This window comes from Fusobacterium sp. (assembly GCF_030528405.1).
In the GTDB taxonomy this organism is placed as follows: domain Bacteria; phylum Fusobacteriota; class Fusobacteriia; order Fusobacteriales; family Fusobacteriaceae; genus Fusobacterium.
This window is the reverse complement of record NZ_JAUMYY010000001.1, coordinates 1-82205: the sequence shown is the minus strand read 5'-3', so window position 1 is coordinate 82205 and position 82205 is coordinate 1. Positions and strand designations below refer to the sequence as shown.

72 protein-coding genes, 1 tRNA gene and 1 riboswitch are annotated in these 82205 nt (G+C 28.4%); of the genes, 11 read left to right on the top strand and 62 right to left on the bottom strand.

Going from position 1 to position 82205, the window contains the following annotated elements; translation table 11 throughout:
• Positions 1-195: 195 nt before the first annotated feature.
• Together Q4A58_RS00365 and Q4A58_RS00360 are read left to right on the top strand one after the other, a co-directional pair.
• On the top strand, positions 196-1734 hold the full coding sequence (locus Q4A58_RS00365) for an AAA family ATPase (RefSeq protein ID WP_303115385.1): 1539 nt from the start codon (positions 196-198) through the stop codon (positions 1732-1734).
• On the top strand, positions 1731-3155 hold the full coding sequence (locus Q4A58_RS00360; protein WP_303115383.1) for a hypothetical protein: 1425 nt from the start codon (positions 1731-1733) through the stop codon (positions 3153-3155). Before Q4A58_RS00365 ends, Q4A58_RS00360 begins: the two co-directional genes overlap by 4 nt.
• 58 nt (positions 3156-3213) lie before the next feature.
• Here the strand turns inward: Q4A58_RS00360 and Q4A58_RS00355 are convergent, their stop codons facing one another.
• From Q4A58_RS00355 to rimP, 12 genes are all read right to left on the bottom strand, one after another.
• Entirely contained in the window at positions 3214-5874 is a 2661-nt protein-coding gene (locus Q4A58_RS00355; RefSeq protein ID WP_303115382.1) for a valine--tRNA ligase, read from the bottom strand.
• Complete coding sequence (gene yihA, locus Q4A58_RS00350; protein WP_303115381.1) at positions 5867-6466, bottom strand: ribosome biogenesis GTP-binding protein YihA/YsxC; 600 nt, start codon at positions 6464-6466, stop codon at positions 5867-5869. The genes Q4A58_RS00355 and yihA overlap by 8 nt, the downstream gene beginning before the upstream one ends.
• Before the next feature lie 12 nt (positions 6467-6478).
• Entirely contained in the window at positions 6479-8785 is a 2307-nt protein-coding gene (gene lon / locus Q4A58_RS00345; RefSeq protein WP_303115379.1) for an endopeptidase La, read from the bottom strand.
• A gap of 15 nt (positions 8786-8800) precedes the next feature.
• On the bottom strand, positions 8801-10030 hold the full coding sequence (clpX, locus tag Q4A58_RS00340; protein ID WP_303115378.1) for an ATP-dependent Clp protease ATP-binding subunit ClpX: 1230 nt from the start codon (positions 10028-10030) through the stop codon (positions 8801-8803).
• A 109-nt stretch (positions 10031-10139) separates the two neighbouring features.
• A complete protein-coding gene (clpP, locus tag Q4A58_RS00335; protein WP_303115388.1) occupies positions 10140-10721 on the bottom strand; it encodes an ATP-dependent Clp endopeptidase proteolytic subunit ClpP in 582 nt (193 codons plus the stop codon).
• 218 nt (positions 10722-10939) lie between these two features.
• Positions 10940-12229, bottom strand: a complete 1290-nt coding sequence (gene tig, locus Q4A58_RS00330) for a trigger factor (protein WP_303115376.1) — start codon at positions 12227-12229, stop codon at positions 10940-10942.
• A 68-nt stretch (positions 12230-12297) separates the two neighbouring features.
• The gene (gene recJ / locus Q4A58_RS00325; protein ID WP_303115375.1) at positions 12298-13977 is read right to left on the bottom strand and encodes a single-stranded-DNA-specific exonuclease RecJ; all 1680 of its coding nucleotides are present in this window, start codon (positions 13975-13977) and stop codon (positions 12298-12300) included.
• 8 nt (positions 13978-13985) lie between these two features.
• Complete coding sequence (gene rbfA, locus Q4A58_RS00320) at positions 13986-14348, bottom strand: 30S ribosome-binding factor RbfA (RefSeq protein ID WP_303115374.1); 363 nt, start codon at positions 14346-14348, stop codon at positions 13986-13988.
• A 15-nt stretch (positions 14349-14363) separates the two neighbouring features.
• Complete coding sequence (gene infB, locus Q4A58_RS00315) at positions 14364-16568, bottom strand: translation initiation factor IF-2 (RefSeq protein WP_303115372.1); 2205 nt, start codon at positions 16566-16568, stop codon at positions 14364-14366.
• The gene (locus Q4A58_RS00310; RefSeq protein WP_303115371.1) at positions 16549-17118 is read right to left on the bottom strand and encodes a DUF448 domain-containing protein; all 570 of its coding nucleotides are present in this window, start codon (positions 17116-17118) and stop codon (positions 16549-16551) included. The genes infB and Q4A58_RS00310 overlap by 20 nt, the downstream gene beginning before the upstream one ends.
• Positions 17118-18176, bottom strand: coding sequence for a transcription termination factor NusA (gene nusA / locus Q4A58_RS00305; RefSeq protein WP_303115369.1), 1059 nt, complete (start codon positions 18174-18176; stop codon positions 17118-17120). Before nusA ends, Q4A58_RS00310 begins: the two co-directional genes overlap by 1 nt.
• Positions 18177-18283: 107 nt before the next feature.
• Positions 18284-18751 carry a ribosome maturation factor RimP gene (gene rimP / locus Q4A58_RS00300; RefSeq protein ID WP_303115368.1) on the bottom strand — a complete coding sequence of 156 codons (468 nt, stop codon included), beginning with the start codon at positions 18749-18751 and terminating at the stop codon, positions 18284-18286.
• A 388-nt stretch (positions 18752-19139) separates the two neighbouring features.
• On the opposite strand from rimP, the gene Q4A58_RS00295 reads away from it, so the two are divergent.
• Positions 19140-19328 (top strand): hypothetical protein, encoded by a 189-nt coding sequence (locus Q4A58_RS00295; RefSeq protein ID WP_303115367.1) that lies wholly within the window; start codon positions 19140-19142, stop codon positions 19326-19328.
• A gap of 45 nt (positions 19329-19373) precedes the next feature.
• Here the strand turns inward: Q4A58_RS00295 and Q4A58_RS00290 are convergent, their stop codons facing one another.
• The 6 genes from Q4A58_RS00290 to Q4A58_RS00265 are packed head-to-tail and all read right to left on the bottom strand — an operon-like array spanning position 19374 to position 26113.
• Complete coding sequence (locus tag Q4A58_RS00290) at positions 19374-20246, bottom strand: ATPase (protein WP_303115366.1); 873 nt, start codon at positions 20244-20246, stop codon at positions 19374-19376.
• The gene (locus Q4A58_RS00285) at positions 20246-21274 is read right to left on the bottom strand and encodes a rod shape-determining protein (protein WP_303115365.1); all 1029 of its coding nucleotides are present in this window, start codon (positions 21272-21274) and stop codon (positions 20246-20248) included. The genes Q4A58_RS00290 and Q4A58_RS00285 overlap by 1 nt, the downstream gene beginning before the upstream one ends.
• Positions 21261-21668 (bottom strand): ribonuclease III domain-containing protein, encoded by a 408-nt coding sequence (locus Q4A58_RS00280; RefSeq protein ID WP_303115364.1) that lies wholly within the window; start codon positions 21666-21668, stop codon positions 21261-21263. The genes Q4A58_RS00285 and Q4A58_RS00280 overlap by 14 nt, the downstream gene beginning before the upstream one ends.
• Entirely contained in the window at positions 21656-23074 is a 1419-nt protein-coding gene (gene cysS, locus Q4A58_RS00275) for a cysteine--tRNA ligase (RefSeq protein ID WP_303115362.1), read from the bottom strand. Before cysS ends, Q4A58_RS00280 begins: the two co-directional genes overlap by 13 nt.
• Before the next feature lie 31 nt (positions 23075-23105).
• The gene (gene ispD / locus Q4A58_RS00270; protein WP_303115360.1) at positions 23106-23801 is read right to left on the bottom strand and encodes a 2-C-methyl-D-erythritol 4-phosphate cytidylyltransferase; all 696 of its coding nucleotides are present in this window, start codon (positions 23799-23801) and stop codon (positions 23106-23108) included.
• On the bottom strand, positions 23777-26113 hold the full coding sequence (locus tag Q4A58_RS00265; RefSeq protein ID WP_303115359.1) for an endonuclease MutS2: 2337 nt from the start codon (positions 26111-26113) through the stop codon (positions 23777-23779). Before Q4A58_RS00265 ends, ispD begins: the two co-directional genes overlap by 25 nt.
• Positions 26114-26321: 208 nt before the next feature.
• Here Q4A58_RS00265 and Q4A58_RS00260 point away from each other — a divergent pair, with 208 nt between their 5' ends.
• Positions 26322-26795, top strand: a complete 474-nt coding sequence (locus Q4A58_RS00260) for a flavodoxin (protein ID WP_303115357.1) — start codon at positions 26322-26324, stop codon at positions 26793-26795.
• Between the two features lie 96 nt (positions 26796-26891).
• Here the strand turns inward: Q4A58_RS00260 and Q4A58_RS00255 are convergent, their stop codons facing one another.
• The 24 genes from Q4A58_RS00255 to nhaC (Q4A58_RS00140) form a co-directional block, all read right to left on the bottom strand.
• Entirely contained in the window at positions 26892-27422 is a 531-nt protein-coding gene (locus Q4A58_RS00255) for a hypothetical protein (RefSeq protein ID WP_303115355.1), read from the bottom strand.
• 186 nt (positions 27423-27608) lie between these two features.
• A complete protein-coding gene (locus tag Q4A58_RS00250) occupies positions 27609-29444 on the bottom strand; it encodes a YadA-like family protein (protein WP_303115353.1) in 1836 nt (611 codons plus the stop codon).
• A 179-nt stretch (positions 29445-29623) separates the two neighbouring features.
• Positions 29624-30487, bottom strand: coding sequence for a hypothetical protein (locus Q4A58_RS00245; RefSeq protein ID WP_303115350.1), 864 nt, complete (start codon positions 30485-30487; stop codon positions 29624-29626).
• Between the two features lie 39 nt (positions 30488-30526).
• Positions 30527-31348 (bottom strand): hypothetical protein, encoded by an 822-nt coding sequence (locus Q4A58_RS00240; RefSeq protein WP_303115348.1) that lies wholly within the window; start codon positions 31346-31348, stop codon positions 30527-30529.
• Between the two features lie 22 nt (positions 31349-31370).
• A complete protein-coding gene (locus tag Q4A58_RS00235; RefSeq protein WP_303115346.1) occupies positions 31371-31598 on the bottom strand; it encodes a hypothetical protein in 228 nt (75 codons plus the stop codon).
• Between the two features lie 64 nt (positions 31599-31662).
• Positions 31663-32070, bottom strand: a complete 408-nt coding sequence (locus tag Q4A58_RS00230; RefSeq protein WP_303115344.1) for a YkvA family protein — start codon at positions 32068-32070, stop codon at positions 31663-31665.
• A gap of 145 nt (positions 32071-32215) precedes the next feature.
• Positions 32216-33520: a TRAP transporter large permease gene (locus tag Q4A58_RS00225; RefSeq protein WP_303115343.1), complete on the bottom strand. Its 1305-nt coding sequence runs from the start codon at positions 33518-33520 to the stop codon at positions 32216-32218.
• Entirely contained in the window at positions 33520-34011 is a 492-nt protein-coding gene (locus Q4A58_RS00220; protein ID WP_303115341.1) for a TRAP transporter small permease, read from the bottom strand. The genes Q4A58_RS00225 and Q4A58_RS00220 overlap by 1 nt, the downstream gene beginning before the upstream one ends.
• 13 nt (positions 34012-34024) lie before the next feature.
• Entirely contained in the window at positions 34025-35053 is a 1029-nt protein-coding gene (locus Q4A58_RS00215; protein ID WP_303115339.1) for a TRAP transporter substrate-binding protein, read from the bottom strand.
• Positions 35054-35195: 142 nt separating this feature from the next.
• Positions 35196-36641 carry a Na+/H+ antiporter NhaC gene (gene nhaC, locus Q4A58_RS00210; protein WP_303115337.1) on the bottom strand — a complete coding sequence of 482 codons (1446 nt, stop codon included), beginning with the start codon at positions 36639-36641 and terminating at the stop codon, positions 35196-35198.
• 263 nt (positions 36642-36904) lie between these two features.
• A complete protein-coding gene (locus tag Q4A58_RS00205; RefSeq protein ID WP_303115335.1) occupies positions 36905-37282 on the bottom strand; it encodes a RidA family protein in 378 nt (125 codons plus the stop codon).
• A gap of 261 nt (positions 37283-37543) precedes the next feature.
• Positions 37544-38992 carry an ATP-binding protein gene (locus tag Q4A58_RS00200; protein WP_303115333.1) on the bottom strand — a complete coding sequence of 483 codons (1449 nt, stop codon included), beginning with the start codon at positions 38990-38992 and terminating at the stop codon, positions 37544-37546.
• Positions 38992-39462, bottom strand: coding sequence for a bifunctional precorrin-2 dehydrogenase/sirohydrochlorin ferrochelatase (locus Q4A58_RS00195; RefSeq protein WP_303115330.1), 471 nt, complete (start codon positions 39460-39462; stop codon positions 38992-38994). Before Q4A58_RS00195 ends, Q4A58_RS00200 begins: the two co-directional genes overlap by 1 nt.
• Entirely contained in the window at positions 39452-40759 is a 1308-nt protein-coding gene (gene hemL, locus Q4A58_RS00190) for a glutamate-1-semialdehyde 2,1-aminomutase (RefSeq protein ID WP_303115327.1), read from the bottom strand. The genes Q4A58_RS00195 and hemL overlap by 11 nt, the downstream gene beginning before the upstream one ends.
• Positions 40760-40776: 17 nt before the next feature.
• On the bottom strand, positions 40777-41745 hold the full coding sequence (hemB, locus tag Q4A58_RS00185; protein ID WP_303115324.1) for a porphobilinogen synthase: 969 nt from the start codon (positions 41743-41745) through the stop codon (positions 40777-40779).
• Positions 41746-41891: 146 nt separating this feature from the next.
• Positions 41892-42275: a VOC family protein gene (locus tag Q4A58_RS00180; RefSeq protein WP_303115322.1), complete on the bottom strand. Its 384-nt coding sequence runs from the start codon at positions 42273-42275 to the stop codon at positions 41892-41894.
• A gap of 10 nt (positions 42276-42285) precedes the next feature.
• Positions 42286-43743: a uroporphyrinogen-III C-methyltransferase gene (gene cobA / locus Q4A58_RS00175; protein WP_303115321.1), complete on the bottom strand. Its 1458-nt coding sequence runs from the start codon at positions 43741-43743 to the stop codon at positions 42286-42288.
• The gene (locus Q4A58_RS00170) at positions 43740-44318 is read right to left on the bottom strand and encodes a DNA-3-methyladenine glycosylase I (RefSeq protein WP_303115319.1); all 579 of its coding nucleotides are present in this window, start codon (positions 44316-44318) and stop codon (positions 43740-43742) included. Before Q4A58_RS00170 ends, cobA begins: the two co-directional genes overlap by 4 nt.
• Before the next feature lie 8 nt (positions 44319-44326).
• A complete protein-coding gene (hemC, locus tag Q4A58_RS00165) occupies positions 44327-45238 on the bottom strand; it encodes a hydroxymethylbilane synthase (protein WP_303115318.1) in 912 nt (303 codons plus the stop codon).
• Between the two features lie 2 nt (positions 45239-45240).
• On the bottom strand, positions 45241-46251 hold the full coding sequence (gene hemA, locus Q4A58_RS00160; protein ID WP_303115317.1) for a glutamyl-tRNA reductase: 1011 nt from the start codon (positions 46249-46251) through the stop codon (positions 45241-45243).
• A gap of 232 nt (positions 46252-46483) precedes the next feature.
• Positions 46484-47623: a BTAD domain-containing putative transcriptional regulator gene (locus Q4A58_RS00155; RefSeq protein ID WP_303115315.1), complete on the bottom strand. Its 1140-nt coding sequence runs from the start codon at positions 47621-47623 to the stop codon at positions 46484-46486.
• An 11-nt stretch (positions 47624-47634) separates the two neighbouring features.
• Entirely contained in the window at positions 47635-49164 is a 1530-nt protein-coding gene (locus Q4A58_RS00150; RefSeq protein ID WP_303115313.1) for an amidohydrolase, read from the bottom strand.
• Between the two features lie 29 nt (positions 49165-49193).
• Positions 49194-50822, bottom strand: coding sequence for an amidohydrolase (locus Q4A58_RS00145; protein WP_303115311.1), 1629 nt, complete (start codon positions 50820-50822; stop codon positions 49194-49196).
• On the bottom strand, positions 50822-52246 hold the full coding sequence (nhaC, locus tag Q4A58_RS00140) for a Na+/H+ antiporter NhaC (protein WP_303115310.1): 1425 nt from the start codon (positions 52244-52246) through the stop codon (positions 50822-50824). The genes Q4A58_RS00145 and nhaC (Q4A58_RS00140) overlap by 1 nt, the downstream gene beginning before the upstream one ends.
• 219 nt (positions 52247-52465) lie before the next feature.
• Here nhaC (Q4A58_RS00140) and Q4A58_RS00135 point away from each other — a divergent pair, with 219 nt between their 5' ends.
• The 6 genes from Q4A58_RS00135 to Q4A58_RS00110 all read left to right on the top strand — a co-directional run bounded on the left by Q4A58_RS00135 (position 52466) and on the right by Q4A58_RS00110 (position 57208).
• The gene (locus Q4A58_RS00135) at positions 52466-53332 is read left to right on the top strand and encodes an RluA family pseudouridine synthase (protein ID WP_303115309.1); all 867 of its coding nucleotides are present in this window, start codon (positions 52466-52468) and stop codon (positions 53330-53332) included.
• 180 nt (positions 53333-53512) lie between these two features.
• Positions 53513-54520, top strand: coding sequence for a type I glyceraldehyde-3-phosphate dehydrogenase (gene gap, locus Q4A58_RS00130; protein ID WP_303115307.1), 1008 nt, complete (start codon positions 53513-53515; stop codon positions 54518-54520).
• A gap of 158 nt (positions 54521-54678) precedes the next feature.
• Entirely contained in the window at positions 54679-55296 is a 618-nt protein-coding gene (locus tag Q4A58_RS00125) for a hypothetical protein (RefSeq protein WP_303115306.1), read from the top strand.
• A 12-nt stretch (positions 55297-55308) separates the two neighbouring features.
• The gene (pgk, locus tag Q4A58_RS00120; RefSeq protein ID WP_303115305.1) at positions 55309-56505 is read left to right on the top strand and encodes a phosphoglycerate kinase; all 1197 of its coding nucleotides are present in this window, start codon (positions 55309-55311) and stop codon (positions 56503-56505) included.
• Positions 56506-56532: 27 nt separating this feature from the next.
• Positions 56533-56907 carry an FMN-binding protein gene (locus Q4A58_RS00115; protein WP_303115304.1) on the top strand — a complete coding sequence of 125 codons (375 nt, stop codon included), beginning with the start codon at positions 56533-56535 and terminating at the stop codon, positions 56905-56907.
• A 19-nt stretch (positions 56908-56926) separates the two neighbouring features.
• The gene (locus Q4A58_RS00110) at positions 56927-57208 is read left to right on the top strand and encodes a lipoprotein (protein WP_303115302.1); all 282 of its coding nucleotides are present in this window, start codon (positions 56927-56929) and stop codon (positions 57206-57208) included.
• Between the two features lie 79 nt (positions 57209-57287).
• On the opposite strand, the gene Q4A58_RS00105 is transcribed toward Q4A58_RS00110, so the two are convergent.
• From Q4A58_RS00105 to Q4A58_RS00020, 18 genes are all read right to left on the bottom strand, one after another.
• Positions 57288-57364: transfer RNA gene (locus tag Q4A58_RS00105), tRNA-Arg, on the bottom strand.
• A gap of 49 nt (positions 57365-57413) precedes the next feature.
• Positions 57414-58515 (bottom strand): peptide chain release factor 2 gene (prfB, locus tag Q4A58_RS00100; RefSeq protein WP_303115300.1). Its coding sequence is split into 2 segments (ribosomal slippage): positions 57414-58442 and positions 58444-58515, totalling 1101 coding nucleotides; the frame shifts between segments, so codons are not numbered across the junction.
• Positions 58516-58532: 17 nt separating this feature from the next.
• On the bottom strand, positions 58533-58907 hold the full coding sequence (gene acpS, locus Q4A58_RS00095; protein ID WP_303115298.1) for a holo-ACP synthase: 375 nt from the start codon (positions 58905-58907) through the stop codon (positions 58533-58535).
• Positions 58904-59662, bottom strand: a complete 759-nt coding sequence (locus Q4A58_RS00090) for a TatD family hydrolase (RefSeq protein WP_303115296.1) — start codon at positions 59660-59662, stop codon at positions 58904-58906. The genes acpS and Q4A58_RS00090 overlap by 4 nt, the downstream gene beginning before the upstream one ends.
• Before the next feature lie 250 nt (positions 59663-59912).
• Complete coding sequence (locus Q4A58_RS00085) at positions 59913-60716, bottom strand: enhanced serine sensitivity protein SseB (RefSeq protein ID WP_303115293.1); 804 nt, start codon at positions 60714-60716, stop codon at positions 59913-59915.
• 16 nt (positions 60717-60732) lie between these two features.
• Complete coding sequence (locus tag Q4A58_RS00080) at positions 60733-61590, bottom strand: Hsp33 family molecular chaperone HslO (protein WP_303115291.1); 858 nt, start codon at positions 61588-61590, stop codon at positions 60733-60735.
• Positions 61578-62117, bottom strand: coding sequence for a helix-hairpin-helix domain-containing protein (locus Q4A58_RS00075; protein ID WP_303115290.1), 540 nt, complete (start codon positions 62115-62117; stop codon positions 61578-61580). Before Q4A58_RS00075 ends, Q4A58_RS00080 begins: the two co-directional genes overlap by 13 nt.
• A 31-nt stretch (positions 62118-62148) precedes the next feature.
• Positions 62149-63555, bottom strand: a complete 1407-nt coding sequence (locus Q4A58_RS00070; RefSeq protein WP_303115288.1) for a coproporphyrinogen III oxidase — start codon at positions 63553-63555, stop codon at positions 62149-62151.
• A gap of 61 nt (positions 63556-63616) precedes the next feature.
• Positions 63617-64576, bottom strand: a complete 960-nt coding sequence (locus tag Q4A58_RS00065; protein ID WP_303115287.1) for a type IV pilus twitching motility protein PilT — start codon at positions 64574-64576, stop codon at positions 63617-63619.
• 44 nt (positions 64577-64620) lie between these two features.
• A complete protein-coding gene (locus Q4A58_RS00060) occupies positions 64621-66117 on the bottom strand; it encodes a YifB family Mg chelatase-like AAA ATPase (RefSeq protein WP_303115284.1) in 1497 nt (498 codons plus the stop codon).
• A gap of 103 nt (positions 66118-66220) precedes the next feature.
• A complete protein-coding gene (gene nusB / locus Q4A58_RS00055; RefSeq protein ID WP_303115282.1) occupies positions 66221-66664 on the bottom strand; it encodes a transcription antitermination factor NusB in 444 nt (147 codons plus the stop codon).
• 6 nt (positions 66665-66670) lie between these two features.
• Positions 66671-66895, bottom strand: a complete 225-nt coding sequence (locus tag Q4A58_RS00050; RefSeq protein ID WP_303115281.1) for a DUF2273 domain-containing protein — start codon at positions 66893-66895, stop codon at positions 66671-66673.
• A gap of 1 nt (position 66896) precedes the next feature.
• The gene (gene amaP / locus Q4A58_RS00045; RefSeq protein WP_303115278.1) at positions 66897-67460 is read right to left on the bottom strand and encodes an alkaline shock response membrane anchor protein AmaP; all 564 of its coding nucleotides are present in this window, start codon (positions 67458-67460) and stop codon (positions 66897-66899) included.
• A 23-nt stretch (positions 67461-67483) separates the two neighbouring features.
• On the bottom strand, positions 67484-67849 hold the full coding sequence (locus tag Q4A58_RS00040) for an Asp23/Gls24 family envelope stress response protein (protein WP_303115276.1): 366 nt from the start codon (positions 67847-67849) through the stop codon (positions 67484-67486).
• 89 nt (positions 67850-67938) lie between these two features.
• Positions 67939-71349 (bottom strand): DNA polymerase III subunit alpha, encoded by a 3411-nt coding sequence (dnaE, locus tag Q4A58_RS00035; RefSeq protein ID WP_303115387.1) that lies wholly within the window; start codon positions 71347-71349, stop codon positions 67939-67941.
• A gap of 49 nt (positions 71350-71398) precedes the next feature.
• Complete coding sequence (locus tag Q4A58_RS00030) at positions 71399-73180, bottom strand: hypothetical protein (RefSeq protein WP_303115274.1); 1782 nt, start codon at positions 73178-73180, stop codon at positions 71399-71401.
• A 6-nt stretch (positions 73181-73186) separates the two neighbouring features.
• On the bottom strand, positions 73187-75874 hold the full coding sequence (locus tag Q4A58_RS00025; protein ID WP_303115272.1) for a DEAD/DEAH box helicase: 2688 nt from the start codon (positions 75872-75874) through the stop codon (positions 73187-73189).
• 4 nt (positions 75875-75878) lie between these two features.
• Positions 75879-76622 (bottom strand): MBL fold metallo-hydrolase, encoded by a 744-nt coding sequence (locus tag Q4A58_RS00020; protein ID WP_303115270.1) that lies wholly within the window; start codon positions 76620-76622, stop codon positions 75879-75881.
• Between the two features lie 219 nt (positions 76623-76841).
• Positions 76842-76942, top strand: a riboswitch (glycine riboswitch).
• 138 nt (positions 76943-77080) lie between these two features.
• Here Q4A58_RS00020 and Q4A58_RS00015 point away from each other — a divergent pair.
• Positions 77081-78427: a sodium:alanine symporter family protein gene (locus tag Q4A58_RS00015; protein WP_303115267.1), complete on the top strand. Its 1347-nt coding sequence runs from the start codon at positions 77081-77083 to the stop codon at positions 78425-78427.
• A 116-nt stretch (positions 78428-78543) separates the two neighbouring features.
• Here Q4A58_RS00015 and Q4A58_RS00010 read toward each other — a convergent pair whose 3' ends face one another.
• A complete protein-coding gene (locus tag Q4A58_RS00010; RefSeq protein WP_303115266.1) occupies positions 78544-78735 on the bottom strand; it encodes a helix-turn-helix domain-containing protein in 192 nt (63 codons plus the stop codon).
• 629 nt (positions 78736-79364) lie between these two features.
• A complete protein-coding gene (locus tag Q4A58_RS00005) occupies positions 79365-82073 on the bottom strand; it encodes an autotransporter outer membrane beta-barrel domain-containing protein (protein WP_303115263.1) in 2709 nt (902 codons plus the stop codon).
• Positions 82074-82205 lie beyond the last annotated feature (132 nt).

The following is an 82205-nucleotide window of genomic DNA, read 5'->3' as shown; positions in this document are numbered from 1 at the left end:
GCAACAAATTTATACATTTTATTTAAAATTATTTTATTATTTATTTTTTGAATTTTAATAGGCTTTAATTCTTGCTCTGAAATTTTAACAGCTAAAAATTTCAACAAATCTCAGAGCTTATAAAAATAGATAAATATTTAAAAAAATTGTATAATAAATTAGTTAGCTTATAAAATTATTGAGGAAGGTAAGATAATGGAAGAAAATACAAAACAAAATAAGAAAATTAAAAAAGAAAGGATAAAAAAACTAATAGAAAACTTATCTGAAAATCTACAAGAAAGAGAAAAAATTATAGCTCCAACACTATTAGCTACTTTAATAGATGAAAGCATCTTTTTTTATGGTCCGCCTGGGACTGGGAAAAGCCTTATTGCTAGAAGAATGAGTGAAGTATTTCATAATCAAATATACTTTGAATATCTTTTACATAAATTTAGCACACCAGATGAAATCTTTGGTCAAGTATCTATAGCCGAGTTAAAAAAAGATAATTACAAAAGATTAACAGAAGGCTTTTTACCCACTGCGACTTTTGCATTTTTAGATGAAATTTGGAAATCTAGCCCCGCTATTTTGAATACATTACTTACAATTCTTAATGAAAAGACTTTTAAGAATGGAAATGTGGTAGAAAAAGTTCCATTAAGAGTTATTATTGCAGCATCTAATGAAGTTCCTTCTGTCAATCAAGGTTTAGAGGCATTATATGATAGATTTTTATTAAGAATATTTGTTTTACCGATAATAAAAAAAGATAATTTTAAAAATCTAATAAATTCTAAATTAGTAAAAAGCAAAATAAATATACCAGAGGAATTAAAAATAGACCTAGCTGAAATAAAAAAATGGAAGGAAGAAATAGAAGATGTAAAAATAACTGAGGAAACTTTAAATATAATATGGATTTTAAGAGATGCCTTTCAAAAGCAATTTCAAGAATTGGGGAATTATATATCAGATAGAAGGTGGAAAAAAATAGCATATCTTTTAAAAGCCTCTGCTTATTTCTGTGATCGAGGCTCTACAAATTTAACTGATTTGTTATTATTAAAACATTGTTTATGGACAACTGAAGATAATAAAGTAAAGATTGATAGAGTTATAGAAGACACAATAAGAGATAACTCTTATACTTTAACTGATAACTTACTAATTTTTGATAAAAAAATAGAAAAATTAGAAAAGGAAATAACTTATAAACTTTATTATACAGAGGATGTCTATGAAACTGAGCATATAAATGGAAAGGAATATTTTAAAGTTAAAAGAAAGGAAACAGCTTCTTCTAAAGACTTTGAGTTTTATATAAGTAAAGATTATATGAAAAGTAAAAATAATTTCAATCCTGTTGATAAAAATGGAATTATACTAAATGGAATAAGCTGTAATTTTACAAGTCCAAATTCTTGTAACATAAGAACTTTTATAAATAATTCATGGCAAGAAAAAGAAAAATTTCGTCCTCTAATTCTTCACTATAGAGGAAACAAGAGAAAGGATATAGATGAGAATCTAAAAAAAGAACTAAAAACAGCTGCATTAGAGCTAAAGGAAAAGTGTGAAAAACTTTTAGATAGTACAAATTTATATTTGGAAAATTACAAGATAGAAATGGATAACCCTTTTGTAACAGAAAGGGAATTAAAAATTCCAATAGAAGGAATAAATAAGCTTATAGATGATATAAAATTAAGGAAATTAAATTGTGAAAGATTGGAAGCTTTAATATGAGAATAGCTGAAAAAATAATAAAAAAAATAGAAAAAAATATAGAACGCGAGATAGAGATAGGATTTAAAAAATATTTAATTCCAGATGACGAGGCTTTGAATAATTACATAAAAAGAGAGGAAAGAGCTTTTTTAGAAGAAAAAAAAGAAAAAATATCTGAAATTTTTCCCTTTAATAAAGATATAAATGACTTTGAAGAGTTTTTAAATAATGAAAAAAATTCAATTTCTAAAAAAGAAGTGGATAAATTAGAGAATATAAGCTTAAAAGCTGGATTACCTTTTCAGAGAAAATGGTGGGACAATAAGATTTCTGATAAAAACCTAAATTCTTTAATAGAAAATGAATGGGAAAAAAATTTAAATTACTTAACTGAATCTTGGGAAGCCGAACAATTAAGATTAATTAGAAAAGAAATAATAGAAAGATTTCAAGATAAAATAGAAAAAATAAAAGAATTAAAAGATATCATCATTCTTTTAGATTTTGGAACAGGCGTACTATGGAATTTATCAGAGGAAAGCATAATAAATAGTAATGTAAAAACTTTGGTAGACTGGGTCGAACATATAAAAAATAATAAAGATATCAAAGCCCTATGTGACTTACTTGGAAGATTAAGAATTTATAATGAAAACTTAAAAAAACAAAATCATTCATCCATAGACGAAGATATAGCTATACCTAAAATAAATTCTAAAGAGGAAATAAGCAGAGTAAAATTAGGAAATTCAATAGAAGCTCTGTTACCAAATGAGCTATCTCTATTAAATAACAGTGATTTAGAAATTTTATTTGATTTGAAATTTGTTGAAAATAAATTGATGGTATATGATTTTCAAGGCTCAGAACATATAAAAAAAGAAGAGGAAAAAGAAAAAAATCAAAGTAAGGAAATAGAAGGTAAGGGACCTATAATAATTTGTTTAGATACAAGTGGCTCTATGTCAGGAAGTAGAGAAATGATTGCTAAAGCAATATCATTTTGCATAATTTCAAGAGCTATTTCTGAAAAAAGATTATGTTTACTTATAAATTTTTCTATCAAAATAGAACTTACGGAATTTAATAAAATAAGTAGTTTTTCAGAAATTTTTGAATTTTTAACAAAATCTTTTTATGGTGGAACTGATGCACTTCCAGCCTTAAATTATTCGCTGGATACTCTTGAAAAAGAGGAATATAGTGGAGCCGATATACTTATGATATCAGATTTCCTTTTAGATTCAGTGGATGAAAGGACAGAGGAAAGAATAAAAGAATCTAAAAAAAGAAAAAATAGATTCTATTCAATAGCAATTGGAAATCTGAATATGGAAGAAAAATTAAAAAACTTGTTTACAAAACAATGGTCATATAATCCTAAAACTGCTAGCATAGAATTATTAAATGAAATTGCATTTGAATATGAATCAAAATAGAAAGAGAGTGAGATAAAGTTCACACACTTGAAATTTTAACTCACTCTCTAAAATATTCTTATTGGAAATTTTTTAAATTTTCCTTTAATTTTTCAATCTTATCCTGATATTCTTTTTTTATTCTAAGTTCTCTATCAATTATATGTTGAGGCGCCTTAGAAGTAAATTTATCATCAGATAATTTTCTATTTACTGGTTCTAAATCTTTTTCTAATTTAGCAAGCTGTTCATTTATTTTTTTTATTTCTGCCTCATTATTTAAAAGACCTGTTAATATCATATATACTGATGAAGCTCCAGATACTCTTAAAGAACTTTGGCTAGGAGCTTCTATATTAGTTCCATAAATTAAACTATCTAAATTAGCCAATTTTTTTATAAACAGTTCATTTTTTTGTAATGTTTCTAATTCTTTATTATTAGAGCTTACAATAACTACTTTTGCCGCTTTTCCTGGCGAGATTCCTTTTTCTGCTCTTATATTTCTTAGTGATGACACCACATCTTTTATATAATCAAAAGATTTTTCAATATCTATATTTATAAAATTTTCATTTGATTTAGGATATTGTTGAATCATTATAGTAGAGGCTTCAACTTTTAATTTTTGCCAAATTTCTTCAGTTATAAAAGGCATAAACGGATGAAGTAATCTCATTCCTGCTTCTAAAATAGTCCATAATATATATTGAGCTGTTATCTTTGATATTTTTTTATCTTCATCATTATTATAAAGCCTTATTTTTGCTATCTCTACATACCAATCACAAAAATCTCCTCTTAAAAATTCATAAACTGCTTTTGCAGCATTATCAAGCTCAAATTTTTCTAAGTATTCTTTAACCTCTCCTGCCGTTTTATTTAATTTTGAAATTATCCACTTATCAACAAGTTCTAAGTCTAAGTTATTTTTATCTACAGAGCTGATATTAAAATCTTCAAGGTTCATAAGAACAAATCTTGCTACATTCCAAATTTTATTTGCAAAATTTCTTCCCATCCCCAAAAGATCAGTTGAAAAATGTACATCTTGCCCTTGAGAAGTATTATATATCATAGAAAATCTTATAGCATCTACACCAAATTCTTTTATTAAATCAAGTGGATCTGGAGAATTTCCTAAAGATTTTGACATCTTTCTCCCTATTTCATCTCTTACAATTCCATGAAAAAATACATTTTTAAAAGGTATTTGTTTCAACTCATATAAACCAAACATTATCATTCTAGCAACCCAGAAAAATATTATATCAGCACCTGTTACTAAGGTATTTGTCGGATAGAAAAGCTCCAGTTCCTTTGTTTTTTCTGGCCAACCCATGGTAGAAAATGGCCACAGGGCAGATGAAAACCAAGTATCTAATACATCATCTTCTTGCTTCAATTCCACTTCATATCCATAATGAGCTAAAGCTTGTTTTTTTGCTTCATTTTCATCTATTGCAACAAATATTTTTTGGTCAGGACCATACCAAGCAGGTATTCTATGTCCCCACCAAATTTGCCTTGAAATGCACCAGTCTCTGATATTTTCTAACCAATTATAATAAATTTTTTCCATTCTTTTAGGGAGAATTTTTATCTCACCACTTTTCACAACCTCAAGTGCCTTCTCTGCAAGAGGTTTCATTTTTACAAACCATTGCTGTGAAATTCTTGGCTCAACAACAGTTTCACATCTATAACATCCTCCAACTGCATGATGCAGATGTTCTTTTTTCACTAAATATCCTTGCTCTTTTAAATCTTTTTCTATTGCTTTTCTCGCTTCAAATCTATCAAGCCCTGCATATTTTGAGTATTCATCTGTTATTTTCCCAGTTGCTGTTAACATATTTATTATAGGCAAATTATATTTTTTTCCTAAATTAAAATCATTAGGGTCATGAGCTGGAGTTATTTTTAATGCTCCTGTTCCAAATTCTTTTTCTACATATTCATCAGCTATTACAGGAATTTCTCTGGCAACAAGTGGTAAAATTAAAGTTTTTCCTATTAGATGCCCATACCTCTCATCTTCAGGGTGAACCGCAACTGCCACATCGGCAAGCATAGTTTCGGGCCTTGATGTTGCTATTACTATATATTCATCAGAATTTTTAACTGGATATTTTAAATACCATAAATGTCCATCTTTTTCTTCGTGATTCACCTCATCATCTGCAAGAGCTGTTCCACAAGAAGGACACCAGTTTATCATATATTCACCTTTGTAAATAAGTCCATCATTATATAGATGAACAAAAATTTGCCTTACTGCATGAGAAAGTCCTTCATCCATAGTAAATCTTTCTCTATCCCAGTCAAGTGAAGCTCCTAATTTTCTAAGCTGCTCAGTTATTATGCCACCATATTTTTCTTTCCATTCCCAAGTCATTTCTATGAATTTTTCTCTGCCTATATCCTCTTTCTTTAAACCCTGCTCAGCTAATTTTCTTTCTACTTTATTTTGAGTGGCTATACCTGCATGATCACAACCTGGCATCCATAAGGTATTTTTTCCCGTCATCCTATTATATCTAATCAGTGTATCTTGAATAGAATTATTTAAAATATGCCCCATATGCAAAATTCCTGTGACATTAGGTGGAGGAATTACTATGGAATAATTTTCCTTAGCTTCATCTAAGCTAGCAGTAAAATACTTAGCTTCCTCCCAAATTTTATACCACTTTTCTTCTATTTGATTAGGCGAATAACTTTTATTTAATTCATTCATTTTCTATCTCCTTGTTAAGCTCATCTTCCATAAATTTCAGTATTTCTTCTCTACCTTTATTAGTATGCGATGAATGAAAAAATACATCTTCATTTTCAAAAATTAATCTTGTCCTGATTTCTTTTAGCTGTCTAAATTTTTCATTATTTGAAAGTTTATCTATTTTTGTAAAAATGATTTTATAATTCATACTATTGTATTCCAACCATTTCAACATTTCAATGTCATCTTCACTTGGAACTCTTCTTATATCCAACAAAACAAAAATAAGTTTTTTTCGTTTACTTGCTATATATCTCTCCATAGTCTGTCCCCATTGCTTTTTCATCTCTTTAGGAACTTTTGCAAAGCCATAACCTGGTAAATCAACTATATAAAATTCATCATTGATTAAAAAATAATTTATAAGTTGTGTTCTTCCAGGTGTTTTACTTGTTCTTGCAAGTTTTAGTCTTGATGTTAAGCTGTTTATAAGAGAAGATTTCCCAACATTTGATCTTCCTACAAAAGCAAATTCTAACTTATTTAATTCTTCTGGATAGTCTTTTTCATATACTGCTGACTTAACAAAGTCTGCTTTTTTTATTTTCATAATTAACCTCTTTTATTTTGTAAAAACAAGTTTTGCAACATCATCATAAGTTTTTGCAAAATATATAGTCATTATAGCCTTTAACTCTTCTGGTATTTCATCTACATCTTTTCTATTGTCATCAGGCAAAATAACTTCTTTAATTCCAGCTCTGTGAGCACCTATAACTTTTTCTCTAACTCCACCAATAGCTAAAACTTCTCCTGTTATTGTAATTTCTCCTGTCATAGCAATATCCTGTCTTACTTTTTTATTTGTAAGAACTGATATTATTGCAGTAGTTATAGTTATACCTGCTGAAGGACCATCCTTTGGAGTTGCTCCTTCTGGGAAGTGTAGATGTATATTTCTATCCTTGAAGAAATTTTCATCTTTAGGAATGTATTTCTTTAAATTTGCTTTTACATAAGTCATTGCAACTTGTGCTGATTCCTTCATTACATTTCCTAAAGTCCCTGTAAGAGTTACATCACCTTTTCCTGCTACATCAACACCTTGTACATCAAGCGTCACTCCTCCTACAGCTGTCCATGCCAGTCCATTTACAACGCCTATCTTCCCAACAGCTTTTTTTGTTTTTTCAGGTCTAAATTTAGCCTTACCTAAATATTTTTCCAAATCATTAGCCTTTATATTAAATTTTTTAATATCTTTTTCAACAACTTCTCTTGCAAGCTTTCTACAGATATTAACAATTTCTCTCTTTAAATTTCTTACTCCCGCTTCTCTTGTATATTCATCTATCAATTTAAATAGAACTTTGTCAGAAATTTTTACTTCAACTTTATCAAGTCCATTTTCTCTCTTAGCCTGTTTTAATAAATAATTTTGAGCAATATGTACTTTTTCAAATTCAGTATATGATGATAGATTTAATATCTCCATTCTATCTCTAAGAGGTGCAGAAACATTTCTTAAGTCATTAGCAGTTGCTACAAAAAATACTTTAGACAAGTCGAATGCTAGATCTATATAGTGATCCTCAAAATGTTTGTTTTGCTCTGGATCTAAAACTTCAAGCATAGCAGAAGCTGGATCTCCTTTAAAATCATTAGACATTTTATCTATTTCGTCAAGCAAGATAACAGGATTATTAGTTCCCGCTTCCTTCATAGCTCTCATAATTTTTCCAGGCATAGAACCTACATAAGTTCTTCTATGACCTCGAATTTCTGCTTCATCTCTTACTCCACCTAAAGAGACTCTTACAAATTTCCTTCCCATAGACTCAGCTATTGACTTTACAAGTGATGTCTTACCTATACCTGGAGGTCCAGAAAGACATAAAATTACACCATTCATAGATGGATTTAATTTTTTTACAGCCAAATAATCTAAAACTTTTTCTTTGGCATCTTTAAGTCCATAATGATCCCTTTCCAATATTGAAGAGGCCTTTTTTAAATCTAAAACATCTTTTGTAGTCTTTCCCCATGGTAAATCTAAAACAGCTTCTATATAATTTCTTGTAACTGATGATTCTGCAGAGAAAGGTTGCATCTTAGTAAGTTTTTTTAGCTCAGCTTCCAATTTTTCTTTGACATTTTTAGGAAGCTTTGTATTTTCTAGCCTTTCTACAAGTTCTATGATGTCATCATCCTGAGAAAAATCTCCCAATTCTTCTTTCATAACAGAGATTTTTTCTTTCAAATAATAAGCTCTTTGTGCTTCATTCATTTTATTTTTTACTTTATCATCTATAACCTTTTCAAGTGAAGCTATTTCCATTTCAGCTATTATATTATCTAAAATTTTATATCCTCTATCTTTTACATTTGTTATTTCCAATAACTCCTGCTTTTTATCAGATGATATATTTAGATTAGAAGCCATTATATCAAAACCATTTGAAAAATTTTCTATATTCTTTAAATTTAATATTAAATCAGATGAAAACTTCCCTATAGTACTTACATATTTTTCAAATTTTGAAAAAACCTTTCTATATATTGCCTCTGTTTCCACTCCAGTAGCTGCTGTTTCTTTTATAGAGCTATAAGTTGCTACATATTCATTTTCAATTGTTTCAATACTTTTTATTTTTATTCTGCTTTCAGCTTCAACAATAACTTTTATATTATTATTTGGTATTTTTATTATTTGTAATATGTTTGCTAAAACACCAACCTCATAGATATCTCCATCAAAAGTTGGGTTCTCCTGAGTTGGATCTTTTTGTAGTCCCAATACAAGTTTAGTTTTATTTGCAACAGCTTTCTCTAAAGTAGTTATGCTATTTGCTCTTCCTACATATATAGGTGTAACTACTCCAGGAAATATAACTAAATCTCTAACTGGTAAAAAAGGTGTTTTTGTCATGATTCCTCCTTGTTACTAAATTTTGTAATCTATCTTTGCTTTTTTATAATCATCTATAGTTTCTTTAGTTATAGTAATTTTTCTTATGTCATTTTTTGAAGGGATTTCATACATTAAGTCAAGCATTGTATGCTCTATTATCGCTCTAAGACCCCTTGCTCCTATTTTTCTTTTAAGTGCTCTATTTGCAATTTCTACCAATGCTTCCTCAGTAAACTCTAAGTCTATTCCTTCTAACTTACAAAGTTTTTTATATTGCTTTACTATAGCATTTTTAGGTTTAGTTAGTATGTTTATCATAGCCTGTTCATCTAGGTTATCCAAAGTTGAAATTATTGGTAATCTTCCTACAAGCTCTGGGATAATTCCTTGCTTTACTAAATCTTCAGGAAGAACCTTCTTAAAAAATTCTCCCTCTGTTCCTACTTCATCTTTTTTGGATACTTCTGCACCAAAACCTAAAACTTTTTTATTTGTTCTTGCCTTTATAAGTTTTTCTAAACCTTCAAAAGCTCCACCAACTATAAAAAGTATATTTTTAGTATCTATCTCTATCAACTCTTGGTTTGGATGCTTTCTTCCCCCTTGAGGTGGAACCTGAGATTTTGTTCCTTCTATAATTTTCAAAAGTGCTTGTTGGACTCCTTCTCCTGAAACATCTCTAGTTATTGAAACATTTTCTGATTTTCTTGCTATTTTATCAAATTCATCTATATAGATTATTCCTCTTTCAGCACTTTCAATATCATAGTCACATGCCTGAATCAGTCTAACTAGAACATTTTCAACATCATCTCCCACATAGCCTGCCTCAGTAAGTGTTGTGGCATCTGCTATAGCAAAGGGAACGCTTAATATTCTAGCCAGTGTTTGTGCTAATAATGTTTTTCCAGAACCTGTTGGACCTATAAGTAAAACATTTGACTTCTGTAGCTCAACTCCATCATCATCTTCGGAACTATTTAAAATCCTTTTATAGTGATTGTACACAGCAACAGATAAGACTTTTTTAGCTTCTTCTTGCCCTATTACATATTCATCTAATCTTTCTTTTATTTCCATTGGTTTTAAAAGCTTTATATCACTTAAGCTCTTTTTATTTTCTAAATATTTATTATCCTCATACTCCTCCAAAAGTTCATAACAGTTTTCAACACAGTTATCACAAATTAAAACTCCATTATTTCCTGCAAATAACTTGAAAACTTCTCTTTCTGTCCTACCACAGAATGAACATTTGTCCATAATTTCTCCTTTCTTGAAAGTGCTACAGAACTAAATTATTTTCTAAAAGTCTGTATAAATCTAATTTTTAAATAATAATCTTTAGCCTATAATCTATTAATATAAAAGATTATCTTGTAAAAACTGCATCTATAAGACCGTATTCTTTAGCCTCCTGTGAGCTAAAATAATTGTCTCTTTCTGTATCTCTTAGTATTTCTGATTTTATTTTTCCTGTATTTTTTGCCAAAATTTCAGCTAGCTTCTCCTTTATTTTTAAAAGTTCATTGGCATGAATAGAAATATCTGTAGCTTGACCTCTAAGACCACCAGAAATTAAAGGCTGATGTATCATTATTCTAGAGTTTTCAAGAGCATATCTTTTCCCCTTTGCTCCAGCAGCTAATAAGAAAGCTCCCATACTTGCTGCTTGTCCAACGCATACTGTTTGTACATCTGGTCTAATATAATTCATCGTATCAAAAATAGCAAGACCATCAGTTACGCTTCCTCCTGGACTGTTTATATACATTATTATATCTTTTTCAGGATCTTCAGCCTCAAGATATAAAAGCTGTGCTATTATCGAATTTGCAACTGTTTCATCTATTGCTGTTCCTAAAAATATAATTCTGTCTTTTAATAATCTTGAATATATATCATAAGCTCTTTCTGACTTCCCATTATTATCTATTACTGTTGGACTATACATATTTTTAAACATATTCTCCTCCCTTCTTTTAAATAATACAATAATTAAAATCAACCATTAAACTTAAAAATTTAATTATTCTATCAATTAAAATAAGAAAATTTTAAAGCTAGGGACTTTGTATCTTCAAGTCTTTCAAATTTTATAATAACTTATATTCTATAAGAAATCTAAAAAGATAAATTTACAACAGCCCCTAACTTAAAGTTATTTATTTTCTATTTTGCATTACTAATTACAACATCTATAGCTTTCTTCATCATTATATCTGTATGTAGAGATGCTTTAAAATTTTCTAAATTATTGTATTTCTTTAACTCATTTTCTAAAGCTGTAATATCCATACCATACATCTTTGCAACTTCTTCCATTTTAGATGAAATTTCTTCTGGACTTACTTCAACATTTTCTAATTTAGCTATTTTTGCTAAAATTAAATCTGTTTTTACTTTCATCTCAGCAGAAGGAGTTATTTGTGCTGCAAACATTTCTTTATTCGCTCCCATCATTTTTAAATAATCATCAACTTTGAAACCTTGAGCTGATAGTTGGTATTCCATTTCTCTCATTCTATTGTCAATTTCTGCGTTAACCATAGAAACAGGAATCTCTATAGTAGTATTTTTTGCTATTTCTTCTAATAATTTACCTGTATATTCATTTTCTATTATGTCTTTTTCTCTTCTTGTTATTTCTTCAGCTTTTTTAGCTTTTAAATCTTCCAAAGACTCATAAGATAAAGTTTTTGCAAAATCATCGTTTAATTCTGGCTTTACCAATTTTTTTATAGCATTTATTTTTACTTTGAATAAAGCTGGTTTTCCTGCTAGCTCATTTGAATGATACTCTTCAGGGAATTTTACATTTATTTCTCCCTCTTGTCCCTTCACATATCCTACTAGTTGCTCTTCAAAGTTATCTATAAAACTCTTACTTCCCAGTTTTAATAAATGAGATTCTGCCTTACCACCTTCAAAAGGAACTCCGTCCATAAATCCTTCAAATGCTAGATCAACAGTATCTCCTAATTCAGCTTTATATTCATTTTCTATTACTTCTTCTAATTTAGAATTTGTATTTAACAATGTTTCAATTTCTTTATTTAATCTTTCATCAGTCATTTCAAAAGTTCTTTTTTCTACTTCTAAACCTTTATAATTTGATATTTCAAATTCAGGATAGACGTCTATATCAAAAATTACTTCTAAAGTATTATTCAAGTCTATATTTTTTATTCTTACATAGCTAACTGGCTCTATTTTTTCTTTTTCTATTATTTCTATAAAATTAGAATTAATTGCTTCCCCAGCTACTTCTTCAGATATTTGCTCTCTATTTGCGTTTATAACTGCTTCTTTTGGAGCTTTTCCCTTTCTAAATCCTGGTATTTCAATATTATCAGCAACTTTTTTTACAGTTTTATCCAAAATTGGGTTTAATTCTTCCTTGTCTAAGAAAATTTTTACCTCTACTGCTGATCTTTCTAGCTTTTTTACTTCGTATTTCATTACTTACTTCCTCCTCAATTTTTGTACTGAACATATAAGAAATTCAGCACAACTTATTTTTACATTCTCTATATTTTTTTAATAATATCTTTTAATACTATCTGTATGACCTCTTCATCTTTAAGAACTATCTTTTCTGGATAATAAACTATATCATACACTCTATCCTCATATTTTTTCTCTTCTATTTTCTCCGACATATCAAAGCCTACTGTATTATATTTCACATGATTTTTTATTATTTCTCCATTGAAATGTCTGAAGTCTATTCCAAAGGTCTTTAAATTTCTAAACTTTACATTTTTAGAGTAAAATAAAATATGTGGATTATGTGAACCAAAAGGTCCCATTAAATCTATAAACTTAAAAATTTCGGAATCTATCTCATCAATCGAAACTTCAAAATCATATTTAATAGCTTCCTCTTCGCAATTTTTAATTTCTAATTCATCATTTGATTTTATAAGAGGTGTATTTTTTATTAAATAATCTTTTAAGTCTGTAAGTTTACTTTTATGTATTACAAAACCTGCTGCTAAATCATGTCCACCATATCTCACAAGCAAATGTTTAACTTCTGATAAAAGATTAAAAATACTAATATTAGCCACACTCCTACAAGATGCCTTTCCATAATCTCCCTCAAATGCTATCAGTATAACTGGTTTATGATATTTTAAACTAAGCCTTGAAGATACAACTCCTATTACACCTGAATGCCATTTAGGCGACGAAAGTATTAAAATAGGAGTTTCATCTCTATCTAAACCTATTCTTTGAATTTTTTTCATAGCATCATCATAAATTATTTTTTCTAAGCTTCTTCTTTCTTTATTCAAAGTTTTCATATCTTCAATTATATTATATAGATCAAAGTCATCTTCTTTTATAAAAAAATCCGCTCCAACTTTTGATATCCCAACTCTTCCTAAAGAATTTATAAGTGGTGATATATAATAGCTTACATCTGTTGTTGTCATTTCTTTTTTATTTAACCTTAAATAATTAAGAAGATATGATAAACCTTTTATATTCGTGTTTTTTATTATTTTTAAACCATTTTTTATAATAATTCTGTTCTCATCTATCATGGGAACGACATCTGCAATAGTTCCTATCATTACTATATCAAGATACTTATATATAAGATCCATATCTAGATTTAACCTTATACAGATACCCTGAGCCAACTTAAATGCCACCCCTGCCCCTGATAAATTTTTAAACTTATAATTTTTACTAAGTTTTGGATTTAAATATAGTATCTCATCATCAAAACTTTCCTTAACAGTTTTATGATGATCTGTTACTATTATATCCATTCCTAAACTTCTTGCATATTTAACATCCTCTATACTATTATAGCCTGTATCTACTGTTATAATTAATTTCCCATTTTTCTTATAGAAAAAATCTATATTTTTACGAGAAACTCCATATTCACTTTCAGTTCTGTTTGGTATATAATAATCGACATTATAATTTATATCTCTCAAAAATCTTACCAAAAAAGCTGTTCCACTTATCCCGTCTACATCATAATCACCATAGATAAATATTTTTCCCCCTTCTTTATCAGCTTTTATAATTTTATCAATTATTTTATCCATATTTTCAAAATCAAAGGGATTTCTGAAATCTAAAAAATTTGGATTTGTAAATTTTTCAATATCATAATCAGTCATTAGATTTCTTTTTTCAAATATTTGCCTTAGCAGCTCATGTGATTTTATTTTTTTCCCACTCATGTGCACCACTAAACTTTCAAATCATTTAAAAGCTTAGTGATTCTTATTGCATTTTCAATTGAATTATCTATTTTAACTCTTATTTCAGGAATATATCTTATTTCTACTTCTTCAGCTAATCTCTTACGCAAAAATCCTTTTATTTGGTTAAGATTTTCCAAGAGTTCTTCCTGAGAAAGTTCCTTTTCCGTTTGACCTACCGAAGGTAATACACTAAAATAAGTGTCTGCATATTTCAAATCTTCTGTTACCGAAACTTTTGTAACGCTAACCATTCCGCTTATTTTAGGGTTTTTAATCTCTTCCATTATCACTTTTGAGATAACTCTTAAAATTTCTTTCTCTATCCCAGCGAGTCTTTGTTTTTTCATATAAATCACCTCACCCTATTTTAATGTTCTTTTTACTTCTATCATTTCAAAAGCTTCTACTATATCTCCTTCTTTTATGTCATTGAAATTTTCAACTCCAAGTCCACATTCTTGCCCTACAACTACCTCTTTTGCATCATCTTTAAATCTCTTTAATGATGAAAGTTTACCTTCATAAACAACTATACTGTCTCTAAGTATTCTTATATTTGAATCATTTCTAACTCTTCCATCAACCACAACACAACCAGCTATATTTCCAACTTTAGATACTTTAAAAACTTTCTTTATTTCTATTCTTCCTAAGTAGTTTTCTTTAAATTCAGGTTCCAACATTCCAGATAGAGCTTTTTCAATATCCTCTGTTATATGATAAATAATACTTGATGTTCTTATCTCTACCTTACTTGCTTCAGCTTCTTTTATAGCTTTAGTTGTAGGTCTTACATTATACCCAATTATTATTGCCCCTGCCGTTTCTGCTAGTTTAATATCACTTTCTGTTATGGCACCAGATGCTGCTTGAATAATATTTACAGCCACCTCATCATTAGAAAGTTTTAAAAGTGAGTCTTTTAATGCATCAACAGAACCTTTAGAGTCCGCTCTTAAGATTAAGTTTAATTCTTTTAAATTTTCATGTTCAAGTTGAGCTGATAAGGCTTCCAATGATATAGTTTTCTTTGTCGTTTCTTGAATCTTTCTTTCTTTTCTAACCTCTTCAACTATACGTTTTGCATGTTGTTCATTTTGAATTACATACATTGTATCCCCAGCATTAGGAACATTATTAAATCCTATTACTTCAGCTGGTTGAGAAACTGTAACTGATTTTACTCTTTCTCCTCTATCATTTAATAAAGCCTTAACTTTTCCTTGAACTTCTCCTGCTACAATAACATCCCCTATTTTTAAAGTTCCTTCTTGAACTAATATATTTGCAACAGGTCCTATTTTAGGATCAAGTTTTGATTCCATTACAACTGCCTTTGCTCTTTTTTTAGGGTTAGCTTTTAATTCTAATATTTCAGCAGTTATTAAAATCGTATCAAGTAAAGTATCTAAGTTTAATCTTTGCTTTGCAGAAACTTCAACAAATTCTACATCTCCTCCCCATTCCACTGAAACCAGACCATGCTCCATAAGCTCTTGTTTTACTTTCATAGGATTAGCTTCTGGTTTATCTATCTTATTAACTGCCACAATTACTGGAACTTTTGCAACTTTTGCGTGAGAAAGAGCTTCAACTGTCTGTGGCATAACTCCATCATCTGCTGCTACTACAAGTATAGCTATATCTGTAACCTGAGCTCCTCTCGCTCTCATATCTGTAAAAGCTTCGTGACCAGGTGTATCTACAAAGGTTATTTTCTTGCCTTCTCTTTCCACTTGATATGCACCTATTTTTTGTGTAATACCTCCAGCTTCACCACTTACAACATTAGTTGTTCTAATTGCATCAAGCAAAGATGTTTTTCCATGATCTACATGTCCCATAATCGTTATAACAGGAGGTCTTTCTATTAAATCACTGCTCTTATCTTCTATCTCAAGTGCAAATTTTTCTCCAAATTCTAACTGTACTTCTTCCTCTTCTTCAACTAAAGCATCATAATCCATGGCTAACTCTTCCGCCATTTCTAAACTTAAAGTGCTGTTTATAGTAAGTATTTGACCTTTTAAAAATAATTTTTTTATTATTTCACTGCTATTTATTCCAAGTTTCTCTGCAAAATCACCTAAAGTTAGCTCTCCTCTAAACTTTATTATTTTTACTCCATCTTCTTCAACTACATCAGGTGTTGTCTCAACTGTTTTTAATACGAAGTCCGTTCTTCTTCCCTTTTTCTTCTTACCTTTGTGCTTGCCTTCTTCAAGACTAAAATTCTTCTTATTTTTTTGTTGTTTACTCTTTTTAGATTTTTGACTATGAGAACTTTCCAGTATATCCTCATCGTCTTCCTCTTCTTCATCTATTATCTTTCTTATCGGTTTTTCATCTTTTTTATCTTTTTTATTATATTGTTTAGCAGGCTCTGCATCTGCTACCTTTAACATATTCATTTTAGAGAAATAACTATCTATTTCCTTGACCTGATCCTCATCTAAATTCGATAGATGTGATGTAACGCTTATACCTATATCTTTTTTTAATATTTCTAAAAACTCTTTATTTTTAATAGCATGTTTTTTTGCTAATTCATGAACTCTTGTTTTCATTAAGTACCTCCTTAGTAGACTTAATTATTAGTCCCCTTGCCATATTCTTATCTTTAATACCTATGACATTGACTTCTTCTTTATCAAAAATTTTTCCCAAACTTTTCTTATCCCCAACAAATAAAAAGGGAATTTTATATTCTTTAGCTTTATTTAGTATTTTTTCTCTATTTTTGTCTGCTATATCTTCAGCTATCAGTATATAATAAATATTTTCTATGTTTTCAAAAAATAAATTTATACCAAATATCAGTTTTCCAGAATTTTTCATTGGACTTAATATATTTAAATAGTTTTTCTTTTTCTTATTTATTAAAGTTATCATTTTTAGCAAGTTATCAGTATCCACTTTAAATTTTTTATGTTTTGATAATCTTTCTAAACATGTAGACGATTTACATACATATATCCCTCTTGATTGAGCTTTATAATTACTATCAAATATATATTTTTCTTCATTTGACTTTATGAGCCTAAATAAATCAAATTTATTTTTTTTAGCTCTACATACTACACAACTTCTCTCTGGTACATGATTTTTTTCTGACATTAAATTTCCTCTTCATCATCTAGAACTTTTATATCCACTCTCATTCCTGTTAACCTTGCTGCAAGCCTTGCATTTTGACCGTTTTTCCCTATCGCTAATGAAAGCTGTGAAGGTTTTACTAGGACTCTTGCTGTCCCATCTTCAAGTATATCAACATTTTCAACCTCAGCTGGACTTAAAACTGCCGAAACAAAATCTTTTATTTCTTCCTTCCAAATAACTATATCTATTTTTTCTCCATTCAGTTCATTTACTATATTCTTTATTCTAGTTCCTTTTTGACCAACACAAGCCCCAACTATATCAAGGTTTGGAACTTCTGAATGAACAGCAACCTTAGCTCTGGAACCTGCTTCTCTCGCTAAAGATTTAATTTCTATCATACCTGAACTTATCTCTGGAATTTCTAATTCAAATAATTTCTTTAATAAGCCTTCATGTTTTCTTGAAATAATTATCTTAGGAAATTTATTAGTTCTTTCAACTGAAACTAGAAATACTTTTATTCTTTCACTCACTCTATATATATCCGTTTGAGATTGTTCTGCTGGACTTAACATAAGCTCTATTCCAAAAAATTCTATAAATATATTTCTTCTTTCATCTATTCTTCTAATGATTCCAGTGAGAATATCGCCTTCTTTTTCCTTGAACTTCTCATATATAAATTCTCTTTCTGCCTCTCTAACTTTTTGTATAACTATTTGCTTAGCATTTTGTATGGCATTTCTTCTAAATTCTTCACAGTTTATTTCAATTTTTAAAATATCCCCAACTTTTACTCTCTTTTTAATATTAGTTGCTTCTTCAATTGAAATCTCTTGGTTTCTATCAAGGTTTATTTCATTTTCTACAACTCTTTTTTTTGCATACACCTTAATATCTCCATTTTCCCTATCCATTAGAACTTCAACATTTTCATCTTCTCCATAATTTTTTTTATAGGCTGCTAATAATGCTAGTTCTATTGCTTCTAAAACGCTTTCTTTCTTTATTCCCTTTTCTCTTTCAAGCTCATCTAATGCCTCTAAGAAAATTTTAGAATCCTTAGCTTTCATCTTTTTCTTACCTCCAATTATTAAACTTCTCTAAGTTTTTCATTATTTAGGATTGTAGCTGCGTCAAGTAGATTATTTTAATAATTTCCTTAAAATAAATTCTATTTTTAAAAATCATTAAATTCAAATAAAATATTAGTCTTTCTTATCTCCTTAAATTCTATCTCAACTAATTCTTTATCTATTTCGAAAATAATTTTTTCGTCTTTAACATCCTTTATAACAGCTTTAAATTGCTTTCTATCATTCATTTTATGCTTTAAATGTAAACTTACCTTTTCTCCCTTAAATCTTACAAAATCTTCTATTTTTTTTAAAGGTCTTTCTAAACCAGGTGAAGAAACTTCTAGAAAGAATCTTTTATCTATTACATCTTCAATTTGATTTTCTATTTTAGCACTCAACTTACTGCAATCTTCGATATTTAAATCGCCATTTAAATTTTCAATAAAAATTCTTAGATACCAGTAACCTCCTTCTTGAAGATACTCTACATCAACAAGTGAAAGCTCCATTTCTTTTATGAAAGGTTCTACAATTTTTTCTATCTTTTTTTCAATGTCATTTTTTTCCATTTCATCACCTCTTTCTATTTTTCTATAAAAGTAGGGAGTGGTTTGTCCACTCCCTACTGCCTTTTGTTTATAGATAATTCTAACACAATTTTGAAAAAAAATCAAATTTTTGTTTACAGAACAGTAAAATTTTTTAAAAAATTTTTTCTTTATCTATTGATTTTTTTTAAAAAAGATGTATAATATATTTATGACAAAATTAATCTAGATTTTAGGAGGTGTGTATGTATGTTTACAATAAAAAATTTTATGTTTAAAAGATATGTGAATGCTGCACACATCTGTTTGAACAACATATACTTTTACTCTCTAGTCTCTTGTAATTAATTGACTTTAGTGTTTATTATTTTAAATATTCTTATTAATTATAAAGAAGGAGTGAAGAAAAATGGAAAAAGAAAAAAAAGTAAGTTTTGTTGATGAGGTAATTGAAAGAAAAAAAGAAGAACTAGCTGCATTAAAAATCGGAGATATAAGATATAATTCTTTATTAAAAGAAATTAAAGATTTAGGACTTTCTGACGAACAATATAAAGCTATTAAATTAGCAATAGATAAATATATAAATGTAGATTAAAAAATTTAGGGCTGTTACAATTTAAAAATTTGCAACAGCCCTTTTTTATATTTCTAATATTAAATTTATAAAAAATAATTTTAAGTTTACAGGATATCTAAGCATTTTTTTGAGATAAAGTTTTCCTTTTAAATTTTTATTTCTTTTTACTAAATTTATAAGATAATCAACAACTAATTTAACATTTTCCCTGTTTGTTATGTTGCTATTGATATCTTCTGCAAATTTTATTTTTTCATATAATTTTAAATTTTCAGATTTAATAACAAAATCTCTCAGTGCCTTATATATATTAACTTTTTCCTCTATTTTCTCCTCTGTTTCATATGCCTTTATAAATTTCCCTATAGATTTAAAAGAAACTTCTTCTGATAAATTTATACTACTTTGTTTAAACTTCTTTATGTCTGTGGAAGAAGCTAAAAAAAATTCATAACTATATTTATCCACACCTAACTCTTCGGCTGTAGCCCTTTTTACCCTATAGATTATAGAACGAGATCTTATGGTCGTTAATATATTTAAATGCTTGGACAATAGAATAAAAAAGTTATCTTTAGTAGGCTCTTCAATAATTTTTAATATGGCATTTGCACTCTCTTTTCTTATGTCTTGAATATTTTTTAAAATAAAAACTTTTGCATTTCCTTCATGCGAACTACTGTAACTTTTTTTTATCATATCTCTTGCTATATCTATATTCAAGTTATCTATAACATATAAATCTGAATAAGTTTGCCTATCAACTTTTTGTTTTATACTCTCTATATTTTTCAAATCCTTTATATTTTTAGAAAAGAGATGTTTTGCAAATTCAAGAGCAAGCTCAAAATTTCTTTCTACATCATCTCCATAAAACAAATAAGTCCCTGATTCTCTATCAAATGACAATTCATTTTTTAAAAACTCATCTAACATTATCTTTCTGCCTTTTCAATTTTTCTCAATATTTCTATTTGGTCTAAGGCTAATCCAGCTCCCATAACAACACTTTCAAGTGGATTTTCAGCTAGAGAAACTTTTAAATTTGTATGCTTTGATATCATTTCTGGGAAATTTCTTATAAGCGAACCTCCACCTGTCATAATCATTCCCTTATCAACTATATCAGAAGCAAGTTCTGGTGGTGTTTTTTCAAGTACAGATTTAACAGCCTGTAATATTTCATTTAAAGAATCCTTTATAGCTTCCCTAACTTCTTCCGAACTTATAACAACTGTTTTAGGAAGCCCCATTATTAAATCTCTCCCTTTTACTTCCATTGTTTCTTCTTCTTCAAGAGGAAGTGCAGTTCCTATCTTCATTTTTATCTCTTCAGCTGTCTTTTCCCCAATCAAAAGATTGTATGTCTTTTTTACATATTTAATAATATCAGCATCAAAATTATTTCCAGCTATTCTTATTGTTTTACTGACAACAGTCCCTCCCAATGAAATGACTGCAACATCTGTAGAACCTCCTCCAATATCTATTATTAAGTTCCCTTCAGGTGCTGCTATATCCATTCCTGAACCTAATGCTGCTGCTCTTGCCTCTTCTATTAAGTATGCTTTTTTAGCTCCCGCCGAAATTGCTGCTTCTAAAACTGCTCTTTTTTCTACCCCAGTTACATCTATAGGGACACAGATCATTATTTCTGGCATAAAAAATCTATATGTCCCAAAAATTTTCTTTATAAAATATTTTATCATAGCCTCCGTTATATCATAATCAGCTATAACTCCCTCACTTAAAGGTCTAACTGCTACGATTGAATCAGGAGTTTTTCCTAACATTTCCTTAGCTTCATTACCAACTGCTAAGACCTTTCTCGTTTCTCTTTCCACTGCCACAACTGACGGCTCATTTAAAACTATTTTTTTATGTTTTTTACTGTAAACTAGGGTGTTTGCAGTTCCCAAGTCAATACCTATACTCCTATTTGATTTAAAACTAAATAGCCCCATCTTCATCTCCCTTTATAAATTTTTTTAAAATTTTTAAAATCGTTTCCCTTTTATTTTTTAAATACAGTGCACCTATTATCGCCTCAAAAGCAGTGGCTTCTTTATATTCCATAACTGTACAAGATTTTGGAAAGGTTTTTATATTACTATTTTTAGCTCTTCTAGCTATATTTTTTTCTTCTTCTTCCAGTTCTTCAAACAATTCTTTAAAAAATAAACTCTGTGACTTAGCATTAACTTTAGACTTAACAAGTTTATTTAAATTTAAAATTGAATAACCTTGTTTTATAAAATAATTCCTAACTTCTAGTTCCCAAACTGCATCTCCTAAGTAGGCTAGTTCTATGCCACTATATTCTCTTATATCCTTCTTTATATCTTCTACATTGTCCATGTAGTTTTATCCTTTCCATCTTTTATTTGTATACCCATCTCAAGAAGTCTATCTCTTATTTTATCAGATAAAGACCAATTTTTTTCAGCTCTCGCCTCTCTTCTTAATTCTAATATAAATTCTATAAGCTCTGCTGATATATTACTTACATCTGCTTCCAGTTTTAATTTTATGCCTAAAACTTCTTCTATAACAGTAGTTAAATAGTTATAAACTTCATCCATTACAAGCATTCCTTCTGTTGAAAATTTTCCTTCATCAATAGCTTTATTTGTAGCTTTTATAAGTTCAAATATATAGCCTAAAGCCTGAGCAGTATTAAAATCTTCATCCATAGCTTCTATGAAGTTTTTCTCCATTTTTTCTTTAAAAATTTTTAAATCTTGTAAATTATTTTTACCATTTAAGTTTTCTCTATCTAATTCCTTAACTCTCTTTAATGTGTTTTCAATTCTTTCAAGAGCTGACTTAGATTGATTTAATTCAAAATCAGAAAATTCCATTGGTTTTCTATAATGAGCTCCTAATATAAATAAACGAATTACTCTGCCATCAAATCTTTCAAGTATTTGTCTCAATAGTACAAACGAACCTGATTTAGACATTTTTTCACCATTTATATTTATATAACCATTATGCATCCAATATCTTGCATAAGTTCCACCACAGCCACACTTAGATTGTGCAATTTCATTTTCATGATGTGGAAATATCAAATCTTGCCCTCCACCATGAATATCAAAGCTATCTCCAAGGTACTTTCTTGACATAGCCGAACATTCTATATGCCATCCTGGTCTTCCCTTACCCCAAGGGGAATCCCAACTAGGTTCATTTGGTTTAGATGCCTTCCAAAGTACAAAATCTATGGCAGATTTTTTTATTTCACTTATATCTATTCTTGCTCCACTTTTTAAATCTTCTATCTTTTGCTTTGAAAGTTCCCCATAACCCTCTTTATACTTTTCAACTTCAAAATATACATCTCCATTTGATTCATAGGCATAACCTTTTTCAATAAGTGCTGAAATTATATCTATCATTTCTTTTATATTTTCTGTAGCCTTAGGTCTTATCATTCCCTCTTCTTTTAAATTTAACTTTGATGTATCTTCAAAGTATGCCTCTATATATCTATCAGCAACTTCTTTTATTGTTATATTTTCTTCATTTGCTTTGTTTATCATTTTGTCATCAACATCAGTAAAATTTTGAACATAATTTACTTTAAATCCTCTATATTCAAAATATCTTCTAACAGTATCAAAAAAAACTGCTGGTCTTGTATTTCCTATATGTATAAGATTATATACTGTGGGACCACATACATACATAGACACTTCATTTTCCTTTAAAGGTTTAAATTCATCCAGTTGTCCAGTAAGTGTGTTATATATTTTTATCATTTCCTTCTCCCTTTTTTAATCTTAATATTAACTATTTTAAATAAATTAAATCTTCCTGTGTAGTTATCTTTATATTATCATAATCCCCATGGATAAATTTAATTTTTTTATCCATTCTTTCAACTAACATAGCATCATCTGTAGCTACAATTCCCCTTCTTTTAGCCTCCTCATATGCACCTTTTAAAACTTCAAATTTAAAAGTTTGGGGAGTATGAACTAATACTATAAAATCTCTTGCTGGTGTAGAAATTATTTCATTATCTGTATCTATAAGCTTAACTGTATCTTTTACCTTGACTCCTACAACAGCTCCATCATACCCTTTATCAATAGCTTCCAAAGTCTTCTCTATATACTCTTCTTTTAAAAAAGGTCTAACTCCATCTTGAATAATGACATAGTCCGTTTTTGTAAGTTCCATTAAGGCATTATATATAGAATTTTGTCTTTCTTGTCCACCCTTTATTATTTTTCTTACTTTTGAAAGTATATTTTTTTGCTCACAAAAATTATTCATGTACTCTAAGCTTTCTTCATTTGTAACTATTATAATCTCATCTATAAATTCACTTTCAAAAGCTATTTTTAAACTGGAATAAAATAAAGGTTCCCCCTTATATTCCAAAAATTGCTTTGGATAAGTTAAAGCCATTCTTTTCCCAATTCCTGCAGCTGCTAAAATAAAGCTGACTTTTTTTCCTATTTTAGACTTACCACAGTACATCCAAGACCACCTTCTCCATGACCACCAATTCTAAAATTTTTAACATATCTTGAGGTTTTTAAATATTTAAGTACACCTTCTCTTAAAGCTCCAGTACCCTTGCCATGTATTATATAGACCTCCGTATAAGAATTTAGTGTTGCCCTATCCAAATATGTTTCCAGTTCATATATTGCCTCATCAACCATTTTTCCTCTTAAATCTATTTCATATTTAACAGGACTCTTTTTATGACTACTTACATTGTATACTTTTTCTTTCTTTTCTTCCACTATTTTAATTTCATCAAAAGGAACTTCAAGCTTTAAAATACCTGCTTGAACATTGGTACTTTCTTTTGTTTCATTTATTTTTAAAACAGTTGCAAATTGGTTAATGCTTTTGACAAATACTCTATCTCCAACTTTAAATTCAGCCTTTCTCTTAATATTTTTTACAGCTTCAACAGTTTTGCTCTTTTCCTCTCTCAATGCAGATGAAAGCATATTAAGACTTTTTTGAAGTTTCTGTGCATCCTCTTTTTTGTTTTCTTCCTTTTGAATTTTTTCAACAAGGGCTGATGCTTTAGCTCTCATTTCATTCATCATTTTTTCTGCATCTTCATAGGCTTTTTTTATTATTTCACTCTTTTGTTTTTCAACTAAAAGCATTTCTTGCTTTGCTCTTTCTCTATCTAGTTTTGTTTCTTCCTCAACTTTTGTTATTCTTTCCCTTAAAGTATCAAGTTCTTGAGATTTGTTCTTTATATTCTCTATCATCTTTTCTACTTTTTTATTATCTTCACTTATATAGTTTTTAGCCTTTAGAATTATTTCATCTGCTATCCCCATCCTGCTTGCTATAGTAAGGGCATTACTTTCTCCAGGAATACCTATAAGAAGTTTATAAGTTGGTGAAAGTGTGTCAGTATTAAATTCCATAGAAGCTGTTTCTATACTAGGTTCATTATAACCATAGGCTTTAACCTGACTATAGTGCGTGGTAATAAAAGCCTTACATCTCTTCTCTAATAAATAATCTATTACAGACATAGCAAATGCTGAACCCTCTATGGGATCAGTTCCTGAACCAAGCTCATCTAATAAAACAAGAGAGTTTTTTGTCAAATTTTCTAAAATTTCTTTTATATTTTTTAAATGTGCTGAAAATGATGACAGAGATTGCTCTATACTTTGCTCGTCACCTATATCTGCAAAAATTCCTTCAAAAAAACCAATTTTTGAATTTTCAGAAGCTGGTATAGGAATAGCGGATAGTGCCATTAAAGCAAGCAAACCTGCTGTTTTTAGTGCCACTGTTTTTCCACCTGTATTAGGACCAGTTATAAGTAAAATATTATAATCCTTACCTATTTCAAAACTTAGAGGTACAACTTTATCTCTGTCAATCAATGGATGTCTTGCCTGCTCAAGTGAAAGCGTTTCTTTATTGCTGACACTTGGTATATTGCATTTATTCTCAACACCATATATAGATTTAGCATTTAAAATATCCAAATAAATTATTTTTTCTCCCACATGGATTATATCATCTCTATTGTTTCTTAAAAGCTCGGAAATTCTAAGTAATATTTTTCTTATTTCCTCTTTTTCTTTGGATTCAAGTTCTCTCATCTTATTGTTTAAAGAAACTATTGAAAGAGGTTCTATGAAAACTGTTTGTCCACTTGCAGATCTGTCATGTTCTATACCTTTAATCTGCCCTTTAAAATCATATTTAACAGCAGTTACCATTCTGCCATCTCTTTCTGTTATTATTCTATCTTGAAAAGCATTAGCAAGTGAACCTTCTTCAAAAAGCTCCTCAAACTTTCTTTTTATATTCATATTAAGAGTTTTCTTATGAAGTCTTATATCCCTTAAGTCAAGTGAAGCATCATCTTTAATCTGTCTTTCAATATCTATAGTTTTATTTATAATATCTTCTATATTTTTTAAATTGGGAATATTTCCTATAACTTCCCTTAAATGTTTATATTTCCCTAAATCATCAAGTCTATTTTTAAAAACTCTTATCAATCTTAAATTTACATTTATATCCCAAAGTTCATCAACATCTAAATAAGTTCCTATAAGTTTTATTTTATCTATTAAAATACAAATATTTTTAAGACCTGTGTTTTCAAAGCCACCATCAAATTCTATTAAATCCATAAAGTCTTTGACTGTCTTAAGCTCATTATTTAAGGCCGATAGATCTTTGTAAGGAGCTAGCTCTATAAGTCTATCTCTATTTTCTTCAATTACTATATTTTCCAAAATTTTTTCTTTTAATTTATCAAATTCTAAAATTTTATAACTGTGTACATTCATAACATTCTCCCAAAATTAAATTCTCTTAAATTATAGCACAAATTTAAATATTTATGGTGAAAAATATATATTTTCTTAAAATAATTCAATTCCATATTTTTTATACAAAAAAATAATATAAAATGAGTTAGAATATGTTAAAATATATTTAAAATAAAATTGAAATATTTTAGGTTTTACTGTATTTTCATTATATAAGGAGGGAAATATGAAAAAAGTTTTAATTGCTTATTTTTCTTGGAGTGGAAATTCTGAATACATAGCTAATTTATTAAAAGATGAATTAAAAGCTGATATATTTCATATTCAAACTGATAAAAAATATTCAAATTCTTATGCAGTAGCTGTAGCTCAAGTTGCCAAGGAAAAACTTTCAAAAGAAAAAGTGCAACTTTTAAATAGACTTGAAAATGTTAATGACTACAATCAAATTATCTTAATTTATCCAGCTTGGTGGTTCACCTGTCCAAATGTTGTTCTTTCCTTTCTTGAAACTATGGATAGTAAAGGAAAAACTATATATCCTATCTGTAATCATAATGGTGGTGGACTTGGAAAGAGCATAGAAGATATTAAGAAAATTTGTCCTGATGCTGTAGTAAAAAATGGCTTTGCAATAAAAAAGCCCGATGTTAAAAAAGATAAAACTTTTTCAGCAGTTCTTGAATATATTCAAGCTTAAATAAGTCAATTATAAAAAGCCGATTATAAAGATTTCTTTGGAGAGTGTAGAAAAAAGTTCACACTCTCTTTCTTTGTCTTTATATCGGCTTCTTTATTAACTTACAATATTATAACTAGAAAGTTTTTCTTCCCATTTTTTATCTTCATACTCATCACCTTTATAAAGCAGGTACTGATCTATTTCTATTTTATAATAGATAGTATATACTGAATCATAATCGACACTTAACTCTATTTTTCTAGGTGCAGTCTTAATTATTCTTTTTATACTTTGAGCCCACTCTGCATAAACTATTAATTCATTTTTCCCAGGTTTTAGATAAACAGCTGGTCTTGTCTTATAAAAAAACCATTGAGCTTTTTCTCCATTTATTTCCACTACTCTTATCTGTTCAGCAAAATTATTGTTAAATGAATTTTGTTTTTTTAGTATAAGCAGAGCTGCTCCCTCAACCTTGTTTCTTTCAGCATTTTTCTTTTTAGTGTTTGCATTAACTATCAGAACTATAAAGCCAATAATTACAACTGTCAAAACTATAGTAATCGGGTTTACAGGATATGTTTTAATCCAATTCCCAAAGCCCATTTTTCTAATTAGTTCTATTTGATAAGTAAATATCTCCATTTTTTCTCCCAAATATTTTCCAAATTAGCATTTTAAAAATTAATTACATATTTTGTTCATTATACCATAATTTTAATATTATTCTAAACATCTCTATTCTATAAAGTATTTTAATAAAAAGTCATTTAAACCTATAGTTTTATATTTATATACGAATAAAGGGACTATTACAATAGCATCTATTACTTATTTATTTTTTATTAATAATTCAAGTTTTTCTTCCAAATTTTTTATTCTTTCATCCTGTTTTACAAGCTTATCATTTTGTGAATTTACTATTGATTTTAACTGATTATTTTCTTTTGTAAGTCTATTCATTTCATCTTGTACTATATAGGTAGGTGTATTAGTTGCAGACGTAGAACCTCCCTTACCTAACTTCCAAGCTAGACCTATATTGGCCATAGTCTTTACTCTTCTTTCGCTGCCTATTGCAAGCCCTGCTGTCATTAATACATTTTCACTGAAATAGTGACTCATACCAACTGCTATAGATTGCTTATTTCTATAGTGACCAAAGCCTGCCATTATTTGATTTGGTGCTTGAGGGTCATATTGCATAGGATGTAGAGCTGATAGAGCAGCACTAAGTGATCCAACATGATTTACTTCTGATTTTAAATTTCCTAAATCAACTCTTAAATCTCCAATTACATTATTATCTTGCATAGCCTTATAAAGTTGACTTCCATTTATAGCATCTGTTGATGTTTCAGAAATTTCTCCATCGGCAACATTAGTTACCTTTCTTTTAATTGTGCTTGAACCTACCGAAACTTCATTAGAAGATGACACTGCTGAATTATTACCAAGCGCTACTGAATTTGCTATTCCAGCTGCTATATTTACATTGGAACCCATTACAAAATTATCATTGCCTGCTATATTGTTATCATTCCCAAAGGCATAAGAACGGTGTCCTGTTACCTTGTTTGGATCTCCAAAGGCTCCTGAATTATTTCCACTAACTTCATTTTTATATCCAACTGCTGTTGATTTTTCTCCTGAAACTATATTTCCATATCCCATAGCCATTGAAAAATTACCACTTATAGCATTTTTATTCCCAAATATAAAATTATCTGTAGTATCTTTAGAAATATTATTATGAGCACCCACAACCCATGAATTATCTCCTTCTATTCTATATTTATAGTTTTCTTTATCGTCATATTGCAGAGCTTGAAAATTATACTCTCCTCTACCAAAAGCTCCTGAATTTTTACCTGAAATATAAAGTTGTCCTCCAGTAGCTATACTCTTTTCTCCATCCACTGTATTTCTATGACCAAAACCTATACTAAGATATTCATTAGTTTCATTCCAAGTACCAAAAGCTGTACTAACAGAACCTCTTGCTTTGTTTCCAGATCCAAAAGCTGAGCTTCCTCCCCCTTCTGCAATATTTCCACTACCAAAAGCTATATCAGACATTTTTTTTACAGTATTATTACTTCCAAAAGCATCACTAAATAGCGAGTATGTTTCATTATTTCTACCAAATGCCGTGCTAGATCCTCCTTTAGTGTGGTTCTCTAACCCAAATATTAAACTATAATTTCCTTCTGAAGTATTATAAGAACCAAAAGTTTGACTGTTCGCACCCTTTGCAGTATTTTTAAAACCAAAAGTTGAAGCGAAACCTCCTTCTGAAGTATTATAAGAACCAAAAGATTGACTGTAATTTCCACTTGAAATATTCCCTCTACCAAAAGTCATACTTTCATTGCCAGTTGATGTATTGAAATTTCCAACAGCAACACTTAAGTTATTGTTTGCTTTATTTGCTGTTCCTACAGCTGTTGCATAAAGTTTTTCAGTTGATTTTTCAGGATTTCCTGCTTCATTTTTTCTAATAATTTCATCTCCGTCATAATCTATTTCTTTATAGCTTTGACCTATTGCAATACTTTTATCTGAATGTGCTACACTTCCATCACCTAACTGATATTTGTCTGCAAATAATTGTTTACCATAAAAAATTAGTAATACACACATTAAAAATCTAAAATTTTTTTTCACAAAATCCCCCCAAAAAATAAAATGATTTTAATTTTAAAAATAATTACATCTTTAAAATCAACCATTATAGTGTAATATAATATTAATAAAAACGCAATAGTTTTATGTATTAAATTTTAACATTTTTTAGTTTTAAAAATAAAATATTTTTATTACATTACAAAAATTTTTTCTTAATTCTATATAAAAAGATTTATATCCATACTTACACTTTTTCCAGTTCTTTTATCAGCTGATAAAAATCCTCTTTTTATCCATTCATCTTCAGAAGGTCCATGAACCCAAATTATATATTTTTTATTAGCTTTAATCCTCAATCTTATACCATATATTAGAAAATAAAAGTATTTTACATATTTTATCTCCTTTATCTCTTTTAATGGGATAATATTTAAAGTTCCATCCCAATTTATTAAAAATTCTTTTGTAAATACATAACTATACTTCTTCTCCTCTATACTATCTAAAATTTTTATTTCTTCCTCTGTTGCCGTATCATAAATTTTAAAAAGAAGCTTTTCCTTATATTTTTGTCCTGAATAAATCTTAAAAAACAAAAAAAGAGCCCCAGCAATAACAAGTATTAAAGTTCTCTTCGGAATAATTGAAAATGCTGGCTCCCAAAAATTAAATGCTTCTCTTATGGAATATGCTCCACTTGAAAAAAGAGAAACATAAATTATTACTATGGAAGTAAAAACAAATAAAAAAGGTATCATTATTGATAAAAACATCCTTCTTAAACTAAGTTTTTGATACATCTTCATAAATGCATAGTCATATATAAATATTTCTTTGTTTTCTTCTTCATTTATATCCACTTTATAATGTAGATAAAGTTTTTTTATATTATTAAATGTAGGTTTTATAGTTACTATAATAAATATTCCTATCATAGCAAGAATAATATATTCTTCTTGAGCAACCAAAGCTTTGCTCTCAAATCTTAATAAAAGTTTTATAAATAAGACTGTTAAAATTCCAAATATTGTTAGATTCCATATAACTAAAGTCCATAAGCCAAGCTTTTCATTTTTTTTCATTTTTAGCCTCCTAAAATTAATATAAAACTTTAGTAATTGCTAATTATATAAGTCTACCTGTTCATCCAATTCAATTACTCCAGTAATAACTTGTTTTTTTAAATTTTCTTCATTTAGCTGATCAATTCTCAATAAACTTATATCAATTCCTAAATCTCCTACCACATGAATAAGATTTCCCCTTTCTCTTATTAAACAAGTGGCAAATCTTCCCTCAGGTATAGTAACTACACTGTCATAATCAACATAATATTGAGTATTTTCAAAAATCTCAGGAGTACTTATTCCAATTAATATCTCCAATTCATAAAAATGAACTAAAGTTTCTTCCAGCTCTTTCATTTTTGCACCTTTTTCATAATACATAAGCTTATCCATTGCAATATCAAGTGATAGAGCAAATCTATTGCCTTTATCCTCTTTCCATTCAATAACAGAGCTACATAATTTTATTTTCCTCTTTTGTGTCTTTATTATATAAAGTACATACCACTGCAAGCGAGGCGACATAAATTTGATACTCAATTCCCCCTTATTAATTTTTATTTCTTGTCCATCCCAATACAAGATTGCAAAATCATCATAAAGTTTAATACTTCCTTCTTCTTCTTTGCTCCCCCAATACTTAGCTACTAAGTAAGTAGGTACTAACATACAAATTGGAATTAAGCCAAATATTAGGTATATGACATACTTTTTATATTTTTTCAAATATAGAGGTAAATATTCTGGACCTTTAATAATTCCAGAGTAATAAATAATTATAGTATAGATTAAAAAACCTAAAATTACACCTGAAATAACCATAAAATATAGCATAGTTTCAGAATACTTATTATATCTAAATTTTATCTCAGACATTTAGACTACTCCTTTTTTAATTTTACCACCAAACTTTAGTTATCAAGAAATTATAAAGTAACACAACAGGAACTATATATGTTATTAATAAAATAACTAAGGCTATCAGTCTTTTAGGTGTTGGACCAGGCTTATGTGTCGCTACATCATTTTTAAGAATAGTCTTTTTTACTAAGAAAAACATAGGAATAACTATGATAAGTGGCAAAAAAGCAACCACAGCAAATATAGGATAAATAGGTACTACCATTTTTAGACCTCCTTTAAATTCTTTATTTTTTCTCTTATAATATTACTTACTCTCTTATCTTAAATTAAATATTTTCCAATAACCCATCAACATAGTCCTTTTCAACTTTAAACCAAGAAAGTAGCTTTTCGGCAACCTTTTCTTTTACCTCATCATTTACATAATTTAAACATCTTTTGAGAGCAAAAATCATTCCTATAAAATCATCACTGTAGCCAACTAAAGGAAATAAATCAGGTGCCAAATCGAAAGGTAAGATAAAATAGCCCAAGCAGCCAAGTATCAGTGCCTTATCTTTTTTAGAAACCTCAGGTTTTTGAAGTACATAATAAAGTGTCAGAACATAAGCCGTGCTTTTTAAACCTAATTTTTTTGCAATTTTCTTTAATTTATTCCAAAAAGCATTATCTGAAAATTTGTCTTTATACTTATAGTATTCCTCCTCTTTCCAATCTTCTATTCTTTTACTCATTTTTCCTCCAAATTAAAATATCTTAAATTCATGTTTTCTAAAACCTTATAATTTTTATGTGTATACACTTTATTTTACAACTTTAATATAAAAAAAGGAAGTTATTATAAATTTTTCAATTAATAATAAACTCCCTAATTTATTTTTATTTTATAAAAACCAATGATAGCCATGGAATATAAGTTATCATAGCAAGAGCGACAATAGCTGCTAAAAAGAAAGGTATAATTAACCTAAACATACTATCTAACTTTATTTTAGCAACAGCAGCTCCTACAAAAAGATTACAGCCATAAGGTGGCGTACAAAGTCCTATAGCTAAATTTACTGCCATTATAACTCCAAAGTGAACAGGATTTATTCCTAATGATTTTACTGTTGGTAAAAGCATTGGAGCCATTACTATTATTGCTGGAACCGTATCCAAAAATAATCCAATGAATAGAAGTATTAAATTTATAAAAAATAGAATTACAAAAGGACTATCTGACACTGTTGTCAAAAATGTTGAAATCATTTGTGGAACTTTTTCAAAAGTCATAAATGTAGAGAAAACTGTTGAATAACCTAGTAAAAATGAAGTTATTCCATTTAGGACTGCTGCATCTAAAAGTGTATTATAAAGTGCTTTTAAATTTAAATCTTTATACACAAAATAACTTACCAATGCAGAATAAACAACTGAAACACAGGCAGCTTCAGTTGGAGTAAAAACTCCTGAATAAATTCCACCTAAAATAATTGTTGGTGATAATAACGCCCAAATTCCTTCTTTTGTTGCAAGCCATATTCTCTTCAATCTATTTTTTAATATCTCGGCTAGAGTATCTCCTTCTTCTTCCCTTTCCCTCACTTCTATTTTATTTTTTTTACAAAAAACTATATTTATAGTTAAAAATACCAACCCTAACAGGATTCCTGGTAAAACTCCTGCTAAAAATAAACTTGGAACAGGAGTATTTGTTGTTGCTCCATAAAGTACAAAAGACAGGCTAGGAGGAATGATAGGTCCCACTATTCCACCAAAACAAACTAAAGTAGCTGCATATTCAGAAGGATAACCCTTTTTCTTCATCTCTGGTATCATCATTCCACCAATGGCTGAGGTAGTTGCCATACCAGAACCAGATAAAGCCCCAAAAAACATACATGCTAAAATTGTAACACAACCTAATGCTCCTGTCACAAAATCTATCAGTGCTGAAGCAAAAGCAACAATTCTTTTAGCTATACCTCCAGTTGACATAATTAATCCAGCTAGCATAAAGAAAGGAATTGCCATAACTGTAAATGAATTTATCCCTGAAAAACAATATTGAGCATTTACAACCATATTTAAATTGGAACAAAAATACATGGAAACCATTGTAGCTCCACCAATAGCAAAACCAACTGGCACTCCTATCATTAACATCAAAAATAAGACTATAAAAAGTACTAAAAAAGTCACTATACATCCCCTCCTTTTCTTAAAGAATTGAAGGAAGATTTTATTATTATTAAATTCCTTAGCATCATTATTATGCAGCCTATTACAACTGATAAATAGCCCCAAGACATACTAATTTTTATTCCAGCGAAATTAATATGAGCCTGTGAAATTACAAGTTCCATTCCATAATATGCTGTTACAGCACAAATACCAAATACAACAGCTTCTGATAAAATTTCACAAATTAATGCATTCCTAGGTGAACATTTATCTACAAACATCGTTATCTTTATATGTTCTTTTCTCTTTGCACCTATACTTATTCCTATCCACGAAATCCAAACAAACAAAAACTTTCCTAATTCCTCAGACCAAGATAGTGAATTATTAAAAACATATCTCATAATAACTTGACCAAAAATTACTAGAACCATAAGTGCAAACATTATTACTAAAACAATTTCCTCTAAACTATCAAGAAAATTTACTATTTTGTTTTTCTTCTTCATAATTTCACCCTAATTATTTTTTAGGAACTGTTGCTAACCATTTATCCATAACTTCGTCCCCAACTTTCTTTCTCCAATTATCATATACGGGTTTAACTTTTTCTTGAAAAGCTACTATTTCATCAGCCGTTAATTCTTGGACAGTAGCACCTTCATTTTTAAATCTTTCTATGTATTTTAACTCATTTCCTCTTTCTTCATCTCTTTGTTTCTTTGCAATTTCTTTAACTGCTTCCTCTAAAGTAGTTCTTAAGTCTTGAGGTAGTGAATTTATCCAATCTAAAGAACAAACTATCGGAAATGGAGAACTTGCATGGTTAGTCAATGTTATATAAGGAGCTATTTTATGCAATGAAAAGTCATTGAATACACCTAATGAGTGATCAAGTGCATCTATCGTCCCCTGTGATAGTGAAGTTATAACTTCTCCCCATGACATAGGAGTTGGATTTGCTCCCATAGCATCCCACATAGCAACATTTAATTCATTTTGAGCAATCCTAACTTTTTGACCTTTTAAGTCATCTGAATTATGGTAATTCTTTTTAACACTGGCAACTTGTCTCATTCCATTATAATACATATCTATACAATAATAACCTTGTTTTGCCAAATATTCATTGAATACTTGCAATCCACCATTTTCAAAAGTTCCCTTTATCCAATCTTCATAAGTTGGATATAAATAAGGTAAATCTATACATGCAGATTCTGGACCAGCTGCTGCTGTAACTGCTGCCGATAAATCAAACATCATAGTAACAGTACCTAATTTTACTCCTGCTACCAAGTCTGGTGTATCTCCTAATTGTCCATCAGGATAAACCTCAATCTTGAATTTTCCTGGAGCTTTTTCCTCTAAAATTTTTCCTAGCTCCAAACTCCAAATATTTGTAGAACGAGAACTAGAGTCTGTATGACCTATTTTTATAACTATAGGTTCATCAGCTTTTTGTGTCCCAGAACCTGAATCAGAAGGACGACAAGAAAACATAAAAGTTGCTGTAAAAATTACAAATAAAAAACTTAAAAACTTTTTCATAACATACCACATCCTTTTAAATTTATTTTTAATACCAGCTATGATTTTATTATACAATATATATATAAATTGTCAAAATAATTTTAACTATATATTGTAATTTTTTATTACATTTAAATTTAAATATTTTCATATTTTTTTATTATCTATTTCTTATATTATCCAATTCATTTAAATTTTCTACTTCTATAATTTCAATTCCATTTTCTTCAAGTTTCTTTCTAAATACTGCAATTCCCATATAAGCCATAAAAATTGAAACGATTGGATTTATTAAACTTAAAAATACGTATGGAAAATATGAAAAAGTAGGCACTCCTAAAGTAGCTGATTGATATGCACCGCAACCATTCCAAGGAAACATTGGTGACCATAATGAACCACCATCTTCTAAGGTCCTTGAAAGATAATATCTCTCTAATCCCATATCATCATAAACTTTATAAAACATTCTTCCAGGTATTATATTTGCTAAATATTGATCTGTTAAAACAAAATCACAAAGAATCCCTGTTACTATAGTCGTAGCTACAAGACTTCCTACAGAATGTACATATTGAATCAATTTTTCTAGTATTACCTCTGTAAATCTAGCTTTTTCTAAAATTCCACCAAAACACAGAGCAAATATAATAAGGGAAATAGTCCATAACATTCCATTTACTCCTCCTCTAGTAAGCAGTTTATCTACAATTGCAATATTTGTTTCACCCACATAACCATCTTGCAACACATTTAATACATCTACAAAACTTGCATTTTGAAATATTATTGCAAATATTCCACCCACAATTGTTGCAATTAAAAGAGAAGGTATTGCTGGAACTTTTTTTACTGCTGTTATAAGTACAACAATTGGTGGTATTAATAGCCAAGGACTAATATTAAAACTTGAAGAAAGAGCATTTTTTATTAAAGTTATATTTTCTAAATTAACTGTAGAACTATTATATTTCAGCCCAACAATGAAATATAAAACTAATGCAATTATAAAACTGGGAACTGTTGTATACATCATGGATTTCACGTGAAGATATAAATCAGTTTCTGCTGCTGCCGCTGCGACATTTGTACTGTCAGATAAAGGAGAAATTTTGTCTCCGAAATATGCTCCTGATACAACCATACCTGCTGTTAGAGCTGGATTTATCCCCAAACCAGTTCCTATCCCCATAAGTGCAACACCTATTGTTCCTCCTGATGTCCAAGCACTACCAGTTGCTACTGATACAATAGCACATAGGATACAACCTGTAGGCAGAAAATATTTAGGCGAAATCAACTCTAAACCATAAAAGATCATAGCTGGTACAGAACCTGCTAAAACCCATGAACCTATAAGCATTCCTACTATCATAACAATAACTAAGGCTTCCACAGCACGGTAAATACTTTCAATCATTCCATCTCTAATTTCAAACCAAGTACAACCTACCTTTAATGCCATAATTCCTGCAAGTACGGTTGATATGACAATAGGTATATGAGGATCAATTTTTAAAACTATCATTGAATAAACAATAATAATTGCCATTCCTATAATCGGAACCAAAGCTTCCCAAATTTTAGGTTTTCTTATTACAATCATATAAATACCCCCTTAAAATTTAATAGTTATTTTCATACTTATTCTTTATAAATCTTATAAAAGGAGAAATTAAAACAAAAAGAGCTTATTAAAATTAATGATTAAATAAGCCTTATAATTGTTAATGTCCAAAAACTGCAGTAATCTGGTATATTTGTGACCTTAAAAACTTAAAAAATCTATTTTATAGTAAGCTCTTTTATTTTTATTGTAATACTGACGCATATTTTATTTTTTCTAAAATATTCAATAAAGGCAAGTACTTATTTAACAGCTATAACCTCTATTTCAACTTTTACGTCTTTTGGTAGTCTTGCCACTTCTACACAAGCTCTTGCAGGTTTTACATCTCCCAGATATTTTTCATAAACTCCATTTATTTTAACAAAGTCATTCATATCTTTGATAAAAACAGTAGCTTTTACTACATCTTTAAAATCATAACCAGCTTCTTTTAAAATAGCTCCAACGTTTTCTAAAGATTGTGTTGTTTGTTCTTCAACACAGTCAGAAATTAAAGTCATTGTGGATGGTACAAATGGAATTTGCCCTGACACATAAAGGGTTCCATTTACTTCAATCGCTTGAGAATAAGGTCCAATTGCTGCAGGTGCATTTACAGTGTTAATAATTTTTTTCATTATAAATCAACTCCTTTATAAAATTAATAATTTTAGTTGCTCATCTATAGCTTTTTGCTGCTCATCAATTTTTATTGATTTTACTAGTAAAATTTTATGTTTTTAGCTTTTTGACAACTTTAGCTGCTCATTTATAGCTTTTTGCTGCTCATCAATTTTTATTGATTTTACTAGTAAAATTTTATGTTTTTAGCTTTTTGACAACTTTAGCTGCTCATTTATAGCTTTTTGCTGCTCATCAATATTTTTTTATTAATAATACTACTTTTCTATTTTCATTTGAATATAATTATGAATATCCTTCTCTATTACTCCTAATTCTATCAATCTCTTTAATCTTCTATTTACAGTTGCTGTTGATTTTAAAATTTCTTTTTCAATTTCTTTTCTGTTGGTTCTTCCTCTTCCAGTAATATAAATTAAAATATTTTTATCTATTTTATCAAATGTTTTCCATAATTCTTCTGACACCATTTCTTCTAATCTAATGCTTTGCCTCAACTTCCTCATAACAATATTGTTTTTTAATACTAACTTTACACTTTCTCCAGTTTCATAATATTCTGGTTCATCTAGAAAAAATATTTTCATTTCTTCATAAATTCTTTTTACACCTTCATTTAGTTCTCTTACCCATCCAAATTCAGTCAATACTCTTGCAATTCTTGAGTTTCTTGAATATCTTGTTTCTTTTATATTCTCTAATGTAACTATACTTGGCAATTTACCTGGACTCAATATTTCTAACCTATCATCATACATAGAAACAACAATATGAATTCCTTGAAGTGAGTATTCTCTATGAGTTACTGCATTTACAATTCCTTCTGTCCATGCAAATTCAGGGTATTCTGGAATTGTCTTAAATTTACCACTTTCCTTATCAAGACTTATAAATTCTCTCAACTGAGTAGAAATGAAGTTAATTGCTTTCGGAATTATATTTAATATACAATCTTCTATGTTTTGGTCCTTTAAAACGTTCATTCTTGTGCCAACTTCCATAGAGTTACCCTCATATCTAATAAATCTGACTCGACAATTAGGATAAAATTGAAAAATATTTTTTGCGAATAAAAGTAATGCACCATTTGTTAAATAATTTTTTCCTTTTTCTTTAACTAAAAAACCTCTGGCTCTTAAAACTTCCTCTACTTTTAGATGTTTAGCTGATATTTTTTCTTTATATTCCTCTAAAAGTTTGAAATCTAAATCTTCTAATGTGGCATATTCATTTATCTCATCCTCGTATTTTCTTCTATTCTTAGCATATTCTAAATTTATTAAATCTTCACCTCTAAGTTCTTTAGTCTTGTTAGCAATTCTTAGATATGTTTTATTATCTGTTGTACGGATTATTCTATTTATTTCAGTTTCAATATGAAATATAACAATTTTATCTTTTTTTCCTTCTTTGTTAATAATTTCAAGCTCTTCAACATCATAATTAGGCATAGGCGAACAACAGTTTTTAGGTGCTGAAATGATATTATTATAATCTTCAATTGATATATTTATAAAACCCTCAAATTCTCTATTGTCACTAACTCCAACAACGATTACTCCACCTCCAGCATTAGCGAAAGCTGAAAAATGAGTTGCTAAATCTTTGGATTTTATTCTTGAAGATTTAACATCAAAATATACATTTTCAGGAGTGGTCTTTATATAATTAATATCAATTAAAGGATTTATTTTTGATCTTCTCACTATTTTTCTCCTCTATTAAAACAATCTCTTATCATATCCCTTATTTCTAATGCTTTTTTAGGATTCCCCTCTTTTGTTGATACAGCAATCTGAAAATCTTCTGTCTCAAAAATACTTGAAAATCTTAAATTCATATCAGTTTTTGAACTTATGTTATTAACTAAAATATTTCTGGATATGCATAGTTCAGAAATATATTTATTCATTTTCTCATCTGATGTAGCGGCAACAACTAAAAAAATATCCTTTAAATCTTCCTCTTTAAATTCTCTTTCAATTTCTAAGAAAATTTTTTTATCCTTTAGTAATTTTTCAAAGTTTTGTTCCTCAACAGTTCTTGTTATAACTTTTATATTACAGCCCTGTTTTACTAGTGTCTCAACCTTTCTGAATGCAATTTTCCCAGCACCTACTACTAAAACATTTTTATTTGTCAAATCAATGCTTACTGGAAAAAATTTACTTTCCATTTTTTTCTCCTATTTTCTTAAATGCCTTTTCAATAGAAACTAAAGTTTTATCTAAATCTTCCTTAGTATGAGCCAATGATAAGAAATGTGCTTCAAACTGTGAAGGCGGAACTATTATACCCTCTTCAAGCATAGTATTGAAATAAATAGAAAAGTTCTCTGTATCTGATTTCAAAGAATCATCTAAATTCTCAACCTTATGACTATCTGTAAAAAATATTGTGAATAAAGAACCTAAGTGGTTTAAACAAATATTAACCGAATATTTTTCTGCCAATTTATTTATTCTTTCAATAAGGTATATAGTTTTTTCTTCCAATTCCTTATAAACTTCTTTTTTATTTTCTTTTAAGTATTTTATAGTTGCAAAACCTGCTTTTGCTGAAATAGGATTTCCTGACAAAGTTCCAGCATGATACACTCTGCCAACTGGAGCAACCAAATCCATTATTTCTTTTTTGCCGCCAAAGGCACCAACAGGATAACCTCCACCTATTATTTTACCAAGAGTTGTTAAATCTGGGCTGATGTTAAAGTATTCCTGTGCTCCACCTAGAGCTAGTCTAAAGCCTGATATAACCTCATCAAAAATTAGAATAGTTCCTGTTTTCTTTGTTATTTCTCTAACTTCTATTAAAAATTCTTTATGCGTTTCTATAAGCCCCATATTAGCAGGAATAGGCTCTATAATTACACAGGCTATATCTTCATTTAGAAGTAATTTTTTCAATTTTTCTATATCACCAAAAGGCAAAGTTAAAGTATCTTTTATCACTGCATCAGTTATACCATTACTATCCTGATAGCCATCTGTCAAAAGACCTGAACCTGACTTTACAAGTAAGGCATCAGAATGTCCATGATAACAACCCTCAAATTTTAAAATTTTGTTTCTCTTTGTATAAGCTCTCGCAAGTCTTACTGCTGACATAGTAGCCTCTGTTCCAGAAGTTGTAAGTCTAACTTTCTCAATAGAAGGAACTGTTTCTATAATTAGCTCCGCCAAATCAACTTCATATTTCGTTGGTAAACCATAAGAACTTCCATTTGCTATTATTTCATTTACAGCTTCCAAAACTTTTGGATGATTATGTCCCAATATCAATGGACCCCAAGAACAAATATAATCTATGTACTCATTTCCATCTTCATCCCAAATCTTTGCTCCCTCACCTTTTTTTATAAAGATAGGTGCTTCTCTATTCACAGATTTAAATGCTCTAACTGGACTGTTAACTCCTCCTGGTATCAATTCAAGAGCTTTTTTATATAGATTTTTTGAATTTTCGAATTTCATTCTTATCTCCTACAAATTTATTTCTTTAGCCATTTTGCTATGTCTTTAGCATGATAACTTATTATTATTTCAGCTCCTGCCCTTTTCAGTGCAAACATATTTTCTATAACTATTTTCTCTTCATCTATCCAACCATTTTGAGCAGCAGCCTTAACCATAGAATACTCTCCACTTACATTATATGCAACAACAGGTAAATCTGTTACTTCTGAAACTTTTTTTATAACATCCAAATAGGCCATTGCAGGTTTTACCATAATAAAATCTGCTCCTTCTTCTGTATCAGCTTCAACTTCTCTGTAGAAATTTTTATTATTTCTAAAATCCATCTGATAAGATTTTCTATCTCCGAAACTTGGACAAGAATCTGCTGCCTCTCTAAAAGGTCCATAATAAGCTGATGAATATTTAACACTATAAGCCATAATAGAAATATCCTTAAAATTATTCTTATCAAGCTCAGATCTTATTTTTAAAATTCTACCATCCATCATATCAGATGGTGCTATTATATCTGTACCAGCCTCAGCATGAGATAACGCTATCTTAGCTAAGTACTCTAAAGTTTTATCATTATCTACATCATAATTATGTAAAACTCCACAATGACCATGTGATGTATACTCACACATACATACATCTGTTATTATTAAAAACTTATCTCCATAATTCTTTTTAATTTGTCTTATTGCTCTTTGTACTATTCCATCCTTAGAATAAGCTTGGCTACCTATCTCATCTTTGTGTTCTGGTATCCCAAAAAGTAAAATTGACTTTATTCCTAGTTTCAATAGTTCATCTAATTCCTCATTCAATCTATCAAGCGAATATCTAAATTGCTCAGGCATTGATGGAATTTCAGATTTTATATTTTGTCCATCAGTAACAAAAATAGGGTAGATAAATGAACTTATATCTAAATTTACATTTTTTACCATTTCTCTTAAAAGAAAGTTTTTCCTAAGTCTTCTTGTCCTTGTAAACATTTTTTTCCTTTCAAATTAAATTAGTATTTCTTATTTAAAATAATAGCATAAGTTTTAAAAAATATAAACAATTAAATAAAAAAGGTTGAAGTCTATTAAGTAAATCTTTAAAATACCGTTTACAATAGCTCCAACGCCTTTTTTATTTATATTGTCAATTCAATCTGGTTTTCTTCAATAGCTAAAATACAACTTTCATAGTAGCCATCTCCTGTTGTTCTCGGACCACTTAATACTTCATAGCCATCTCTTTTTAATATTTCAGTTAATTCATCAACTTTTTCTTTAGTTCCTAAGCTAAAAGCTATATGAATTAAACCTGTTCTTTGTAAATATTTTTTTTCATTTTGAATATTTGGCTTTGTCATTATTTCTAACCTTGCTCCATCATCAAAAGAAAGAAAATAAGACTTGAAATCTGTATTTTTATTATGATAGATTTCGTTTGATTTTGCACCCAGATACTTTATAAAAAATTCTTTTACTTTCTCTAAATCATTTACATACATTGCTATGTGTTCTATTTTCATCTTATAGCTCCTATCTGAAAATTATATCAAGCAAACCATCTGCTGTATATGTTTCTGCCTCATAAGCAACTTTCATTCCTAATCTTCTTATAGTTTCACTGGTCATAGGTCCAATTGATGCAATTTTTTTATCTCCTAGAATAAAGAAATCTCCATCTAAGCTTTCATAAAATGCCTCAACTGTTGATGAACTTAAAAAAGTTATAATATCCACATCTTTTATTTTTTCTACAAGTTCTTTTTTATCAACTTTCAATTTTTTAGTTTTATAAGCTACAAGTTTTTCATAATTTCTATTATATAACTTATTATATTTTTCTATATCGCAGGGAGAAATATCAGATGTAACTATTAAAATATTTTCATTTTCACTTGTAAAATTAACTACTTCTTCTGCCAATTTATCTACCAAATACTCGTTAGGCATAAAATCTGGAACTATTTTATATCTTTCTAAAACTTCTTTTGTTTTTACTCCAACTGCTCCAATTTTTATATTTGCTAGCTTCCTAATATCTTTTATATTTTCAAAGAATGCCTTTACTCCATTGGGTGAGTTAAATAGAATTGCCTTATATTTCACTAAATCTTCCATATTTATTTTTAAGTTTTCTATCTCTATAAGGGCTAATTCTAAAGAAATGCCTCCTCTTTTAGAAATATTCTGAGACATTTCAATAGCCTGTTTTTTATCTCTGGTTACCAATATTTTTTTAGCAGGATTTTTATTTTCAAACCATTTAAAAGTTTCTCTTAAGTTTACTACATCCCCAATTATTGTTATAGCTGGTGGATTTATTTTATTTTCCTCAGCTAACTTCAGTATATTTTCCAAAGTTCCAACTGTCACCCTCTGATTTTCAGTTGCACCTTTTTCTATAACGGCAACTGCTGTTTTAGGACTTTTTCCATATTTTATCAAATCATTTACTATCAGATCTAAGTTTTTAACTCCCATTAAAAAGACTAAAGTCCCCTCAAGTTTAGCTATATTTTCAAAGTTATGCCACTTTCCATTTTCCATAGTGTGACCTGTAAAAACATGAAAAGATCTTGCAAGTCCTCTATGTGTTACAGGTATTCCTGCATAGGCTGGAACGGATATTGAAGATGTTATACCAGGAATCAATTCAAATTCAATTTCATTTTCTACCAAGGCTTCAATCTCTTCTCCACCTCTTCCAAAAACAAAGGGATCTCCACCTTTTACTCTTGCAACATTTTTACCTTCAAGACATTTTTTCACAAGAGTCTGATTTATTTCATCTTGAATTAAACCACCTTCTGTATTTCCTTTCCCAAGATATATAAGTTCTGCATCTTTCTTAGCAAGTTTCAATATATCTTTACTAATTAATCTATCATATATAATACAGTCGGCATTTTCTATTATTCTTTTTGCCTTCAATGTTAAAAGCTCAAAATCTCCGGGACCTGCTCCAATTATATATGCTCTTCCTCTTTTCATTTTTTCTCCTCTACTTTATGGTAAAAAGAACAAGTTACTAAATGATCATTTACCATTCCTATTGCCTGCATAAAAGCATAAATTATGGTACTGCCTACAAATTTAAAGCCTCTCTTTTTTAAATCCTTACTTATTTTATCAGATAGTTCTGTTTTAGCAGGAACTTCTTCAATCTTAGTCCAAGAATTATTAATTGGTTTATTATCTACATAAGCCCATAAATAGCTATCTAATGAACCAAATTCTTCACAAAGTTTAAAATACTTCTTAGCATTATTGATAACAGCATTTATTTTTAATTTATTTCTTATTATTCCTTCATTTTTTAAAAGACTTTCTACTTTTTTATTCTCATATTTTATAATAATATTAGGGTCAAAATCATCAAATGCTTCACATAAGGTATCCATTTTAGAAAGAATAGTAGTCCAACTTAAACCAGCTTGTTTTCCTTCTAAAATTAGCATTTTAAAAAGTTTTTTATCATCATGAACAGGTATCCCCCATTCTTCATCATGATATTTTTTTTCTAATTCACTTTTATTTGCCCAATCACATCTTATTAAATTTTTCATAAAAACTCCTATTGTATAGTTCCTTTATTAATTTTACTTTTTATTTCTTCAGCTGCCACATATGCAATTTCTTTTCCCTTTGATAAATATTCCTCAACAACGGCTTTAATTTGCTTTCCTCCATCAGAATAGACAGCTGTAAATTTTATTTTATCTCCATTTACCTGTGAATAACAACCCATGGGAGTATGACAACCTCCATCGAAAATTTTTGAAAATTCTCTCTCTATTTCAACTATTTTAGCTGTTTTCTCATCATGAATACAAGTTAAAAGTTCTTTTATGAAGCTGTCATTTTCTCTACACTGTATATACAGTGCTCCTTGAGCTGGAGCAGGTGGAAAGATTGTTCCATCTAAATATTCCGTTATCCTATCTGCAAGCCCTACTCTCTTTAGTCCGGCTGCTGCAAGAACTATTGCATCATAGTCCTCTTCTTCAAGTTTTTTAAGCCTTGTATGTATATTTCCTCTCAAATGTTTAATTTCTAAATCTTCTCTTACTGTCTTCATATTCATAGTTCTTCTAAGTGAGCTTGTTCCTATCTTTGCTCCTTTTGGAAGCATAGGAAAAAGCTTACCTTCTTTTGAAACTAATACGTCTCTTACATCTTCTCTTTCAGAAATAGCACCACAGATAAGTCCCTTCGGTGAAATTGAAGGCATATCCTTCATAGAGTGAACTGCAATATCTATTGTTCCTTCTAATAATTCCTGTTCTATCTCCTTGGTAAAAAAACTTTTTAAAGATTTATCACTATTTTCCCAATTTGATTTTAAATCCTTATCGCCACTTGTAGTTATAGGCTTTATTTCAAAATTATATTCTGGATAGAAAAAAGAAAGATTTTTCTTCACTTCTTTTGCTTGAGCAAGAGCTAATATACTACCTCTAGTTCCAATAATTATTTTTTTTTCCAAAGCTATTCTCCTTTTCTATATTTAGACGAATTTTCTATTTTTTCGATTAATTTTTTATGTTGTTCTTCTATAAGGTACGAATATTCTTCTAAAATTTTATCTCTATTACAAACATTCTTTCTATAAATTTCCCATATATCATCTAAGTTAAAAATACTTATATTTTTGTGAAGTGCTAATCTTTCATCGACATCTCTTGGTACTGCTAAGTCTAAAAATAGATATTCCCTATTTCTTTGCATTTTATCTACAAATTTTTCATATTCAACAACATAATGAGATGCAGAAGTTGCACTTATTATTATATCTGCTTTAACTAAACCTTCATATTTTTCTCTATAATCAATTAAATTCACACTTGGAAATTTATCCTTTATTTGCTCTGCTGTATGATAAGTTCTATTTGTTATAAAGATATTTTTTAAATTATCCTTTAATAAAATTCTTAGAATATCTTGTGATAAATCTCCAATCCCTAAAATAAAAATATTTTTCTGGCTTAGATTATCAAATTTTGATTTTATAAACTTTAAAGAAATTGCTTCTAAAGAAAGAGCATTATGAGCTATATTACTCTCTGTTCTAAATTTTTTACCTAATTCTACCGCTTTATTAAAGATAATATTTATTAATTTAGAACTATGTTTATTTTGAAGTGCTTCTGAATACGAAAATTTAATTTGTGTTAAAATTTGATCTTCACCTTTAATAATTGAATGAAAACCACAGCTAAGTTTAAATAAATAATCTACAGCTTCTAAAGCTCTTTTCATATAGATATTTTTTAAAGAAAAAAATTCTTTTATTTCTTCACAATTTATTTTATCTTCTAATTCCAAATAAAATTCAACTCTAAGACAGGTAGATAGATTTACATAAGCTTTTATTTTTTTTTCTAAAAATAATTTATCTATTATCTGTTTAGGTTTTGTTTTTATAAATCTTTCCCTCTCATCTAAGGAAAGGCTCTCATGTGATACCCCTATAACAATAAAATTTTCTAAATTTGACATATCGTTTCCCTTCTTTTATTTAATAACTTCTAATAGTATATACTATTTTTTAAAAAAAATTAATAAATATATTTTAATTTCAAAATTAAAATGTATTTAACTAAATCTAAATTATTATTTTTTTCATAAAAAACAAAAAATTAAATATAAAAAATTTTTTTAATTTCTAAAATAAATAAAATAGTTATCATATATTAAAAAAGAGTAAACTGATAATCAACTAGTTTACCCTTTATTTTTCTATTATAGCAAGTTTTCTTTTCTCAATTTCTTCTAAAAATATTTTAGAAATTAAATCTATTTTCTCTATATTAACTATTTTAATCATAAGCCTATTTTTATTATTCATCCCTTCTAAAAGTTTTAGCAAAATATTAATCAGTCTAACATCAGGAGGTGCAATTAATAATTCATCTGTAATGAACTTTACATTAATATATCCTAAATCTTTTATCTCTCTTTTATTTAAGTAATCCTCTATATTTATTCTTTCTGTAAGTCTATCTAAAAAATTACTTATCCAATAATATTTTACTTCGCCTATACAATGAGTCTCTATAATTATCTCCTTTTCGTTTGTATTTAATCCTTTTCCTTTTTCAATAATTATATTATGTTTGTCTTTTCTTATATCTTTAGATTTTAAATCTAAGTATTTTCTTTCTAACTCTTCAGAAGGCGAAATTCCTAAAAATGTCATAAGCCTTTTTTTAAAATTATCATAAAATATAATAGCTGAGCTCCTTTTTCCACTTTTTTCATATATTTCTATCATTCTAAGAGCAATTTCTTCATCATAGGGTTCTATGTTCGCTAATTCCTTAAGAATGTCACTGCACTTTTCAAAATTTTTTTCTATTTCATACAGCTCAACTAATTTTAATAAAATTTTTATTTTTTTGTCTTCAAAATAACTTCTTTCTAAAATTATATTCTCATTAAATTCTTCACAATTCTTAAAGTAAAAACCTTCAAAAAAATCACCACTAAATTTATTTCGTAATTCTTCTAATTCCTTGATAGTTATTTTTTCTTTTATTTCAAATGCTTTAATATCTATTATATCACAGCTAAAAGTATAATTTATATTTATCCCACAGTGGCTTCTTCCTGTATTTAAAAATTTATTTCCATTTTTATCTATACCTATAGCGTTTCTTAACTGCCAAAGATTAAAACGGAGATTAAATTTTCCAGAATCCTCAGAACTATCTGGCCAAAGATATGAAACTATTTTCTCTCTATTTAATGGTTTATTTTTATTCAAAACTAATAAACTTAAAAGTGCCTTTGTTTTTGCTCCAAATTTATTTGTAATATTTTCTCCATCATATTCTATTTTTACTTTACCAAGAAATTTTATCTCTAACATATGAACTCCTACTAGATTACACTATGAAGTATTTTTCCAGATTTTATTGTACATAAAACCTTTACTTTATCGATATTCTCTATGTCAATTTTAAAAATATCTGTATCTAAAATTATAATATCAGCTAATTTCCCAACTTCTAAACTTCCCTTAGCATCTTCTTCGAAAATAGCATATGCCGCATTTATTGTATACATCTTTAAAGCTTCATACAAACTTATTCTATGCTTTTTTACAGGGTGATTTACTGCAGAATAAATTCCTATGAAAGGATTATATTCGCAAACATCACTATCTGAACCCCCACATAAAATAACTCCTTCATCTATAATTTCTCGGAATTTATTTGTTTCTATATATTTCTCCCCTAATCTTTGAGAATACATTTTTTCTGGGCCTCCCCAATATTTCTCATAAGTGGGATTCATAGAAAATATTATTCCCAAATTTTTAGCTCTTTTTATCTGTGAGATGCTAGCAAGTTCTACATGCTCCATCCTGTGCCGCAAACCTTTTATTCCTGTTTTTTCCATTGCATATTCATGAGCATTTAAAGCTGTTTCTATGGCCCTATCTCCAATAGTGTATAAAGATAACTGTAGTTTGTTGAGATAGCATTCTTCTACAAATTCATTTAATTCTTTTTGTGAAAAAATTAGACAGCCCATTTCTCCTGGACAATCATTATATTCAAATGTCAAGGCTGCTGTTCTAGCTCCCATAGTTCCATCTATATAAAGACTGCCTCCTATTCTATTTAGTTTCTTCTCCCTCACTTTATCTAAATCAAGACATTGATAAAATAATACAATATCAACAGGAAAATCGGCTATATGCTCATATATAAAGTTTGCATCTTTATCACTGTACATATAGCCACCTTCCATAGCATTCACTGTTGTTATACCAACTTCAAGGAGTTTGGGTATAAGTTTTCTAATATTCTGCTCTCTATTTTTATTTGGATAACTATTTAATATATTAGTTCTTAAAGTTGCATTTGCCTTTCCTCTAAAAATTCCTGTTGGAGCACCTTTAGAATCCACTTCTATTCCATCAATACGAAATGGGATTTTATAATATAAAAGTCCATAAGTATTTAGTATGCTAGCTTGGTAATCTAAATTATTTATCCAAATAGGTATTTCGTCTGAAAATTTATCGAGAATTTTTCTGTCTGGAAATTTTTTTTCTTTTAATTTTTCTTTATCTAATCTGACTCCAAAAATACATTCTTTAGAATTTGAACTAGCTTTTTTTATTTTTTCTCCTATCTCACTAAAGGAGCTTACATTTTGTAAATTTACTCCCTCTTCATTCATTGCAGTTTGCACAAGATGAAAGTGGCTATCTATAAATCCTGGTAAAACAGTCTTCCCTTTTGCATCTAATATAATTGTAGTTTCTTTAATAAGAGAATTATAATTTCCTCCATTATCAATAGCAATTATTTTTTTTTCTTTTATTGCTAACCATTCAAAAACTTTTTCATCATTTAAAGTTACACACTTTGCATTCTTTATGATTATATCTGCATACATTTTTTATTCCTCCAGAAAAATCTTCACTTTTATTTTATCATAAAAACACAATTTCCTGCTACATAAGTTTGTTCTACTTTTATATCTTTTATCTCATTCATATTTATTGTAAACAAATCTTTTTCTAATACAACTAGATCTGCAAATTTCCCAATTTCTAAGGTACCTAATACAGTCTCCTGACCAGTTGCGTAATGAACATTTTTTGTATACATACACAGAGCTTCAAACACACTTAACCTTTCTTCTGGTAAAAATCCTTCTTTTGGGTATTCATTCATATCTTGCCTGTTAACAGCTGCATAAATACCTTTCAATGGTTCATAAGTTTCAACAGGGCAATCAGAACCACCAGTTTGTATTAATCCAGCTTGTTCCATAGTTTTTAGAGCAAAGGAACCTTTTAATCTTTCCTTTCCTATTCTATCCTCTATCCAATGTAAATCTGTACATAGAAATATAGGTTGTATATCTAAAACTAAAGGTAATTTTTTCATTCTATCTACTAAATTTTTATCTACCATCTGAACATGAATTATTCTAAAAGGTAGTCTTTTCTTCTGTTCTTCTTCAGTCATTCCCTTTTCTTTTGTTGTTTTTAATGTATATTCAATAGCAGTTAAAGTCATATCCAAAGCTCTATCTCCTATTGCATGTATTGCAGGTTGTAGTCCGTGTTCATAACCCGTCAATATTTTATTATTTAGTTCTTCCTGTGTAAATAACATAAATCCACTATTTTCTGGATCATCACTATAAGGCTCTTTTAATGCTGCTGACCTTGAACCCATTGAACCATCTGAAAATATTTTATAAGCTCCCAATTGAACTTTTCTATAAGGATTATTTAATTTCTCTTCTGTTAAAACTTCTGGTTCAAATAATTCGTCAATACAAACTGTAATTCTAAGAGGTAATTTATCTTCTTTTTCAAAGTTCTTATAAATTTCTATGTCTTCATTGTATTGCCATATTTTTGCCGCATAGGTATGAATGGTTGTGATTCCTTTACTAGACATATCATTTAAAACATCTTGCATAATTTTTACCTTTATATCTGTGTCTTTTAAAGGATCAGGCAAGATATCATCGAAAACTTTTGTGCTTTGTTCTCTTAAGATTCCGTTTGGCATTCCATTATTATCTAATTCAACAATTCCACCACTTCCTGCTTGATAATTTTTACCAATTCCCACTATTTCTAATGCCTTAGAATTAGCAACAACAGCGTGAAGACAACATCTTTTTATAATAATTGGATTTTCTTTACTAATTGAATCCATTTCTTTTAAGCTTGGAAACCTATTTTCTTTCCATTTATTTTGGTCAAAATTTACACCTTTAATCCAATCTCCTTTTTTTACATTTTTAACTTTTTCTTTCATTAAATTAATCATTTCATCTATACTATAAACTTCTGATAAATCAACAAATGTCAAATTTTGACAATAGGCATATAAATGCAAATGAGAATCTGCCATACCTGGAATCATCATCTTTCCCTTTAAATCTATTAATTCTTTTGAATTTAATTTTTTCGCTTCTTCATCTGTTCCTAGAAAAATAATTTTTCCGTCTTTTATTCCTAAAGCTTCAAATTTTTCTTTTTCATTTCTCATGGAATATATTTTTCCATTTATAAATAACTTATCTAGCATTAAACATTCACCTCTTTCTTAGGATTTTCTTTCCAAACAAATATTCCTGTTAAAGCATAGAAAGCTGCTATCAAAGGAACAACATATAACAAAACGCAATAAACAGCATAATCTATTGTTTTTACTCCTAAAACACCAGAGAAATAAACTGCTCCTAATGACCAAGGTAATAGAGGATCTAAACATATTCCTGAATGCTCACAAGTTCTTGAAGCCACTGATTTTTTTATCCCCAATCTTTCATATCCTCCAATAAACATTCTTCCTGGAATTAATATAGAAACATATGGACTTGCTGAAAGCATTATAGTCAAAAAGCCTGTTGCTATATGAGTTAAAATTAAATTTCTACTATTTTTTGTTATAGTTTGTACACTATATAATAAAGTATTTAAAACTCCAGTTTTTTCTAATATTCCCCCATAAGATAAACCTAAGTATCCTATTGATACTGTCCACATCATTGATTGTAAGCCACCACGATTTAACAATTTATCAACATCAAAATTTCCAGTGTCAATTTTAAAGCCATAATTCATATAGCTCATCATATCTATAATTGAGTATTTTTGTAATATCACTGCTATAAACATAGCTACTATTGCTGAAACAACAATTGTAGCCAAGGCATTTACCTTTCTTAAGGCTAATACTAAAACTAAAATCATAGGCAATAAACTAATTATGGCATTAATAGGACTTAAATTAAAATTATCTGATAAAACATTTAACATTCCATCCACTGCTTGACTGCGAATTTCTCCTGAATTAAATTTTAGATCTAAAAAAATAAATACTACAATTGTGATAATAAATCCTGGAACAGTAGCTGTTGCAACACTTTTTATATTATCAAATATATTTACTTCACAAGTTCCAGCTGAAAGATTTACTGTATCAGATATCGGTGACATCTTATCCCCAAAAATTGCTCCACATATTACTGCTGCTGCTGTCATTCCAGGCGAAATTCCTAATCCACCACCAATTCCCATAAGTGCAACACCAAATGTTGCTGCTGTTCCCCAAGAGGTCCCTGTACATAATGTTGCTATTGCACAAGTGAGAGTAGCTGTTACTAAAAAAATTGATGGAGATATTAATTTTAAACCATAATAAATTAAAGTAGGAATAGTTCCTGCTGCTATCCAAGCTGGAATCATAACTCCAATAAACATAAGTATCATCATGGATATTGTTGCAATCTTACAGCCATGTATAATCCCCTCTTCTATTAGTTCAAATTTGTTTTTATTGAAGATAATAAGCATAGCTGATGCAAAAACTGAGGAGAAAAATAAAGTCATATGTACATCTGGTTCGCCTTTTACTATTAATTGCAGCAAAAATGACACTACTAAAAAAATAACAATACTTAAGCATAACCATAGAGGTGGTTGTTTTAACTTTTCTCTACCTTCCATTAAAATCATCTCCTTCATAATAAAATTTTATAGTTTTTATTTCTGACATTTATATTATAAATATATAAGTTTTATTTTCTGTATTTTTATCGTTTTAAAAAATTTTTTTATAAAAAAAAATTTATATTTTATAAAACATATTTTTAAACAATTTATTTTATAAAATTTTCTCTTTTCTATGTTATAATTTTATTAATAAACTAAAAAATGAGGAATAAAATGAAAAAATATATAGTAGAACATGAATTTGATGGCTATGAAATAGGAACTTATTTAAAAGAAACTAAAGGCTTCTCAAGTAGAGGTTTAAGAAATTTAGAAATTTATTTAAACGGAAAAAAAATTAAAAATAATGCTAAAAAAATTAAAAAATTAAATAGAATAGTTATTATTGAAAAAGAGAAGTCAACAGGTATAAAGGCTATGGATATTCCAATAGAAATCGCCTATGAAGATGAAAATTTTCTAATTGTAAATAAAGAGCCATACATTATAGTTCATCCCACACAAAAAAAAGTTGATAAGACTCTTGCAAATGCTATTGTAAACTATTTTGAAAAAACTATGGGTAAAACTTTAGTACCTAGATTCTATAATCGTCTGGATATGAATACATCTGGATTAATAATTGTAACTAAAAATGCCTATTCTCAAGCTTTCTTACAAGAAAAAACAGAAGTTAAAAAAGCTTATATGGCACTTGTTGATGGAATAGTTGAAAAAGATAATTTTCTTATAGATATACCTATTGGAAAAATTGGTGATGAACTGAGAAGAGTAAAATTAGAACCTGAAAATGGTGGTCAGTCAGCACAAACGGAAATTAAAGTGATAAAAAGATTTGAGAATAAAAACTTTACTCTTATTGAAGCTAAACTTTTAACAGGAAGAACTCATCAGATAAGAGCTCACCTCTCTTTAACTGGGCATACTTTACTAGGTGATGAGCTTTATGGTGGAAATATGAAACTAGCTAGAAGGCAAATGCTACATGCCTATAAATTAGAATTTAAAAATCCAAGAGACAATGAAATTATAAAAATAGAAATTGATTTGCCAGAAGATATGAAAAGATTAATCAAATAAAAATCCCTTTCAATGCAACATTTTCATATTTTTTAGTTGTTTTTATGTTAAAAAAATAATCAATATTATGATAAAATTATAAGCAGTCAAAATTTGACATATGTTTAAAAAAAGTATATATTTAAATATAGAACAAAGTTTTAAATATATTTTATTTTTATAAATTTTTAGGAGGTTAAAATGGCAGTAAAAGTAGCTATTAATGGATTTGGAAGAATAGGAAGATTAGCTTTAAGAGTTATGAGTGAAAATAAAGACTTTGATATTGTTGCTATAAATGATTTAACAGATGCAAAAACTCTTGCTCATCTTTTAAAATACGACTCTGCACAAGGAAGGTTTAATGGGACTATTGAGGTTGATGAAGAAGGATTTGTAGTTAATGGAGATAAGATAAAAGTTTTTGCTAAAGCTAATCCAGCTGAATTACCTTGGAAAGAACTAGATGTAGATGTTGTTTTGGAATGTACTGGCTTCTTTACAACTAAGGAAAAAGCTGAGGCACATATTGCAGCAGGAGCAAAGAAAGTTGTAATTTCTGCACCAGCTACAGGTGATTTAAAAACTATAGTTTACAATGTAAATCACGATACTTTAGATGGAAGTGAAACTATAATTTCTGGAGCATCTTGTACAACTAATTGCTTAGCTCCTATGGCTAAGGTTTTAAATGATAAATTCGGTATTATAGGTGGTCTTATGACAACTATACATGCCTATACAAATGATCAAAATACATTAGATTCTCCTCATAAAAAAGGAGATTTGAGAAGAGCTAGAGCTGCTGCTGAAAATATAGTTCCAAACTCAACTGGAGCTGCAAAGGCTATAGGTCTTGTTATACCTGAATTGAAAGGAAAATTAAACGGTTCTGCTCAAAGAGTTCCTGTAATAACTGGTTCTGTTACTGAACTTACTACAATCTTAGAAAAGAAAGTTACTGTTGAAGAAGTTAACGCAGCGATGAAAGCTGCTGCTAATGAATCATTTGGCTACACAGAAGAAGAATTAGTATCAAGTGATATCATAGGAATTGATTATGGTTCTCTATTTGATGCTACACAAACTACTATTATAGATGCTGGCGACAAACAATTAGTTAAGACAGTTGCATGGTATGATAATGAAATGTCATATACATCTCAACTTATAAGAACTTTAAAAAAATTCGTTGAACTTTCTAAATAAGATTTATAACTAAAAACACTTTAAGGGGGTTGTTACAAATTTGATTTATAGGTTTTTTACCATAGTTTATTTTATTATTTAAACTAAATATTAAAACTTATTTAATCATTAAAATATTGTAACAACCTTTTTTAATATTTTATATTGGAGGTAGTAAAATGAGAAAGATATATAGCTTTATAATTTTAATTTTTTTATTTACAGTAAATGCTTTTGCTGAAGTTGATGTCAACAAAATTGTATCTGATATAAAGAAAGATTTTGAAATTATGGATTCTAATAAAAATCTTAAAATAGAGAATACTCTAAAAACAGGAACTTATACAACTTATGACTTTATCCAAAATAATAATATAAAAATAGCTACTTTAGGTACTTACGAAAATAATACAGAAACTTATGAAAAATTCTATTTGAAGGACGATAAAATTAGTTATATCTCTACTGAAAAGATAAAGTATTCTTTTGATAATAACAATAAAAATACTATGAAAATAGAGAAAGAAGAACATAAATACTACTTTGATAATGAACAAAAATTAGTTAGATATATAGCTCCAGATAACAAAAGTTATGATGGAGATAAAATACCCAATGAAGTTTTCATAAAGGTTGAAAACTTAAAAAAGAATATGAAAACTCACTTAAAATTAAGTAGTTCAAAAGAAATTATAATGGAAGAAATGAAAAAAGAATTTGAAGAAGCTAATAAACTAATGACTAGAAAAATGGAAGAAATGAAAAAAGAAATGGATAATTTTTTCAATAAATTTTAAGGGAGACTAAAAATGAAAAAAATAATTACTGATTTAAATTTAAAAGATAAAAAAGTTTTGATGAGACTTGACTTTAATGTTCCTATGAAAGATGGAAAAATAAGTGATGAAAATAGAATTGTTGCCGCTCTTCCTACTATAAAATATGCACTTGAAAATGGAGCAAAAATTATAGCATTTTCACACTTAGGAAAAATTAAAACAGCGGAAGATAAAGCAAACAAAAGTTTAAGAGCTGTTGCCACAAGACTTTCTGAACTTCTAAATAAAGAAGTTAAATTTATTCCTACAACAAGGGGGGCTGAGCTAGAAGAAGCAGTTTCTGCTTTAAAAGCTGGTGAAATATTAATGTTTGAAAATACTAGGTTTGAAGATATAGACGGAAAAAAAGAGTCTAAAAATGATGTTGAGCTTGGAAAATATTGGGCATCTTTAGGAGATATATTCATAAATGATGCCTTTGGAACTGCTCATAGAGCACATGCATCAAATGTTGGAATAGCTCAAAACATCGGAATTGAAAATTCTGCTGTAGGATTTTTAGTAGAAAAAGAATTAAAATTCTTAGGTGAAGCTCTTGATAATCCACAAAGACCTCTTGTTGCTATTTTAGGTGGAGCTAAAGTTTCTGATAAAATTGGTGTAATTGAAAACCTTTTACTTAAAGCTGACAAAATTTTAATTGGTGGAGCTATGATGTTTACTTTTCTAAAAGCACAAGGAAAAAGCATAGGAACTTCTCTAGTTGAAGATGATAAACTAGAACTTGCAAAATCCTTATTGGATAAAGCTAATGGAAAAATTATCTTACCAGTTGACACTGTTGTTTCAGAAGAATTTAAAAATGATTCTGTTTTTTCAACAGTCAATATTGATGAAATTCCAAATAATAAAATGGGACTTGACATTGGAATACAATCTGTTAAACTATTTAATGAATACATTAGTTCTGCTAAAACAGTTGTTTGGAATGGGCCAATGGGAGTTTTTGAAATGCCTAACTTTGCAAAAGGAACTATAGGAGTATGTGATGCTATTGCTAAGCTTGAAAATTCTTTAACAGTAATTGGTGGTGGAGATTCTGCTGCTGCTGCAATTAGCTTAGGTTATGCAGATAAATTTAGCCACATCTCAACTGGTGGAGGAGCTTCTTTAGAATTTCTTGAAGGGAAGGTTTTACCTGGTATAGATGCCATTTCAAATAAATAAAAAATATTAAATTTTTAAGGAGAGTATATGAATTTTAAAAACTTAGGAGTTAGAGAATGGCTGGTAGTAGTCTTTATTATGCTTGGTTTAGTTGCTCTTGCTTTTGAAGATAAATTTAAACCCACAATTTTAGAAGCAAGTGCTTCTTCTGAAGGTTTTAATGGAGATATCAATCTTGATATTAAAGCTTACAAAAAAAGAAATGGTGAAATAAGGGTAACTGAAATCAATGCTAGTCATGAAGATACTGAAGCTATTGCAGACCCTGCTATAGCAAAATTAAAAGATATCGTTCTAAGCACTCAAAGATTTGAACTTGACACGATAGCTGGTGCCTCTTATACATCTGAAGGATTTATAGATGCTTTTAATCAAGCTATTGAAAAAATCAAGTCTATGTAATAATTAAAAAGGTGGTTTTATGAAAAAAATATTTTTATTCTTTATTTCTGTTTTACTGTTAAGTTCTTGTTCTGCTTCTTCTTTTTCACCTATACCAACTGCAGCTAATAGAGGTGGCATACTTGGAACTACTCAACGTATTCTCCATGGTGATTTTAGCGATTTTAAATCTAATGAAAAAAAAGAAGAGAAAGCAAATGTTGACACAGAAAATTTAAATAATATGGATAAAGAAAAAAATACTAAACTTGAGGAAAAAAATCTCCCTGCTGAGCCAATCCAAAAGAAAAAAATTAAATAGATATTGAAATAGAAAAAGGAACTATCATAAAATAATTGGTAGTTCCTTCTATAATTTATAAAATAAATTCTATAATTTATGGCGCTCCCAGCAGGGATCGAACCCACAACCCTCTGATCCGAAGTCAGATGCTCTATCCAATTGAGCTATGGAAGCAACCTTTCTATATAATATCAGATTTTTATAAAATTTTAAATAAAAATATTTACTTCTGTTTTAAAAATCTTAGATAGGAATTTATAAATTCATCAATATCCCCATCCATAACAGCTCTTACATTTCCAATTTCTGTATTTGTACGATGATCTTTAACCAAAGCATAAGGTTGAAATACATAGGATCTTATTTGATTTCCCCAACCTATATCCGTTTGTTCGCCTTGAATTTTTTTGAGTTCTTCTTCTTTCTTTTTCATTTCAATTTCTAATAGTTTAGATTTTAAAAGTTTCATTGCAGTTTCTCTATTATTAAGTTGAGATCTCTCTTTTTGACAAGTTACAACTATACCCGTTGGAAAATGTGTTATTCTAACTGCTGAATCAGTCATATTAACATGTTGTCCTCCTGCACCACTTGCACGATAAGTATCTATTCTAATATCAGCTGGATTTATTTCAACTTCTACATCATCATTTACCTCTGGCATTACTTCCACTGAAGCAAAAGAAGTGTGTCTTTTTTTATTCGCATCAAAAGGTGAAATTCTTACAAGTCTATGTACACCTTTTTCTGTTTTTAAATAACCATATGCATTTATACCTTCAACTAAAAATGTAACAGATTTTAGACCTGCTCCATCACCAGCTAGGTAATCAAGTTCTGAAACTTTATAATTTTTGGAATTACACCACCTAGCATACATTCTATACAGCATATCTGCCCAATCACAGGCTTCCGTTCCACCTGCTCCTGAATGTATAGTAACTATTGCAGAAACTCCATCGTATTCTCCATCTAGCAATAAAGCTATCTCAAAATTTTCTGTATCTTTTTTTAAAAATTTATGTTTTTGAAAAAGTTCATCTTTAAAACTTTCTTCTCCACTTTCAACAAAATCAATTAAAACTTCCTCTTCATCTCTTTCAGAAACCAAAGAATTATATTTTTCAATTATATTTTTTTCAAAATTTATATTTTTTATTATTTCAGAACTTTTTCTTTTATCTCCCCAAAAGCCGTCTTCCATAGTTAAAGCTTCCAAGTCTTTAATAGTTTGATTTCTCCTATCTAGGTCAAAGAGACCTCCTAATATTTTCAATTTTATCTTTTATTTCATCATACTCTCTTTTTAATTCTAATATATCCATTTTATCCTCCATAAAAATTAACTTTTAAAAATAATAGCAATAGCAGTTGCATATTCCTTCGAATGCGATATAGAAAGTTCTATATTATAAGTTCCAAATCTTTCCCTTATAATTTTATCCAATTTTTCTGATATTAAAACATAAGGTTTTCCAAAATCATCATTTAAAATCTCCATATCTGTCAATGAGTAATTTCTAACTCCAAGTCCAACAGCTTTAGCAATAGCTTCTTTAGCTGAAAATATCCCCGCATAACTTTCTTCTCTATTACCTCTTTTTTTTAAATTTTCTATTTCTTTCTCGGTACAAACTTTCCTTATAAAACCTTCCTTTAATATGGCCTTTTTTATTCTTTCTATTTCTATTATGTCATTACCTATTCCATAAATCATAGCATTCTATAAGCCTTTCTTGTATTTTCATTGGTTACTTTGACAACTTCCTCATAAGATATACCCTTTATTTCTGCAATTTTTTTTGCAACTTCAATTGTATAAATCGGTTCATTTCTTTTCCCTCTATAAGGTGTTGGAGCCATATATGGACAGTCGGTTTCAATAACTATTTTTTCTAATGGAATTTCTCTAACTACATCTACTAACTTCTTTGCATTTTTAAAAGTTAAAACTCCACCTATTCCTAAATAATACCTATCTATCATCTGTTTTGCTGTTTCTACCGAGCCAGGATAACAGTGTAAAATTCCTGTTATATCAGGAAATTCATTTAAAATATTTACTGTATCTTGCATTGCTTCTCTTGTATGGATTACAACTGGTTTTTTTGTTCTCCTTGCAAGTTCCATTTGTCTTCTAAATATTTTCCACTGTTCTTCCTTAGGTCTTGTCATCCAATGATAATCAAGTCCAATTTCACCTATTGCCAAAACTTTAGGATTTTTTGCAAGTTCTTCTAATTTTTTTTCATTTTCTTCACTGTAACCTTCTATTTCATCTGGATGATATCCAACTGTACAATAGATAAAATCATTTTTATTTGAATATTCAACCCCCATTTTACTACTCTCTAAATCATAGGCTATATTTACAACAAAATCTAAGTTTTCCTTTATTCTTTTAAAAACTTCTTCTCTATCTTCATCAAATTGCTTATTATCCAAGTGTACATGCGAATCTATTATTTTCATTTTTACTACTCCTAACTTTTCTCATATTTTATATTGTATCAAATTTATTTAATTTTCTCTAGTTTTATAAAACTAATAAATTTTTCTACAACAAATAAAAATATTTTAGACTATTTTTATTATAATAAAAAAGACCGTTGTCTTTTTTAACTTTTAATTTACAACAGTCTTTAAATAGTCTTAGGTAGATAAAATTTTATTAATTTTTACTTCTCAAACTTTTTTGATGGGCTTTTAATTTTTTTATTTACTAGGATTTCTTATAGAATGGCTCCTGATTTTCTGTAGCTCTCTTTCCAAAATCACTATTTAATTCCACCATATCAGCAAAATAACCCTTTGGTAAAAAGTCTGTTACTACACCTGCAATTTTTGTAAATACTTCATCTTTATCGCCATTAATATCTACAACTAATAAATATATCTTCTCCTCTTCTTTCATCATTAGACGAAGCCATATAGCATTTACTCTACTATCTTTCTTTGAATATTCTATTAAATTATTAACCATTTCTGTTGGGTATTCACTAGGTGTCCCAAGTATAACTTTCGTATCCTCTGCTATATTGTATTTTTTACCATTTATTCTAGCTTCTTTAATTGATTTCCAAATTTTTAAAGTTTCCTTATCTAATACGAAATTATCACTAAAAGGATTTATTACTATACCATGACTTCCATTATTACTAAAAATCATAGCCAAATAATCATCAAAATTAAAAATAGCAGTTTTTAAATTTTCTTTTTTTAAATCTTCCCACTTATAAAGTTCTTCCCAATCTATAAAAATTGGATAAAAAGCTTGGTTTTCTTGATTAGTTAGCATTGGAAAAGACATTTCAGTACCTTCTTTCAGTACGAAACTACCATCACTTTTTTCTTCTGGCTCGCCCGTCAATTCAATTACAGATAAAAAATGAGCCTTCATAGCTATTTCTTCTGCCAGCTTATTAAAAATTTTTACATACTCATCATCTTCCTTAGCTTTTCTTAAATCCTTAAATAATTCTTTCAATAAAGGATTTTCTAAAGGTTTGTTAACATCAACTTTCATAAATTTTCCCCCTTTATTATTTTTTTATTATTTCTAAAAAATCTTTTCTTTCAAATCTATATTTTTTACTACAGAATTGACACTCAGTTTCTATTTCTCCCTCTTCATCCAAAATTTTTATAAGTTCTTCTGCCCCTAGAGTTATAAGCCCCCTATAAAATCTATCCGAGCTACAATCACAACTGTATTTAACTTCTTTTTCCTCTAAGATTTGATATTCTTCAACTAAGCTGTCATCTTCTGTATCCATATCATCATACAGGAGATTTACAATTTTTTCTAAGCTCATTCCACCTTTCATAAGTTCATTCATTGGTCTTATTGCTTCTATCTTTCTTTCAAGCTTAGTTATAAATTCTTCATCAGCATTGGGTAATAACTGTACCATATAGGCTCCTGCACATAAAACTCTATTATCATTTGTAAATTCCATTGCAAACGCAATAACAGTTGGTATTTGCTCCGAACTGTAAAAATAATAGGAAATATCATTTGCAAGTTTAGAATAATCTATGTCAGCTATGGCAGTATAGGGTTCTTTTAAGCCCATATCCTTTATTATTCTCATCATTCCCTTTCCAAGACTATCAAAGTTATTGTTGGTTTCATTTATCAAATATGCTTTTATATTTCCTGTTGAATCTGAATTGACTATGATATTTTTTATATAGCCCTCAGTATCTGTTCTTATTGTTAATCTATCTTCACCTTTTAAAGTTGCTCCCATTAAAACCGCAAGGGTACAAAATTTTCCAAAAATATCTGCAGAATAAACATCATAATTATGAATATCCAATGCTTCCTGAATTAAATCTGTAGTATCCGTAACAAAAAATCTTGCATTTTTACTCGTTCCTCTTATTAACCTTCCCATTTTTTAGTATTCTCCTCATATCTAATCTTATCTTTTAAACTTTCATACATAGACTTTGAAATAAGCTCTTTCAATTCTATATTATTTACAATTCTACCATATTTTTGGATAAATTTTCTTATCTCTTTTATTTCCTTTTTGCTAAATCCATAATACTTTAAAACTTCATCATTGACTGTATTTATATATAAAAAATTTCTCTCTGGCTTTTTTATTATTTTAAAAGATTTTGATAACTTACTATAAGTTGCCTCCCTTATTCCTTTTATCCTTTTAAGTTCATCCAGTTTTTCAAAACCACCAGTTATTTCTCGATATTCTGTTATTTTTGTAACATAACTACTAGCTATCCCTCTACTTAACATTTCCTCAACTGTTACAGTATTTATATCCATTCTTTCATCTTTCTTTTCCTTCATATTTTGTGAGCTAATAATCACTTTAAAATCTTGACTATTCAGTATATCAATTTTTGAATATACATTCAAAAATATTAATAAAAAAAATAAAAATACAGTTCTTCTCATATTTTCTCCTACTATGAAGCTAACTAAAATTCTATTTATATTTATTAAACATGGCAATTTTTTCTAAACATCTTTTTTCGAGTTCTTTTATATAAAGTGCTGGATCTTTTGGATTCACAAATCTTTCTATATAGTCTATACCTTTTTTCTCTTCAACTACTACCTTACTTATACCACCGCCTCCAAGAGCCAAAGTATTTTGATTTTCTTCTATCATTTCAATATTAAAAATAGATTCTTTCCCTAATTTTGAATAACCTATATTTTCCCCCCACTCTATTATATTTTTTTGCCTATACATATAATAGGCGTATAATTTTTTTTCCTTAACAAGCTTAGTTATTTCTTGTTCAATTAAAGTTCTATCTATATCTTCCCTTTTTTGCTCTTCTTTAAAAAGTTTAGATGCCCTTTTAAAAGATAGGGAATGAATGGTTAGATTATCAACATCATATTTTTTTATTTCCTCTATTGTATTTAATATATCCTCTGTAGTTTCTTTAGGTAAGCCTATTATGAAATCCATATTTATAATAAATCCTAAATCCTTCGCAAGCTTAAAAATAAAATCAAAATTGTCTCTATCAAGCTTTCTATTTACTCTTTTTAAGCTCTCAATATTAAAAGATTGAGGATTTAAGCTTATTCTATCCACTCTATATTTTTTCATAAGTTCTAACTTTTTTATATTAAGTGTATCCTCACGACCCGCTTCAAAAGTAAATTCTTTTAGTTCACTTAAATCTATCTTTTCTATAAGTTTTTTCAAAACTCTTTCAAGGTCTTCCTCTGTAAGTGTACTTGGAGTTCCACCTCCAAAGTAAATTGAAGATATTTTTTTGTTATAGTTTTTTAAAAACTCTGCCATTATCTCAATTTCTTTTAAAAGTGCTTCCACAAAATCCTTATAAAATCTCCCTACGCCCCCATCTATTTCATATGAAGCAAAGGAGCAATATTTACACTTCGTAGGACAAAAAGGAATGCCTATATACATATTTATATGGTCCTTATCTAAAAGTTCCAATTCTTTTTTTACAACCATCTCCATTAAATCTATTTTTTCATCACTCACTAAGTAAAAATTTTTTAAGATTTCTCTTGCTTCAATATAAGAGCAGTTGTTTATTAAAAGTCTTCTTAAAACCTTAGTAGGTCTTACTCCCATAAGCGAACCCCAAGGATATTTTTTATTATAGAGTTTTAAAAGAACAATCTTTGCCATAGTCAACTCTTGATCTTCAACTTTTTCCCCCAAATTTTCATATTCAAATTTTACTTCCCTATTTAAATCATAAGAATAGACTGTCAAAAAAATTTTAGTTTCTGTTCTAACTATATTATATTTTATATGTTCCTTCTTTTCTTCCGCTAACATTATTCTTGCAAACTCTTCTATACTTCTTATGTTTAATTCCTTATTAAGTTCAATTTTCACTCTTAAAATTTTCCCTTCTATTGTATTTATGATTGTAAATTTTATTTTTTACTAATCTTTATTAAAATTCAGTATTTTCAATTGCTGTAAAGTATTTTTCTTTTGTTATCATATGATTTGTACTTCCACTTTCTATCAAATTAGGAATCTGATTTATTTTATTATTCATTATTAAATTGGCAACCGCCTTTGTATTATTTAAAACTTCAAAAATCGGTATAATTTTTCTTTTCTGTCTATCTATATATAAATCTTGTGAAAGAATGAATCTTAAAACAGAGGAAAGTTGATTTCTTATAAAATCTTTTCTTTCCGATGAAACCATAGATAATATTCTATTTATGCTCTCTGTTGCATTACTTGTATGCAATGTTGTTAAAACCAAATGCCCTGTTTCGGCCAATTTTAAAACAGCATATAAACTTTCTTCATCTCTTATTTCCCCAACCATAACAATATCTGGATCCTGTCTGAGTGAATTTTTCAGAGCTTCTTCATAAGATGATATATCCTGAGTTATTTCTCTTTGTACAATAAGGGATTTTTTATTTTCAAATACATATTCTATTGGATCTTCTATGGTTAAAATTTTATAATATTTATTTTCATTGAATCTTTCAATTATATTAGCTAAGGTTGTGGATTTCCCACTCCCAGTTATTCCTGTCACTAAAATCAATCCATCTTTTAAATTTAAAATTTTTTTATCTATTAACTCATTTATAAATTTATTTTTTAATAAAATAGGTTTATCCTTTATAAGCCTTATAACCATAGCAAGTCTATTCATAGTTAAAAAAGAGCTTATTCTATATCTGTTGTTGAAATCATCTATATAAATAAAGTCTTCCCCCATCTTTCCTTCACAAAGTTTTAAAATTTCTTCCTTTGTTATCTTAGAAAAATTTTTATCCACTCTAATCTCGCCGTATTCTCTATAATAAACACAGTCATTTTCAATTATATGAATATCTGAAATATTATTTTCTCTAGCATATTTAAAAATACTTAGTATAGTCATATTTCCACCTTATTTTATCATTTTTTTCTAGTCCTACAAAATTTTTATTTCCTTCTAAAAGATATAGCTTCAAGCAAATGTTTTCTATTTATTTGTTCACTGAGTTCTAAATCAGCTATTGTTCTTGATATTTTCAATATCTTATCATAGGCTCTTGCCGAAACTTTTAAATTTTCCAGTACAGAAGCTAAAAATTTTTTATCTTCTTCATTTATTTTACAAAACTTCTTCATATCTTCCTGTGTCATCTTTGAATTTGTTTTATTTGCTCCGTATCTTTTAGTTTGAATATCTCTAGCCTTAATCACTCTAGCTCTTATAATTTTTGAATTTTCTTCTTTTCTCTCATTTATAAGTTCATCTTCATTTAATCTTTTCATTTCTATAACTAAGTCTATTCTATCCAGTATAGGTCCTGATAATTTTCTCATATACTTTTCCACTTCATAATTGCTGCATTTACAAGTTCCTTCGTAGAGCATTCCGCAAGGACATGGATTACTGGTACCAATTAAAATAAAATTACTTTTAAATTCTAGCCTATACATAGCCCTCGTTATACTTACTAGTCCATCTTCTAATGGTTGCCTTAGAGCCTCCAAAACTACTCTTGGAAATTCACTCATTTCATCTAAAATTAAAATTCCTCCGCTTGCTAAGCTTATTTCCCCAGGCACTATTTTTTTACCTCCTCCAACCATAGCAGCTAAAGTAGTGCTATGATGAGGCATTCTTATGGGTCTTTTTAAAATTATAGGTCTATTTTCAGTTAATTCTCCAGCTATACTGTGGATTTTAGTACTTTCTATCACTTCTTCTTCCACCATTTCTGGCAATATTCCTTGCATTCTCTTAGCTAACATTGATTTACCAGAACCAGGACTACCAACAAGTAGTATATTATGACCTCCAGCTGCAGAAATTTCCATTGCTCTCTTAGCCATATATTGTCCTTTCACATCTGAAAAGTCTAAAAAATCATCTACTTTTCTTTCTATTTTTTCTCTTTCAAAAATATTTTTCTTTCCATTTTCTAAAAAATCTACAACTTCCTTTATACTTTTTACTGCAACTATTTCTACTCCATCAATTAAGCTTGCTTCGTTCCTATTTGCCCAAGGTAAAATTACTCCTTTATATCCTCTTTCTTTTGCTAAAATTACTGAATTTATAAGTCCCTTTACTCCTTTAACCTCTCCTTCTAAAGAAAGTTCTCCTATAAATAAATATTTTTTTATAAATTCATTTTCATCTTTCACAAGTTCACTGGCTATTAATATTCCTATTGCAATTGGTAAATCAAATTGTGCTCCTTCTTTTCTTATTCCAGCTGGAGATAGATTTATAGTTATTTTTTTGGGTTTTATTTCGTAGTCTGAATTTTTTAATGCTGCATTTACCCTATATTTACTTTCCATTATTGCTGTATCTCCCATACCTACTATAGAAAATACAGGAAGTCCATTACTTATATCAACCTCTACTTCAACTAGATAAGATTCCACTCCTAAATAACTACTGGTATAAATTTTTGTATTCATAAATCTCCTTTTATATTTATTTTTTATTTAGAATACTGCTATGTATACAAATTTTGTTAAAAAAAGTATTAGAAAAGGAACTATATAAATAGTTCCTTTTCATTTATCTGTTTTTCTTTATTATTTTTGCTAAGACACCATTTATAAACTCGTAGCTTTTTGTATCCCCATATTCTTTAGCTAATTCAACAGCTTCATTTACTACAACTTCTATTGGTATATCTTCTTTTAAAATTTCATAGGTAGAAATTATTAACAAACTTCTTTCAATATTCCCTATTCTCTTTAATTCCCAATTATCCATATTATTTCTTATTTCATCTTTAATCAAAATAATATTCTTAGATATTCCTTCTACATAGTTTTCTAAAAATTCCAAATCTTTTTGATTTTTCAAAATAGGTTCTCTATTTAAATATAAAGAATAGAATTCTTTTAACTCTGTATCTAAAATTTCAGTCTCAAAAACAATTTTAAAAAGTTCTTCTCTAGCAAGCTTTCTACCTTTTTTAGGCTTTAAATCTTGCTCTTCAAAATCTTTATCCATATAAATTTAATCCTCTTCTAGTTTACTTATTATAGTCTTTTTTAATTTTTTTGAAAAAGAAATATCTCCCAACTTATAGCCAATAAAAGCTAAGGCAAATATTACTAAAGCTTTTAAAAAACCATATTTCATTATGGTAGTTCCTGCAACAAAACCAAGGAAACATCCTAGATATTTTTTCCAATTATTTATTATTTTTTCAAGTAATACTTCTAATATGTTATCTGACATACTAGATCACCTCTGTATCGTTGCTGTTATCACTGTAACTATCCTTAAATTTATTTTGTTGAATAGATAGACCTGATACATTAACTATTACTTCTTTAACTTCTATACCTATATTATTATTTAATTCTTCTTTAATTAAATTTTGAACAGCAACTATTTTATTAGTTACATTTAATTGCTCTAAAATTTGGAATTTAACATAAATATAGAACTTTTTCCCCTTTCTTTCACTGCTAACTTTTATATTAGATATTTCATTATCCTTCTTTAATAAATCTAATACATAATTATTAATAGTTGTATTTGAAATTTTCACAACACCATTTGCTGTAACTTTTTCATATTCTTTTTTTCTCTCAAAAAGGGAAATAAATTTATATAAAACTAAAAATAAATATATCACACATATAGAAAGGAATATAATTTTTAATTCAAAGATTGAAAGTCTAGTTAAGATTGGAATTCTAAAAATATATTCATCTGGAAAAAGTATGAAATTAATTCCTAACACAGACAAAATTAGTATTCCTATCCAAGCTAGAAAAAATATAAATTTTTTTAACATTTTTTCACCACCAGAATTATTTATTATTCTTCTGTTTCATCTATTTCAGGTTGTTCATGAACCTTTATATTTTGAACATATACATTCACTTCTACAACTTTTAAACCACTTAAATTAGATACTGACTCCAATATAACCTTTTGAACTTCTTCAGCTACTTCTGGAATTCTATATCCATATTCAACAACTATATAGACTTCTATACTACATTCTTTTTCTCCAACTTCAACTTTAACTCCATTAGTAAGTCTTTTCTTTCCAAGCATCTTACTAACTTCATCTACAACTCCACCCGCTAGCTTATAAACTCCTTCTACATCTACAGCTACTTTTGCCACTAAAGTCTTTACAACTTCATCCGAAATTCTTATATTTCCTAAATCTGACATAAAAAACACCTCCATTAGATTTGTTTTGTTATTCTATTTCTTGTTAATATTAGTATACTAGATTTTTCAATTTATAGCAATTATTATTTTTAGAGTATTACTTTAACTTTTTCAATTCCCATAAGCTGTATTAAATCTTCTATAAAATCTTTACTTAATTTCACTCCCTCTTTCATATTTTTAACACTTTTGCCTTCCTCATTTCTGATTGCAAAAACTACCTTTGTCGTTCCCCTGTTTTGTTTTAATAAATCCTTTAAACGACTATATTTTGAACTATCTTCTGGCTCAATTAAAAGATATAATTTTCCCCTAGTATCTTTTATAAGCTCTTCAAGAAGAACAATATTATTCAATACAAGCTTTTCTACAGCTTCTCCTCTAAATTCATCCTGCTGTATTTTACCTTCCACATAAACAAAATTTTTATCCATTATTTCTCTTTGATAATTTTCATACACTCTAGGAAAAGCTATACAAGAAATTTTTTCATCATAACAGTCCAAATTAAAAATTGCCATTCTCTCTTCTTTTTTTGTAACAATCTTTTTAGAATTACTTACAATACCAAAACTTATAATCTTTTCTCCATTGATTTTGGAGTACTCTGATAACCTCTTCAATGAATATAGTTTTATTATAAGTTCATACTTATCTAGGGGATGAGATGAGAGATAAAAACCTAAAAATTCTTTTTCTTTTTCTAATTTTTCATCTATGGAATAATCTTCACTACTCACTAAATTAAAGCTATCTATAGTTCTTGCTGCTCCTCCAAATAGATTCATCTGTTGAATTTCATCCAATTTAAACTTCTTTATACAATATTCAAGCACCTTATCTACAGATAAAAATTTTTCCTTCCTGTTTCCCTTAAGTTCATCTAAAGCACCTGATAAGATAAGAGCTTCTAGTGATTTCTTATTAAGTCCATTTTTTTTGTTTCTGAATACAAAATCTTCTAAACTTTTATATTTTCCATTTTCTTCAAGCTCTTCTCCTATCTTTTGAGCTAAACTTAAACCTATATTTTTTATGGCTGCTAATGAAAAAATTATTCCATCTCCTTTTACTTCAAAATTTGAGCTGGCAATATTTACATTGGGTGAATATATTTTGATATTATGTTCCTTAGCATCATTAAAATAATAAGCAATATCATCAACTTCCATTATTTCCGAAGTTAAAACTGCTGCATAATAATATTGAGGATAATTTACCTTGAAGTATGCTGTCCAATAGGATAACATTGCGTAACAAACTGAATGAGATTTATTAAAACCATAACCTGCAAACTTATCAATTAAATCAAAAATCTCCTCTGCTTTTTCTTTTGAATAGCCATTTTTTATGGAACGTTCTACAAACTTAGCCCTATTTTTTTCCATAATTTCAAAGTTCTTTTTCCCCATAGCTCTTCTTAAAAGATCAGATTCTCCCAAACTATAATTTGCCATATAACTAGCTATTTTCATAACTTGCTCTTGATATAAAATAACTCCATAAGTTTCTTTTAAAATAGCTTCCAAACTTGGATGAGGATACTTTATTTCACTCAATCTATTTTTAGCATTTAAAAAATCATCAACCATCCCTGACTTTAACGGTCCTGGTCTATACAGTGAAAGCATAGCCACTATATCTTCAAATTTATCTGCCTTTAATTTTTTCAAAATTTTCCTAAAGCCACTTGCTTCCATCTGAAAAACTCCACTGGTATCTCCTTTTTCAAGTGCCTTATATACCTTCTTGTCATCAAGTGGAAGAGAATATAAATCTATTTCTATATTCTTATCCTTTTTTATATAATCTATAGTTCTTTGAATATTAGATAAATTTTTTAAGCCTAAAAAATCTATTTTTAAAAGTCCTAAATCTTCTAGTTCTTTCATTTGATATTGAGTGGCTACCACTCCTTCTTTTTCATCTAAATAGATAGGTATTAATTCATCTAAATTTTCCTTTGTAATAAGTATTCCAGCTGCATGAGTTGAACTATGTCTAACTTTATTATCCAACTTTATTGAAATATCTATTACCTTTTGAAGTTCTATATCACCTGTATAGAGCTTTGCAACCTCAACATTTTCTTTTAAGGTTTGCTCAAGCACTAAATTTGCAGGAACTAATTTTGCCAAATGATCTATTTTTTTCAAATCTACATCTAAAACTCTTCCTACATCTCTTATCGCCGCTTTTGCTTTCATTCTACCAAAAGTTATTATATGTGCTACCTTTTCTCTTCCATATTTTTGCACTACATAGTCTATAAGTTCTTCTCTTCTTTCTCTACATATGTCTATATCTATATCTGGCATAGATATTCTCTCTGGATTTAAAAATCTTTCAAAAAGTAGATTATATTTTATAGGATCTACCATTGTAATTCCTAAAGTGTATGAAACCAAACTTCCAGCAGCTGAACCTCTTCCAGGACCAACTGGAATATTTCTCCTTTTTGCATAGTTTATAAAATCCCAAACAACTATAAAATATCCAGAATAGCCCATTTTATATATTACAGATAATTCATAGTCCAATCTTTTTATTATCTCTTCATTGAGATTTTCAGCATATATTTTTTTTAAATTAGTATAACAAATTTCCTTTAAATACTGATCCATATTTTCATATTCTTTAGGTACTTCATAGTAGGGAAATTGTAATTCTCCAAATTTTATATCAACATTACACAGTGATGCTACGTATTCTGTATTTTCTATTGCCTTCTTGTATTTTTCATCAAGAGAAGCCTCCATCTCTGCTTTACTTTTTAAATACAAATCTTTTGAGCTTATGCTCTTTCTGTTCTTATCTCTTAGTTTCGCTCCAGTCTGTATACATATAACAACATCTTGTAAATTGTATTCATCTCTATTTACATAGTGGACATAGTTTGTCGCAAGCATTTCAATGTCATATTTTAAAGAAAGCTCATAGAGTCTTTCATTTACTTTCCTTTGTTCTTCTCCTTCTATAGCTTGAATCTCTAAGAAAAAATTCTCTCTTCCAAAAATATCTATATATTCATCTAAGATACCTTTTAAATCTTCATCATGCTTATTAGATAAAATAGCTAAGGCAAGCTCTCCTTGCAATGAAGAAGACAAGGCTATTAAATTTGAGCTATATTTTTTTAAAGTTTCTTTGGATATTTTAAGTTTATTATGTTCAATATTTCTATATGCCTCTGAAGTTATTTTTACAAGATTTTTATAAGCTTCATAGTTTTTCGCCAATAAAACAAGAGAATAGGAAATTCTTTTATCAAAACTGCTATCTGCTGAAATAGCAATTTCCATGCCAAATATGGGTTTTATGTCATATGACTTAGCTTTTTTATAAAATTCCATAGCACAAAACATATTGCAATAATCAGTGACAGCAATAGCCTTCATACCTAATGAACTTGCCTTTTCAAGGTATTTGTCCACAGAGCTGACTCCATCCATAAGACTGTATTCCGTATGTAAATTTAAATGAACAAAATTATCCATAATCTCACCTTTTAATTAAGATATAAGCTCCTAATAAAGAACATTTTAAAATTTATAAATTGGAAGAAAGGTCAAAATGATAGCCATATTCCTTCAAAACCTTCACCAAATTATCAACTTCTGCTTTTTTAACTAAAATATGATAATCTTCTGCCTTTAAAAATAGTTTTTTAAATCTTGCATCTTTTTTTATTATTTCTAATAACTCTTTGTCATTTTTTATTTTCAATACTATAAAATCTTCCACTTCTTCTATTGAACTAAATTTTTTAATTAAATTCTCAAAAAAATCCTGCCAATTTTGAGGTAAATCTGCTGTACCTATATTTTTCTTAAATTTTTCTATTCTTTCTTTCAGTTCAGCATAGGATTTAATAGTTCTTTTGAAGCTATCTATAGTCACTTTATAAATATTATTTCCTATCTTTTTAGATATTTTTTCAAAGTACATTCTTCTTATAGGAGATTCTCCTAAAATAGTCACTATTAATCTTTTATCATCTAAAAATATCTCAGGCTTTTCATAGTTAGTTGGAATTGCATAAGTATCTTTAAAAGAAAAAATGTATTTTCCTAAATTTGTTAATCTTATATATCTCAAACCATTAAATTGACTTAAATAACCATTCTTCAAATATAATTTAGAACTGTTTTCTGGTTTAGTGTAAAAAATTTCAAATAGACCTAAAGTCCCTAAAAGAAATAAATAACTTTTTACAAAAGGCTCTATTACAAACTCTTCATAATCTTCATACTTTATGATTTTTGTTCTTTCATAGTTTGCTTCATTTATATAAGCATAGTCTTTAATATCCTTAAATTTTATAAGCTCTGTTTTGTCTCCTCTATATATATAAGCCTTTATTATATTTTCTACATCCAGACAGTCATCCTCTTTCATTTCTTTAAGCAGAGAAATTAAAATTTCAACTGCAGCCTTTAAATTTTCTTTATTTTTCCATATATTTTTTATTCCTTTTATGTAATTTAAAAATAGTATGCTATAGATATAATTTTTATCCTTTACTATATTTTGGCAGTCTATAAAATCATTTATTATATTTTTTATGTTAGAGGGATTGAAATATTTTTCATTTTTATACTCTTCCGATAAAAGCACAAAAAACATTGCTATATTTTCTGTTTTTAAATATGATAGTCCTTTTTGATCACCATAATATTCTGTTATATTACAATGCTTTTGCAAGTCTTTTTTAACCTCTTTTAAAATTTTATCACTTTCTGATATTCTTATAAGCCCTGATTTAGCAAATTCTAAATACAGGGACATATTATTTAGAAATTCTTTTTCATTATCATCTCTATATAGTTTGGAGTTATTTTCCAGTTTTGCACTCACATCATGTAAATAATAATCCTTAGGTTTTTTCATATATTTTCTAAAAAAATATGCTAAGTCCTGTTCAAGATATATTGCTGCATCATTTGTTCCTTCTAATCTAAATTTAAAAAAACAATATTTTTTATCTAGATCAAAAGAATTTCTTTCTTCGTCTTTTTCTAAAAAATTATTTTCTTTTGATATATCTATTTTATATTCTCTATCCCAAGCTAATTTTTCAAATAAAAATTTAACAGTTTCATCTAATTTTTCATAGAGAACTTTAAATTTGTTTTCATTGGCATAAACTTCAAAGATTAAATCTATAAAAAAATCTTTATGAGTTCTCTCATCAACCATAGATAACTCAAATATATTTAATTTTTCTCCTATATAGCCATCTGCTATCCAGTCTTTTAAATATACATCATATAATTTCTCGCATAAATCTCTGCTGTAAAAATGATCTAAACTTTCTCTTAATTCTTTCATTTTAACCTACTTCCCCAAAATGAATTCTATATCACTTTTGGATAAATTTTTTGTACTTAAATTATCTGCCGAAATTAAATCTTCTAATAATTTACTTTTCATCTCTTGAAGTTTTAATATTTTTTCTTCTATACTATCCTTTAAAATCAACTTATAAGAAAAAACTGTCTTATCCTGCCCCATTCTATATGCCCTATCTATAGCTTGATTCTCAACTGTTTTATTCCACCAAGGGTCATATATAAATATCTTATCTGCTGAAGTTAAATTCAAACCTATTCCACCTGTTTTTAAGGTCATAACAAAAACCTTATATCTGCTATTGTTTTGAAATCTGTCAACTATTTGCTGTCTATTTTTTGTTTGACCTGTCATCTTTAAATATTTTATATTGTTCTTTTCCAAAGATTTACAGATACTTTCAATAGAAGAAAGATAATTTACAAATATCAGAACCTTATGCCCATTTTCTATTGCTTCTACAACGTTTTCTATAAGAACTTCCTTTTTGCTTGATGATATTTTCTTATTTTTTACCTCAGGTGAGCTGGTTATATGCCTAAGTTCATTTAAGGCCTGTAATATAAAGAACTTATTTTTTTCCAAACCTTCTCTTTTCATATTTTCATTTAAAATATTATAATAATACTGTCTTCTTTCTTCATAGTACTTTTTATGTTCTGTATTCATATCTATATATAAAACTTTTTCTATTTTTTCTGGTAAATCTTTTAAAACCTCTTTTTTAACACGCCTCAAAATAAAAGGATAGATTTTCTTCTTTAATTCCTTTATAGCCTCCTGATCACCATATTTTTGAATAGGTAAAATATATTCATCATTGAAATCTTGAATTGTACCAAACATTGAAGGATTAAGAAATCTAAATAGAGAGTAAAGCTCTAATAAATTATTTTCTATAGGTGTTCCACTCAAGGCAATTCTATTTTTTGACTTTAACAGCATAACTGCCTTGGTCGTTTGTGAACTAATATTTTTTATATTTTGAGATTCATCCAAAATAATCAAATCAAAATATATCTCCATAAATTTCTCTATATCATTTCTTATCGTTCCATAGGTCGTAAGAATTATATCTACTTTGTTAAATATTTCTAAATCTCTATTCGTTCCATAATATATTCCTGCTTTTAATTTAGGTGCAAACTTTAAGATTTCATTTTCCCAATTGTATATTAAACTTTTAGGCATTATAACAATGCTTTTTTTATCTTTTTTCTGATGTATTTTAGATAAGAGCACTATTGCCTGTAAAGTTTTTCCTAAACCCATATCATCAGCAAGACAGGCTCCAAGATTATTTCCCACCAAATAACTTAGCCATTTATATCCATATTTTTGATAATCTCTCAAACTTGCATTTATATTAGGTAACTTTTCCTCATAGTCATCTAAATAATTAATGCCTTCAAAAAAATCTTTTCTATTTACAAACTCTCCAGAAAAAATCTTATTCTCTATAAGCTCTTCAACCAGAGGCATATCAAAAAATGAAATTTTTATATTTTCATCTTCACTTTTAAAAACTCTCTGCAACTTCTCTATGTATTTTCTATTTATAAGAGCATTCGTTCCATCACTTAAAACTATATAATCATCTTTTCTATAGCTATCTAAAAGCTTTTGGATACTAAACTTTTCTCCATCTATATCTATCTCAATATTCCCTTCAAAATAATCTATATTATAACTGAAATTCCCTATTATTTTAGGCTTTACTGTTCTTATATTGTATTTTTTTAATTTATCTGTTCCTATTATATTATATTTTGCCGTGAGCTGAAGTAGCTCTTTTTTTACAAATTCTTTTGCTAGAGCCTCTTGAAGAATTAAAAGCCCCTCATCATCAAAATAATACATAGATTTTTTATGTATTTTCTTTTGTAGTCTTGCCAAAACCTTTAAAATTTCTTCTATGTTCTCAGATAAATCCTTCATATTTATTTTGGAAATATGAATCTTTTTTTCTAGCTCATTTATTGTAACTATTTTATCTATCTTATGTTCCAGAAAAAAATCATAATCCATTGTAGATATTATAGAGTTAATCCTCATATATAGACTATTATCCAAAGAAATTTTTTCTATAATCATCTGAGGAATCGCTTCTTTTTGGCTTCCCTCTACTGTTTCAAAGTCTTCATATCTTATATTTAAATTCTTATAGTTTTTTAAGACAAGGCTTAAAAAGCCTTCCAATTCATATTTTTGAATTTTTACAAATAAATCTTCAAGCTTATAAAATTCATTACTTTCTATTTCTAAATTATAGAAGACTCCTTCATGATATGCAAAATTTCCTATCACTTCATTTTTAAAAAAGTACATATCTTCAACTTCAATATTTATATTTACTTCGTTGTTATTCTTTAAATCATCTGTAACTATTAGATATACCTCATCTATATTCTTTGAAGAGATTTCTTTAAAATCTTCTGTTACAAAGTTTTTTGTTTTTAAAAGCAGTGCTAATAGATCCTCATCTAACACTAAATCTTTTTTCTTTTTTTCATCCCAAGAAATAAAAAAATCATCATTTTGGATAGTTTTTATATAGATATTTATATCACTTTCATCCAAGTCCTCATAATTTTGTACTATTTCTTTATTTTCATTTAAAACTTGAATTTTAAACTCATCTTCAAGTTTCAAAAGCTGGTAAAAATTTGGCATTTTATTACTCCATTATTCGTTTCATCGAATCATCTATTTCTATTATTTGTACTTCCTGTTCTTTAAATTTTTCTTTAAAAGCCTTCATAGCTGAATAGTCATCTCCAAAATGCATTGGAATTATAATTTTAGGCTTTAAATATTCCCAAAAAAGCTCCACTCCTTCAAAGACATTCAAACCCAATCTTGGATCAACAGGTGTAAATCCTATATCTATCTTAGGTAATTTTTTTATTTTATTAAGTTCAGAAATATAAGCATTTTTCATCTCTTTTTCTTCTGCTTCACTGTCATCTTCCCAATGCCAAAAATGTAAATCTCCAGCATGAAAAATATTCTTATTTTCAATATTCACATAGAAAGATGAACCTAAATCCGTTGAGCCAAAGGTATAAACCTTAATCTTCTCTTCAATTTGCTGTCCAGATACTTTATAACTTAATTCAAGAGTTTCACCTTCTTTTGTAAAATAAAAATTATTATGTTTATAAGGAGTTGTTATATCACTACTCAATATATATTTTATATTTTCATTTAAGTTCAACCATTCTAAGATTTTAGGATTATAGTGATCTGAATGGCTATGGGTTGAAAATACAAAAACTTGTTTATCCTGTCTATCTATAAAATTTTTTAGAAAATTTTTTCCCTCATTTTCTTTAGCTCTAGGAATTTTATAGAAATCAAAAATTAGTATACTTTTTTCTAACTCAACTGCAAAAGCACTATGATAAATATAATAAATCATCTTCCCTCCTCATTAAATTAATAGTTAATATTTCATTATAACATTTCTCATAAAAAAATTAAAGAATTTTAAGTTTTTTTAGAATATTTCCTATTGACAGTTTTTTTTAATTGTGTTAGTATTTTTGAAAATCGAATAAAATCGGATGAAGATATGAGGAGAGATTTCTTAAAAAGAAACACCGAAGATGTAATACTTTCAGGTAAAAGGACTCATATTGGACGAGCCTCTGGAGAGATTTCTTAAAAGGAAACACCGAAGGAGCAAAGGGAATTTATGTATTCCCCTAAACTCTCAGGTAAAAGGACGGAGGAATTGTGCAGCAATAATTTTTTTATTTGCTTTTGTATAATTCTTTAAATTTCTGGAGGTCTTTATAAAAAAGACCTTTTTTTATTCGACAATTAATAAGCAAGTATTTGCTTATATAACTTAGAAAAATTTAAGGAGTGAATATTATGTTGAAACTTGTAGCTGAAATTAATAGTTTATTCTGGGGATCTGTTTTAATAGTTCTGTTGGTTGGAACTGGAGTTTTTTTTACTTTTAAACTAAAATTTATTCAAATTAGAAAATTTGGAAAAGGCTTAAGACAGCTTACTGGAGATTTTAGTATGAGTGGTAAGGCTGCTGATAACAATGGAATGTCTTCTTTTCAAGCTCTAGCTACTGCTATTGCTGCTCAAGTAGGAACTGGTAATCTTGCTGGAGCTGCAACTGCTATTGTATCTGGTGGACCTGGAGCTATTTTTTGGATGTGGCTAAGTGCCTTCTTTGGAATGGCAACTATTTATGCCGAAGCTATCCTAAGCCAGGTATTCAAAAGAAAAGTTGATGGTGCTGTAACTGGTGGACCTGCCTATTATATAGAAGAATTATTTAATAAAAATTTTCTTGCTAAATTTATGGCTATCTTCTTTGCTATATCTTGCGTTTTAGCTTTAGGGTTTATGGGAAATGCTGTACAAGCTAACTCTATGTCTGTTGCTTTCAATAATGCTTTTAATATTTCCCCATATATAAGCGGAATAGTTGTGGCACTTTTAGCAGGCTTTGTTTTTTTTGGTGGCGTTAAAAGAATTGCAGCCGTAACTGAAAAAGTAGTTCCCTTTATGGCTGGTTTATATATAGTTATATGTATTGTCATTATATCAATGAATTTTAATGCTTTGGCTCCAGCTTTCAAAGCTATCTTTACAAATGCTTTTTCTACTAAATCTATACTTGGTGGTTTTTTAGGAATGGGAGTAAAGAAGGCTATAAGATACGGTGTTGCAAGAGGTTTATTTTCAAATGAAGCTGGTATGGGTTCTACGCCTCATGCACATGCTGTGGCTAAGGTTAAAAATCCAGTTGAACAAGGAAATGTTGCAATAATAACAGTATTTATTGACACATTTATAGTTCTTACTTTAAGTTCTCTGGTTATATTGACTTCAAATTTGGGTGATAGTGGTTTAACAGGTATTTCTTTAACCCAGAAATCATTTGAAGCAACCCTAGGCTTTTTTGGAACTGTATTTATTGCAATTTCATTATTTTTCTTCTCATTTTCAACTATAATAGGTTGGTATTTTTTTGGTGAGGCAAATATAAAATATCTGCTTGGTTCTAAAGCTATAAATATTTATAGAATTTTAGTAATGATCTGTATCATCATAGGTTCTGTGCAAAAAGTTGAGCTTGTGTGGGAACTTGCCGATATGTTTAATGGTTTTATGGTTATACCTAACCTTATTGCTTTAATTCTTTTAAATAAACTTGTAGCAGAAACTTCAAAACAACATGAGCTGCTTGAAAATTAAAAATAATTTAATATTGATAAGATATTTTTATTATTAAAAAATATAAGGCTGTTGCAAATTAGAACCTAAAAATGCAGCAGCCTTATTGATTTTAAATTTTATAAGACAAAAACTCCTTATTCTCTTTCTTGCATAGCCTCTCTTAAAAATGGAAGCAGTGAACGGCTTATAATTACTATTCTACTCTCCACATTAAAACTCATAAGTTTTCTTTGTTCCAATAAATCATACCAAGTTGTCTTGCTTATTCCAAATAATTCTACTAATTCCTTTGTCGAACAAAATTCCCCCAGCACATCAAGTATCAAATGTTCTAAAAAATTTTCTATCTCATTTTTAGGTGACCAGTTAAAGAAATTATTAATATAAAAATCCTCCTGTGATAGAGGATTTTCTATTTTTTAAAATTTGAAAAACTATTTCTCTCATACACATAAGTATACCTCCTAATAATTTTTTTATTTTAATTTTTTATAGAATTTTTAATGAGATTATGTGAAAGCTCATTCCTCCTTTATATTAAATTTTTGTTTTTTTTAATAAATATACCCTACTTTTTCAAAAGGGGAAAAAGTAGCAAAAACCCTTTTACGCACTGAAATTTTCTTAATCAGAAAAAACTTTAATTCGCTAAGAAAAACTCGCCAACTCGCTTCTCTCAAACATGCGAGTTTTTTCTAAGGCTCATTACAATTTTTTTCTTGGAAAATTTCAAAGTGCTATTCTATTAAAGTTTTATTATGTGAGTAAAGGCTTCGCCTTTATATCTTATTAAATTTATTTTTTCATTTTTACTTATTTAGAATTTTAAATTCTAAATCGCGGAGCTTTTATCAACTTTATATAAATTTTTTAAATTTTAAGTCTTATAAAAAATAAAGGAGTGCACATTTTAAACTTTTTTCAAAATGTTACACCCCCTTTATCTTAAAGTTTTTTAAAATTTATAACCTATTCCTGTGCTAAATCTTATATCTTTTTTATCACTGCCGTGATTGAAACCATAGTCCATTTTTAAATTAAACAGAAGTCCAACTTTATTTTCAAGTCTGTATTCCGCTCCCATACTTGTTCTACCCTTTTCTCTTGCTGGAACAAGAATATCAAATTCTCTTCCTCCAACAACATTTGCTCTAGCAAAACTGTCTTTTGTTCCGCTCAATGCTCTTTCATATGAAGCACCAAGCACAAAGTTATGGCTTGTATTTCCATTTAATATAACTTTCTTTAAATCTAAACCTAGTTCTGCCTTAGTTTGGTTAAATGTCTTTGATTTTACATTCAAATTAACTTTTCCATCATTTTCTGTTGCTCCACCTTGTTTTACTCGGCTATAAGCTAAAGTAAAGTTTGGTTCTAAATAAAAATTATTGCCTAAATCCTTTGTATATCTTGCCTCTGCATATAAATCAAAAGCTCTGTTCTTTTGTTTTGCTTTTTCTTTTGTTGTTTCTATTATTCCTGCATATCCTATTGCATTTCTATCTACCTTATATTCGCCTAAATCCATTCCTGTTCCTAAAGTAAATTTATAGTTATTTATATATTTCTTTGCATATGCTCCTAAATACATTGATGAGCCTTTTACTCTTCCTGTGCTCATATCAGATTTTGAATTTGTTCCGCCTAGAATCAAACCTAATGTTGTATCTTCTTTAAGTCCATATTCTCCCTTAGCATAAGCACCAGTTGTCTTAGTGTCAACTTCTGTCGTACTCATCTTATATTTATTTTCTCTATCGCTATGGCTAAGTCCACCCATTACTGCCCATCTTTTTAAGTTAGGTTTTAAATCTGAATAAGCATCGGCTCTAAACATATCCAAGTTTCTAAATGAAGTTTCCGCTGTTACTGTATAAGGATTATTTGCATATATATCTCTTAAATAACTATAGAAGCCATCTAATTCATTATCTGAATATACAGAAAAATATTTTATTTTATCTGCATCTAATAAACTTAGATATATATTATTTAAGTATGGATAATCTACTAAACTATCTAAAGAAGTTGGTTCTGGTGGTATAGGTTTTGCAAGCTCTGTTGCTTCTATTACTTTATATTTATTTCTTACATTTTGTGAACCTATATCCTCATAAGTAACAGAATATTCAGGCATTATTACTATATCATGAAGTAGGGAATCTGCATCTATATTTAATTTATCTTGTGCCAGTCTTAATTTAGGATCTGCTGTATCAACTTGCCCTACCACAGAGGCTGTTAAATTATTTCCTGCTCCTAATTCTTTTATTCCTCCTATATCATAAGGATCTATTCCTATTAATATCTTTCCACCATTCTCTATCTTTATATCTTTTTTATATAGCTTTCCTGTTTTTTTTCCATTCCATAATAAAGCTTTCGCAACTATAGTAAGTCTTCCTCCAGCTTTTACTGTTATATTTCCTAATCTTCCTGACATTAAGTCAACATTGGTTGAAATATTTGTATTTACTGTTGCATCTACATCTGTAGAAAAAGAAAATATTCTTATAATTCTATTTTTATTTGCACTGTTGGGTACAAAATTTACTTCTTCTACAGCTCCGTATATATATATATATCCAACTGTTGTTGTATTATCCATAGTTATGCTTTTTAATTTATCTCCTGGATTTAACCTTCCTATACTTATGTTTCCTATAATACTGTTATTTGAAAAAACTAGACTTACTCCATTTTCAAATTCACCTTGTATATTAGAAGTTGAATTGTCAAAACTAAGTGTCTTACCTGCTTTTATTGTATTTATCGAAGCGTTTAAAATAGAATTATTCTTAAAATTCAGGCTTTTATTTATATCTTCCTCAAAAATATTTATTATCTTATTTGTATTTGTTTCAGCTAATACAGTTAAATCGCTACCCGCTTTATAGTTCTCTATCTGTCTGCCTTTATCGTCTGTCCCTCTTGTTGTAAAATTAGTCAAATCATTAATAATTATTCCATGATTTTCTATTTTACCTGCCCCCTTTAATGTATTATATGCTGCTAAACCATTAAATACGAAAATGCCATAGTTTTTAAAACTTTCTGTAACTAAATCGTTATTCCATCCTCCAGCGGAACTTTTTATACCATAGTTTTTAATATTTTTTACTTCTGTACTCCTAACATAAACATTATTAATTAGATTTTCTGCTTTGACAAAATATATATATCCATTATTGCTAACAGTTTTAGGAAAATAACTCAAAGGTGCATCAAAACCTGTTGTTTTGTCATAAAAAGCAAAAACATCAATATAACCATAGTTATATATATCTGTTATTCCCGGATCAAAATTAACTATATTTCCTCTATTCTCAATTTTTCCTGTTCCATTATTTTTAAAATTTTCAATTCTTCCCTTATTAATAAAGGTTTTATTTACTTCTGCTAAAAGTTCAAAATTTGAGTAATCTTTTAATCTGTTCTCTATTTCACTTCCTTCTATTTTAAAGAGATCTGCTTTTTTTAATTTTTCTGTTGCATCTTCCCAAATTCCTGAATTATCTCTTTTAATTCCGTTATTTCCTACTTGATAGATTTGCCCCGCCATTGCTATGTTTGATGATAATAAAAAGGCTATTAATGTGGCTGTCGTTATTGTTAGTTTCCTTTTTAATTGACTTTTTAACATTTTTTCTATTTTTTCCTTCATTTTATATCACCCCATTTTTTATATTTACTTTTATTTATGTTCTTCTTAATTCTATTGTATCAAAAAAAAAAAAAATGCAACAAATTTATACATTTTATTTAAAATTATTTTATTATTTATTTTTTGAATTTG

Excerpts from the sequence above, each read along its gene's own strand:
- Q4A58_RS00365 (WP_303115385.1), top strand. The coding sequence starts at position 196 with ATGGAAGAAAATACAAAACAAAATAAGAAAATTAAAAAAGAAAGGATA.
- Q4A58_RS00360 (WP_303115383.1), top strand. The coding sequence starts at position 1,731 with ATGAGAATAGCTGAAAAAATAATAAAAAAAATAGAAAAAAATATAGAA.
- Q4A58_RS00355 (WP_303115382.1), bottom strand. The coding sequence starts at position 5,874 with ATGAATGAATTAAATAAAAGTTATTCGCCTAATCAAATAGAAGAAAAG.
- yihA (WP_303115381.1), bottom strand. The coding sequence starts at position 6,466 with ATGAAAATAAAAAAAGCAGACTTTGTTAAGTCAGCAGTATATGAAAAA.
- lon (WP_303115379.1), bottom strand. The coding sequence starts at position 8,785 with ATGACAAAAACACCTTTTTTACCAGTTAGAGATTTAGTTATATTTCCT.
- clpX (WP_303115378.1), bottom strand. The coding sequence starts at position 10,030 with ATGGACAAATGTTCATTCTGTGGTAGGACAGAAAGAGAAGTTTTCAAG.
- clpP (WP_303115388.1), bottom strand. The coding sequence starts at position 10,721 with ATGTATAGTCCAACAGTAATAGATAATAATGGGAAGTCAGAAAGAGCT.
- tig (WP_303115376.1), bottom strand. The coding sequence starts at position 12,229 with ATGAAATACGAAGTAAAAAAGCTAGAAAGATCAGCAGTAGAGGTAAAA.
- recJ (WP_303115375.1), bottom strand. The coding sequence starts at position 13,977 with ATGAGTGGGAAAAAAATAAAATCACATGAGCTGCTAAGGCAAATATTT.
- rbfA (WP_303115374.1), bottom strand. The coding sequence starts at position 14,348 with ATGAAAAAACAAAGACTCGCTGGGATAGAGAAAGAAATTTTAAGAGTT.
- infB (WP_303115372.1), bottom strand. The coding sequence starts at position 16,568 with ATGAAAACAAGAGTTCATGAATTAGCAAAAAAACATGCTATTAAAAAT.
- Q4A58_RS00310 (WP_303115371.1), bottom strand. The coding sequence starts at position 17,118 with ATGTCAGAAAAAAATCATGTACCAGAGAGAAGTTGTGTAGTATGTAGA.
- nusA (WP_303115369.1), bottom strand. The coding sequence starts at position 18,176 with ATGAAAGCTAAGGATTCTAAAATTTTCTTAGAGGCATTAGATGAGCTT.
- rimP (WP_303115368.1), bottom strand. The coding sequence starts at position 18,751 with ATGGAAAAAAATGACATTGAAAAAAAGATAGAAAAAATTGTAGAACCT.
- Q4A58_RS00295 (WP_303115367.1), top strand. The coding sequence starts at position 19,140 with ATGGAAAAAGAAAAAAAAGTAAGTTTTGTTGATGAGGTAATTGAAAGA.
- Q4A58_RS00290 (WP_303115366.1), bottom strand. The coding sequence starts at position 20,246 with ATGTTAGATGAGTTTTTAAAAAATGAATTGTCATTTGATAGAGAATCA.
- Q4A58_RS00285 (WP_303115365.1), bottom strand. The coding sequence starts at position 21,274 with ATGGGGCTATTTAGTTTTAAATCAAATAGGAGTATAGGTATTGACTTG.
- Q4A58_RS00280 (WP_303115364.1), bottom strand. The coding sequence starts at position 21,668 with ATGGACAATGTAGAAGATATAAAGAAGGATATAAGAGAATATAGTGGC.
- cysS (WP_303115362.1), bottom strand. The coding sequence starts at position 23,074 with ATGATAAAAATATATAACACACTTACTGGACAACTGGATGAATTTAAA.
- ispD (WP_303115360.1), bottom strand. The coding sequence starts at position 23,801 with ATGTACTGTGGTAAGTCTAAAATAGGAAAAAAAGTCAGCTTTATTTTA.
- Q4A58_RS00265 (WP_303115359.1), bottom strand. The coding sequence starts at position 26,113 with ATGAATGTACACAGTTATAAAATTTTAGAATTTGATAAATTAAAAGAA.
- Q4A58_RS00260 (WP_303115357.1), top strand. The coding sequence starts at position 26,322 with ATGAAAAAAGTTTTAATTGCTTATTTTTCTTGGAGTGGAAATTCTGAA.
- Q4A58_RS00255 (WP_303115355.1), bottom strand. The coding sequence starts at position 27,422 with ATGGAGATATTTACTTATCAAATAGAACTAATTAGAAAAATGGGCTTT.
- Q4A58_RS00245 (WP_303115350.1), bottom strand. The coding sequence starts at position 30,487 with ATGAAAAAAAATGAAAAGCTTGGCTTATGGACTTTAGTTATATGGAAT.
- Q4A58_RS00240 (WP_303115348.1), bottom strand. The coding sequence starts at position 31,348 with ATGTCTGAGATAAAATTTAGATATAATAAGTATTCTGAAACTATGCTA.
- Q4A58_RS00235 (WP_303115346.1), bottom strand. The coding sequence starts at position 31,598 with ATGGTAGTACCTATTTATCCTATATTTGCTGTGGTTGCTTTTTTGCCA.
- Q4A58_RS00230 (WP_303115344.1), bottom strand. The coding sequence starts at position 32,070 with ATGAGTAAAAGAATAGAAGATTGGAAAGAGGAGGAATACTATAAGTAT.
- Q4A58_RS00220 (WP_303115341.1), bottom strand. The coding sequence starts at position 34,011 with ATGAAGAAGAAAAACAAAATAGTAAATTTTCTTGATAGTTTAGAGGAA.
- Q4A58_RS00215 (WP_303115339.1), bottom strand. The coding sequence starts at position 35,053 with ATGAAAAAGTTTTTAAGTTTTTTATTTGTAATTTTTACAGCAACTTTT.
- nhaC (WP_303115337.1), bottom strand. The coding sequence starts at position 36,641 with ATGATTGTAATAAGAAAACCTAAAATTTGGGAAGCTTTGGTTCCGATT.
- Q4A58_RS00205 (WP_303115335.1), bottom strand. The coding sequence starts at position 37,282 with ATGAAAAAAATTATTAACACTGTAAATGCACCTGCAGCAATTGGACCT.
- Q4A58_RS00195 (WP_303115330.1), bottom strand. The coding sequence starts at position 39,462 with ATGGAAAGTAAATTTTTTCCAGTAAGCATTGATTTGACAAATAAAAAT.
- hemL (WP_303115327.1), bottom strand. The coding sequence starts at position 40,759 with ATGAAATTCGAAAATTCAAAAAATCTATATAAAAAAGCTCTTGAATTG.
- hemB (WP_303115324.1), bottom strand. The coding sequence starts at position 41,745 with ATGTTTACAAGGACAAGAAGACTTAGGAAAAACTTTCTTTTAAGAGAA.
- Q4A58_RS00180 (WP_303115322.1), bottom strand. The coding sequence starts at position 42,275 with ATGAAAATAGAACACATAGCAATGTATGTAAATGATTTAGAGAAAGTA.
- cobA (WP_303115321.1), bottom strand. The coding sequence starts at position 43,743 with ATGAAAAGAGGAAGAGCATATATAATTGGAGCAGGTCCCGGAGATTTT.
- Q4A58_RS00170 (WP_303115319.1), bottom strand. The coding sequence starts at position 44,318 with ATGAAAAATTTAATAAGATGTGATTGGGCAAATAAAAGTGAATTAGAA.
- hemA (WP_303115317.1), bottom strand. The coding sequence starts at position 46,251 with ATGTCAAATTTAGAAAATTTTATTGTTATAGGGGTATCACATGAGAGC.
- Q4A58_RS00155 (WP_303115315.1), bottom strand. The coding sequence starts at position 47,623 with ATGTTAGAGATAAAATTTCTTGGTAAAGTAAAAATAGAATATGATGGA.
- Q4A58_RS00150 (WP_303115313.1), bottom strand. The coding sequence starts at position 49,164 with ATGTATGCAGATATAATCATAAAGAATGCAAAGTGTGTAACTTTAAAT.
- Q4A58_RS00145 (WP_303115311.1), bottom strand. The coding sequence starts at position 50,822 with ATGCTAGATAAGTTATTTATAAATGGAAAAATATATTCCATGAGAAAT.
- nhaC (WP_303115310.1), bottom strand. The coding sequence starts at position 52,246 with ATGGAAGGTAGAGAAAAGTTAAAACAACCACCTCTATGGTTATGCTTA.
- Q4A58_RS00135 (WP_303115309.1), top strand. The coding sequence starts at position 52,466 with ATGAAAAAATATATAGTAGAACATGAATTTGATGGCTATGAAATAGGA.
- gap (WP_303115307.1), top strand. The coding sequence starts at position 53,513 with ATGGCAGTAAAAGTAGCTATTAATGGATTTGGAAGAATAGGAAGATTA.
- Q4A58_RS00125 (WP_303115306.1), top strand. The coding sequence starts at position 54,679 with ATGAGAAAGATATATAGCTTTATAATTTTAATTTTTTTATTTACAGTA.
- pgk (WP_303115305.1), top strand. The coding sequence starts at position 55,309 with ATGAAAAAAATAATTACTGATTTAAATTTAAAAGATAAAAAAGTTTTG.
- Q4A58_RS00115 (WP_303115304.1), top strand. The coding sequence starts at position 56,533 with ATGAATTTTAAAAACTTAGGAGTTAGAGAATGGCTGGTAGTAGTCTTT.
- Q4A58_RS00110 (WP_303115302.1), top strand. The coding sequence starts at position 56,927 with ATGAAAAAAATATTTTTATTCTTTATTTCTGTTTTACTGTTAAGTTCT.
- acpS (WP_303115298.1), bottom strand. The coding sequence starts at position 58,907 with ATGATTTATGGAATAGGTAATGACATAATAGAAATAGAAAGAATAAAA.
- Q4A58_RS00090 (WP_303115296.1), bottom strand. The coding sequence starts at position 59,662 with ATGAAAATAATAGATTCGCATGTACACTTGGATAATAAGCAATTTGAT.
- Q4A58_RS00085 (WP_303115293.1), bottom strand. The coding sequence starts at position 60,716 with ATGAAAGTTGATGTTAACAAACCTTTAGAAAATCCTTTATTGAAAGAA.
- Q4A58_RS00080 (WP_303115291.1), bottom strand. The coding sequence starts at position 61,590 with ATGGGAAGGTTAATAAGAGGAACGAGTAAAAATGCAAGATTTTTTGTT.
- Q4A58_RS00075 (WP_303115290.1), bottom strand. The coding sequence starts at position 62,117 with ATGAGAAGAACTGTATTTTTATTTTTTTTATTAATATTTTTGAATGTA.
- Q4A58_RS00065 (WP_303115287.1), bottom strand. The coding sequence starts at position 64,576 with ATGACTATACTAAGTATTTTTAAATATGCTAGAGAAAATAATATTTCA.
- Q4A58_RS00060 (WP_303115284.1), bottom strand. The coding sequence starts at position 66,117 with ATGAATACAAAAATTTATACCAGTAGTTATTTAGGAGTGGAATCTTAT.
- nusB (WP_303115282.1), bottom strand. The coding sequence starts at position 66,664 with ATGGATAAAGATTTTGAAGAGCAAGATTTAAAGCCTAAAAAAGGTAGA.
- Q4A58_RS00050 (WP_303115281.1), bottom strand. The coding sequence starts at position 66,895 with ATGTCAGATAACATATTAGAAGTATTACTTGAAAAAATAATAAATAAT.
- amaP (WP_303115278.1), bottom strand. The coding sequence starts at position 67,460 with ATGTTAAAAAAATTTATATTTTTTCTAGCTTGGATAGGAATACTAATT.
- Q4A58_RS00040 (WP_303115276.1), bottom strand. The coding sequence starts at position 67,849 with ATGTCAGATTTAGGAAATATAAGAATTTCGGATGAAGTTGTAAAGACT.
- Q4A58_RS00030 (WP_303115274.1), bottom strand. The coding sequence starts at position 73,180 with ATGAAAGAATTAAGAGAAAGTTTAGATCATTTTTACAGCAGAGATTTA.
- Q4A58_RS00025 (WP_303115272.1), bottom strand. The coding sequence starts at position 75,874 with ATGCCAAATTTTTACCAGCTTTTGAAACTTGAAGATGAGTTTAAAATT.
- Q4A58_RS00020 (WP_303115270.1), bottom strand. The coding sequence starts at position 76,622 with ATGATTTATTATATTTATCATAGTGCTTTTGCAGTTGAGTTAGAAAAA.
- Q4A58_RS00015 (WP_303115267.1), top strand. The coding sequence starts at position 77,081 with ATGTTGAAACTTGTAGCTGAAATTAATAGTTTATTCTGGGGATCTGTT.
- Q4A58_RS00005 (WP_303115263.1), bottom strand. The coding sequence starts at position 82,073 with ATGAAGGAAAAAATAGAAAAAATGTTAAAAAGTCAATTAAAAAGGAAA.